We start from the raw sequence: 113294 nt of genomic DNA, 5'->3' as shown, positions 1-113294 counted from the left end.
TTCTTCTTCAGTTTCACCTTTCCAAGCGAACACAGGAACACCAGACGCAGCAATGGCAGCAGCAGCGTGGTCTTGAGTCGAGAAGATGTTACAAGAGGTCCAGCGTACTTCAGCGCCAAGTTCAACCAAAGTTTCGATCAGAACTGCTGTTTGGATTGTCATGTGGATACAACCCAGGATTTTAGCGCCAGCAAGTGGTTTAGCCGCAGAGTAGCGTTTACGCAGACCCATCAGGGCTGGCATTTCAGCTTCTGCAAGTTTGATTTCTTTACGACCGAAGTCTGCTAAAGTGATGTCTGCTACTTTGTAATCAGTAAATGAAGCATTAACCGCGTTCATCACGATCTCCTTAATAAAAACAATTGATCATTCAGTTCGCGGATGCCGTTGTTGATCAAAGCGGATGTTTGACCGATGGTCGAGCCTAGCGCTTTTACATTTCGTACCTGTAAAACGTCGCAGCATCCCTCGACTAGCGCAGTATTGTACTTGGAAATTGCCCAGAGTTCCAATCTGAAATTGTTGAATATCTGGCTAAACTGTTCCGGTTTCTCGCTGTAGTGTTCTTTGATCTCCAAAACAATTAAAAATTCCGGCTAATCCAGCGCCTATCTTCATGCATCAATATAAAAAAGCCCATCACCTGATGAGCTTTTGATCGGGTTGAGTGGGTTACTCGGCAGCTTTGGCTTTTTCAGCCCAGTAATCTGCCTGTACTTCATTAATTTCGACTCCCAGGCCATGTTCATAAATACAGGCCAAATCGCGCATGGCCTGTGCATCGCCTAGTTCAGCCGCTTGCTGAACCAAATTTACCGAGGTCGGAATATCCTTTTCTACCACATTCCCACGACGATAATAGCCAGCCAGCTCCAGAATTGCGCCTGCATGTTTCTGTTCGCTTGCTTGTTTCAACCAGTAATAGGCTAACTCAAAGTGAGTTTTGGAATCTTCAGGATCATCTTCCTGCACGTCTTTGGCATAGACGGTATAACCTTCGCCCAACCAGTACATGGCTTCCAGATGACCATTTTCAGCGGCTTTTAAGGCCCATTCTTCAGCCAGCAGGTTGTCATCTTCATGCTCGCTTTGCATATACAATTCAGCCAGCTCAAACTGGGCATCGGCTTGGCCTGCAAGCGCACGGTTAATCAGGGCGGGAGGAACTGTGATGGCGTCCGACATGGTCATATCCAGAAAATATTTGCTATAAGCCTAAAAGGTCTGCCGGAAAAAAGCCAATCTGAAATGAAATGTTTTGAGTCATAGCGCAAAATTGCTCGCTAAATTGTGGTAATTTTCAACTTTTAAAATATCAAGTATAGTGCAAATGACTATATAAAATTACAACAATAGCCTTGTATTTTAACCCTAAATTCTCCGAATATAAGATTTTAAACGGTTATAAAAATGGAGTTTCCATGCAGCTCACTAAAACCTGTCTTAGCTTGGGGTTAGCCATGAGTATCTCTCAGTTTGCTTTTGCAGATTGGGTGGATGATGCCGCTACAAAAGTCGAGCAGCATACCATTCAATTGCGTCATCATATTCACGCCAATCCTGAACTTGGCAATATGGAATTTAAAACGTCGGAACTGGTGCAAAAAGAATTACGTTCTTACGGCATTGAAGTGAAAAAAGGCTTTGCCAAAACCGGTGTGATTGGCGTATTAAAAGGTGCAAAACCGGGCCCGATTATGGCCTTGCGTGCCGATATGGATGCCTTACCGATGGAAGAAAAAGCCCAAGTGCCTTTTGCCAGTAAAGCCAAAGGTATTTATCAGGGTGCAGAAACACCGGTCGCACATGCCTGCGGACATGATACCCACACTGCCATGCTGTTAGGTGCGGCCAAGGCACTGGCAGAGAATAAAGATAAAATTGCCGGTACCGTGGTCTTTGTATTTCAGCCTGCGGAAGAAGGTGGTGCCGATATTGATAACTTCCTGAATGGTGATCAGGTCGGTGCACGTAAAATGATTGCCGATGGCGCGCTGAATAATCCAAAACCTGAAGTGATTTTTGGGATGCACGTGATGGCAGGTATGCCAAGTGGCAATATTTTCTATAAAGATGGTGTGGCTTTAAACAGTGCCGACAATATTCGAGTGACTTTAACCGGTCAGCAGGTACATGGTTCAATGCCGTGGAAAGGACGTGATTCTATTGTCGCCGCGGCTGATATTATCCAGAATTTACAGACCATGGTGTCGCGCCGTGCCGACTTGAGTAAAGGCATGGGCGTGGTCAGTATCGGGCAGATTCAGGGTGGTACCAGTGGTAATATCTTGCCTGAACAGGTTTCGATGATCGGAACCATTCGTTCCAATCATGAAGATATCCGTCAAAGCATCTACAAAAACCTGCCAACCATGATTGATCACACCGCGCAAGCCAATGATGTAAAAGCCAAAGTGGAAATTTCACCGTATGCGCCGGTCACCACCAATGATAAAACCTTAACTGAATTGATGGCGCCATCTTTAATTCAGGCCGCGGGTGAAGGTAAGGCGCATGTTTTAGAACATAACCAGAGCGCCAGTGAAGACTTTTCTTATTATGGCCAGCTGATGCCATCTTTATTTGTATTCCTGGGTGCGACACCGGCTGATCAGGATATGAGTAAAGCCGCACCGAACCATAACCCGTACTTTATTGTCGATGATAAAACCTTAAAAACCGGGGTAGAGTCGCATATGCGTTTTATTCTGGATTATCCAAAAGTTGCCAGCCAGGTACAAAGTGCATGGAAGGCTAAAAAATAATGGTCTTGAACCTATAAAACTCAAGAGAAAAACGGAGCAAATCGGCTCCGTTTTTTATGGCTCATAGATAGAACAATCAAATATCCGCTTTGAACAAAACTAAGAGCTAACTCGCTCTTTTAAGGGCGAGTTAGCTCTTTTTTAATGACATGGACTTTTTAGCATTTTTTTCTGACGTTGGTGTTCTTTGTTCTTCAATGTATTTTTTCACTACATCCAAACTTGCGCCACCACAGGATACAGCGCAGTAACTAGGCGACCAAAAGTGATTGCCCCATAGTTTTTCCTTAACTTCATCCCAAAATGAACGCCTTAAAACATAAGAACTTTTCCCTTTCAGTTTTCCAACTAGGTTGGAAACTGAGTGCTTTGGATGAACACTTACAAGCAGGTGGATGTGATCATCTTCACCATTAAACTCAATAAGCTCACAATCCATTTGCAAACAGGTTTCTTCCATAATCTCTTTTAGGGAGGAAAGCATGTCTTTTGTTAATACATCTCTTCTGTATTTCGTAACAAATACTAAATGAACAATGTTTTTATAAATGCATGATCTACCTGTTCTCCACTCGTACATATTATCCTCATACTAGATTTACTTTAACCTTATTTTAAGCTAAAATAACCTCAACACCTAGAGGTTTTTCAATTGCTAACAGGCATCCAATTAAGAGCATACCCAACACAACATCAAAAGCTGATTTTAAGTCAGTGGATGGGTTGTGCTCGTTTCGTTTGGAATGCCAAATGCGATGAGGATAAATACTTTCGAGGATTTGCCCGTAAGTTTGCAACTTTTGATCACTATTATGAAACCCAAGATCAAAAATACGCTCACTTTAAATCAGATGAGATTAGTTCATGGCTTGCAAACTGCCCTAGTACAATACAAAAGAACTCAACCGTTAATTGGTACAACACACTCAAAAAATCTATTAAAGGTTTATGTGGGCGACCAAAACGTAAAAAGAAGACAGATAAAGGTTCGATTCATTTAACCTCTGATTTATTCGAGTTTCGCACGGAAAGAAATAAGCGCAAGCTATATATCGGTGGTAAAAAATTTAATATAGGCTCATTAAGTTTTAAGGCTCATGCTAACTTTAAAGAACCGAAATCCCTTTATATTCGCAAAGAGCGTGGTCAATATTTCGTTTCTTTCTGCTATGAAGATGGTGTTGAGATTCAAGAGTTTGATGGTAAGAAATTCGATGCTAAAAAATACGCCAAAAGACAGTTAGATCATTTGCAGGGCATGGACGAAGAACAACTACAAAAAATAGTGGTTGGTATAGATCGTGGTGTCACCATTCCTGTTCATGCAGGCTATGAAGAATTTGATTTCTCTAAAGAACAAAAGAATCATTTAACAAAAGCAGATCGCTACATTAAGCGACTGCAAAGAAAACTCGCTCGACAAGTAAAAGGCTCAAACCGAAGAGCTAAGACCAAACATCGAATTGCGGTGCATCACTCTAAGAAAGCCAATATTCGCAAGGACTTTGCTCATAAGACAAGTCGTAGTTTAGCTAATGGATTCGGTCAGGTATTTATTTTTGAGAAACTAAATACCAAACAGATGACCAAAAAGCCTAACCCTAAGAAAGATAAATTCGGACGTTTTATTCCAAATAAGGCTAAAGCCAAAGCAGGCTTAAACAAATCTATCCTGAACGTGGGTTGGCATAGAATTGCATCATTCCTAGCTTACAAAGCAGTTAAGCTAGGTAAAGCGGTATTTACCATCAATGCTTCTTATACAAGTCAAGAGTGCGCTTTATGCGGTCACACTCACCCCGACAATCGCAAAAGCCAAGACAAGTTTAAATGCGTGAGTTGTGGACACATTGACAATGCAGATCACAATGCATCAGTTGTTATTAAGAACAGGGCGATTAATTTAATTTTAGACAGTGGAACGCTGTTGGATGACAATCATTTGTCATCTAGTGGGCGCAGAGGTATTCGTAAGACGACTAAGGGTGTTAAAGCCCTTTTTCGCAGTACCAATGAAGCGTCAAAAGAGATGTGTGCAACTTAGGTTGCACTACGGAAACTCGGTTGCTTTAGCTCCGAGTAGTTCATATATAAAATTGAGCAGGAGAGAGTTAGGTAATAACGATGGAAGTTTAACGGAACCCATATATCAAAATAGCCTAAGTTATTTAATCTCTTTTACCTCTCAGAACCTGATCATGCGTTAATTATAAAATGAAGATTAAATATTCCTTGTTTGCGTCTGTTATGACTTAGAGAGAAAACCAGGATAAGGGAGTTTTTGATTTATCAGAGGATGGATAACAGCAGTCGATGTAAACCAATTCATCTTTAATTTAAATTACTTACAAAAATAGAGTTGAGCGGAGCCGTAGCATTTTTTAAGTTAGACCCATACAACGGAACAAAAAAAGAGAAGAAAAAAATGGTGAACTTTCTAACCGCAGAAGATGCAAAAGTGCTTTCGGCGCATGCCAATCTGGACATCAACCTGTATAAAGCGCGTTTAGCCAGTTTAATTGAAGAGAATGCCAAGCAGGGCAACACTGCAGTATTTACGGTATTGCCCAAACATTTGCCTTTGGAAGAAATTCGCAATCTCTCTGCCGAACTGACCCAGCTTGGTTATCAGGTACGTTTTGAAGTCAGTGAATTCTTTTACAGCTTTAATGTGTACTGGATTTAAACTCGCCCGACAATTTACGCGTTGGCCTGATAGTCCTGAATGACTTCTAATGCTGCACGGAAGGCTTCTTGCGTGGCCGGTGCGCCGCAATAGGGCAGGCTATGCAGTAGTACTTCCTGAATTTCTTCCACTGTCGCGCCATTATTTAAAGCCCCGCGTACATGACCTTTTAATTCAGTCGGGCTTTTGAGCGCAGTTAAAAAGGCAATTGTTACCAGTGAACGATATTTGCGCGGCAATACATCTTCACGTTGCCAGGTAGAACCCCAGGCATGTTCATTAATCCAGTCCTGCAAAGGCTGGGTAAACGGCACAGTATTGTCCTGCGCACGTTTCACAAAACTTTCACCCATGACTTCTGTACGTACTTTTAAACCATTGTCATAATCTTGTTGTGACATCTTGTTTCCCTCAATATTGTCTTCGATGTAGCTTAACGGCTTATGTAGTCTATACCATTGGAAGATGGTCGTAGAATGCCTGTCAGAAGTGTCATTTCCAGTCCATAAAAAAGTGGCCCGAAAGCCACTTTATTCAATATTCAGCATATAACTAAAAACGGATAAACGGTTCCGGATCCTCTTTATGATGATCTGTGGCCAGTTGTGCGGTGCCACCGGTTTTCGGTTCTGCTGAAGTTGCCGGAGGATGAGCTTCCGTATCGACACCTAAAGGTTCAATTAAATGCGGATTGTCTAGTGGCAGGGTCTGTTCCAGCTGCATATCGAAAATATCGGTCAAAATACTGTCAAAGCGCTGCGCGTTATAACTGAGTAGCTGGCTAGCTTCTTCGGGTTGAATCGCGCCGGTATTTAGGGCATCGGCAATGTGTTCTTCAAAACTGAGGCCATCAAAACTGCCTTTGGCTTCAGCTTTTTTAAAGCGATCCCACAGCGGTTCAATCTCGGTTAAGCTCTGGAAGGTACTTTCCATCCGGCCAAAGACATCGTCCGGGTCCGTGTTATAGAAAACATGCTGTTTCAGCTGCTGGCGAAAAGCATTGTCCTGCATCATGCTCATGGCCACATCACGTTTCAGCTGATCACTTGGTGGCTGCAAGGCACGGCCCCACGGGAAGCAGATCAATTTCACGACGCCAGCCGCCAGCTGCATAGGGAAATTATTGAACAGTCCAAAGAAGGCTTCTTGTGCATTAAACAGTGCTTTGTCTAAAGCCAGTTGCGCATGCAGTTGCTCATCTGCGGTTTTTTGCCCATGTGCATAGTATTTTAAGATGGCGGTGGCAATAAACAGCTGCGCATGAATATCGGCCAGGCGTCCGGACAGCATTTCCTTGCGTTTAATATCACCGGCCAATAAACCCAGACACATATCGGCAGTCAGGGCAAAGGCCGCACTAAAACGGTTGATGGTTTTGTAATAAGGCCGGCTAAATTCATCGGCTTGTTGCGGAGCATCGGATGAACCGCCAAACCAGCCAAAGGCAAATGCGCGCGCAGTCCGGTTAAAGGTATAACCGAGATGATGGTAGAACAGTTCATTAAATTGTGTCAGCGCGGCATCTTTATCAGGGGCTTGTAGCAGTTGTAATTCTTCATACAAATACGGATGGCAACGCATCGAACCCTGGCCAAAAATCATCAGCGAGCGGCTTAAAATATTGGCCCCTTCAACGGTAATGGAAACTGGAATGGCCTGATAGGTCAGCGCCAGAAAGTTCCGTGGACCCAACTGGATGGCGCGGCCACCGACCACATCCATACCATGATTAACCACACGGCGCATAGACTCTGTGGCATAGTACTTGGCCATCGCGGTCATCACGGCAGGTTTGCCGCCCTGATTCAGTCCACAGGTCACCAGATAGCGAAAGGCTTCCAGCATATAGGTTTCACTGGCAATATCACTGGTGACTTCCTGTACGCCTTCAAATTTCCCCACCGACAACTTGAATTGCTGGCGGATTCGCGCAAAAGCACCGACATTTAAATAGGTCATTTCCCCGGCAGCGGTTGACAGTGCCGGTAAGGAAATCCCGCGACCGACGGCCAGACATTCCATTAACATGCGCCAGCCTTTACCGGCATTTTCCACACCACCGATAATCCAGTCGAGTGGAATAAACACATCCTGACCTTCGACCGTGCCATTCATAAATGGTGAACCGGGATGATGGCGCGGCCCGACTTTCACTCCGGCGTGATTGGCCGGCAGCAGCGCACAGGTAATGCCGTAGTCGGTTTTAGTCTTATCGCCGAGTAAGCCTTCCGGATCATACAGTTTAAAAGCCAGACCAATCACGGTGGCAATGGGTGCCAATGTAATCCATCGTTTGGAGAAATTCATTTTCAGACCCAGTACGTGCCGGCCTTCAAACTGGCCATAGCAGACCACGCCAGTATCGGGGATGGCACCGGCATCGGAGCCGGCTTCCGGGCTGGTCAGCCCAAAGCAGGGAATTTCTTCGCCTTTGGCCAGACCGGGCAAGTAACGTTTTTTCTGCTCATCGGTACCGTAGTGCAGCAGCAACTCACCCGGGCCTAAGGAATTGGGCACCATACAGCTGACCGCGGCGGTTAGGGAGCGTGAGGCAATTTTGCTCATAATCCGGCTTTGCGCAAAAGAACTGAAAGCCTTGCCGCCGTATTCCTTGGGAATAATCAGGCCCAAAAACCCATGGGTTTTAATAAACTGCCAGGTTTCAGGAGATAAATCTTTGTGCTTATGATGGATTTCCCATTCATCCAGCATGTTGCACAGCTGTTCCACTTCATTGTCTAAAAAGGATTGTTCCTCCGCACTGAGCGTAGGATAGGGATATTGCTCAAAGGTATCCCAGTTGGGCGCACCCATAAACAGCTCTTTTTCCCACCAGCTGGTGCCGGCATCCAGTGCTTCACGTTCGGTGCTGCTCATGCTTGGCATGGCTTGTGACAAAGCCTTATACGCGGGTTGGGTGATGATTTTCATGCGCAAGGCATCCACCATCACAATTATGCTCAGCACAATTAACGGAATGCCTAAAATTAAGGACCAGGGATTAATAAAGGCAGAGACAATACTGACCGCGATCAGGGTCATGGCACCGCTGTTGCGAGACAGCTGAAAATAGAAAATCGCCCACAGTGTAAAAACAAGAATGACGATACTGAGTATAAAAAGCATTATTGTATTTCTCCCGGCTGCTACAGCATCACCGTGCCTGCAAGGAAAAATGAAAGAAATGCTGCTTCATTTTGTCTGAAGTCATCCGGTGAAGGCTGTTCTTGGAACTTCGGTATCGTTTTTTTAAATATCAAGACCATCAAAACGATTGCTAAAAACAAACTCTATGGATGAAGGTTGGTTGAAAAATGATCGACATTCAAGTAAGAACGCGCAACGAAATGTGAAGATAAGTAAGGGTTTAGCAGCTAGGTCAAAGAAGGATAGAAATTTATTTCTGATTTGAATAGGGTATTTTTTTAAAGACGAGCCGTATTTGGGTCTAAGAGGAAATAGATGATCTCTCTGGGCTAAAAATTCTGATCCGAGGACGATGTAAAAATTTAAGTAAAAGATGACCTTGTAAAAAAGCCCCGAATCCGGGGCCTTGTTTTCTAAGCTTAGTTTTCTCAGCTTATGCTTCGATGGTTTGTACACTAATTTTCTTGGCAGGATCAGTCTTGCGACGTACTGCTGGAACTGGCTCGCCGTAGTATTGACGGTCTGCAAAATAACTTGAACGCACCATTGGTGCAGACCAGATATTTTTAAAGCCCAGTTTGCGGCCATGTTCTGCATAACGCTCAAATTCTTCTGGTGTTACAAAGCGGTCAATTGGTGCGTGCTGTTTTGATGGCTGTAAATATTGGCCAATGGTCACATAATCTACATCATGTGCTCTCAGATCATCCAATAATGAAATCACTTCTTCTTCAGTTTCACCAATACCCACCATCAGGCCACACTTGGTTGGAATTTCTGGGCAGTATTCTTTAAACATTTTCAGCAGGTTTAAAGAGTGCTGATAGTCTGAACCTGGACGCATGGCTTTATATAAACGTGGCACGGTTTCAATATTGTGGTTAAACACATCTGGCGGACATTCAGTCATAATGCGCAGCGCAATATCCATACGGCCACGGAAATCCGGAACCAGAATTTCCAGCAGGGTATTCGGACTTAAGGCACGGGCTTCTTTAATACAGTCAACAAAATGCTGTGCACCGCCATCAAGCAGGTCATCACGGTCTACCGAGGTAATGACCGCATATTTCAGGCCTAAGTTGGCAATGGTTTCTGCCATATGACGCGGCTCATCCGGATCAAGCGCATTCGGACGGCCATGGGCAACGTCACAGAACGGACAGCGACGAGTACAAATATCACCCATAATCATAAAGGTTGCAGTACCGCCACCAAAACATTCTGGCAGGTTCGGACAGGCTGCTTCTTCACAGACGGTATGCAGTTTTTGCTGACGCAGTGTCGATTTGATCCGTTGAACTTCTTCTGGCGCCGCCATCTTGACCCGAATCCAGTCCGGTTTGCGCGGCGTTTCAACCGTAGGCACAACTTTTACAGGAATACGAGCGACCTTTTCTGCGCCACGAAGTTTAACACCCTGTTCTGGTTTACGGTTTTCAGACATATTCAACTTTTCCACTGTTTTGACGGGGGAGATATTCGAAAAATAGCGCCTCCATTATAACGGACTTGGGTGCAAATAGGAAAAAAACGATATTCATTTAAAAAATGTGGCTATCACGCAATATATGCTAGGTAAATACAGAAAATCATGATGTTTTCAGTCATAATATGCATATGAGATATAAACAGAATAGATTAGTTTAAGGAGCGTTGAATGCCACGTAAAAAAGAGGTGGTTGCCGGAACTTTCGTTAAATATGATGCGGTGGTCTTAGGTTCTGGTCCTGCAGGTGAAGGCGCAGCAATGAAACTTGCCAAATCGGGCATGCGTGTTGCTGTGGTGGATATGCGTGAGCAACTCGGCGGTAACTGTACTCACGTGGGCACAATCCCAAGTAAGGCGCTGCGTCAGACGGTATCCAGCATCATCCGTTACCAGCGTGATCCGATGTTCCAGAAAGTGGGCGACTGGAAACAGTTCACCATGAAACAGGTGCTGCGTAATGCACATAAAGTGATTCAGCAGCAGGTCGATACTCACTCACGCTTCTATGACCGCAATAAAATTGATATCTATCACGGTCGTGCTTATGTGCAGGACAAAAATACCGTGCTGGTATTCAGTCCGGAAGGCATTAAGGAAACCCTGATTTTTAAGCAGCTGGTGATTGCAACCGGTTCACGTCCGTATCGTCCAGAAATTTTAGACTTTAACCATCCACGTGTATTCGATTCAGACAAGATTCTGGATCTGGATTTCTCGATTCAGAAAATCATCATTTATGGTGCCGGTGTCATTGGCTGTGAATATGCCTCGATCTTCATTGGTCTGGACCATAAAGTCGACCTGATTAACACCCAGCATAAATTGCTCAGCTATCTGGATGATGAAATCTCCGATGCCTTGTCCTATCACTTGCGTGAACAGGGCGTGTTGATTCGTCACAATGAGCAGATTGATCATTTGGAAACCTTTGATGATCACGTAGTGCTGCATTTGCAAAGTGGCAAGAAAATCAAAGCCGATGCCATCTTGTGGTGTAACGGCCGTTCAGGCAATACCGATGGTTTAGGCCTGGAAAATGTTGGCTTAAAACCAAACAGCCGCGGTCAGCTGACGGTAAATGAGCAATATCAGACTGAAGTAGAAAATATTTTCGCTGCTGGTGACGTGATTGGCTGGCCATCTCTGGCGTCTGCTGCCTATGACCAGGGTCGCTGTGCAGGGGCCAACATGAGTGGCGAAGAAAATGTGGCACCGGTGACTGATATTCCAACCGGTATTTATACCATTCCGGAAATTTCTTCAATTGGTAAGACCGAGCAGGAACTGACTGAAGAAAAAATTCCGTACGAAGTGGGTCAGGCTTCTTTCCGTCATCTGGCACGTGCGCAAATTACCGGTGATACGGTTGGTGAACTGAAAATTCTGTTCCACCGTGAAACTTTAGAAGTATTGGGTGTACATTGCTTCGGGAATAACGCGGCAGAAATTATTCACATTGGTCAGGCGGTAATGAACAGCCCGAACAATACCATCAAGTATTTTGTAGAAACCACATTTAACTATCCAACGATGGCAGAAGCGTATCGTGTGGCGACCTTAAATGGTATGAACCGTCTGTTCTAAGCGGTTGCTCATACTGAAAAACCCGTAAACACAGTTTGCGGGTTTTTTTATGGTTAGATAAAAAGGATAAATATCCTGCAGTCAAAGTCCTGAACATCGGTGCATATTCAGTATCTCTAGTTCAGTTCCTGCTTAAAAAGGTCGGCTTCCGGCAAGGCTGATACGTTTTAACAAACGGCGCTGCTCGGCTGGAAATGGACGGCGGGAATGCAGGGTAGCCTGATTATCCCAGAACACAATATCACCGACTTCCCGCTGATGCTCATAGGCAAATTCTGGTTGAAGCAGATGGGCACGTAACTGGGTAATCAGTTCGCTACCAGCCTGATCGTCATAGTTTTCCAGTTCCACTTCGGCATGGGTATTGAGCCACAAAGCTTTACGCCCCGATTCTGGATGGGTGCGCACCAAAGGATGTGGATAGGCATGGCTTAAAACCGGTTGATCTTTAAAGCGATACAGCGGACTGTTGCCATAAACGCCGTCTTGCGACGAGGCTTGGGTTTTCTGCCGGCGAACAAAAGGGTTGTAAGTAATTAATTGTAGCTGGTCGATATGTGCCTGAATGTCGGCATCTAGGGCATTATAAGCTTTGATGGTATTAATCCAGCTGGTCTGGCCACCATTTTGTGGCAGTTCAATAGCATAGAGCAAAGAGCCAAAGGAGGGCAGTGGTGTCCATTGATGATCGGCATGCGGGCTTAATTCACCATGACCAGTATAATCGCCTTGTCCTACTGCATTGGAAACAGGCACGATATCGGGTGGTACACCGCTATCATCCTGCGCGGCCAGTACAGGCGTGTCGGCAGCGGGACGGAAAATTGAACCGAAATAGGTGGTAAAGGCCAGATACTGTAAATCATCCAGCTGTTGCTGTTTGAAAATTAAAACTAAATGTTCTGCCAAGGCCTGTTTCAGCCGGAAAATGGTTTCACCCGATTGAGCCTTGCGCGCATCTAATCCATACACCACCGCACCAAGAGCCTGGTCAGTGTGTGGAACAATACGGATTTCGCTGCCGTCCTGAAATTGATCGGCCTGATGCCAGCGCGGTGCATCATGAATGGCTTGGGAAAGTGGGGTCAGACTGGTCATGTTTAAATTTTTCTCTCAGTGTTATTGCCTCAAGAAAATTTAGAAAAAACCGCAGGCCAAATAAAATCAGAAGAAATGCTAAACTTATGAAAAGGCTATAAAAATAATTAAATATATGATTTATATTCTTTTAATTAAAACAGCAAACCAAATAACTGAATTTGCTGTTTCGGGATTTGCTGTTGATGCTGCGGGTTTTTAAACATTAATGTGCACAAAACGCCTGATTAAAGTATTCAAACAGCTGCGGGGTTTTCATCCATAACAGCAGCGATAAAATAAAAAAGCTGATAATGCACAGGCCAATCAGAATTTTTAACAGCGACATTGAATTAGTCATGCACCACCGCCTGTTCATTCACAAAGAAATGTACCCAGACGCCAAAAGCACTTAGCGCAATCGAGAACATCCAGATGGCATTATAGTTACCGGTTAAGTCATGGTTCAGGCCACCCAGCCAGCCACCGAGGAACGAACCAACCTGATGGGTGAAGAATACAATCCCACTGAGCATGGTCAGATATTTCACCCCGAACATATTGGCTACAATGCCATTGGTCAGTGGCACGGTCGATAACCATAATAGTCCCATAATGACACCAAAGCCATAAATTGTCCAAGTACTGAGCGGTAACAGTAAAAAGGCGATAATGGCAAGACCACGCAAGCCATACAGCCACATCAGTAAATGCGGTTTGGAATATTTGCCGCCCAGCCAGCCAGCCGTATAGGTGCCGACAATATTGAATAAACCGACTAAGGCCAGGAAGATGGTGCCGGTGGTGGCGTTAAACCCATGATCAATTAAATAACCCGGTAAATGAATACCAATAAACACCACCTGAAAGCCGCAGACAAAAAAGCCCAAAGATAAAAACCAGAATGGCTTGTGGTTTTTGGCAATCACCAGAATCTGCTTAAATGTTAACGCCGGCTGCGGTTTGGTGGTCGCTGCATTCGGGTCGGTATACATCGGTGCTTTTAAAGTCCATGCCAAAGGAATTAGCAAGGTCATTAGAATGGCGCTAACCACCAGTGCACCTTTCCAGCCTAAATTCTGCAATAACAGCAGTGTGGTCGGCAGCATAATAAACTGACCGAAAGAACCTGCCGCACTGGCAATTCCCATCGCCAGACTACGTTTTGAAGGATGTGCAGCCCGGCCAACTGCAGACAGTAAAATCGGAAAAGAGGTGGCAGAGAGCGCCAGACCTAAAATTAAACCGGCACTTAAATTCAGCAGCCAGCCAGTCGAGCTGACCGCCATCAGCAATAAACCCAGTGCATATAAGGCACCACCAACGGCGACCACAATTTTACTGCCATATTTGTCGGCAAAGGCGCCGGTAACTGGTTGTACCGCACCCCAGATCAGGTTTTGCATGGCAATGGCCAGACTAAAGACATTGTGCCCCCAGCCAAATTCATGGCTCATTGGCACCAGATACAGGCCAAAGGCATGTCGTACCCCCAATGACAGCGCCAGAATAATGGCACTTCCCATCAGCATATAAATCAGGGCTTTGGAAAAACGGGTATCTGACATAAAAAGTCCGGCAGCCAGGAAAGACCTGCTTATGTTAGTAGATTGCCGCGCGGGAGGCGATAGAATAAAAATTAAATAAAAGATAAAATTTTTTTATGGCTGCATCAAAAAAGACAGCCCGAAAGGCTGCCTGATGATGGACTAAAAAATTGAAGCCTAGAAACGGATACCAATACCGGCATAGGCCAGAATCGGATTCACTTCAATATCGGCCTTAGAACGAATAAGTTCGCCATGTGTGGCATCGGTCACGGTAATGGTGGTGTCATTTTGCAGATGTGCATAGGACAGCGAACCAACCGCAAACCATTTTTCATTAAAGTCATAAGTAAAGCCTGCTGTGATTACTGGAGCAAAGGCATCTGTTGCTTCAACTTTGACTTTAGGATTGGCTTTGTCATTCGGTGACCCATCTAGTGATGCTCCGGCTTTATTATCCAGAATATTAGCGATCATATGTCCTGCAGCAATCAGGTCTTTTTCAGTCTGTGGATTAATTTCCAGTTCATTAAAATAAGCATACATTAAGCCTACGCCAACATAAGGACGGAATTTATTTACGCCAGTCTTGCCAAAGTGATACTGAAATTCAAAAGCAGGCGTCCATGCCCGAGCTGAAGCGGCAGGGCCATGTGCTTCTAAATCCGTAATAAAAATATCATTGTCTAACTCAATGGAGCCCACAAGTGGGGAAGCTATAGCACTGAATGGAGCATATATTTTTCCCTTACCTTGTAAGTCTACTTTAGGTGGAATGCCAGCTTTCATTTCAAACGAAATATTATCGGTAAAAAAATAGTTGGTCATAATGCCTAAAGTGGTAACATCATCAGCCTCTAATCCAGTGCCTGGATTCGTCCAGTTCTCTAGGCCATAAACTTGTGCTGTACCGCTCATGAACGCAGGTAAGGTACTATCTGGATTGATGCCATTAATTAAATCAATTAACCAATTCGCTAAACCAGATGAATTTTCTACGCGGTTATCAATGACTGCCTGCGATGAAATTTCTCCAACGTCAGACTGTATTCCTTCATAGGCAGCAGTATTAACTTTGAATGGCTGCGCTTTACCTTGTGGCATCACATGTAAAGCACCCACTGATACAGAAAAACGTTTAAAACCATCACCATCTTGCAGGCTAAAATACGGTGAGGCATAAGAAACAGCAGGTAAGGCCAATAGCGTGCTGGCAAATAATAAGGTCTTCTTCATATAAGGGACTCCATGTCCAATTTGTTGCGCGTTTTTATAAGGGCCATTATTTAATAGTTAGATAAAGCAAGACTGTTGTTTTTGAAGAAGATTGTTTTATTACATTTGTAACATTCTTGAAATAACTTTGCTGCTCTGTGACTTATTTATGACTTGTGTAGCTAGAAATGGTAATACGGTTTTTAGGGATGAAACCTGAATATTGATATAAGTATTTGATTTATTTATTTTAAGTTGAAGTTTTAGGCGATAAAAAAGGCCACATCAATGTGACCTTTCTGACAATTTTTTTAGTTTTTACGCCAATGACAGCTTATGACTAGAAACGTGACAAGTCTTCTTCAGGACGTGCAGTCAGGACTTCCAGACCGTCTTTAGTCACTAAAATAGTGTGTTCATATTGCGCTGAAAGTTTGTGATCTTTGGTCACCACGGTCCATTTATCGCCAAGTAATTTGGTTTGCCAAACACCCGCGTTTACCATTGGTTCAATGGTAAAGGTCATGCCTTCTTCTAAAATCATGCCGGTATCTGGCTGGCCATAATGCAGCACTTGCGGTTCATCATGGAAGGTTGTTCCAATGCCGTGACCGCAATATTCGCGCACCACACTAAAGCGCTCAGATTCGACATATTTCTGAATGGCATGGCCAATATCACCAATGGTCGCGCCCGGTTTTACAACTTCCATACCGCGGTACATAGCTTCCTGTGCTACTTTGCACAGACGGTTGGCCAGAATTGAAGTTTCACCACCAACGATGTACATCATGTTGGTATCGCCGTGGTAACCATCTTTAATGACCGTGACATCAATATTCAGAATATCGCCTTTTTTTAATGTCTTGTTTTCAGATGGAATACCGTGACACACCACGTGGTTTACCGAAGTACAGATGGTATGCTGGAAGGCTGGACGACCTGGGGCTGCACCATAGCCCAGGCAGGCTGGAATGGCATTTTGTACATTGACAATATAATCGTGACAAATCGTATCAAGCTCAAGTGTGGTTACACCCGGTTTGATATGTGGCTTGATCATATCCAAAACTTCCGCTGCCAGTCGTCCCGCTACCCGCATTTTCTCAATTTCATCTGCGGTTTTAATTAATCGACGAGGCGCTTGATAAGTACTGTTCATGATCTCTAAAAACTTTTGGAAATTTATATGTGACTATGGTATAAATAGCCGCCCATTTTATCAAATGCTTTTTCGTGAATAAATTTCGCGGGCATTGTGCGATGGGGCAACAAAATCCGCACATATATCGTCACATTACTCTGGGTGCCCTTTGGGGTGGAGAATGCGGATATATGGAGGCCTAACCCAAACTTTAAGGTAAAGAAAATGGCAGATTACAACGTAAGCATGCGCGACCTTCTACAAGCTGGCGCGCACTTTGGTCACCAAACTCGTTTCTGGAACCCAAAAATGCGTCAATACATCTTTGGCGCGCGCAACAAAATTCACATCATCAACCTTGAGCACACTGTTCCTGCGTTAAATGATGCTTTGAACTTCGCTAACCAATTAGCAAGCAAAAAGAACAAAGTTTTGTTCGTTGGTACTAAACGTGCTGCTTCTAACATCATCCGTGAACAAGCTCAACGCGCTGGTCAACCATACGTAGATCACCGTTGGTTAGGTGGTATGTTGACGAACTGGAAAACACTTCGCCAATCTATCAACCGTTTAAAAGATCTTCAAACTCAATCCACTGACGGTACTTTCGCTAAGCTGACTAAACGTGAAGCTTTAGAGCGTAGCCGTGAGATGGAAAAACTTGAACGTGCTTTAGGCGGCGTTAAAAACATGGGTGGTTTACCTGACGCATTATTCGTAATTGACGTTGACCACGAAGCAATCGCGATCAAAGAAGCGAAAAACCTAGGTATTCCTGTAATCGGTATCGTTGATACAAACTCTAACCCAGACAACGTAGACTACGTTATTCCGGGTAACGACGATGCGATCCGTGCAGTAACACTTTACGCTTCTGCTATGGCTGATGCGATCATTGCTGGTAAAGAGTACGCTCAAACCCAAGCAAATGCTCAAGCGAAAGGCGAAGAAGCTCCAGCTTCTGAGGCTTAATGCGTTTTTGACGCAAGCTTGTCATTTTTGCGACATGTGATGGTGGCAAAGTAAGCGTCATGTATGCAGGCGGCCCATGAGAATCCTCTGGGCCGTTTCTGTTCTAAAAAGAATTCATTTTCTACCGAATTTAGGAGATAAACATGACTGCAGTTACAGCAAGCATGGTTAAAGAACTGCGTGATCGTACTGGTCTAGCAATGATGGAATGTAAAAAAGCTTTGACAGAAGCGGGTGGTGACATCGAATTAGCGATTGACAACCTTCGTAAATCTGGTCAAGCAAAAGCAGCTAAAAAAGCTGGTAACATTGCTGCTGACGGTGCGATCACAATTGCTCAAGAAGGCAACAAAGCAATCCTTCTAGAAGTAAACTGCCAAACTGACTTCGTTGCTAAAGACGAAAACTTTGCTGGTTTCTCTGCGAAAGTTGCTGCTGCTGCACTTGCTGCAAACGAAACTGACGCTGCTAAAATCGCTGAACTTAAACTTGAAGATGGCGCAACTGTTGAAGAAGCGCGTATTGCTCTTGTTCAAAAAATTGGTGAAAACATCCAAGTTCGTCGTGCACAAATCGTTGAAGGTGAAAACCTTGCTGTGTACAAGCACGGTTTAAAAATCGGTGTTGTTGTTTCTTACACAGGTGATGCTGCGACTGGTAAAGGTATTGCAATGCACGTTGCTGCATTCAACCCAGTTGCTGTTACTGCTGAACAAGTTCCTGCTGATCTTATCGCTAAAGAGAAAGAAATTGCAGAAGCGAAAGCAGTTGAATCTGGTAAGCCTGCAAACATCGTAGAGAAGATGGTAACTGGTTCGGTTGAAAAATACCTGAACGAAGTTGTTCTTGAGCGTCAAATGTACGTAATCGACAACGAGAAGAAAGTTGCTGATGCATTGAAAGCTGCTAACACAACTGTTGCTCAATTCGTTCGCTTCGAAGTAGGTGAAGGTATTGAGAAGAAAGCAGAAATGAGCTTCGCAGAAGAAGTTGCTGCTGCTCAAGCTGCTGCAAAATAATTTATTTTGCGAAAAAGCCCCGTTTCGGGGCTTTTTTTATGACCAAGACAACAACAGGAAGAACAATGTCGAAGAAAACCAATATGGGCATTGGCGCAGTAATTGCGCTGCTGGTTGCGGCTTATTTAGGTATCGACCTACAACCGCAAAACTCCGGTTCAAATACCTTCACTCAACAGCAGTCTGAAACCACACTGCAAGCTCCCGTTCAGGATGATACCGCCAAAATTGCCCAAGCCTTTCAGCAACGAAAAAATGATGTACAGGTACAAGCTACTGGTACAGTAGTGGCACTGTTAAGTGATGACAATGAAGGTTCGCGCCATCAGCGTTTTATTCTGGAACTTGGCAATGGGCAAACCTTGCTGGTTGCCCACAATATTGATTTGGCTCCACGCATCGACCGTCTGCAAAAAGGCGATACTGTCGAGTTCTTTGGTGAATATGAATATACCGACAAAGGTGGCGTGATTCACTGGACCCATCATGATCCGCAAAAACGCCATGTTGATGGCTGGTTAAAGCATCAGGGAAGCATCTATCAATAAGCCCTCCAGCACTGGAGCAAAATGCTTCCTGATGTGTAAGCGTCTTTAGGTTTGGATATCCAGATGCGTGGTGTGCTGGCGAGATTTCCAGGATGGTAAAATCTTGCCTAAATAGGCATCCATACACCAGAGCGGTCCAATCAGCAGGAATTGCAGATCTTTAAAGAACGATGGTTTTTTGCCTTCGACCTTGTGGCCATAGAACTGTCCAATCCAGGCAAAAACAAACAGCGCAATATAAAAACCAACACCAACCGGTAAAATCCAGATTAACCAGGCCATCACCAGAGTCAGTGCTGCCATGGCCACGGCCAGTACCAGATCCAGGCGTGCATAAAAAATAAAGGCCAGCACCAGTAACAGGGCAGTAAGCAGGGCGCTGAAATGCGCAATGATGCCAATAATGGAAAAATAGATGGTCGGTACACAGACCCAGTGAATCAGTTTATTGGTCTTGTTTTGATGACTTTCGCTATATTCATCCAGCCATTCTGAAATTGTTTTCATGCAGCACTCCTTTTGCATTATTTTTCTGAGTTTTCAAGAATGTTCTCACTATAAACGAGAAACAGAAAACGGTCAAAATTGGCCGGCAAAAATACCTGAAAATCTCAAAATGAGGGAAATAGGGAAATTCCTGTATAAAGTAATAGGGCTAAATGCGCATAGGATGCGTTTTAAGCGCAGAAAAAATAAAAAGCTACCTAAGGTTCAAAAAGGATGAAAAGCACGCTAAGCGTGGAAATGAATGCAAATCTGTATTTTTAGAACAGATCATTCACTTTGATGACCAGATCAGCGTATTTAAAATCCAAAAAATGGATAGGGAAGTAAGCGTCTTTCCCTGAATTTGGGCATTAAAAAAGCCACCTGAGGTGGCTTTTGGGTCATATGGTGCAGGAGCTTAAACGGGTATTAGGAGTTTGGACCATCTACACGTTCAATGCTGACTTTGGCTACGCCGGCATTGGTAATGCCTAAACGTTTCGCAGCACCGTAAGATAAGTCAACTACACGGTTACCATGGAATGGACCACGGTCATTAACCTTAACGATTACGCTTTTGCCATTGTTCTTGTTGGTCACACGGATATAGCAGTTCAGTGGCAGGCTGCGGTGTGCTGCAGTCATGGCGTTCATGTCGAATGTTTCGCCGCTGGCAGTTTTACGACCGTGGAACTGACGACCATACCAGGAAGCCATACCAGTCTGGCTGAACTTACGAACAGTATTCGATGCTACGGTGTTTAACTTTTCAATGACAGAAGGCTCTTCTTCTGGGATTTCAATTTTTGCAGCGATGGTTTCGCGGCGGATTTTATCGCCAGAACGTTCTGTAATTGAAAGGCTATTTAAATTAGAGAAGTGAGTATTAAAGCTTTGTGCTTCTTTGTTCAGCACACGGGCAGCCAGGCTAGAACTTTCATTGTCGTTATTGAACGATGATGACTGTACCATTTCGGCTTGCGACTGACTTAAGGTAAATACCGTCGACAGCGCCAGTAAATATTTAATTGAAGAATGCATATGTTTAAAACTCCCGCAGCTTGATGCCGTGAATCAACCCTAAGTGGTTGATATAGCAGACATCATGCCTGTTATTTCACTTTTGCAACCATATTTGACGAAATGGATAATATTCATCGTTTACTAAAGGTGTCTAGTCTTTACACGGAAATAACGACAAAAAATACCAAACTTTTACCTCTTTTGGTTAAAAAATAACCAATATTGTAACAAAGTGTGTGAAAAGTCGTTTTTGTGCGCAAAATCTCGTAAAAAAATCTTGACTTTGTAACTTTTGAGTAAAAATAAGTTCTTATCGACTGACAATTTCAGTGCCCAATAACCAGAGTGCAGTGGCATACATACGGCTGCGGTTATAGGTGGTAATCACCTGAAAGTTTGGATAGGTGATGTAATAAATTGGACCATAATTTTCTTGTAATTGAATGACATTGACCAGATCGAGGTCATCAATTTTCACAATCGGATTCAGCGGACTGATGCCCTGATTTTTCAGCACACCATACGGGGTAGGCAAGGTTAGATCTTTGGCAATCACTGCATCTGGAGTTGAGCCGCTATAACGGGCAGGGAATGCAATCGGCTGATTACGCTGCCAGCCATGCTGGGCCAAATAGTTGGCAATCGAGCCAATCGCATCTACTGCTGAATTTCTTAAATCAATATGTCCGTTGCCATCATAATCGACGCCAAATTTAGGAATATTGCTTGGCATAAACTGCGGATAGCCAATTGCACCGGCATAGGAGCCGACCACAGAATGGGTGGCAACGCCATCTTTATAGCTCCAGGCAATTAGTGCAGACAGTTCGCTCTGGAAATATTCGGCCCGGCGTGGATAGCCAAAACCTAAAGTGGCCAGCGCATCCCGGGTAATAAAAGAGCCTTTATTGGAACCAAAACCGGTTTCCACACCTAAAATCCCCAGAATAATCGCTTGCGGCACGCCAAACTGCTGTTCGGCACGATTCAGGGTATCGGCATATTGCTGTTTGAAACGCACACCACGTTGAATGGTGCTTTCAGCCAGAAAATTGGTTTTATAGGCATACCACGGTTTGCTTTCACCGGGACGATTCATGATGTTGATAATATTCGGCAGATTTTTGGCACCGCTCATGGCGCGATCAATTTGCTCGGAACTGAGCCCATACTGCTGCATGGTTTTTTGCTTAAAGTTTGGATAGTCCGGATGGCTGAGGAAGTCATTGGCCTGAACAACACTGGATAAGGAAAGAGCACCAACAAGTAAAGAAAGACGCTGTAATTTTTTATAGAAATAACGATTCAACATATTGGTTCAATTTCCCAATGTATTATCAATTTAGTGACAAAAAGCAGATGGTGTTTAAAAATTAAAACAGGTTGAGCAAAAGTGTCGATTTAAAAAGACAGTTCACACAGGCAATTAAGATAACATTCATTCTGGCGCTACAGGCAAGCGCATATACAAAAAGTGACAAAGCCTGTCTAAAAAATGCGCGCTGTTTGTAACAAAGTTCAACCGGGGCTTCATCATCCCTTCTTTATAGAGAAATGTTGCGGTAAAAGTGGCATAAAAAAACCTGACCGGAGTCAGGTTTATTGAAGGTGTTTCTACTTATGCATGAAACAGGGTGTCATGATATTCCGCCAGCGCGACCAGTTCATCTTTGGTCAGATTTGGAATAATTTTATCCACCGCAATATGTACAGCTTTAATAACCGCAGCTGAGCCAATATCAGCTGCTTTACGTTTGATCATGCCCAAATCGAGGGTTTTATTAAAGTCATTCATAAAATGACGCACAGTAGCTTCAGCAAACTGTTTATACAACTCGGCCAAAGCAGACTTGTTAATGTCATTGCCGGCTTTAATTTCGGCATAGGTGTTTTTTAGATTGGTCACCAGGCTGGCATCTAAACTTTCACCGACACGCGTGTTGCCGTCTGCATCTTTAAACAGGCTGCGTTCAGAAAATTCAATTGATTGCTTGACCACATCGTTCGGGGCTTTACTCAACAATTGCTTGAGTAACACCGCTACGGTGGATTTGACATAACCGGCCAGTTTTTCCGCAGTATCGCGTTTGTCACTTGGCGGGAAACGGCGGACAAGCTCGGTTAAAATGGCATCAATGATTTCATCATTAATCATTAATGCTGTTTTATCACGTAATGGATACAGCGGTTCGCTTGAATTTTTTTTCTGCTGCGCAGTTTGAATGGTATTTAAAAGTTCCTCGGAAGGAATAAAACCAAAAAATGGCATCTGTTAACCTCAATGTTTTTTTATTGTCGCGCTAAACGAATAGGGCGAGGCATCCATGTTAAATCCGATACACGACATGGATTAATGTCTAATCCGCCACGACGTGTATAGGTGGCATACACCATCAGTTTTTCAGGATTCAGGTTTTGCCAGATGTCGGCAAACATCTGTTCAACACATTGCTCATGAAAACCGTTATGCTGACGGTAAGAAATAATATAAGCCAAAATACTGCGATAACAAGGTTTTTTACCCTGATAGCGGATAAAAACTGTGCCCCAGTCAGGTTGACCGGTGACCGGACAGTTACTTCTCAGTAAATGTGAATACAGTTGCACTTCGACCTGTTCGTCTTGCTCGGCATCGTGCTGTAATAAGGACGCATCCGGATGATTTTCCAGTCGGGTCGGGCTTAAGTCATCAATACATATGCCTTCAGGATGGCTAATTGCCAGATCATCGACAGATAACAGTTCCAGATTGACCTGTGCCTGTGCCGCGGCTGATAAATCCTGCTCGACGGTATTGATCAGCGCGTCTGTTGAAGCAAAGGTGCTAAAGTTCAAACTGTTGAAATACAGCTTTAAAGATTTCGACTCGATTAAATTTGGTGAGGTGGCAGGCAAGTGAATCCGGCCAATAGCAACTTGCGGAACGCCGGCTGCATTTAACCAGGACATCTCAAAGACATGCCACCAGTCTTTACCTTGTTGAACACCAGCCACATGCGCATATTTTTCCCGCGCTTCAGCACGCGCAATCGGAAACAGCACATCAGGTTGATAGGTTGTTGGGTACTGAGTGTCTTTACCCAATAAAGAATTTTCTACGCTCATTATTCACGCATTCCTGAACCACGGGAGAGTAAATGATAGGCAATGCCATATAACACAGCACAGCATAATGTAATCACGCCTAAGGAAACGGTCACGTTGACATCGCTATGTCCTAAAATGCCATAACGGAAGGCGTTGACCATATACACCACAGGGTTAATTAAAGAAAGGTTTTGCCAAAACGGCGATAATGCACTAATTGCATAGAACACACCACCTAAATAGGTGAGCGGTGTCAGCACAAAGGTTGGAATAATGGAAATGTCATCAAATGATTTGGCATAGACCGCATTAATAAAACCGCCTAAAGACAGTAATAATGAAGTGATCAGTACGGTATAAATGGTCACAAACCAGTTGGTAATGTACAGGTCGGTGAAAAACAGACTCATTAAGGTCACAATAATGCCGACCAGTACGCCACGACACACTCCACCCAGCACATAGCCCCACAAAATGGCATGTAATGGCACCGGACTCATGATCAGTTCTTCAATGCTTTTCTGGAATTTGGCACTAAAGAAACTAGAGGAGACGTTGGCATAACTATTGGTAATGACCGCCATCATGATCAGGCCGGGCACAATAAACTGCATATAGCTAAAGCCGCCCATTTCCCCAATACGTGAACCGACCAGATTACCGAAAATCACGAAATATAGACTCATGGTGATGGCCGGTGGTAACAGGGTTTGTGGCCAGATCCGCATAAAACGGCGGATTTCCTTATGAACCAGCGTATACAGCGCAACTCTTAATTGATTAAAGTTCATTGCGCGACTCCTGCAAGATTTTTCTCTACCATCTTCACAAATAATTCTTCAAGACGATTGGCCTTGTTGCGCATACTGCGCACCTGTACCCCTTGTGATTCCAGTAACTGGAACAGCTCATTCACGGTATGGGCCTTGTCCATAGTCACTTCCAGGGTCAGCGGATCGACCAGATTAAAACGTACCCCGATAATATCCAGATGAATGGGCTGAATCGGCTGAACTAGATCGAAAATAAAGGTTTCTTCATTCAGCTGGTTCAGGAAGCCTTTCATGGTGGTGTCTTCTTTAATCACACCGCGGTCAATAATGGCAATCCGGCGGCACAGCATTTCCGCTTCTTCCAGGTAGTGGGTGGTCAGAATAATGGAAGTGCCACTATTGTTCATTTCAATCAGGAAATCCCACATCGAGCGGCGCAGTTCGATATCGACCCCGGCGGTCGGTTCATCCAGAATCAGCAATTTCGGTTCATGCATCATGGCGCGGGCAATCATCAAGCGGCGTTTCATCCCGCCAGATAGCATTCGCGCTTGCGTGGCACGTTTATCCCACAGCCCCAGTTTTTCTAAATACAGTTCGGCGCGCTGCTGCGCCACTTTTTTGGGAATACCGTAATAACCGGCCTGGGTCACCAGAATATCAAAGGTTTTTTCAAAATGACCAAAGTTAAACTCTTGTGGTACCACGCCCAGACACTGTTTGGCCTGTGAAGGATGGGTATCCAGATTGTGGCCAAAAATTTCCACGGTGCCCGAGGTTTTCTTGGTTAAGGAGCTAATGATACTGATCGTTGTAGATTTGCCTGCACCGTTGGGACCCAGCAGCGCATAAAATTCACCTTCAGGTACAGTCAAATTGATACCTTTTAAGGCCTGAAACCCATTGCGATAGGTTTTAGACAAGTCTCTTAACGTCAATGCATCAGTCATGAAAATCTCGCATGGTGTAGGGAGAGGCTATTGTGAGCGATATTGCCCAATAAACCAAGTAATCTACCGGGAATTCTGCATCGTATATTTGGAACGATTGCTTAAAGCATAAGCATAAAAATAAAGAACTTATATATAGTTGCTTTACCTTGTGCATTTTTTTGTTATGATGTGCGACGCGCGCTCGTAGCTCAGTTGGATAGAGTACAAGTTTCCGAAGCTTGGGGTCGTGGGTTCGATTCCCGCCGGGCGCACCAAATTCTGATCCATAAAAAACTATAAAAATTACCAAGATTCAATCATTTAAAATTCTTTACTTCAGTTTTGAACCAAAATCCTTTCCATAATCTGGCTTGAATAACGAATGCTGAACCATCATCGAAGGGCAATGCTTATTGGTTTGCCTTTCTATCTGTGGTTAAAAAGTAGTCATAGGACTGCATTTTCTTTGTATTTTTATCTTTGTTCTGATTAAAAAATATCACTTTTAGGTTTTTACAGCCTCATCACCGGCAAAACAGAAACATCCGCTTTAAGCTTTACATGAGGACAGAAAGGCTGAATAAAAAATCTGTTTAATCAGAAAAATCTCGTCACTACATCAGATCAGTTTAGTGAAATATAGAAGCACCTAAATTTAAATAATCTATATGATTTTAAAATGTTTTTTCTTTATATGACTGGCATTGAGATGGCATATCAAAAATAAGCATAACTGTCGGATGAATTCGCCATAGCCGGAAGCGATTTTTCAGCCTATAAATGTCGCAGGGTAAATTACTAAAACACCATAAGAGTCAGAACAATGGGTTATATCGTTAAATTAATTCCTGAAGAAGTCTATTTTGTGCCGAATGATCATGAAATTGGCATGACAGAATCGCGTGAAAAAGCAATTGTAGAGGGTCTGTTTTTCGAATATGCCAATGCGCGGGCAAAAGTCAGGCTGTTTAATAAAGACCTGGTTGAAAATATTGATTACATCATTGAATCGACCAGCGAAGATCCGGTGCAACTCAAGTAAAGCTAGACATAATCCAAGAAAAATAATCACAGAAAAAGGACGCTGAATTGAGCGTCCTTTTGATAAATAGGGGATCAATGAGTCGTATCTAGCTTATTCATTATGGATGATTCGGTTCCTGATACACAATCAGGGCCGTTAAAATAGGAACTGCGAAGGCTGGAATTAACAGCATAATCCAGTACTCGACGCTTGGCATGTTGCTCAAGAATTGATACACGATAAAACCTAGACCTAAAACTGCAAACAGGCAGAATGCAAACAGAATAATAAATTTTTGCATCTTCAATTCCTCTTTTTAATTTAATGTCTCAAGTCCACTATAACGGATAACGCAGAATTTAGAAAAAGACTTATGTTTCATTCTGTTGCCGGCGATTGTTTGCTATCAATCTAGCGATAGAGCAGGGTGAAAATGAGAGCAGATGCGCTGAAAAAATAAGGCTGAACTTCACGACAGCAATATAATAAGCCTGATTAAGTTTTGTTCAATAGTCTTTTTGCTATACAAATGCTGAGAAATGTTAGAAGGCTTGCCAATCCAAGCCGAAGGGGACTATAGTGAACCTACAGTAGGTCGCAAAACAAAGACGCTACGATGTAGTTGGACGGATCAATGACAGCTTGTTGAGTTTGTAACTCCGGTTCAAACAATAGATCTAGCACTAGCCTTCCAACATAAAAAAGCTCGCAGCAATGCGAGCTTTTTCTTGCTTAAAATCACGATGAATTGAGCGTCACATTGAGCAAATTGTTAAGAATAAGAAAAATCGGATAAAATGTTAAACCATAAAAATCAATCACTTATTTTTAATTATACTGACCTAATAAAGCATAGAATTAACATTGTCAAACAAATTAACAACTCTGTTTAGTCAAACTTGAATCAGCTATGCTATAACAAATTGTCTTCAAGAAAACCAATGATAAGAGGAAATAACCATGAGCCAATTAATTGATATTAAAGTAGAAGATCAGTATCAGCACCGTTATGATGCCAAAGCACAGCTGCGTCAGATTGCTGAAAATGCCAAAACAGCTGAATTGCCGTTATTTAAGAAAATTGACCATATTATTGTCGAGGATGAAATTATCCTGCCAAGTATTGAATTATTTTTTGAAAGCCAGAAGAGCAATAATATTTATAAAATTATTGAATAGAAAGAAACTTAGCATTTGCTAAGTTTCTTGTTTTAAGCTGGCCTAAGCGGTTTCAAACTGATTCAGCACATGCGCCAACAGTTGATAAAGTGCCAGACGATTTTTATTGGCCTGCTCAACTTCTGTTTTATTTAAGCGGATTTCTTTTTTCAAACGACCTTGTGTACGTTGTTGTACACAGACATGCTGCGAAGATACCGGATCATTTTTAAGCGTTAATTGTGGGCCTTGATGATAATGAAACAAGGCATGCAAACATTGATCCAAGCTCGGATAAAAATGAGAAATGGTTAAGGCGGTGAGGTTCGCAGACTTAGGGATATGCCGACTCATACGTCTTTACTCTTTATTTATAAGTGACCTGATTCTAAAAGACTTGTGCCCATTTTGCATGCATAAAGTTGTAAAAAGCGATGCCTGATCTTCAAAGACTTCAAAACAGGTGATGATTTCACTCTAACCGCTTTAAATCAGGCTGACATCCACATCGTATTTATGAAATTCCTGCAAAATGCTGCGCAGCATCTGTTGGGCGGTTTCATCTGCAGCGTTCAGGATGATTTCCTGATTGCGGGTGCTGTCGAAGCATTCAATCGCCTGAATCAGCCAGCGCTGTTCATGTTCGGTGCTGTGAATGATGATACGGCGGGGCTGTAACTGTGCAGAAACCTGACGTGGAATGACATGGGTAATGGCCAGCTGAATCTGCTTGAGTTCGTCTTTAGGACTTAAAAAGGTGATGACCCAGTTGCCGACTTTGCTGAGTTGCATCGGATTATCAAAGGGTTCAAATTGCAGGTAGTGCAGGGCAGACATGCTTCATTCCCAACAGAATACAGAGCTGTTGTTATGCCGTGCTGTGGCCAATCTCACTATTGGTCTTAAGTCTTAGTGTTTTAAGAAAGGATTGCTTATTTTTAATTATTTTTCTAAAAGCTGAACAATAACCGCTATTTATAAAGGTTTTTAGCGCATATAAAGAAAATTCTTAGATGAAAAAAGACTTAAAGCAAAGCAAAATTATATGAATCTTCAGGCACTTTGCAGGCTTTGCAGCGAAAAGTTAATTTGCTGTAAAGCATGGTTCAGTTCTTTTGGTGGCAAACGCGATTCCTGTAATTCGGTAATCCACTGCATTTGACACAGTTTCAGGCTACGAATATCTGGTGCGGCCTGAATGCGGAGAATAAGCTGCTTGGCCATTAGTCCACAATAGCGCTGTAACAAGCTAGCCATTAATTGCTTGGTGTCTTCAAAGCTCAAGGCAACCAGCGGTTCTGGCTCTGGTTCCACTTCTGGCGGCACTTCAATTTCCAGGACCGGAATTTCTGGAGCAATCTGAGCGGGTTCGGCTTCAGCCACTTTGGCCGCTGAAGACGGGGCAATAATATGTTCGACCCATTTTTCCACCAGTTTTGGTACCGGCGTATTTAAGGTGGTTTTAATTTCTGAACGTAGGGTAGAGGCTGCTTCACTTTGCGGTTCGGCTTGAGCTGGCACCAAAATTTCTGCTTCAGCTGGCTCGGTCGCAGCAGAGCTGATTAAACCCATCTCCAGTAATTGTTCAATTAATTCTGGCGTGGCAATACGTTGTTTAAACTGGTCGCCCAATTGCTCGAAATCTTCGGTTCCAATTAGCACCAAAAGACGGCGTTGACGTGCATTCAATTGCAGCTGGCGTTGTTGCAGGGCGTCAATGCCCAACTGTGTTTTATGATAATGAATCATGCCTTAATTTATTCCCCAAATAAATTAAGGCTGACTATAAAGAATGAAAATTACACTAATATGAAGGGTTTATGACATTGTTGGGCTTAGAGTGTGACGATGTTGGCGTTCTCAAGGGCTTTTCTTAAATAAGGGTCAAGTTCATCCTGACGCAGCAACCATTGGATATAATCATTTGGTAAATCGGCAATGGCCGTACCACGATGCTTACCAAAACTCATGACGCGTGGAATACGGGCGTCTTCAGATGCAGCATATAAGGCTTCAATACTGTCAATTTGCAGATGATGCACAATATGCATCAGGATATTGGCGGTCAGAATAATATCCATATCGGCCCGATGGGCTTTTTTAATCATATCGCGGGCTTTTTCGCTGCCTTTGCTGATCATATAAATTAAGGCAGAAATGTTGTGTGCTTCAACATCTGGCCAGACCAGACGCGCCAGAGCAAGGGTACAAATCGCCTTAATATGAGAAGTATCAACACCGCATTTTTGAATAGCGCGAATGTCATAATCAATATTGTGACCAATGATATACAGCGTTTCTTCAGGTAGGCAGAAGCTGGTGTAATGCGGCTGATCAATCAGGTCGGATTCCAGAATATGATGCACGGCCATCGCGGCATAGGAAATCGGTTCATCGACCTGATAAAACTGGTCAAAAATTTGCGATTTATCCAGGCTGATTTTGCCCTGTTGTAATTGAATGGGCGCATAGGCAACTTCGATCGGATAACCATTCAGGGTATGGGTTTCAGTGTCGAGAATAATCGCGTGCATGTGCTCATTCGCTTGTTAAGGGATTTAAAAAGCAATCTAACACTATCATGTTGAAAGTTACAGGGCTGTCGGGCGAATAATCGGCATTTGTGGGCCGTTCAGCTTATCTATTTTAAAGATAAGTGACTCTATTTTAATACAATACACTTATATATTAATTGCACTGATATTGCCTGAGCGCAGCAAACAGCGTAAAAGTGAAAATTGCGAAGGACGCAACTTTAGAATAATACCTGTATAAGGATAATCAGATGAGAAAAATATGGCTTAGCGTGGCGTTGGCCAGCAGCAGTTTATTTTTAACGGCATGTAATGATGACAATGACAACAGCGCAGTCATCATTGATGATGGTATTCCGAAGCATAATATTAGCCAGCCGGTAGTAAAAGTTGAACTTTATTTAGACCAGGATTCAAATGCAAATATGGTCTTACAGTCGGTTAGTGCTTCACAAACCTTGATGACATATAAAATGCTGGGGTGAATGGGCAGGAAACACAAGCTACGGCCTTGCTGTTTGAACCCAATCAGCCTAAACCGGCTGGTGGATGGCCCATTGTGGTCTGGGCGCATGGCACAACAGGTGTGGCAGACGCGTGTGCACCGAGCCGTCAAGGTTTAAAAGGAAATGAATACTTCATTGCTAAATTATTGGCTGCAGGTTACGCCGTTGTTGCACCCGACTATGAAGGTTTAGGTGAACCAAGCGGTAAAGAATCACATCCATTCTTAAATTTAAAAAGTGCGGCATATTCGATTACAGATGCTGTTGTCGCTGCAAGCAAACTTTTGGGTAATACGGCAGAAACGCGATGGAGTGTAGTTGGGCATTCACAGGGGGGGCATGCGGCTTTAGGTGCAGCACAGTATGCCTCACGGGCGCAGTTAAATTATAAAGGTGCCATAGCTATCGCACCTGCATCAAATTTAGCCTTGGTATTGGCGGGTGGTGAACAAAAAGCAGCTCAAGAGCAAGATGTAATAAAGTACAGACACTTGCACCATTAGATACGTTTACTGCTCTAATTGCTGCGGGGTTAAAAAATACTGCTCCAACCTTGCAATATTCTGAAATATTTGTACCGCCAACAGATCAACTTGCTGCTCAGGCAGAGTCTCTCTGTTATGAAACATTAGGTGGGAGTATAGCTCAGCCAATGCTAGAGCATGTGATGTCGGTTGGAAAATTGGATGGTTATCCGCGTACTCAACCGAATTTCATGACGACCATCCCTGAAGTTAAAGATTTCTTAACTAATAGCTCACAGCCGTTAAAAGTGAAAATCAGTACGCCTATATTTATTTATCAAGGAACAGCAGATCCAACTGTCCCGAAACAAGTTACCGATTACTTAGTTCAGTCGGCTCAAGGGGTGGGAACTAAAATTCATTACGTAACTGATCAGGACTTACCTATAGATCAGAAATGGGATCATGGCTCTGTATATGTCGATAATTGGGATGAGATTGTGGCGGATGTGAAATCGATCATGCCTACCCAATAATTTTTTCAATTCCGGTAAAGATAGAATTAATGATATAGCTCATGTTTTTATAAAAACATGGGCTATTTTTATGCAAAACTGATTAAAGTTGATGGGTAAAAAATATAAAGTTCATGTTACAATATGCGCCAATCTTAGCACGGCTTAAAAGCCCTACATGAATAGGACCTCGCTAATGTTTGCCAATATCTCTATTGCTGACTTTGATCCAGATTTAGCTCAAGCAATCTCTAATGAAGATGCGCGTCAAGAAGCGCATATTGAGCTAATCGCTTCAGAAAACTATTGCTCACCTGCAGTAATGGAAGCTCAAGGTTCAAAACTGACCAATAAATATGCAGAAGGCTACCCAGGCAAACGCTATTACGGCGGTTGTGAATATGTAGACGTTATTGAACAATTGGCTATTGACCGTGCTAAAGAACTCTTTGGTGCTGACTATGCTAACGTTCAGCCACACGCAGGTTCTCAAGCAAACTCTGCAGTTTACTTAGCATTACTGAACCCGGGCGACACGGTTTTGGGTATGAGCCTGGCTCACGGTGGTCACTTGACTCACGGTGCAAAAGTTAGCTTCTCTGGTAAAACATATAACGCGGTTCAGTACGGTTTAAACCCTGAAACTGGCGAAATCGACTATGAAGAAGTTGAACGTCTGGCTTTAGAACATAAACCACGCATGATCGTTGCTGGTTTCTCTGCATACAGCCAAATCGTAGATTGGCAGCGTTTCCGTGACATCGCAGACAAAGTAGGCGCTTACCTGTTTGTGGATATGGCACACGTGGCTGGTCTGGTTGCTGCAGGCGTTTACCCGAACCCGGTACAAATTGCTGACGTTACTACGACCACTACCCACAAAACACTACGTGGTCCACGTTCTGGTTTAATCCTGGCTAAAGCCAACGAAGAAATCGAGAAGAAATTACAATCTGCTGTGTTCCCAGGCAACCAGGGTGGTCCACTGGTTCACGCGATTGCTGCAAAAGCAATCTGCTTTAAAGAAGCAATGGCGCCTGAATACAAAGCCTATCAACAACAAGTGGTGAAAAACGCACAAGCGATGGCTGAAGTGTTAATCGAACGCGGTTACGATGTGGTATCTGGCGGTACGAAAAACCACTTGTTCCTGTTATCTTTAATTAAACAGGACATCACCGGTAAAGATGCGGATGCTTGGTTAGGTGCTGCTCATATCACTGTGAACAAAAACTCTGTACCAAACGATCCACGTTCTCCATTCGTCACTTCTGGTATCCGTATTGGTACACCAGCAGTAACCACACGTGGTTTCGGCGAAGCTGAAGTACGTGAACTGGCTGGCTGGATCGCTGACATCCTAGACAGCAAAGGGGATGAAGCTGTAATTGCTGATGTCAAAGCAAAAGTTGAAGCTGTTTGCGCGAAATTCCCGGTTTACGCGAAATAAGCCCGCACTTGAGAAAAAGCTCCCTCAAGGGTAATGCCAGTCAGTTAAGAGATTGACTGGCTTTTTCTTGGGTATTTTTGAGGTTTTCCTTTTACAACCCTTGGATAACTCCTCACTCTTCTCTCAGGTATAACATACCGATTAGATTTCTCCATTAAACTTTCCAGATGTTTGGGTAAATTACCTGCAGAAGCCAAAGAGTCGAATCTGAGTAAATTAAGAAGGGCAATAGATGCAATATGAAAACTGATCCTCAACGGGCTTACTTTGGCACGTTGAGCCATATATTTCATTTGTCTTCTTAGAACATTATAAGCAATCAAGACACCCCATAATTCTTGATAAATTAAGTCTGGCTGTTTGCTCCTTAAGTGCTTACCTTCCTGTAAATTGCTTTTAATTTCTCGGTAACACATTTCAATTTCCCAACGCTGAGCATATAACTTTGCCAAGGCTATAAGTGGGTATATCTTTGAATCTAATAATGAAGTGATATAACGGCGGATTTTTCCTGCCTGCTCAACTTCAATTAAACGTGCTTCCCAGTAATCTCCTAATGCTGGATTAAGTTTTTTGGCTCTTGCTGATATTGGCATCCTGATATGAAAATCATGTGGGGAATTCCGTTTAATTATGTCATAACGTAAATTATCTTTAGCTCGCATAAGCCAATGGCTTGATTCTCCACGTGTTTGCCAGCCTATTAAAAAATCAGCAGAGAAATAAGCTCGATCAAACAAAGTAATACTTTGTGCTGGAGGAGATAATTGATTTGCTAATGTGAGTTCACCTTGATCCATACTGCCTATTTGGGCATCTATGATTTCATGAGTATTGGTATTCACTAGACACGTGGCTCTAACTTGTGGGTAAGGTGCTACAGCAGTTTTACCTTTAGATGAGCCAAAATGATTAAAATTCTCCTTGGTCAGTGGCATAGACCAAACCACCCCGTCAACAGCACATACACTAAGACCTTGAAAGGTTGAATATTGTTGTTGTGATTCATCAAACCATGCTTGGCTGATTAAGGAGAATAAGGCAGCTAAGGGTTCTCGACCTAAACGTTGTCGAGCTTGGACAGCTGCACTAGGAACACAATAATCTGTTGTACCAAACACGAGTTTTAATTGTTCTACCACATAGCTGATGGGTTGATTGCGAAACAAGGCAAGCCCAAGAACAAGCCAAACCACGTGCTCAGCAGGTAATTTTCTCCTTCTGATCGATGCCTTACCTGTTTGATGCAGAGATGTTTCAATCCAATTTAAGTCAATAAGTTCACAAAAATGGCTAAGTGATGGGAGAGCATGTTCAAGAGTGGATTCTAAATGTTCAGATAAAGACATAAAAAAATGAGCGTATTTACATACACTCATTTTTACTACATTTTACTAAAATTTGCTTAACTGACTGGCATTACCCTCAAGGGAGCTTTTTTTATAGGTGCTAAAAAAAAATTGCAATTATTCAGCCGGATTAAATTCTGCTATAACAGTTGCATAGCACTTGTGAAATAGATCAATTATTTTTATTTTTGGCTGATAATGATAAAGGAACAAAGAATGGATAAACCGACAATTATTTTGTCTGAACAAGACTTGCACCGTTTAGAAACCATGCTTGAACATCAGTCTAAACTTACCCCGACCATGGAACATCTGGAAGATGAGCTGGCGCGTGCCGAAGTGGTTGCACCGCAAGATGTGCCAAGCAATGTGGTGACTATGAATGCCCGCGTGCTGGTGACCATCGCACCTTTCCCGGAACCAACCGAAATTACGCTGGTGTATCCGCATGACTTCCGTGGCGATAAAGGCCAGGTCAATGTACTGGCACCTGTCGGGGCGGCTATTTTAGGGCTGGCTGAAGGGCAGGAAATTGAATGGCCACAACCGGATGGTCATATTATGAAAGTCCGTATTGATAAAGTGTTGTATCAGCCGGAACGTGAAGGTGATTATTTATAATCTCCGCTGCGCGAAAAATTAAAGCCCTCAGTTGAGGGCTTTTGTGTCTTTGCAGTTTGGCTTAAAAATTTGATAAGTATGCGCGAAAAGGAGAGGATTCACTCTCTGTCATTGATCGGTAAAATATTGTTAATTTTAAATATTCCGCTTTTACTGCATTTGCAAAAAGCTACAGCTTGCTTTATATAAAAGTCTTAGTATAAAAAATGATTTGATCAAGCTGATGATGTTATGCCGCAAATAGATGTGTTAGAACCATTAACAGAGCTGGAGCTGAACCGGGATACCATTCTCTCGATCAAGCGTCATGAGCTGGTGCCGGTATTAAGTGACCAGTACAAATTAAATCATTATGCCGATGCCCTCATTCAGTCGCAGGCAGTGCTGTTAAACGGGGTTGATCCGCACATGACCCAGCAGCTCAGTCAAACCATTGAAGAATTGATCCGCATGCTGGCGGATTCCAAAAAATATCTGAAAAAACGCAAATTTAATGCGCTGCAAAAATGGCTGGGGATTGATCTGGAATATGGTTCCAGTCAGGTGGAATATTATAAAAAGCTGGACCGCTTACTCGATCAGGCCAATCATTTAAGCCAGAAATTACAGATTGAAATTCAGAAATCCCAGGCGCGTTTTCAGCAGTTACGTGGCTTAAGAGAGCAGATGGCCCAGCATATAGTGGCCGCTGAGGAGTTTTTGACTGAATATCCGAGTTTTGTGAAACATCAACATCCTTTAGATAACTTCTCGGAACGATTATCTAAAAAAATAAATACACTGCGCACACTGCAGGCGAGTAATGATATTGCCATTACCCAGATGCAGCTGAGCCAGCAGCTGTCATTTACCTTGTTGGACCGGTTTAAGGAAGCGCAGCAGGTGCTGATTCCGGCCTGGCAATATCATGTCAAACAAAGTCAGCAAAGCAGCTCGACAAGTGAGCTGGAAAAGCTTGATAATAGTCGGGAAAATCTGATTAAAACGCTAAAAAAATCACTCGAAAACAGCTCTAAATAGAATCAAATATAAGGTGACGTATGACCCATCCTGAACAGGTAAATGCCGTGGTGGAAGCCACAACCGAAGAAAATCAGCAGAAATTCCAGGCGCTCAATTTACAGGAAATTGGCTTGCAGCCATCCGATTTCGATGAGGTCATGGCCGCGCGTAAAGAACTGGCCGACTTAAGCCATAATTCGGTGGCGGAATATGGGAAAAATATTGCCACCAAAACTTCGACTTATACTGATGAACTGCTTCATCTGGTGCAGAATAAAGATCTGGATGCGACCGGGCAAAAGCTGAATCAGGTGGTACAGGTGGCGCAGCAGTTAAATACCAGCAGTATTCTCAACAAATCGAAAAGTTCCGGTTTTTTTGGCAGCCTGATCAGCAAGTTTAAAGGTGCCAAGCAGAATTTTGACCAGCACTTTAACAGCACCAAAGAACAGATTGATGTACTGGTCAAGGAAATTGAAACCTCGCAAAACGGCTTAAAAACCCGGGTCGATACTCTGGATAAAATGTTTGAAGGCGTGCAGGAAGAATATAAACAGCTGGGGATTTATATTGCCGCTGGCCAGCTCAAGCAGCAGGAAATCCAGCAGCAGATTGGCCAGTTAACCACCCAGGAACAGGACCAGAGTACCACCCAGAAAGTTTATGATTTAAATCATCTGGCCAATAATCTGGAAAAACGCGTCAGTGATTTACAGGTGTTGCAGCAATCGGCCATGCAGACCTTGCCGATGATCCGGATTATCCAGTCCAATAACCTGATGCTGGTCGACAAGTTTTATGCGATTAAAAACATTACTTTACCGGCCTGGAAAAACCAGATTAGTCTGGCAATTTCCTTAAATGAGCAAAAGAACAGTGTGCAGCTGGCCAACAGTATTGATGATGCCACCAATGAGCTGCTACGCCGTAATGCCGACCTGCTGCATCAGAACTCGGTCGATACCGCCAAAGCCAACCAGCGTTCAGTGATTGATATTGAAACGCTTGAACATGTGCAAAACACCCTCATTAAAACAGTCAATGATGTGATTCAGGTGCAAAAAGAGGGAATGCAAAAGCGTGCCGAAGCAACCACGCGTTTACGTGTGCTGCAAGATAACCTGAATCATCTGGTGCTTGAATCAAGTTCGAGCGGTTCCAATCCTTCCTGAGTAAACGCTGGCTCGGGAGTATTGCAAACGTAAGGAGAATACATTGCCCTTAGATGATTATGCGGTACCGACCGAGCACATCAATAGCGGTGTGCTGGCGCTGAAAAAGCGCCAGCGCAATCTGATGTTGCTGGGTATAACCTCCAGCACGGCGTTCATTGCCTCCATTATTGCTTTTTTTGTACAGCAAGATTTTGTCTATGGCTTTTTTGGCCTGACCACACAGGTCGAACAGCTGCACATTCCCTTAAGTGTCGATGCAAACCTGGCGATTTTAGAGCAGCAACCGGATTATTTTCTGGGGCTGTTGTCCTGGTTTGGCTGGCTGTTTCTGAAATTATTGCTGTCGTTTATTGGCGCCTTTTTTGTGGTGCATTTTCTCAAGAAAATCCGCTTTTTCTATGTGCGCTTTCAGTCCTTTATCCTGAAGTTTGTCGGCTGGTTAATTGCCTTTATCATGCTGTGGTCAGGTCTGACCTATCTGCAATATGACCTGAAAAATGATGACTATGATGCGCAGCAAAAAATTGTCTATTACGACAAGCAGCTGGCAGAAAGTGAGCTAGCGCGTTATCTGGCAGATGCACCGCTGGATACACCAGTCAAATCCTATTTACTGGCGCAAACCGCTTTGTTGCATCAACCACCGGATAAAGCCGCAGCTATTCCGCATGTGTTGAATCTGGTGAAGGCCGAGCAGCAGAATCCGGATTTTATTCAGTATGGCTTTAAACCGGAACAGCTCTGGTCAATGCAGCAACAGGTTTATGGAAAAACCCTGACCCCAATGGCAGAAAGCGTGAATAAACAGGTGGTTCAAGCCGAGCGTTTAAGTCAGTTTGTACAGATTCTGGTGATTACAGCGGCGATTGTGTCAGCCATTTTCAGCCTGATTTTCTTTGTGTTGGCACAAAGTTTTAAAAAGCGGGCATTAAGAATTGAGCAGCGGATTTTTTAATGCTGATGATGAGGCTCCTGTGGGAGTCTTTTTCTGGTAGATGATTTTTATCGCGTTGTTACAATTTAGATTAATCTATCCATAAAAGATAATGATTTATAAAAACGATCATTAATATAAAAACAAACTGTTTTATCTATTTTTAAATTTGGCCTATGATAGCGGTATTGAAAAATTTGACTCCTTAGGAGATGTTAGCAATGTTAGATCAAAATACTACAGCCCAATTAAAAGCCTTGTTAGAACGCCTTGAAGGTCCAATCGAATTAGTGGCCACTTTAGATAGCTCTGACAAATCAGACAAAATCAAAGAACTGGTAACTGAAATTGCCGCTCTGTCTGATCAGGTGACTGCACGCTTCGATGGTAACAACAAACGTGCACCAAGCTTTGGTGTCGCCAAAGCCGGTGAGCAACCGCGTGTATTCTTCGCAGGTTTGCCAATGGGCCATGAGTTCACCTCTTTGATTCTGGCATTGTTACAAACTTCGGGCTATGCACCAAAAGTGTCTGATGAAGTATTAGCTTCTATTAAAGACTTGGGCATCCAATCGGACTTTGATGTGTTCGTATCGTTAAGCTGCCATAACTGTCCAGACGTGGTGCAGGCATTGAACCTGATAGCCATCTATAACCCGGGTACTACTGCCACCATGATTGATGGTGCATTCTTCCAGGATGAAGTGGAAGAACGTAAGATCATGGCAGTACCTATGGTATTCCAGGACGGTAACCACATCGGTCAGGGTCGTATGACTTTGGAGGAAATCATTGCCAAATTAGACACCAACTCTGCAGCCAAAGAAGCAGAAAAGCTGAATGCCAAAGCTGCCTTTGATGTACTGGTGATTGGTGGTGGTCCTGCTGGAAACACTGCAGCGATTTATGCAGCACGTAAAGGCATTAACACCGGTATCGTGGCGGAACGTTTTGGCGGTCAGGTGATGGACACCATGGACATTGAAAACTTCACTTCAATCAAGAAAACCCAAGGTCCAAAATTTGCCGCTGAAATGGAAGCACACGTACGTGAATACGGTGTCGACATCATGAACCTACAACGTGTATCTGACATTAAAGGTGCAGATGAAACAGCCAACGGTTTAGTTGAAGTGACCTTGGAAAACGGTGCTAAGCTGGAATCGAAAACTGTGGTGCTTTCAACCGGTGCACGCTGGAGAGAGATGAATGTCCCAGGTGAAGCAGAATACCGTACCCGTGGTGTGGCGTATTGCCCGCACTGTGATGGTCCTTTATTCAAAGGCAAACGTGTTGCAGTCATTGGTGGGGGTAACTCGGGTGTAGAGGCCGCAATTGACTTGGCCGGTATTGTTGAGCATGTAACCTTAGTAGAATTTGATACCAAATTACGTGCCGACCAGGTATTGCAAGACAAGCTAAACAGCTTGCCAAATACCACAGTGATTAAAAATGCGCTTTCGACAGAAGTGGTCGGTGATGGTTCACAAGTGACAGCGCTGAAATACAAAGACCGTGCAACGGATGAAGAGCATACGGTTGAACTGGCGGGGATCTTTGTACAGATCGGTTTGTTACCAAATACCGATTTCTTGAAAGAAACAGCAGTTGAGCTGAGCAACCGTGGTGAAATTGTGATTAATGACCGCAACGAAACCAACGTCAAAGGTGTATTTGCGGCGGGTGACTGTACTACAGTCCCATATAAGCAGATTATTATTGCCACAGGTGAAGGCGCGAAAGCATCGTTGTCTGCCTTTGATTACATCATCCGTTCAGGACAGTAAGCAGAATTAGAATAGGGCCTGAGTTCCCCAATACCCAGGCCCTATATGCGGTAAAATATCAAAAAATAGTTATTGTTTTTTTTACAGGAACTGAGATCGCTAACAGCTCAGTTCCTTTTTTTGTTGTACCCCAGTTTTAGGGATGAAGCAAGTTTAAGCGCTTGAACTTCTCAGTCAGTTCTTCCTGACTTTCCCGATGCTCAGGATGCGGCACAATACATTCAATCGGGCATACCGCAACACAGGTTTGATGATCATAAAAACCGACGCACTCGGTGCAGCGGCTGACATCAATCTCGTAGATTTTGTCGCCTTCATAAATGGCATCATTCGGACATTCCGGCAGGCACATATCACAATTGATGCATTTATCGGTAATCAGCAGCGCCATGAGTTAACCTGCCTGATAGGCCAAGGATGATGCTGAAATATCAGCAGTGGAGTTCGGTAAATTACGGATCAGCAGGGCATAGCGCATATCGACATCAGCCGGGACCGGAATTTCCACAATATGACCAGAACCTTTGGCTTCCTCAATTGAATTGCCTTTTTTGTCTTTGATTTCGGTGAGAATAAAGCTGATATTGCCTTTGGTGGTCATCAGTTCTAAAGAATCACCCACGACAAAACGGTTTTTGACATCAATTTTAATGTAGTCGCCATTGCGCTCCAGCACTTCACCACAGAATTGCTGATGATCAAAACTGGAGGAACCATTTTCATAGTTTTGATATTCGCTATGCACATGGCGGCGCAGGAAACCTTCGGTATAACCGCGATTGGCCAGACCTTCGAGCTGGGTCATCAAGGATGGATCGAACGGTTTGCCGGCTAAAGCATCATCAATCGCTTTACGGTAGATTTGTGCGGTACGGGCGCAGTAAAAATAGGATTTGGTACGGCCTTCAATTTTCAGTGAATGTACGCCAATTTTGGTCAGACGTTCTACGTGTTGTACCGCACGCAAATCTTTGGAGTTCATGAAGTAGGTGCCGTGCTCATCTTCTTCGGCGGCAAACATATCTTCTTCATTACGTTGCAGCAGTACCGGTTCATTAAACTGGTGCTGTGCCTGCATGTGGAGCGCATCGGCATCTTGCGAGCAACAGCCTGCGTCCAGATTTTTTACCGGAATTACATCACCGGTTTCATCCTCTGCGGCATCCAGCACTTTATATTCCCAGCGGCAGGCATTGGTACAAGCGCCCTGATTGGCATCGCGTTTGTTCATATAGCCTGACAGCATGCAACGGCCGGAATAGGCCATGCACAGGGCACCATGTACAAACACCTCAATTTCCATATCGGGAACTTGAGTTTTGATTTCTTCAATTTCGTCAATGGACAGTTCGCGCGACAGAATCACCCGGGTCAGGCCCATATTTTTCCAAAACTTGACCGTGGCCCAGTTGACCGCATTGGCCTGTACCGACAGGTGGATGTCCATGTGCGGGAAGTGTTCACGCACCATCATGATCAGGCCCGGATCGGACATGATTAGCGCATCAGGCTGCATGGCCACGACTGGCTCAAGATCACGGATAAAGTTTTTCAGTTTAGAGTTATGCGGCTGGATGTTGACCACCACATAGAATTTTTTGCCTAATTCATGTGCTTCTTTAATGCCAATAGCCAGATTGTCATGATCAAACTCGTTATTCCGGACACGCAAACTATAACGCGGCTGCCCGGCATACACGGCATCTGCTCCATAGGCAAAGGCATAGCGCATATTTTTTAAAGAACCGGCAGGAGAGAGAAGTTCGGTAACGGAATGAAGATGCATGATCAATCAAAAAGGCATAAAAAAATTGTGGCTTTATTGTAGGGATAAAATTTTTCGATTCAACCTAGTAAAAAACTCGGGATTATCAGGCACTCAGCCTGCTAGCGCTGAGAGATGAGCGGCAGCAGGCGAGAGGAAAAACGGTTAATTGACACGCTGACCGTGCTCATCAATCACCAGTTCACCATCTTCTTTACGAAAGGCCTTGAGCTGCGGCTGGGTCAGTAAATCCAGTACCAGTTCAGAAGGTCGGCACAGTTTAACGCCGCGTTCAGTCACCACAAAAGGACGGTTAATCAGCAGTGGATGTTGTACCATCAGGGCAATCAGTTCTGCATCGCTCAGATCACGCTCGGCCAATTGCAAGGTTTCATACGGCGTTACATTTTGACGGATCGCCTCGCGTACGCTTAAACCGGCCTGCTGAATCATGTCGGCCAGTACTTCGGCTATTGGTGGATTTTTTAAATATTCAATAATTTCAGGTTCTTGTCCAGTATTGCGGATTAAGGCCAAAGTGTTGCGTGAAGTGCCGCAGTCAGGATTGTGAAAGATTTTAATTGGAGCCGCCATAGTGCTAAAACTCAGGTAAAAGAGGGATATTGCTTTTATATATGGATATACGTATATTCGCAAGTATAAATATGGGGAAGCTGTATGAATCAAACTGATTTTTTTAAATGCCTGTCCGATCCGACCCGTCTGGATATTTTGAAACTGGTGCTGGCCAAACAGAATATTTGTGTCTGCGAGCTGACCGAGGCATTAAATTTAAGCCAACCTAAAATTTCCCGTCATTTGGCTTTGCTGAGAAATTTATCGGTTTTACTGGACCAGCGTCAGGGGCAGTGGGTGTATTACCGCCTGAATCCAGATTTACCCGAGTGGGCAGTGAGTGTGCTGAATATTATCGCGGAGCAAGATGTCAGTCCGATGAATTCGCTGACAGCAACGCTTTCAAGTTATTGTGAGTAAAACCATGAAATTCCTCTTTTTATGTACCGGAAATAGCTGCCGCAGCATTTTATCTGAAGTGTTATTTAACAGTCGTGCTCCAGAAGGCTGGACAGCCTATAGCGCCGGCAGCAAACCGACCGGTCGTGTCCATCCTCTGACGTTAAAGACGCTGGAAAATCTGGGCCTGTCGACTGAAGGGCTCTCCAGTAAAAGTATTGATGACTGTGAGCAGTATCAGCCCGATGTGGTGATTACCGTATGTGATGCGGCCGCGCAGGAAGCCTGTCCTTTGTATTTGGGCGGCGCAATTAAAGCGCATTGGGGACTTGCCGATCCATCGCATCTGGATTTGCCGGAAGCAGCCAAGTTGCAGGCCTTTTTAGAAACAGTCGCGCATATCAACAAGCGTCTGGATGCACTGTTTGCGTTACAGCCTGAACAGATGACCCGTCCCGAACTGATTGCTGCCATCAACAATATTTCCCATATCGAGTAAGTCATGGCCAGCACCCGTAAACTTTCCTTTTTAGACCGCAATCTGACACTGTGGATTTTTATTGCCATGGCGCTCGGGATTGGCATTGGGCTGTATTTCCCGCAGGTGTCGAGCAGTCTGGACCAGATGAGCATGGGCAATGTCAATTTACCGATTGCTATTGGCCTGATTCTGATGATGTATCCACCGCTGGCCAAAGTGGACTATGCCGCTTTACCGCAAATTTTTCAGGATAAACGCACGCTGCTGTTGTCGCTGGTACAAAACTGGCTGATTGCACCGTGTTTGATGTTCGCACTGGCACTGATTTTCCTGCAGCATTATCCGGAATATATGACTGGCCTGATTCTGATTGGACTGGCGCGCTGTATTGCCATGGTACTGGTCTGGAATGATCTGGCCTGTGGTGATAACCAGTATGTCGCTGCCTTGGTGGCCTTTAACAGTATTTTCCAGATTCTGTTTTTCAGTACCTATGCCTGGTTGTTCTTAAGTGTGTTACCGCCTTATTTTGGTGTGGCCGGTCAGGTGATTGATGTCAGTTTCTGGACCATTACTCATGCGGTATTGGTCTATCTGGGCATTCCATTTTTGCTGGGCTTTCTGACCCGGCTGATTCTGGTGAAAAATAAAGGACTGGACTGGTATCAGCAGCGTTTTATTCCCAAAATCAGTCCACTTAGCCTGCTGGCGCTGCTGTTTACCATTGTCGCCATGTTTAGCCTGAAAGGGGCCGATGTGGTTGGGTTACCCATGGATGTACTGCGCATTGCCATTCCATTGACCATCTATTTTGTATTGATGTTCTTTGTCAGCTTCTTGATGAGCAAGTGGATGGGCAATGACTATCCACGTACCACGGCCATTTCTTTTACCGCGGCCGGCAATAATTTTGAACTGGCTTTGGCGGTGGCGATTGCAACCTTTGGTCTGACCTCACCGGTGGCATTTACCACCATTATTGGCCCGCTGGTGGAAGTGCCAGTGTTAATTGCCCTGGTGAGTGTCTCGCTGTGGCTGAAACGTAAATTTTATGATGGAACAGGTGGATGATGTCACTTCCCAATCTTGATGTAGACTTAATTGAACAGCCGAGTTTTGAGCAGGTTCAGGCCAAAGTATTGCCACATCCGCCGCGAATTTTATTGCTCTATGGTTCAAACCGTGAGCGCTCTTATAGCCGTTTGGCGGTGATGGAAGCCGGCCGGATTCTGGAGCACTTTGGCGCAGAAGTTAAAATTTTCCATCCCAAAGGTTTACCGTTACCGGAAGATGGCGATGCTTCACATCCTAAAGTTCAGGAATTGCATGAATTGCTGGCCTGGGCAGAAGGCATGGTCTGGTGCAGCCCGGAACGTCATGGTGCCATGAGTTCTATTTTGAAAGCACAGATTGACTGGATTCCTCTGGCTGCCGGTGCCATTCGTGCGACCCAAGGTAAAACTCTGGCGCTGATGCAGGTCAGTGGTGGTTCGCAATCCTTTAATGCGGTGAATCAGATGCGTATTTTAGGGCGCTGGATGCGGATGATCACCATCCCGAACCAGTCCTCGATTCCGAAAGCCTTTTTGGAGTTTGATGAAGCCGGACGTATGCAAGCCTCTTCCTTATATGACCGGATTGTCGATGTCATGGAAGAGCTGTACAAGTTCACTTTATTGACCCGCGGGCAGGCCAGCTATCTGATCAACCGTTATTCCGAGCGTAAGGAATCGGCTGCGGAACTGTCGAAACGGGTTAATCAGAAGTCGATTTAGGCGTTTCATCCGCCTCTAGCTGTTTTAAAATTTGGCAATGGTCGATGGTGGTTCGGGCATTGCAAGACTGCCGTAATTGCTGCAGTTGCAGCTGAAAATGCTGTAACTCAGCAATTTTGCTTTCGATTTGTACTAAATGATGATCAAGCAGTTCATTTACCGCCTGACAGTCCTGATCAGGCTGCTGTTCCAGTGCAATTAGGGTTTCAATTTCTTTTAAGGATAAATCCAGTGCGCGGCAACGTTTAATAAAAATTAGCCGTTTTAAGGTGTCATCATCATAATAACGATAATTATTTTCGGCCCTTAAGGTGGGTTGGATGAGCGCTTTCTTTTCATAAAAACGCACCGTGTCTGCACTCAGACCGGTTTTTTTGACCAAATCCCGAATCAGATAATGTGCCATGACTTGACCTTGGAGTTAGACCATAGTTTCTAATGAGCATAATACAGTCATAGAAAAATGCAACAGGAGGCTTTATGGCCTGTCAATGTCAGCCTGCACCGGTCAAACCCGATGGCCGTTTTCGTACTGCACTCTGGATTGCCCTGATTATTAATTTGCTGATGTTTGTGGTGGAACTGTTTGGCGGGATGTATGCCCATTCGGCAGCACTCTGGGCCGATGCGCTGGATTTCTTTGGCGATGCCGCCAACTATGCCATTTCACTGGCCGTGCTAGGGATGAGTCTGTACTGGCGTGCCACTGTGGCTTTATTAAAAGGCATTACCATGGCCACGTTTGGCTGTCTGGTGTTGGCCAAAACGGTCTATAACTATATGCAGGGCATTCCCCCGGAAGCGATTACCATGGGGGTAATTGGTGGACTGGCCTTAGTGGCCAACGTAGTGGCAGCCGTGATTCTGTATCGCTTTCGTGATGGCGATTCCAATATGAAATCGGTCTGGCTGTGTAGCCGTAACGATGCGATTGGCAATGTTGCGGTGATTCTGGCTGCGGTCGGTGTATTTGGAACGGGCAGTTTATTGCCGGATATTATTGTCGCGGTGATTATGGCGGGGCTGGGTTTAACTGCGGGTTATCAGGTGATTAAAAAAGCCTGGGCGGAGAGACAGAAGAGTGCGACCACCTCCGCTTAATAGGAGTATAACTGAAGCGATCAACGCGAGTAATTTTAGGCGTTGATCGCTTTTTTGTTGATCCATGACAGATTTGTATTCAAAAAAGAAAATTTTATCTTGATGCAAAAAGCTATTTACAAAAGTTAACATATTATTAGAATGAAGCATAAATTTATGTATTTAAAAGATAATTCAAATTATTTACTGAGTTTTTAGTATTTGTGAATTGAGGGTTTAATGAAACTAATTAAATTGTTTTCTATCGTCAGCCTCGTGGCATTGGCGGGATGTAGTTCTAAAGTTATGACCTATGATACCGCAGGAAATTTGATCGGTTCCTGTGTGGCGACACAAGGTTTTATTTTAGGTGCAAAAGCCGTTTGTTATGGTGGGGCAAATTTACAGGGCGTAGATTATTCCAAAATTGATGAACACACCGGTCTATTACCGTCTGTGCCGAAGTCCAACCAGATTACATTGCAACACGATTAATTTTTTTAGAGGGGTAATATCATGAAATTTTTTAATTTAATCACGCTAACTGCTGCTATTTTAATGACAGGTTGTGCCTCAAAAGTGACGACCTATGATTCAAATGGCCGTATGATCGGTTCATGTGAAGCACAAACAGGTTTTGTTATTGGCGGTGGTGCTCACTGTGAAGGGCATGCTAATCAGGAAGGGCGTAGCACTCGCTAAATTAGAGAAATAAAAAACCGGTCAATCTGACCGGTTTTTTATTTCTGGAAAAGCTTATTTTTCCACGAATGCACGTTCAATCACGTAATCGCCTAAAACGCCCATACGTGGTGATTCTTTTAATCCGTGTTGATCAAGCAGCGCAGCAACATCATCCAGGAAGGCTGGGCTACCACACAGCATCGCGCGGTCAGTTTCCGGGTTAAAACGTGGTAAACCGATTTTCTCGAACAATTGACCAGATTCAATTGCAGTGGTGACACGACCTTGAGTATGGAAATCTTCACGTGTTACCGTTGGATAATAAACCAGTTTTTCTTTCGCGCCCAGTTCCGAGAAGAATTCGTGGTTTGGAATTTCGTTCAGAATCAGGTCCTGATACGCCAGTTCAGAAATATAACGTGTACCATGAACAACAATGATTTTTTCAAAACGTTCATAGGTTTCCGGATCACGAATCACCGACAGGAACGGTGCAAGACCGGTACCTGAAGACAGCAGGTATAAGTTTTTACCCGGATTTAAGTCATCGAGTACCAGAGTTCCGGTTGGTTTGCGAGAAACCAGCAGTTCATCGCCCACTTTAACTTTTTGCAAAATCGAGGTTAATGGACCATCTGGCACTTTAATCGAGAAGAATTCCAGCTCTTCTTCATAGTTGGCACTTGCAATCGAATATGCACGCATCAAAGGCTTACCATTCACTTCAAGACCGATCATTACAAATTGACCGTTTTTAAAACGCAGTGCAGTGTCACGAGTCGTTTTAAAAGAGAATAAAGTGTCATTCCAGTGGTGGACGTGAGTAATCTTTTCGACGTTAAAAGCAGCCATTAAAGGTCTCAATAAGTTATCAAATTAGAACAGGTTGCTATTCTAATCTAAATTCATTCTCTATAAACTGAATATATTTAATTGAGCTTATCAAAAAAAGTGATTATGACCGAACTCACTCTGCCGATTATTGGCTATATGCATTCTCCCTATAAAGAAAAGTTTGGCATCCCGCGTCAGCCTAATTTGGTACAGGTTGAAAGCTATATTGAAATGACCGGTCCATATAATGATTTACTCGCATTTGAAGGCATCGAAGAGTTTAGTCATCTCTGGTTAGTCTGGCAGTTTCATGACAATAAAAATCAGCGGAGCCAGCAATTTCGTCCGCAGGTTCGTCCACCCCGTTTAGGCGGAAACCAGAAAATCGGGGTGTTTGCGACACGTAGTATGTACCGTCCTGCACCCATTGGTTTATCTGTGGTAAAGCTTAAAGAAGTTAGAAAAGTAGGGAAATCGATACGTGTATATGTGAATGGCAGTGATTTATTAGATGGTACTCCGATTGTAGATATTAAACCTTATATTCAATATTCGGATTCAGTGATTGATGCGCAAAGCGGTTATGCTCAGGACGAACCATCACGTAAGCCCGTGATTTGGAGTAAGGACGCTGAACAGCAAAAAAAATTATTATTAGAAAAAGGAAAAATATCTGCTCAATTGCTAGAAGAACTTGAAGCCGTTTTATCTCTCGATCCTAGGCCGGCATATCAGGATGATGAGAACCGGGTTTATGGAATGAAGTTTGCGGACTTGGATGTGAAATTTAAAGTTACTTTAGCTGATATCGTAGTCGATCAGTTAATTTTTTGAATTTTTAAAATGAAATACTGATTTAAAAATAGGAACCTCAACTAAATTGGAGTTCCTATTTAATATTAAGATACAGCACTCGAAGTACTTTATATCAAGTTGTTACGAGTATTTTTTAATTTGCTTTCTTAATTCTTCAGATGCAGTATTATTAAATAAAGTGCATGCATTTTCTTGTAAAGTTGCATATTCCTGTAGAGCTGGTTTGTCCTGAGCAGATGCTGAATTAACCAGTGCTTTAGATGCAGTTAAAATATTTTTGATATTGTATTCTTCTCCAGCTGGATGATAATCAACTTCATAATATTTGCTCTTATATTCAGCTAATCCCCATTGCTGATCTTCTCTAAGATCTAGATATGCTATAGCATCCTTAAAAGTATGTTTGGCATATTTATTGTCTTTTGAAATATCAGCCCATTCAAGTTTCAAATAATCTTGTACATAATCTTCAAGTGAATATTTATATAACTCAATATATTTTTGTGAGTTATCAATAGTTTGGAATTGAATACAAGTAGATCCGGTAGGGAAGGTTGAATTAGAAAGTGCTCGATAAAAATCTTCCCCTTTTTCTCCCATAGGGTAGGTATCGAGTAAATTATATTTTAAATTGATATAATGCTCTGGACTGAGGATTTGAGCAATATTTTTACCACTAATATCAAAGACCTTGAATGTAAGTGTACTGCTTAATCCTGTGGAATTAATTGGAGAATATGGAACTTGCTTCCAAGTGGTTGCATTAGCCGTAATAGTCCCTTGCAATTTGCCATAGGTCGCATGTGTAGAACCGTGATCATATAATCCATTTTCAGTTAGATAGAAAGTTTCACTTTCATCCCAGCCTGTTGTCTCATCAACTTTAATATAGACATTCCCTTGATCAAAGGTTAGCTGTTCAATTTCATAATTTAGATCCGAGTCGGAATATTCATCAATATAGAATGATGACCATTGTTGGAAGTCAGGTTTTGTAAGGGTAGTATTTCCAGTTCCAGTTCCAGTTCCAGTTCCAGTTCCAGTTCCAGTTCCAGTTCCAGTTCCAGTTCCAGTTCCAGTTCCAGTTCCAGGGTTTGAATCAGAAGAAGAGGAGCCCCCACCACAAGCACTTAGCATGAATGCACTAAAAATTGCGAGTGATAAATTCTTAAATTTCATAAAAATCCCTATAAAAAATCGTAGTAATAAAATTGTTTTTTAAAATAAAGCAGACTAATTATAGCGAATAAATATAAAAATTAAATTTGCAAAATATATAAAAATTAACTATTTAATTAGATCTCTTTCATAAATCAAAAAACGATCTTCTTTTTGGTTAATATTTGCACTCCGGATTTCTTAGCATTCGTGCATAATCTGCGGATGAAATACATCGATTCAAACAAGCTTTCTGATCCTCAGTTCAAGCGATACACAGGCATCTCATGGTCAACTTTCTATTTGATGGTTGAGCAATTGCAGAAGCATGTCTCTGCCAAAGGCAGACCGCCCAAGTTAAGCCTGGAGGATCAGGTCCTGCTCTGTCTGAGCTATTGGCGGGAATACCGAACCTTATTTCACGTTGCGACGAGTTACGGGGTTTCAGAGCCCACAGCCTCAAGAATTGTCCGTCATGTTGAAGACTGCCTGATTCGGTCCAATCTGTTTAATTTACCCAAAGATTTACCCGAGGGCGAAGGCATCGACTGGCATGTTGTGATCGTGGATGCCACGGAAATTCCAATCCAAAGGCCTAAAAAAACAGAAGAAAAGCTATAGCGGCAAGAAAAAGACCCATACCTTTAAAGTACAGGCCATGATTCACTACAAAACTCAGAAAATTCTGAGTTTATGTACCAGTCGCGGTGCAGTGCATGATTTCGAGTTGTTCAAACGCAATTTAAACCAGATTCCTTTTGGGGCTTTTATCCTTGCAGATAAAGGCTATCAGGGGATTTATGTGTTGTATCCGAATAGCCTGTTGCCATTAAAAGCCAAAAGACACTGTAAATTAGATCCTGAATTGAAAATCTATAATCAAGAAATCAATAAAAGAAGAATCGGAATTGAGCATGTATTTGGCAGCCTGAAAACCTTCAAAATCCTTGCTGAGCGTTATCGAAATAGAGGTAAAAGGCTTGGTTTGAGATTCAATTTAATCGCTGGAATCTACAACTTGGAACTGAGCAAAAAATGATTTATGAAAGAGGTCTAATATACTTAACAATCAAAATACCATCCACCACAAAATACCAATCAACACCGCCATATGCAAAATCTGTACTGGCGCAAAGTACAGGGAAAATTTGAAACCACCTGTTACAGCAGCATTGACTGACTTGGCTACAGCATGTGCGCCCAGCCCCAAAAGCAGGGCATAGATCAGCCGGGTATTGGATGGATCTCCTTGAATGACCACGCTTGCCATTGCGGCATGAATTTCAAATAAGGATGCAAATAAAGTACCAGCAAGAAGACCAGCATTGCCCAGTAATATTTCCAGACCGTAAACTCCAGCCTGAATCAGGGTTAATGCAGCAGCGATAATCACAGCTTCTTTGAGACTAAACATTTTACTATCAGAAGATTCTGGAGACTCCTGATTTTTAGCAGGTTCAGCTTTATGTAATAATACAAATGCACATGCAGCCAGAATAAGCATAGCCACCAATGAAGGTAGGAGCAGAATTTTTAGCCAATCCCAGGAAACGCCTCCCACTACAATAAACAATAGAACTAATGTCGAAATGCAGGACATCAGGGCAGCACCAGCATTGGATTTTGCATCCATTTCACCTTTGCGCACCTGTATCCCTAATTGAGCAATAGTGGCTGTACTGGAAACAAAACCCGAGGCAATTGAAGACAATATCAAGGCATTTTTAGTCGAGAAGAAACGTTTAGCGATATGTGCCAAAGCTTGAACTACCAGAATCAGAGTTACTAATTTTAAAATCAGATAAGGGTTCAGCACTTCACCCCATAAAGGCCGGTCAGGGGTTAGCGGTAAACCAATCAGAATCAAGGCTAATAATAGTAATCCATCCCTAAATTCAGCCTCAGTAATCCACTGTCCGGCAATATTATGCATAGAGTGTTTGGCCATTAAAATTATCGTGATCAGAACTGCTAGTCCTGCAGCCAGAGGAATATTCCACAGACAAATCGCCCCAATAAAATAGGTCATGATAAAGGCCAATTCGGTGGTAATCCCCGGATCTTCTATCTGGTTTCTAATAGAAAAAATGACAATACCGCCAATAATGAGTGCACCAGCTAGGCCCATTGCCATTCCGAATAAAAAGCACAATGCGCCTAATAAAGCACAGATCGCAAAAGAGCGTAGCCCTGCAAAACTGGCCTGTTCTTCACGCTGTTTGTGCCGTTCACGTTCCAGACCAATCAATAAGCCACATCCTAAGGCAGCAGTCAGGATAGTAAGCAATTCATGAAAGGAACTACTTTCATTTAAGGGAACTACGCTTAAATCCATACCTGGCCTCAGCGATTGAATAAGATATCCTGATTGAAATATAGGCGAAAAATTGACATATCGACAAGCAGAAAAAGGTTATGACCTCAAACCCATGTGATGTGTTTATCATTTATGAGAAACAATATTGCTTTTAAGTTTGGAAGTCGCGATGGAATGCGAAAAACAGGAAAAACTTGTTATAGTGGAGGCAGTTTTGGGGACCATCGATCATGAAATTTGATTTTGAAATTGATACAGGCTGGTGTTTGGATCAGCTTTTAAAAGACGGAAAAATAACTGAACGTGACCGGATGCGAGTTCAGACCACACATCGTCAACGTGAACAAATAAAATGGCATCCCTTGCAATGGATCGCGCACTTTAGTCTGGTTGATCAGTCCCATCCTCAAAGTACTTTGACACTCAACCGTTTATGTCAGTGGCTGGCAGAAAAGACCGAGCTGCCTTTTTATGTGATTGATCCGTTAAAGGCCGATGTGGCCGCTTTAACCGCGGTGATGTCCCAGGAATTTGCCCTGCGCAATAAAATTCTGGCGGTAGAGATTCAGCCCGATGCGGTGTTCATTGCCACTGATCAGCCGTTTATGACCGATTGGGTCGCCAATTTAGAACACAGTTTATTGCCGCGTAAAATCCAGCGCGTGCTGCTGAGTCCAGAGCAGTTACAGCGTTATCTGGTAGAATATTATCAGGTCAGTCGTGCGGTCAGTGGTTCACAAAAAGCCGCAGCACATGACCGTGAAAATAAAGGTGTCGAAGCCTTATTACAGCTGGGCGATACCCAAAACCCCGATGCCAATGACCAGCATATTGTTAAACTGGTGGACTGGGTGCTGCAGTTTGCTTTTGAACAGGGCGCCAGTGATATTCATTTGGAGCCACGTAAAGACAAGGGTAAAATCCGTTTCCGGATTGATGGCGTACTACATACCATTTATAACATGCCGGCCAATACCTTAACTGCGGTCATTTCACGGATTAAAATTCTCGGCCGCATGAATGTGGCAGAAAAACGCAAACCCCAAGATGGCCGTTTAAAAACCCGTACTCCCAAAGGTCAGGAAACCGAATTGCGTCTTTCGACTTTACCGACGGCTTTTGGTGAAAAACTGGTGATGCGTATTTTTGACCCGGAAGTGCTGGTACGCAGCTTCCAGCAGCTCGGTTTTGAAGAACGTCTGTTACAGGGCTGGCAAAGTCTGACCGGTCATAGTCATGGCATTATTCTGGTCACCGGGCCGACCGGTTCGGGTAAAACCACCACGCTGTATTCATCACTGAAACAGCTGGCCACCGATGAAGTCAATGTCTGTACCATTGAAGACCCGATTGAAATGATTGAACCGAGCTTTAACCAGATGCAGGTCAATCAGGGCATTGAGCTGGGCTTTGCCGATGGCGTGCGCGCGCTGATGCGTCAGGACCCGGATATTATTATGGTTGGGGAGATTCGTGATCAGGATACGGCCAATATGGCCATTCAAGCGGCATTAACCGGTCACCTGGTGTTATCGACCTTGCATACCAATGATGCGCCGTCCAGTCTGACCCGTTTGCATGATTTAGGTGTGCAGCCTTTTTTAACTGCAGCCACCATTCTGGGGGTATTGGCGCAGCGTCTGGTGCGCAAGCTGTGTCCGCATTGCAAACAGGAAGGCATGATTAATACCAATGAATGGGAACATCTGACGTTTGACTATGTCATGGAGATGCCGGAAAAAGTTTATAAGCCGGTGGGCTGTGAAGCCTGCCGTCAGACCGGCTATAAAGGCCGGATCGGGATTTATGAGTTTATGCCGCTGAGTCTGGACACCAAACAGCTGATAGGTGCCAATGCTGATCTGACTCAGTTACGCCAGCAGGCCAAAAAAGAAGGCATCGAGCCACTACGGATTGCCGGGGCGCGTAAAGTCATGGCCGGTATTACCACCTTAGAAGAAGTACTGCGGGTGGTGCCGTTAAACTAAAACCCAAAAAAGTGAAAAATTTTTGAATATGAGGAAATCTTAAGATTCAGCTCATCTTGCTTTGTTTTAATGACTACATCGAAACGAACAACACTGAATGAGGAAAGACAGATGAACCTATTTTCAAAAGCACTTTTAACTGCAGGTCTAGTGGGCGCAACTACATTTGCTGTTGCAGATACCGCAGTGAACCAGTCTGCATTGGCGCAAGCAACCACGGTGAAACAGGCGTTAACCATGAAAGATGACAGCAATGTCCAGCTGAAAGGTTATATCGTAAAAGCCATTGGTGATGAAAAATACCAGTTCCGCGACAGCACTGGCACCATCACAGTAGATATTGATGATGACCTGTGGAATGGTAAAGCGATTTCTGCCAAAACTCCAGTGGTGATTACCGGTGAAGTGGACATCGATTATAAACCATCTAAACGTGTTGAAATTGATGTCGAGCAGGTTCGTTTCTAAGCAGACCTTTTAATCAGATTGATTGCAGCTCCACGCAAAACCACATGCTCCATGCATGTGGTTTTTTTGAATCTTGTGAAAAATCAGGCATGATGTAAAAAAGGCTAGAGTAGAACCAATGCGTATTTTACTGGCAGAAGATGACGCCTCTCAGGCAGAAAGTATTAAAACCTGGCTGGAAATGGACGGTTATAACGTCGATTGGGTCGAGCGTGGCAATCATGCCATTTTGGCCATTGAGCAGCATCACTATGATTGTGTGCTGCTGGATCGTGGCCTGCCGGGCAATACCGGCGATGAAATTCTGACCGCTTTGCGCCGTAAACAGTTGGATACCCCGGTGATTTTTATTACCGCCAAAGACAGCATTCAGGACCGGGTCGATGGACTGGATTTAGGCGCCAATGACTATCTGGTCAAGCCTTTTAGTCTGGAAGAACTGTCAGCACGGGTGCGCAGCCAGTTACGCACCCGGCAGACTCAGCCCGATCATCAGATCCGTTTTGCCAATTTGCTGTTAGATACTCAAGCCAAAACCTTAACCCAGGATGGCCACGCGGTGAATTTAACCGCTAAGGAATTTCAGATTCTGTATAAATTAATGCAAAAGCCCGAGCATGTGGTAACCCGGGAGCAGCTGGAAGAATCGCTGTATGCCTGGGGTGATGAAATTGAAAGCAATGCCATTGAAGTGTTTATTTATCAGCTGCGTAAAAAAATTGGCAGCCATTTAATTAAAACCATTCGCGGTTTGGGCTATCGCATGCAGCAGGAACAGGCGTAAATGAAGCAAACGGGTGCGGTTTCTTTACAGAAAACCCTAGTTAAAACCTCGGTACTGAGTTCCATGATTGCCGGCCTGCTGGCACTGGTGCTGCTGTTTGCCGTGTCAATTTATCAGACCATGCAGCTGCAAGATGAAATCATGGATGAAGCGGCCGATATGCTGTTATTGCAGGATATTAGCAGTGGCGCCGGCGAGCAGGTCGATGAACTCACTGAACAGTTCAAGATGCATTATCAGCTGCGACTGGGCCAGCAGACCTTGACCGAAACAGAAGATTTTCCCTTAGCACCAGCTACAATCACACAGCAGGAAGAGGGATTTTCCTTTGTCTGGGCGAATCAGCGTTTATGGCGCGTTTATGTGGCCAGTGATGATGACTTAAGCGTATTGATGACCCAGAAAATGAATGTCCGTTTTCAGGAAATCTGGGCCACCGGTCTGGGCTATGCCGCGATTTTAATTTTACTGTGGCTGATTCAATGGGGCATTGTGCATTTTGCCATTCATAAACAGTTCCGCTCTTTACAGGCCTTATCTGCGCAAATTGCGCAAAAGCATGTGCAGGATCTGAGTCCGGTACAAAGCACCCAGCCAGAATTGCTGGAATTACAGCCGATGGTGCAGCAGTTAAACCGTTTGCTTAGCCGGCTGGAACATTCTTTAGAAGCTGAGCAGCGTTTTACTTCTGACGCCTCGCATGAACTGCGTTCGCCGCTTTCTGCCATTCAAATGCGTTTGCAGGTGTTAAAACGCAAATATCAGGATCAACCGCAATTAGCGGAAGATCTGGCCCAGATTCAACGCGATGTCAACCGCGGCACTCAGGTACTGGAGAATCTGCTATTACTGGCGCGTTTAGACCCGGCACATCTACAAGACTTGCCTATAACCGAGGTTGATTTACAAAAGCTGGTGCTGGATGTGCTCGAGGCCTTGGCACCGTTTAGTCTGGAAAAACAGATTAAACCGCGCTTGCAGCTACAACCGGCGATCATTCAGGCCAATCCGGAATTGCTATATACCTGTATCCGTAACCTGATCGACAATGCCATCCGCTATGCCACGCAACAGGGTGAGGTGGTGGTCAGTATCAATGGTGATGCTGAACAGGTGCAGCTGTGTATTGAAAATAATGGTCAACAGATCAGTGATGAGGTGTTACAACGTCTGGGTGAGCGTTTTTATCGGGCGCTGGGCACACAAACCCAAGGCAGTGGTCTTGGTATTTCGATCTGTAAAAAGATTATCAGCCTGCATCAGGGCCAATTGCAGTTTAGCCGTTCAGCTTTAGGCGGTTTACTGGTGGAACTGAGTTTGCCCGGTGTGAAGCAAAAATAACAAAATCGAAAATAACAACATTGAGTTCAATCTTGAGATACGCATGGGCAGTTAAAAAGCAGTATGCGCTGATTCATACTGCTGCTTCCCACGATTATTATTATTCAGATATTGTTCTTATTTGGTGAGAATGAGGCGATTATTACGGGTAAGGCGTAGGCGGTATTCTTCTCCGGCATGCATGATGCGAATTTCACGACCGAGAGCAAACAGGTTATTAGAATGTAACATTGGTAAGGCATGCTGTTGATCTGCATTACGGCTAAACAGGCTAAATGGTGCGTTCATTCCTTCGACTCCGTGGTGTATGTTGAACGATATAAATGATAATCATTATCAAATATATCTGTCAACGCTTGATTTGGGGAATTTATAAAAAGTATAAATTTGCTTACACTTGCTCATATTTCAAAAACAGGACGTTTCATGTCAAAGCCACATCTACATATCGCGATTGGGATTTTATTGCATCAGACCCAGGTCCTGGTCGGCTGGCGCGAGGCCAAACAGCATCAGGGCAATAAGCACGAATTTCCCGGTGGTAAGGTAGAACAGCATGAAACGCCGGTGCAGGCCTGTCGCCGTGAAGTGCGCGAAGAAGTAGGCATTGACCTGACCCAGTGGTATGAGTTTGATTTTATCCGGCATGAATATGAAGATGTGATTGTCAATTTGCATATCTTCCATGCTTTTGTGCCGGCGGCGCTGCTCTCAGACATCCAGCAGCCGTGGACCTGGTATAAACGGCAGGATTTGGCCCGTTTAAATTTTCCGCAAGCCAACCAGCGTATGCTGCAACGACTCTACTGGCCTGAATGTATCAAAATTAGTGAAGACTTAAACTGTCTGGATACCCCGGATACCCAGCAACTACTGTATTGGCGAGTTGCGCCGGCACCGGAACGCAGTATTGAGCTGGCCGAGCAGAATATTGGCTGTTTAAAATCATTAATTGTTAATCTGGAGCTGTGGAAGCAGCTGAATAGCGTGCAGCAGGTCTCAGTCGCTGCCATCCATTTAAAGCAGCAACAATGTATGCAATTGCACAAGGGCAGCCTGCAGGCTGGTCAGCGTTATATTGCCGCTTGTCATGATCTGGAATCCTTACAACATGCGCAGAATATTGGCTGTGATGCTGCAATTTTAAGTCCGGTGCTGCCAACAGCCAGCCATCCGGATACTCCGGCATTAGGCTGGGCACAATTTCAGAACTGGGCCAAACAGGTCGATATTCCGGTGTTTGCCTTAGGCGGGATGCATCGGCAGGACTTGGCGCAGGCCCAGCAACACCATGCCTATGGTATTGCCGGGATCCGCTTTATGGATGCGTTGGATAGCGCTTCAGCCTAAAGTTGTTTCAGCGCTTGCTGTGCCTGTTGCACGGTACGGCTATTGTTTTGTAGCTGGCCGGCTTTTTGAATAATCAGCCATAATTGGCGTTTCATCGCCGGTGTTTGTGCATAGCTCAGACCACGGCGGGCCAGGGCTTCTGCATTTTTGGACTGTTTTTTCTGGTTCGCCACCAGCCCTAAATACATATAGGTTTCAGCCGATTGCGGTGCCAGACGCTGTGCCTGTAAGGCGGCAGCTTCGGCACGCGCCCATTGTCCCTGACGATAAGCCGTCTGGGTCTGCTGCATCAGTTTCTTAAACGCTGGTAAAGAGCGGCCATCTTCAAAACGCTGCTGTACTTTTTGTTCAGGAACCACGACCTGTAATTTCTTGCGCTGAATTTCTTCCTGTTCATAAGGATGAATCACCACGCCGGTGGGTGTGCGAATGGTTTTTCGTTCAGTCGTTTTTTCTTGGTCCGGTTGCGGTGCCGGCTTGGATTCCGGCAGGCTTTGACAGCCCACCAGTCCAGCCAGTCCCATCCCCAAGATCAGATATTTCAAGGTCATTTAATTAAGGGTCCACTTATTGTGTATAACTGCCGCTTGAAATGATGCGTGCATCATTTTCGGAAAGTTGTCTTTCCATCTCGGCTTCACTTTCCTGGATATAATTCTCGATACTGTCACTGCTTTCAGGTACAGCTTGGTAATATTCGGTATCCGGATTGTAAACCGGCTCAACCTGATAATGCGGTAAACCACAGGCGGTGGCCTGACGCGGCACATGATTGCGATAAATCGGAATATACATCGCACCAGCACAGCCTTGAGCCGACAAGTGACCAGAGTCACGGTCAATCCAGTGCCACTGTACGCTGTCCGGCTGGCGTAGATTCACCGGCTTCTGGCGCAGCTGACGCATCACATTGCTCCACACCGGCAGGGCACCCGATGAACCTGTCAAACCGGTGACTTTGTTATCATCCAGCCCTAACCAGACCACGCTTAAATAGTTACCCGAATAACCGGCAAACCAGGAGTCGCGGGTATCGTTGGTGGTGCCCGATTTACCGGCCAGTTTTAAATCGCTGGACAGGCTGTTATAGGCTGCACGTCCGGTTCCTGCACTCATTACCTGTTGCAGGCCATAATTCAGCATATAGGCCGCAGACGGTTCAATGGTCTGCTGTACCGACAGGCCATAACGTTCGAGCAGACGACCATTAGAATCGACCACCGCGCGAATGGCTTTGGTTGGATACTGGAAACCACCGGTGGCAAAGTTGCCATAAATATTCATCACCTGCATAGGTGATAAATCGACCGCGCCTAGATAAATGGACGGATACTGTGGAATATTTTCGCTGCTGACGCCAAATTTAATCAGATGGTTACGGAAGGTCGATAGACCAAATTCCTGACCCAAACGTACCGCCGACAGGTTATAGGAATTGGCCAGCGCTTGCGCCATCGGGACTACGCCATGTTCGCTGCCGCTGTAATTACGCGGTGTCCATGACTTGCCGGCAGATGGAATACTGATTTCGGTATCCTGTACCGGACTGGCCCAGTTATAGCGACCCGATTCCAGCGCGCTTAAATAGATGACTGGCTTCAATAGCGAGCCGACCTGACGTTTGGCATCCAGCGCACGGTTAAAGCCGGTAAAGTCTTGGGTAGAGCCGACTGCAGCCACCAGTTCACCATTTTCAGGATGGGACACCAGCACCGCACCTTGCAAATCTTTTAAACGGCGCGGATTGGCATTGGCCAGACGGTTTACTGATTCTTTAAATGCACTTTGTACCTTGGTCTGTGCAATTGGGTCTAAAGTGGTAAAAATCCGTAGTCCCTGATTGGTCAGATCACCTTCTTGATATTCAGCACGTAACTGACGGCGCACAATGTCCAGAAAATCTGGGAAGCGGGCAGGGCCCATGGTCGGTTTGGCAATCACATTTAACGGACGCGCGGTTTCGGTTTCATACTGTTCCTGAGTTAGATAACCCATCACCAGCATATTGTTCAATACAATATTGCGGCGTTTTTCGGCCGCTTCCGGATTACGCCATGGATTATATAAAGACGGTCCCTGCACCAGACCAACCAGGAAAGCCTGCTGGGCAATATTCAGTTCACGCAGCGGCAGACCAAAATAGAACTGTGAGGCCAGACCATAACCATTAATAGAATAGTTACCGTTTTGACCCAGGTTCACTTCATTTAAATAGGCTTCCAGAATTTCATCTTTGTCATAATGCAGCTCAATTAGCATCGCCATCAGCGCTTCATTGGCTTTACGCTTTAATGTACGTTCCGGGGTCAGATAAAAGTTTTTCACCAGTTGCTGGGTCAGGGTCGAACCGCCCTGACGCTTACCGCCGGTAATATTGCTGACAATAGCACGCGCAGTCCCACGAATCGACACCCCATGATGCAGATAGAAATTACGGTCTTCGGTGGCAATTAAGGCTTCAATTAACGGTTTTGGCACCCGGTTCAGTTTAATTAGCACCCGGTCTTCATTGTGCTGCGGATAAATCCCGCCAATCAGCATGGGCTCTAAACGGGCAATACCGGTAGTCGATGGTTTGGTTGCACTGACTTCAGCAATCTGGTTATTGGCAAAGCTGACTTTGAGCACCTGTTCCGGTTCAACACTTTCACCAAAATCGAAGCCGCGGGTATGTACAAACAAGGTATCACCCGCATCGACATAGCTGCCGGTTTTGTTATAGCTTTCTGCGCTTTTATAGCCTAAAAGTTTTAATTCCTGCACGAAATCGGCTTTATTGAGCGGTGCATTGGTATAGATTTCCAGCGGACGAGCAAAGACCTTGGCTGGAATGTCCCAGCGCTGTCCTTCAAATTTATCTCTAACAATATTATCTAATCGAATCAGGTAGATACTTAATGCCAGAAATGCCCCAATCACCAGTATACAAAATAGAAGTGCAATAATACCTATGCCACGTTCAGACTTCATAAATCGCAATAAAACCCTAAGAAATTAGGCTAATCATGCGAAGCTTTTACATAATTTGCAATATTTAATCTGTGAATGAAGCGGCCAATCGAGGAGAAAAAACGGTTGGATTCAGATTTCTAAAGTTTTTTTAAAACATTCGGGTTAGTGCTATTATAGTCAACGGATCGTAGCGGAGCGATGTCGTAGGTGCAAATTTCACACAAGAACTTTCGTAATATCGGATTGATTGGACGTCCTGGCAAAACTTCGGTCGTAGAAACGCTCAGTTTAATTCATGATCATCTGCTGAATTTAGGCCTGCATCCGGTATTTGATGCAGAAACAGCAGAACTGGTCCCTTATCCGAACACCCAAACCGTCAGCCGCGCCTTGCTGGGCGAAGTGGTTGATCTGGTGATTGTGGTCGGCGGTGATGGCTCGTTGCTGCATGCAGCGCGCGCGCTGGTCAAATACAATACGCCGGTCATCGGGGTAAACCGTGGCCGTTTAGGCTTCCTGACCGATATTAAACCCACGGAAGTCATCTTCAAGCTGGATCAGGTATTAAAAGGCGAGTTTCAGCTGGACCGCCGTTTCCTGCTGGAAATGGAAGTGCGCTCCAAAGGTGAAGTCATTTATGAAGCAGTGGCTTTAAATGATGTGGTGCTGCATTCCGGTAAATCGGTACACATGATTGATTTTGACCTGAATATTGATGGTCAGTATGTTTATCGTCAGCACAGTGACGGTTTAATTGTATCCACGCCTACTGGTTCTACTGCCTATGCCTTGTCTGGTGGTGGCCCGATTGTGCATCCGAGTATGGATGCGATTGTGCTGGTGCCGATGCATCCGCATACCTTGTCTTCACGCCCGATTGTGGTGGGTGGACAAAGTGAAATTAAAATCCAGATTCGTGAAAACCGTGTCTTGCCAATGGTCAGTGCCGATGGTCAGCACAGTGTTTCACTCAGTGTCGGGGACAGTTTGCATATCCGCAAGCATCCCTATAAGTTAAACCTACTTCATCCACCGGGTTATGACTTCTATATGGCATGTCGTACCAAGCTCGGCTGGAACCAAGATTTTGATTCTTTGCAACAGCAGGATTTATGATGAATATTGAACAGATGCTGGCCGTACTCAATCCTGAAATTGTTGGTCGTCTAAAAACCGCGGTAGAGATTGGTAAATGGCCGAATGGTGTGGCGTTGACCAAAGAGCAGCGCGAAATTTGTATGCAGGCCGTGTATGCCTGGGAAATCCAGCATTTACCGGAAACTGAACGTAGCGGTTATATCGACCGTGGCACCAAGGAAGAAGGTGAACAATGTGATGATGATCATCACAAAAATGAAGATTTCCAGCCGATCAAGTTTATTTAAACTTTAAGGAAACGGATTCATGCAAAAAAGGTAAGCCGCGGCTTACCTTTTTTATTGGCAGTCTTTTGTGGCTTAAGCATTTAAACGCGCAGCCCAGAATTGCTGTGCTTTGTCCATGGCTGCTGCAAAACTGTCGCAGACGCCCATGGTATACAGCGCGATGCCCATGGTTTCCACCACCGCCACTTCACCATAGTCATGCGATTGCTGGCCTTCCCAGACGGCTTTAAATACCGCCAGGTCCAGTTCTTCTTCAATCGGGCTGCGGTTGTCGGTCAGCTTTGGCAATTCATGTTCATACAGCTCGCCGTTACGAATGCCACAAATTAAGGTTTTGGCATCAGGATTCCGTTCAAACTCGCCGCCTTCACCTTTAATCACCGCACTGTTCAGATAGCCCAGTTTAAACGCCGACTGTTGATGGGAACTGCGATAGGCCGGATGGAAAATGGCCTGTACCGTGGCTTTGGCATTAAAGGGGTTAATCAGCCGGGCAAGAGTATGAATAGGTGAACGCAGGCCCATTACATTCCGTAGTGCAATCAAATCGGCCAGCACCGGAGAAATCACGTCTAAAGGCAGATAGGCAAAATGACGCTGCTGTAATTGCTGTTCGACTTCCGTATCTGACTGGCAGATTGGATAGCCTAAGTATTCCAGCACCTGTTCGGTATAGACCCGGTTAATGGTATGCCCAGCAGCGCCGTGCATGACAATATTAAAACCCTGTTTGGCCAGAGTCAGCGCGGCCAGTAAAAACCACGGATAATGTTTGCGTTTCCCGGCATAGGAGGACCAGTCCAGATCTACATCTAAAGCTTTAAACTGCAACTGGTCACGGGTGGCCTGAACAAAGCCGGCCAGTTCATCGACCGATTCTTCCTTGACCCGCAGCAGCATCAAAAAAGCACCGAGCTGAACATCGAGTACTTCCTGTTTCAGGATCATGGAAAAGGCCTGATAGGCTTCTTCATAGGTGAGGGAACGTGCACCATTTTTGCCTTTTCCCACAATACGCACGTACTGGGCAAAAGGATGTTCAACGTCTTTATAAATGTTTCTTTTCGTGCTCATGTAACTGCCTGAATCTCAAATAAATGGCGCCGGTCGCTTCCCACAATATACACATGTTTGCGGTTTTTTAAAAACCGTATGCTTTGCTCGGATTTAGACTAATGTCTAAGCTGTTTCTGCTTTAAAGTTGGCCAGTTCTCGCTGTTTTTAGCAGCACTACATTTGAATTTTAGGTAAAATTCGCAGCGTTTTATATTGTTTTTTATTTTTACTCATCTCCTGTTCTAAAAGCCGCTTTTGCGTTTGAGCCTGTTTATTTTGGCGGCTCAAAGTAAGTCCGACTTTTGCCGATGAAAATAAAGCGTTGAATGTTTTGAGCCATGGCTCAAGGCAGCGTATGCCTGTTGTTTTAAAAACAGGCAGAACAGGTCGTGGGTAAAAAATCAAGGGTATTTGTCCTCTGGACAAGAACAAAAGTAGATCTGTTATGGCCAAACAGCCTATTTATAAATCCCTGTACTTTCAGGTGATTATTGCAATTATTGCAGGTATTCTCGTCGGTCATTATTCTCCTAGTGGCACACAAATTATTAATGGCGTGGAACAGTATGTTCCGGGTCTGGGTGAGCAGCTGAAACCCTTAGGTGATGGCTTCATCCGTTTAATCAAAATGATTATTGCGCCGGTGATTTTCTGTACCGTGGTGAGTGGTATTGCCGGTATGGAAAGCATGAAATCGGTGGGTAAAACCGGTGGCGTGGCATTACTGTATTTTGAAATTGTCTCTACCATCGCCCTGATTATTGGTCTGGTGGTGATTAACGTCTGGAAACCAGGCGTTGGCATGAACGTTGATCCAGCTTCTTTGGATACCACCGGTATTTCCAAATATGTAGAAACTGGTGAAGCGCAATCTACAGTCGAGTTCCTGTTAAATATCATTCCAAATACCGTGGTCGGTGCATTTGCCCAAGGTGAAATCCTGCAGGTGCTGATGTTTGCCATTCTGTTTGGTTTTGCCTTACACCGTTTAGGGCCAGCAGGTAAGCCGGTCTTGAAACTAATTGATCAGATTTCGCATGTGTTCTTTAACATTGTGAACATGATCATGAAAGTTGCGCCAATTGGTGCTTTCGGTGCGATGGCCTTTACCATTGGTAAATACGGGATTGGCAGTCTGGCGCAACTGGCGCAGTTAATTATCTGCTTCTACCTGACCTGTGTGCTGTTTATTTTTATCATACTCGGCAGTATTGCGCGTATGACCGGTTTCAGTATCGTAAAAATGATCCGCATGATTCGTGAAGAATTACTGATTGTATTGGGGACCTCATCTTCAGAATCGGTACTACCGCGTATGTTGAAGAAACTGGAAATTGCCGGCTGTGAAAAATCGGTGGTGGGTTTGGTCATTCCAACGGGTTATTCCTTTAACCTAGATGGTACCTCGATTTATTTAACCATGGCCGCAATCTTTATTGCCCAGGCCACCAATACACCTTTAGAACTGCATCATCAGATTACTTTATTGCTGGTGCTGTTGATTTCCTCTAAAGGTGCAGCAGGGGTGACTGGTTCAGGCTTTATTGTGATGGCGGCAACACTGGCGGCTGTGGGTCATATTCCGGTGGCCGGTCTGGCGCTAATTCTGGGTATTGACCGCTTTATGTCTGAAGCGCGTGCCTTGACCAATCTGGTGGGTAATTCATTGGCGACCATTGTTGTAGCGAAATGGGTCGGTCAGTTAGATCAGGAAAAGCTGCAATATGCATTAAATAATCCGGAAGAAATTGACCGCAAGATGGCAGAACAAAGCCAGCAATCTGCTTCGGCTTAACAGCAGGGCGGTGACTAAAGGAAGCTTCGGCTTCCTTTTTTATTACTTGGCAGTCAATAAAAAAGCCGGGCGAGACCATGACAGTACGCTTAAAAATGCATAGCATGGGGCTGAATGTAAAACAAGAATGTACCCTACAAGGATCGACTATGCTGGCTTATGATGCAGATTTAGAATTATTCCGTGACAACTTCCGCCGCTTTATGAGCGAACAGATTGCCCCGCATTATGAACAGTGGGAACGGGAAGGAATTATGCCGCGCTCGGTCTGGAACCAGCTGGGTGAAAACGGCTTTTTATGTGTAGATGTACCGGAACAGTATGGCGGCTATGGCGTACCGACCCATTATTCGCTGATGCTGGTGGAAGAATCGGCACGTGCTGGTTATAGCGCACTGTCTACCGGTATTTCCTGTCATTCAGAAATTGCTGCGCCGTATATTTTAAATATTGGTTCAGAAGAACAGAAACAGTACTGGCTGCCAAAAATGGTTAGCGGTGAAGTGGTCGGTGCGATTGGTATGACCGAGCCGGGTGCTGGTTCTGACTTGCAAGCCATGCGCAGTCATGCCATTTTGCAGGATGATCATTATATTTTAAATGGTTCTAAAACCTTTATTTCTAATGGTCAACATGCCGATCTGGTGGTGCTGGCAGTAAAGACCGATCCGCAGGCACGCGCCAAAGGCGTGTCTTTATTATTAGTCGATACCCATCTGGATGGTTTTAAGAAAGGCACCAACCTCGACAAGATTGGCCTGCACGCTCAGGACACCTCGGAATTGTTCTTTGATAATGTAAAGGTACCTAAAGAACAGTTACTGGGCCAGCCGGGACAGGGCTTTGCCTATTTAATGCAGGAATTGCCACGTGAACGGACCGCGATTGCCGCCACCGCCTTGGGCGCTATCCGCGGTTCGATTGACATCACCACGCAATACGTCCAGGAACGTCAGGCTTTTGGTCAGAAAATTGGCCAGTTCCAGAACAGCCGTTTTGTTTTGGCACAGGCTAAAATTGATGAGCTGGCCACGGCTGCGTTTTATAACCAGAATGTTGAGCTGTATATGCAGGGCAAACTGGATGTTGAAACCGCAGCAGCATTAAAAAGCTTCTCGACCGATATGCAGATGAAAGTGGCCGATCAGCTGCTGCAGCTGTTTGGTGGTTATGGTTATATGACCGAATATCCAATTTCACGCTTCTTTGTCGATGCCCGTATCCAGCGAATTTATGGCGGCACCAATGAAATTATGAAAGAGATTGTGGCGCGCGGTTTATTGGGCCGTTAAGTCCTATACATCAGACCAAATAAAAACACCCGCCCAGCATCGACTGGGTGGGTGTTTTTTGGTGGGTGTGTTTCTGAGACTATTTTAATGCAGGCTGAGCACATGCAGACTTTCCCGAATAAAAATCGGCAAGTCTTCTGGTGAGCGTGAGGAAATATACAGGTTATTGTCATTTACCACCGCCTCATCAAAATACACGGCGCCGGCATCCATCAGCTCCAGCATCACCGGGGCAATGCTGGTCATGCGCCGGCCTTTGACTACACTGGCATGAATCAGCAGTTGCGGACCATGACAGGTGCTCATAATTGGTTTCTGGGCATTGGCAAAGTTTCGGACAAAATCGACAAAACGCAGATCATCACGCAGTTGTGCCGGAGATTGGCCGCCGGGAATCAGCAGCGCATCAAAATCATGAATGGTCACATCATCTATACTTTGGTCGATGGTTACCGAGCTGCGCCGTTGATAACCATAGACAATATTGCCGGCCTTGTTTTCAACATTTACCACGCTATGCCGCGCTGCACGGAAGGCGTGGATCAATTCTGGATAGTCTGCATCTTCATAATCATGGGTAATCAGCACCGCGATTCTTTTTGACATTATTATTCTCCGAATTGCTTTAAATAAAAGAGTAAAGGGGAAAAAGCAAAATTTCATTGCTGCTTTGTAACCAGTTTTCTTATTTCTTTTTCAAGTTAAAATTTCTGGAATTTTATTCAATATTTATGGGCGTTATTTTCTATGTAAGTAATTATGACGCCTGTTCAGTTTACGCAATAAACTTGCAAAATCCTATCACTATTCATCGAATTCAGATGCAAAAGCTATCGGCTGATTGGAAAAAGACCCTGTTTCATCTGCTTAAATTCGCTACACTCTGGATGGAAAAACAGGCAAAGCGTCGTGACTTGTTCAGAATTATTCATGAGCTTTAGCTGCTCAATTGATAAACAGTCTCACAAGTTGCAGAGAGTTTAACCAACTGTTTGTTTTTAAGACTGAATCAATCAAAGTTGTATTGCGCAACATTTGAAAGCTAACTATTGTTATACTGTTTGCATACCGTTTATGAAGGGCGACATAACAATGATCAACGACGATCAAAACACAACGACTTCTCTTGACCTGAACAATATTCGTGAGGAAATTGACTCTGTTGATATGCAGATTCAACAACTGATTAACCGTCGCGCACGATTGGCAGAAGCGGTGGCCAAAGCCAAATTTGCCGCTGAAGAGAATCCGCTGTTTTACCGTCCGGAACGTGAAGCACAAGTTTTACGTAATGTTATGGATCGCAATGAAGGCCCATTGTCGGACCAGACCATGGCACGTTTATTCCGTGAAATCATGTCGGCCTGTCTGGCACTGGAAGCACCGCAAAGTATTGCCTTCCTGGGGCCTGTTGGGACTTATACCCATTCTGCGGTACTCAAGCATTTCGGTCATGATGCCCTGGTGCGCCCTTTACAAACCATTGATGAAGTATTCCGTGAAGTGGAAGCGGGCAGTGCGCATTATGGTCTGGTGCCGGTAGAAAACTCCTCTGAAGGGGTGGTGAACCATACCTTAGACTGCTTTAAAACTTCAAATCTGAATGTGATTGGCGAAGTTGAATTGCCGATTCATCATCAGTTCCTGATTTCTGCAAATACCCGTAAAGACAGCATTAAACAGATTTATGCTCACCAGCAAACGCTGGCACAGTGCCGTAAATGGCTAGATGCGCATTATCCTGGGGTGGAGCGTGTGGCTTTAAGTTCCAATGGTGAAGCGGCGCGCCGTATTCGTAATGAATGGCATTCTGCGGCCATTGCTTCTGAAATTGCGGCAACCATTTATGATCTTGAAATCATGCACAGCAATATCGAAGACAACCCGGAAAACACCACGCGCTTCTTGGTGATTGGCCGTGAGAAAGTGCCACAAAGCGGCAATGACAAAACTTCATTGCTGGTGTCTGCACATGACCGTGCCGGTGCCTTGCTGGAAATTCTGGCGCCATTTGCCAAACACAACATTAGTCTAACCAGTATTGAAACCCGTCCGGCTTTACCTGAAAAATGGGCCTATGTGTTCTTTATTGATCTGGAAGGTCATATTGAGCAAGACAATGTTAAAGCTGCGATTGAAGAAATCCGTCCATTGGTGAAAGAAGTCCGTGTACTCGGCTCTTATCCGGCGGCAGTTTTATAAAATTCTCTGGTGGCCGTGTGCGCTGCATGCGGCTGCTTTTCACCTGTAAATCTGGAAGTAAAAAATGTCGTTTGTCCCAGCCAATGAAGGCATCTCTAAGTTAAAGCCATATCAACCAGGTAAGCCGATCAGTGAACTTGAGCGCGAATTGGGTATTACCGATATTGTGAAATTGGCATCCAATGAAAACCCGTTGGGCTGTTCAGACAAAGTCAAAGAGGCCGTGGCTGCCGAGCTGGCAGAAATTGGTCGTTATCCAGATGGCGGTGGTTTTATTTTAAAAGACCAGATTGAAGCGCAGTTTGGTTTTGGTCATGAACGGATTACTTTGGGTAATGGTTCAAATGACCTGCTGGAAATGTTTGCCCGCGCTTTTGTGTCCGAGCAGGACTCAATCGTATATAGCCAGCACGCCTTTGCGGTTTATGCACTGGTGACTCAGGCCATTAATGCACAGGCCATTGAAGTACCAGCCAAAGGTTTCTCGCACGATTTAGAGGCGATGGCTGCAGCCATTCAAGCCAACACCAAGCTGGTGTTCATTGCCAATCCGAATAACCCGACTGGCACCTGGTTTGAAGAAGCTGAATTTGAAGCCTTCATGCAGAAAGTACCGGCCAATGTAATTGTGGTACTGGATGAAGCCTATGTGGAATACTTCCCGGAAAACTTCAACAGCCTGAAATATCTGGATCAGTATCCAAACCTGATTGTTAGCCGTACTTTATCGAAGTGCTATGGTCTGGCAGCGCTACGAGTTGGTTTTGCTCTGGCCTCTGTACAGGTGACTGACTATTTAAACCGTATCCGTCAGCCATTTAACGTGAACCATTTAGCTATGGTGGCAGCTGTAGCAGCGCTGAAAGATGAAGCCTTTATCGAAAAATCACGTGAAGTGAACAAGGCTGGTATGGCGCAGCTGGAAGCGGGCTTTAAGGCACTGGGCCTGAACTATGTGCCTTCACGTGCCAACTTTATTCTGGTTGATGTACAGGCTGATCCGGCACAAACCTTCAATGCCTTGCTCAAAGAAGGCGTGATTGTACGTCCGGTTGGTATTCCAAACCATCTTCGTGTATCGATTGGAACAGAAGCAGAAAATGCCAAATTCCTGACTGCACTGGCGAAGGTGTTAGGTCTGGACGCAAAGGCATAAGCCATGACGCAACCCCTGTTTGAAAAAGTCGCTTTTATTGGACTTGGGCTGATTGGCTCAAGTCTGGCGCGTGTGATTCAGGCTGAACAGCTGGCTCATGAGGTAGTGGCATCGACCCGTTCGCAAAAAACGCTAGAAGATGCCAAAGCCTTGGGTTTAATTGCTGCCGGTTATAGCGATCCGGTCGAGGCGGTGAAAGATGCTGATCTGGTGGTACTGGCCTTGCCGGTACGTGCCACCGAATACGTATTGCAGCAGATTAAACCGTATTTAAAACCTGATGCAATCCTGACCGATGTCGGCAGTACCAAAGGCAATGTGGTCGATGCAGCCAAAGCGGTTTTTGGTGAACAACTGCCTGCCGGTTTTGTGCCGGGGCATCCGATTGCTGGAGCCGAGCATACCGGGGTCCATGCCGGTAAGGTCGATTTATTCGCCAATCATAAAGTGATTTTGACTCCATTACCGACCAGTGCGGATTGGGCGGTCAATAAACTGATTCAACTGTGGGAAGCAGCCAAAGCGGAAGTGATCTGTATGGATGTGGACAAGCACGATGAAGTGCTGGCACATACCAGTCATCTTCCGCATTTAATGGCATTTAACCTGGTGGAGCAACTGGCCAACAGGGAAGACAATTTAGATATTTTTCGCTATGCTGCAGGCGGCTTTCGTGATTTCTCGCGAATTGCAGCCAGTGATCCACAAATGTGGCACGACATCTTCTTTGCCAATAAAAAGGCAATTTTGAATGCAGTCGATGGCTTTGAACAACAGCTGGCAATCTTGCGCCAGCTGATCGAACAGGAAAACTCGCAGGCTTTAATGGGCCTGCTGGGACATGCTCAAGCAGCGCGTCAGCATTTTAATCATATGCTGGCCAAAAAACCGTTGATGGAGAACAATAAAGTGACACAACAATTTACGATTTTACCGGGCTCTAAAAATTTCCAGGGTAAATTTACTGTGCCAGGTGATAAATCTGTGTCACATCGTTCAATCATGTTTGGTGCAATTGCAGAAGGCACCACCCATGTCACCGGCTTTTTGGAAGGTGAAGATGCACTGGCGACCTTGCAGGCTTTTCGCGATATGGGCGTCAGTATTGAAGGCCCAAAAAATGGTGAAGTGACCATTCACGGTGTGGGGATGCAGGGCCTCAAAGCTCCAGTCGGCGCGCTGTATATGGGGAACTCTGGCACCTCCATGCGTTTGCTGTCAGGCATGTTGTCGGCGCAGGCCTTTGATTCGGTGATGACCGGTGATGCATCCTTGTCCAAGCGTCCAATGGAGCGTATTGCCAAGCCATTACGTGAAATGGGTGCACAAATCCAGACCACAGGTGAGCGTGGTACGCCACCGGTGTCAATTACGGGCAGCCAGCAGTTAAAAGGCATTCAGTACGATTTACCAATGGCCTCTGCACAGGTGAAATCAGGAATTTTACTGGCCGGTTTGTGGGCCGAAGGTGAAACTGCAGTAACTGAACCGGAACCAACCCGCGACCATACCGAGCGTATGCTGCGTGCTTTTGGTTATGAAGTGAAAACCGAAGGTAACCGTATTTCCCTGCAAGGCGGCGGTAAACTGGTGGGAACCAATATTCAGGTGCCTTCAGATATTTCATCTGCAGCGTTCTTTATGGTGGGCGCGGCCATTACTGAAAATGCCGATGTCACTTTAGAAGCTGTGGGCATTAACCCGACCCGTACTGGCGTGATTGAAATCCTCAAACAAATGGGTGCAGATATTACTGTATCCAACGAGCGTATTGCCGGTGGTGAACCGATTGCCGACATTCGTATTCAGGGCAGCCGTACCTTAAAAGGCATTCATATTCCGGAAGATCAGGTGCCACTGGCGATTGATGAATTCCCGGCGCTGTTTATTGCAGCAGCCTGTGCGGAAGGTCAGACTGTATTGACTGGTGCAGCTGAACTTCGCGTCAAAGAATCTGACCGGATTCAGGTGATGGCAGATGGCTTGAAAACCATGGGCATTGACTGTACCCCAACTGAAGATGGCATCATCATTGAAGGCAAGGGCAAAGCAGGTGACTGGTCGCCTGTGTTCACCGGCGGTGAAATTGAGTCACATCATGACCACCGTATTGCCATGAGCTTCTCGATTGCCGGTTTACGTAACTCGGAAGTAATTAAAATTGTGGGTACAGAAACGGTCGCGACCAGCTTCCCGACCTTTACCCAATTGACCGCTCAGGCCGGTCTGCAGATTGAAGTGACCGAATAAAGAGAAAAATAACCCAAAACAGCCAAGCTTTTGCTTGGCTGTTTGCTTTATATTGCTTATGCTAAAAATACAACAAGAACAGCAGTAGGGTCGTTTATGAAAACACTCCAGTTTACCGCACAATGTGATAACAAGGCCGAATTACAGGACTGTAAGATTGCCCAGAACTATGTGGCAGATTTGCTGGCCCGACAGTTAAACCAGCACGGCTTTGAAACCCTGCCGCAAAGTGGCGCACAAATTGCGGTTAGTGTGGAAGATCATCCTTTGCCCTTAAGCGTGAGCTGTGAAAGCCGCGATGCCGAAGGACGACTGGTGTGTGAAATCCTGTCTTATCCGGAAGAAGAGCAGGACTGGTTTGACCGGATTGAATCGCAAAGCTTGCTAAATCAGCTGGCCCAGGCGGTCGAGCAGACCTTAAAACAGGATGAAAACTTTACGGCCTTTGAATGGAAAAATTAAAACAATCCCAGATTGGAATTGCGAAGCCATTTCGTCTGTATCCATTTTAAAATTAACAGTACCGTCACTGATCTCCTCCCATAAAAAAACCCATCAGCAGATGGGTTTTTGTCTTTAGCCTAAGGCCAGGAAGCGGGTAATTGCAATCCGCAGCTGTTTTAAATAGCCGGTAAAGAAATGGTTAGCGCCCGGTAAAATGGTAACCAGATGACGCTGTGGTTTGGCCCAAGTAATCATGTCCGAGAGCAGGGTCACATCATCGGCTTCGCCATGAATAAACAGGATGTCACCTTTAATTTCAGGAGTTACATAGTGACGTACACCAGCTACTGTCGCAGTCGGCAAGCCGCATAAAATGGTCTGTTTTGGCTGTAATTCAACCGGTAGCGCTGCATAACTCTTTGCCATCACATGCGCACCAAAGCTGAAACCGCCGGCATAGAACGGCAGGCCAATGTGCTGGCTGCGCGCATATTTGATGACTTCTAGAATATCGTCCGTTTCGCCAAAGCCTTCATCATGCACACCTTCACTCTGGCCTGAACCGCGGAAGCTTGGGCGATATACCACGCAGCCGCGCTCTAGGTACATTTGTGCTAATAATGCAGGAACTTTGTGTTGCGGGGTGCCGCCTTGCAATGGATGGGGGTGGCTGACAACCGCGAATCCTTTCACTTCACCCTGTGGATAATCTACGAAAACTTCAATTCGACCCACAGGACCTGGAATGAAAATTTGCTCGGACATAAGATAATCGAATAATGGCAGGAGAATCGATTATTTTACCGATTATGTTTAGGAAAAACACAGATTGGCATTAAAATAAGCTGACTGTTATAGTTTGATTAATTATTTTTTAACCACTTTTTGATCAGGATGTGTATGCTCGCCTTAATTTCTCCTGCTAAGACTTTAGATTATGAATCTGCATTACCCACCGACAGCCACACCTTACCAAGACTATTAGCGCATTCACAAGAACTTATCGACGTTAGTCGTACGCTATCTGCTTCAGAAATCGCCAATTTAATGAGTGTGAGCGAAAAAATCGCCAATTTAAACGTAGAACGCTTCCGCGACTGGCAGGCCGATTTTGATTTTTCCAATGCGCGTCAGGCGCTGTTTGCCTTTAAAGGCGATGTCTATACCGGTCTGAATGCCTATAGCCTGAAGGATCAGGATATTGATTATGCACAGCAGCATTTGCGCATGTTATCAGGTCTGTATGGCTTATTGCGCCCGCTGGATTTAATGATGCCGTATCGTCTGGAAATGGGCACCAAGCTGAAAAATCCGCGTGGCAGCAATTTGTATGAATTCTGGGGCACCATCATTACTGATCTGATCAATGAAGATCTGGCCGCGGCCAAGTCTGAATTGCTGGTGAATATCGCTTCGGATGAATATTATAAATCGGTGAAAGAAAGCAAGATTCAGGCAGAAATCATCAAGCCGGTATTTTTAGACCAGAAAAATGGCAAATATAAAGTCATCAGCTTCTATGCCAAAAAAGCCCGTGGCCTGATGGCACGCTATATCATCGAAAATAAAATTGAACGCGCTGAAGATTTAAAAGGCTTTAATAGCGATGGCTATTATTTCGATGCTGACAGCTCCCTAAAAGGTGAGCTGGTGTTTAAGCGAGATGAGCAAGCCGCATAAACAGGGGAGTGCGTGCCATGCAACCAGAACTTGCTGATTTTCAGTTGTATTGGCAACGCTGCGCTCAGCAGTTTGCGCTGAATCGCTGCCAGACGCAGCAGCTGTATGCGCGGCTGCTGGCGGCTTATAGTGAGCCGCAGCGGCACTATCATGGCGTGCAGCATATTCTGGAATGTCTGCAGCATTTCGATCAGATTCGCACACAGTTGCAGCAAGCATCGCTGGTCGAGCTGGCGTTATGGTTTCATGATGCGGTCTATCATCCTAAAGCGCAGGACAATGAAGCGCAAAGTGTGACATTGTGCCAGCAGTTATGCGCAGATTTTTTAACAGCAGCACAAATCGAAACCGTGAGCCGCTGGATTCTTGCTACCCGGCAGCATCAGCCTAGTGATGAGCCAGATTTAAATGCCTTGCTGGATATTGATCTGGCGATTCTGGCTGCGCCGCCAGTACGTTTTGCTGAATATCAGCAACAGATTCGTCAGGAATATGCCTGGGTCGAGCAGAATCTTTATCAGCACAAGCGCCGTGCGGTATTGATGCAGTTTTATCAGATGCAACCGCTATATCAGACCCGGTATTTCCAGCAGCATTATGAAGCACAGGCCAAACACAATCTGGCCCAAGCCTTGTCTGCAGCGGGCGAATCAGCATCGTGATGGTTTATTCACCCACTAAAATTCAGGCATAAAAAAAGGCAAAGTCAGACTTTGCCTTTTCCATCTTGTCACAAGATTAGTGGTGATGACCGCCAACACCGTGTACGTGACCGTGGTCTAACTCTTCTTGAGTCGCTTCACGGATTTCTACGATTTCAACTTCAAAAGTCAGGTCTTGACCAGCAAGCGGGAAGTTTGCATCAACGATTACGTTTTCGCCTTCAACTGCTTTAACCGTTACGATCTGTACGCCATCATCAGTTTGTGCTTGGAACTGCATGCCAGGCTGAATGCTGTCTACGCCTTGGAACATTTGCGCTGGAACTTCTTGAACCAGGTCAGGGTTGTATTCGCCATAACCTTCAGCAGCAGGTACGTTTACAGTGAATTTTTCACCCACAGTTTTACCTTCTAGGGCTTTTTCAAGACCAGGGATGATGTTACCCGCACCATGCAAATAGGCAAGTGGTTCACCTTGAGATTGGTCGAGAGTTTCACCCTCTGCGTTAGTCAATGTGTAGTGGAAAGAAACCACGAGGTCATTTGCAATAGCAGTCATGTTATAGATCCATTTAGTTTTCTAAGGGTACATCATAAAGTGAAAAGGCAAATTTGTTGAATACTTTTACTCAAAAAACTCACATTTGGCTTTTTTATGACATTTTCCCAGATATTGGGGCAGTCGATAAAATTTCAATGCAATTTTATTTTAGGGCCAATTTTTCTGCCGAGCATATCTTTGGCGGTCAGCACCCCGGCATGGGTATAGCCATGAATGGTGGCCTGATGCAGCCGGTATAAAGACACATACATCGACTTGGCGACTATGCCCTGTACATTGACCCGACCGAGTAATTCACCCACGGCCGTATGCTGGCTTAAAGAAATCAGCGAGCCTTTGTCGGAGAATTTAAACATCGGCAGTGGTTTCCCATTCACGTGCTGGCTCAGGGCACGAACCAGAAAGCTGGCCTGCTGACTGGCCACCTGCGCACGCGGACCCAGCACCGGTTCATCGGCTTTGGGCTGGCAATGGGCACAATCGCCAAAGGCAAAAATGTTGGGGTCGGTATAAGTCTGTAAGGTGGCATAGACTTTTAAACGGTGCAGATGATCTTTTTCAAAATCATCCCACTGTTTAAAAATTTCCGGGGCCTGAATTCCGGCAGCCCAGACTTTAATTTCTGCTTCTAGCGGATTACCTGCAGCAAAATAAACCTGTTCTTCATCGACTTTGGCCACCCGATGCTGGGTCAGCACTTCAATACCAAAGCGCTCCAGCTGGACTTGGGTATGCCGGGAAATTTGCTGCGACAGCGCTGGTAAAATCCGGTCGGCAGCTTCAATGAGCGTAATCCGAACCTGCTGCGGGTCAATCCGGTTTAAACCATATTGGGCAAAAGTCTGTTTGGCCTGATACAGCTCTGCCGCCAGTTCAACACCGGTAGCACCGGCGCCAATAATGGCAATATTCAGGGCACGGCTTTGCGGTTGATTTTGGGCTTCTAAATACAGGTGTAGCAAGTCCTGATGAAACACCGTGGCCTGAGGCAGGCTGTCCAGAAAATGACAATGCTGTTTCACCCCTTCGGTATTAAAGTCATTGGAAGTGGAGCCTAGCGCCAGTACCAGCGTATCATAGTCCACGTCAATCTGCTTTGGTGGCTGCTCTTTTTTGGAAAATTGCGGTGCCTGCAGCTGAATCTTTTTCTGGGTCCGGTCAATGCCAACCAGGGTGCCTAATATAAACTGATAATGATGCTGGGCAGCATGGACAAAATAGTTGGTTTCTTCCTGATGCGGATTGAGCGTGCCGGCTGCAATTTCATGTAGCAGCGGTTTCCAGATGTGGGTCAGTTTCTGATCGACCAGAATAATCTGCGCTTTGCCCGATTTACCCAAACGATGACCGAGTTGGGTAGCAAGCTCCAGACCGCCGGCGCCGCCACCGACAATCACAATACGATGTAATGCTGACATGATGAACCTATATTGTTATTTTTAATGCAAGAACAGGCTCAATTTATGCCATCTCCCGGTCAGGAAAATGGCTCAGATTGTTCGACAACTTACATCATGTAGCATTTCCACTGTGCTTGTTCACAGGATTAAACCAGCGGATAAGTTTTGGCTGCGGTTTCATCCTTGGAGGAAAAGCTAAACAGGCTTTTTAGCCAGATCAGCAGTTTTTCAAACAGGCTGGCTTCGGCAATATGTACTTCTTCTTCCAGATGAATGGTATTGATCAGGCGGTTATTCTGATAAACATGCACGGTGGCCAGCTGCATCACCTGTGCCAGCGGGGCCGTCAGTAACTTTTCTTTCAGCTCGACATTCAAATGGGTTTCGGTCTGGGTTAAGGGTTCAATCAGTCGGGTCTGACCGAAGGTATCGTTAACAAACAGGCGCTGCTGGGTCACATCAAACTGTTTTAAATCAATCGCGCTATTTTCGCCATATAAAGACGTGGTGACAATTTTCGGTTGCTGCACTTCAACCTTGAACATTTTCAGGGTCGACTTTACCACTGGCAACTCAGCAATCAGCTGCTTGTTTTTTAAAGCCACTTCGTTGCGGGTGTAGGCATAACTGATGTTCATCAGTTGCTGGGCAATTTCAGCGCGTTTAAATGCACTTTTGGCACCCAAAACCACCACAATTAAACGCCGGTTCGGATCATCAAAATTCTGGGTGAGACGGTTGGCCGTCAGCGCCAGGTTATAACCGGCGGCACGGGTATAACCGGTTTTCAAGCCATCCACCGTCGGGTCCTGTTTGAGCAGAATGTTAGTGGCACGGTGATAACGCTGGTTATAGGTAAAACTGGTCTGTTTGGAATAAGCGAGATAATCCGGAGTGTCATTGACGACCGCCTGTGCCAGACGGGCCAGATCGGCCGCGGTAGAATAATGTTCCGGCATGGTAATCCCGGACGGATTCTGGAAATGGGTATGCTGCATTCCCAAGGCCTGTGCTTCCTGATTCATACGTGCCACGAACTGCGGTACGCTGCCAGAAATCCGTTCGGCCAGAGTTAGGGCGGCATCATTGGCAGACATCACAATTAAACCAGCTAGCAGCTGATCAACAGAAATCTGCTCACCTTCTTTCAGGTACATCTGGGATTCATCCCACATCACCTGTTTCACCACCGACGTTGCGGTCAGCACATCTGCCACGTTCAGCTTGCCGGCCTGAATGTCCTTGAGCACAATATAGGCCACCATCATCTTGGTCAGCGAGGCCGGAGCGCGCTGAATCTGGCTATTGTGTTCTGCAATGACCTGACCCGATTGTGGATCAAGCACGGTCCAGGCTTCTGCTTCAACCGTTTCAGGATTAAAAGATAATAAGGTGGCATGCGCAAGCGAGCTGCATAGCCAGCACAGCAGCGCAATCAGGTAGATGACACGTTTCAAGGGGATTCCTTTTTTAACCAGTCCGTTGGTCATAAACATAAAAAATTTTAGGCATGCTATGCTTTTTTTTGCCGCCTGACTAGCGATAATTTTCGACAATGAAGACGACTGCGCATTGCATGACAAAAAAATGTTAAGCTAATTGATAAGTTATCTCTTTGATCTTTTATATCGCCCATTATGTTGCATTATCAAATCGAATTTGACGATTATCGTCAGCATCTTATTCATGTCACTTTGCGCTTTCTGGCCAATCCGACACAGGTTCTAGCTTTACCGACCTGGATTCCGGGCAGCTATCTGATTCGTGAATTTTCCAAACATATTGAAGCGGTCAAGGCCTATGATGAAGCCGGGCGTATTTTAAAAATCCAGAAATTTGAAAAGAACAAATGGCGTTTGTTTAATACCGATCATGAACTGATTACGGTGGAATATGATGTTTATGCCTACGACCTGTCGGTGCGTGGTGCCTATGTTGATCAGACCCGGTTATATGTCAATCCGGCCTGTGCCTGTTTAGGACTGGAAGGTCAGGAAGATAAAGCCATTGAAGTCGAAGTGTTCCTACCCAATGAACTGAAACATTTCCAGCTGGCGACCGGACTGGCGGCCAAAAGTCTGGTGAAGGGGCGTTATACCTTAAAAGCCAAAAACTATGCCGAACTGATTGATGCGCCGTTTGAACTGGCCGAGCAGACCCGTTTTAGTTTTGATGCAGCAGGCATTCCACATGAATTTGTGGTGTCGGGCAAACATGCCATGAATGCTGCGAGAATGCAGCAGGACCTGGAAAAAATCTGCGCCACTGAAATTGCCATGTTCGGTTCTGCACCGTTTCAGGATTATACCTTTATGACCATGGCGACCGGGAACAGTTACGGTGGTCTGGAGCATCCAAACAGTACCAGCCTGATTACCCCGCGCGATGACTTGCCAAAAGCCAATGAGCCGGAAGAGCCGTCGAAAGAATATCAGCGTTTTCTGGGGCTGTGCAGCCATGAATATTTCCACTCCTGGCTGGTGAAATTTATCCGTCCGGACAGCTTTGTCAATTATGACCTGAACCGGGAAGGTTACACCTCCTTGTTATGGATTTTTGAAGGTTTCACCTCATATTATGATGACCTGATTTTATTACGCAGCGGTGTGGTTAATCAGGAGTCTTATATTGCTTTATTAAAAGCGCAGATTGACCGTTATTTGCAAAATCCGGGTCGGGCAATCCAAACCGTGGCTGAATCAAGCTTTGATGCCTGGGTCAAATTCTACCGTCAGGATGAAAACTCCAACCATGCCGGCACCAGCTATTACAACAAGGGCTGTCTGGTGGCCTTGTGTCTGGACCTCGGTTTACGTCTGCGTGGCTCTAGTCTGGATGCGTTAATGCGCAAGCTGTATGACAATGCGCAGCAGGGGATTCAGGTGCATGAGCGCACGATTTATGAATTGTGTCAGGAATTAACCGGTGATAGCTGGGCTGAGCAGATTAACCATCTGATTAACACCACCGAAGAATTACCGCTGGATCAGCTGTTCCCGGAATTTGGTCTGAGCTACAGCTTAAAAAATGACAAGCGTTTGCCATTGGGGCTAAAACTGGCTGATAAACCGGAAGGCGTACTGGTACAGGCCGCACGCCGTGATGGTCAGGCAGCGCAAGCCGGTCTGTCGGCGCATGATGTAATCATTGCCATTGATGGCCTCAAAGCCAGCAGCAAACTGATCGAACAGTATGCCAAACAGAGCGGCAGCTTTACAGTACATGCTTTCCGCCGTGATGAACTGATGCAGTTTGAAGTGAATGCAGCAGGTTCTGAACAGACTGAAGTTGAATTAAAAGTTGAAGATCAGGCCAAACTGGATCGCTGGTTAAAAGTGTAAAATCACAGTCTGAAATCTATACTATAAAAAACCGATGCTCAGGCATCGGTTTTTTTATGCAGATCTATCGTCATAAACCCTATCGTAATCACACCTTATTTGATGATCAGGCGGGAAGTACCGCGAAACTCCGCCACAATCTGCTGCTTCTGGTTCGTGACCCGAATATCATAAATGCCGCTGCGGCCACTGCTGGCCTTATGTTCTGCCACCGCAGTCAGGGTATCGCCGAGCAGGCCCGGTTTTAAATAATGAATACCGCAGTGCTGACCCACCGCCGGATGTTCGCCGGTGTTGCAGGCAATGGCAAAAGCCGCATCCGCCAGCGCAAAAATCACCGCACCGTTACAGGTTTGATGGCCTTGTAAATGCTGCTCGGTAATTTTTAATTCAATCTGTGCGCTGTGTTCACCAAACGACACCAAATGGGCGCCCAGATGCTGCATTAATCGGTCCTGATGAAACATGGGATTAACTTGCTGATCCATAGCAGACTCCTTTTTTAAGATACGTTTTATTTTAAATTTAAAATTATATGAATCATAAATAGCATTGTGATGATAAAAAGACAAGCAAAAAATAAGGCCCCGTTGGAGCCTTATTTTCATCGTCTATTCAACGCATCTTTGCAACAGCTTTTTTAGCTATACAGATGCCAGCCCCATTAACGGGCACGACGACCACGTGATTTGGTGTTGGGACGGGTGGTGCCATTGGTCTTGCGACGTGGCTTTTCACCTTCTTCCATTTGCCAGATGCGTGGTGTGCCGGATTTTTTCTTGGCGGTACCATCTTTGTTGACTTTTTTCTGCATCGGTTTGCCACCAGTGCCGCCCGGTTTCTTCACATAAGAACGTGAGCGATACGGCTGTTCGGCTGGTACATCTTTAAAGTCGCTATAGAGCAGTGGTTCAATTTCACGGGTTTCACCCGGTTGCAGGCCCAGCTGAACCAGATCAATCGAACCGATTTTGGTGCGAATTAAACGCAAAGTTGGGAAGCCGACCGCAGCGGTCATGCGGCGCACCTGGCGGTTACGGCCTTCACAAATTGAAATTTCAGCCCAGGAGGTCGGCACCGAAGCACGGTAACGTACCGGCGGATGACGTTCCCATAACCACTCCGGTTCAGCCACTTTAATCGCTTTGGCCGGCAAGGTCATGCCATCATTCAGTTCTACACCTTTACGCAGCTGTTCTAGCGCTTCTTCGGTAATGTCACCATCGACCTGGACCAGATAGGTTTTAAACTTTTTATTGGCCGGGTTGGTAATAAACTGGTTTAAACCGCCATGATCGGTCAGGAACATTAAACCTTCTGAATCCATGTCCAGACGACCGGCAATCCGTAAATCCGGATCATCAATGAAGTCGGCCATGGTTGGGTGCTTTTCATCGGGACGAAACTGCGACAGCACATCATAAGGCTTGTTAAGAATAACTATTTTCACTGTAACCTGCTAAAAAATATAACAAAATATGGGTGTGATTCTTATGCTAACTGTAATAAAACCCGGCATGGGAGAGAAAGGGTGACAATGAGCAAAAAGAAGGTCCACAATATCCGGCTACTATAGCAGATTCTGTCTGATCTGCCTGAACTTTATGGCAAAGCTGAGCAGATGATTTTGATTGGAAATGTAAAACTTGCTGAGAGATGCCACAGGATATATGCTGATTTATTAAGCACAGAAATAAGGCCATTTCCCTTATAAATCCCGGGCTGGTTAAATTTTGATTAAACTGAAAAGATCATCGAGTTAAAAATACAATTAAGCAGACAGCCAAAAAAGACCGGTGCCGGGCAAGAATAGTATGGATTTGCCCACCCACCAATCACAGGGAGTAGCAAGGATTATGGGTTATCAGAAAATCGTCGTGCCTGCAGATGGCAGCAAAATTACGGTAAATGCAGATTTATCCCTGAATGTGCCGAACAATCCGATTATCCCTTTTATTGAAGGTGACGGGATTGGGGTGGATATTACCCCGACTATGAAAGCCGTGGTGGATGCGGCAGTACAAAAAGCCTATGGTGGCAAACGTGCGATTGAATGGATGGAAGTGTATTGCGGCGAAAAGGCCAACAAGATTTATGGCACCTATATGCCGGAAGAAACCTTTGAGGTCTTGCGTGAATTTGTGGTGTCGATTAAAGGGCCGCTAACCACACCAGTTGGTGGTGGGATCCGCTCATTGAATGTGGCCTTGCGTCAGGAACTGGACCTGTATGTCTGTGTGCGTCCGGTACGCTGGTTTGAAGGCGTGCCTTCACCGGTGCAACATCCGGAACTGACCGATATGGTGATTTTCCGGGAAAACTCGGAAGATATTTATGCCGGGATTGAATGGAAAGCCGATTCACCGGAAGCGAAAAAAGTCATTAAATTCCTGAAAGAGGAAATGGGTGTCACCAAAATCCGCTTTGAAGAAAACTGTGGTATTGGGATTAAACCGGTCTCCAAAGAAGGCACTCAGCGTCTGGTGCGTAAAGCCATCCAGTTCGCGATTGATAATGACAAGCCGAGTGTGACCTTGGTACATAAAGGCAACATCATGAAATATACCGAAGGCGCCTTTAAGGAATGGGGGTATGAAGTGGCGCTGGAGCGTTTTGGCGGCGAATTGCTCGATGGCGGGCCGTGGGTGAAGCTGAAAAATCCGAAAACCGGCAAAGAGATTATGATTAAAGATGTAATTGCCGATGCCTTTTTACAGCAGATTTTAATGCGCCCGGCAGATTATTCGGTCATTGCCACCTTAAACCTGAACGGGGATTATATTTCAGATGCACTGGCGGCAGAAGTCGGCGGGATTGGCATTGCACCGGGAGCCAATATTGGCGGGGCAATTCATATGTATGAAGCCACCCATGGCACTGCGCCAAAGTATGCTGGGCAGGACAAGGTCAATCCAGGGTCGATTATTCTGTCTGCGGAAATGATGCTGCGCGATATGGGCTGGACTGAAGCGGCCGATCTGATTATTCGGGGTGTATCCGGTGCGATTGCAGCCAAAACGGTGACATATGATTTTGAACGCCTGATGCCAGATGCCACCTTGCTGCGCTGCTCTGAGTTTGGTCAGGCGATTATTGACAAGATGGACCAATAAAACGCTATCTATTTGATGCAACCGCCCGCGTTTAACGCGGGTTTTTTATGCCTTATCTTCTCATCCATTTGTGTCAATGTAATGACAAGTAACCACAGTGATGCTTTGGGTGACTAAGGTAAAATAGTAAAACTATTTTCACTTAATTTGTAATGGATAATCCTGTGCCCAATTACATTGAGGCAATTTGATACAGCTTATGACTTGGGCAAAAAACAAAACCCGGTAGAGTAATACCTGTACATATTGTGCGACATATCGAACTGATACAGGAGTGATATGAAATGGCTAATCAACAAAACCAGCAGAATCAACAGAATCAGCAAAACCAACGTCAACAAAATCAGCAGCAGAATGACAATCAACGTCAACAGCAGCAACAGCCTCAGCAACAAAATCAAAAACAGAAAAACCAACGTCAGCAATGATGTCGCCCCCCCAATTTAAAAACTTTTTCATCGCCTAAAGGCGCAGATAGGTTTTTAAATTGATTTACTGACAAAGGCTCTCATGATGAGAGCCTTTGTCATATCTATATAGCCCATGACGATCTAGATCGGAAAGCAGCAGAGGAATCATCTCCAAACCCAGATCAGCAAAACCTGTACAAAAACCGTGTTTTATCTACCCCTGAGCAGACCTTAAGATCAAGTCATCCCTTGATGATGCAGGTGCCATGAATATCTTGATTTCTAAACGGCTCGCCGGTCTGGCGCTTGGCTTAAGTTTGAGTGTGCTGCTGGTCGGCTGTCAGCCACCGCCTTCGGGTGATGCCGCCGGTATGCGCTATCCGATGCTGTATCTGAAATTGCAACAGCAGGAATTCATGGCGCCTTTACCGGTCCCGGTAGAAGGTGTGCAGGCCAGGCAGATCAGTGATACCTGGGGTGCGGCGCGCAGTGAAGGGCGTCGGCATGAAGGCACTGATATTTTTGCCAAACGCGGCACGCCGGTACGCTCAACCACGGCTGGAATTGTATCGCGGGTGGGCACCAACAACCTTGGGGGTAAAGTGGTCTGGGTGATTGGTCCGGGCTTAAGCCATCATTATTATGCGCATTTAGAGGATTATGCAGCGGAGATTCAGGAAGGTGACTGGATTGAAGCCGGTGAAATCATTGGTTATGTCGGTAATAGCGGCAATGCTCAAAATACACCGCCACATTTGCATTATGGGATTTATTTAGGCGGACAAGGCGCCGTGAATCCTTATCCCTATTTGGTACAAGAACTGACCGATGAATAAATGGGATCAGTTTACCTCGATTGTAGAAACTGGGGTTTTGGTGGCCGGCAGTCTGCAAATAAAATACAGATTTCCCAGTGCCAGAACCGCACCGGCCAGTAAAAACTGCTGCGGATAGGACCAGCCGGCGACTTGTAAGCCGCTAAAGCTTAAGCCTCCTATCAGCTGCACGCTGGCAAAGCATAAAGTAGCCATGCCCCATAATTTTTTATAGGCCAGACCATACAGCTGGAGCAGGGTATAAGAGGTCAGAAACACCACCGCCGGATTCAGCAGGCCAGTAAAAAAGGAAGACAGAAAGGTCATCACTGACCAAGGGGCGATTGCCGCTAAAATGGCCGCCACATACAGGCAATACAGGATTTTCAGGGCTTTGAAATTGCCGAGCTGTTTTGCCAGAAAATAGGCACAGGCCGCTCCGCAGGCACTGCCCAGGCCATATAAAATCCAGTGGCTATTGATCCAGAACAGGCTGAGTTGTTGCACCTGACTTAAATAGTCAATCCAGAAGAGTGAGTGTGGTACATAGGAAAACGCGCTACAGCTATACACCAAGAGCAGGCTGGCAAAGACTTTTTTATTGATGGGCACAGCAGCAGCGCTTTGAGGCTGGCTTTGGATGTTAACCGGTAGGGCTTTGGGTTTGAGCAGGATTAAACCCAGACTGCACAGCACGGCAAAGGCACATAAAATCAGCCAGGCGCTTGAGGTGGAGATATGATCTAAATAGGGCAAAAATAATGTGGCGAGCAGCACACCAAGTCCGATGCCACTAAAACCAATCACATTAATTTTAAACCGATGCTGCAATTCACAGTGCTGCGCAACCACGCTCGGCGCCAGAATCATCAGCCAGCCACCGCAGATGCCGGACAATATTCGCCAGAACAGATACCAGCTGCCCTCAAAACCGGCGAACGCACAGCAGAATAAACTTAAACTGCCGAGAAAGGCCGCGGCCTGAATCCAGCTTAATAGCTGCCGGTTTAAGCGCATGGCCCAGACCGCACCAATTAAATAACCGAGTAAATTGGCGCTGCCTAACAGGCTGGCAAACTCGCTACTCCATTCAAAAGCCAGACGGGTACTGGGTAATAAGGCGGTATAAGAAAAACGAAAAATACCGATACCTAAACAGGTGGCCAGCAGTAAAAACAGGCTGAGGCGGCGTTGCTGTGCATCCATGCAGATTCCTTGCGCTTTTTATTATGCGTAAAATATTGTTGTATGGCGCGCGGGCTATTACAGTTGCGCGCTGATCTGGCCAATTTGTTTGCTAATCTAACAACTGTTTATTCCACTGAAACCGGCTGACCAATGCTATAAAAATGCCCGCCGGCAATATGGTGGATACTTTTCCATTCATCGGCCACTTCATGATAATACCAGTGCCCGTCACGAAATACCCGCTGATCGGCATAGGCTGTAATGACTTTGCCTATAAACAGGTCATGGGTTTGCTGGTTGTGCGGCTCCGGAATAAGTTCACAGATCAGCCAGGCGGCGCATCCGGCCACTGTCGGCACAGGAGAATGCTCAAACTGGAACAGCTCGACCCCACAGCGGTCCAGCTTGTTCGGCTCCTGAAACAGGCTGATGCTTCCCAGTTGATGCACCATCCTGAGCTGTTTTAAGGTCGGCACCTGCAAGGCAAAATAACCTGACTGTTCAATGATGGCACGGGTTTTGGTGCTTTTATCCAGCACCACTGTAACTTTGGCGGGATTAAACTCAAGCGCACAGGCCCAGGCTGCAGCCATGACATCGGTTTCTTGCTGATCTTGTGCAGACACCAGCACGGTCGGACCATGATTGATCAAACGATAGGCCTTTTCCAAAGGCACGGCTTGCAGATCAGCAGGGAGCGTCATATTTTTTATTCCTCAATCAGAGATCATTCTTGAGATATGCAGGAAAACAACAATTCTGCATTGTACCGGGTGTTAAAACTTATATCATTGATGCATGCTTGGGAAAAAGCACAAAATACAGCGGGAGACAGATTCATGAAAATGTATCAGGTTGATGCATTCACAACAGCATTATTTAAGGGAAATCCGGCCGCAGTAATAGTGGTCGAAGACTGGCTTGATGACGCTTTAATGCAGAATATTGCACTGGAAAATAACCTTTCCGAAACTGCCTTTGTCAAGCCGATGGATGCTGAAAATTTCGAGATTCGCTGGTTTAGCCCCACAGTTGAAGTCGATTTTTGCGGCCATGCCACTTTGGCCAGCAGCTTTGTACTGTTTAAGGATTATACCCGCGCCAAAACCATTCATTTTCATGTCAAAAATTTAGGTCTTTTTATTGTCACGCAAGATGATGATGGCAAAATCCGCATGAATTTTCCAACCCGTGTGCCGGTACTGCAAGATGAATTTCCGGCGCAATTGCTGGATGTGATTGATCAGCCGGTTAAGGAAGTCTATTTAAATGCACAGGCCTATATTCTGGTACTGGAATCTGAGCAGGCAGTGTTAGCCGCCCAGCCCGATCTGGCCAAAATCCGGCAGATTGCAGAGCTGCATCAGGTCAGCACCGCAATTACCGCGACAGACCTAGATGTGGCCTTGACCGCGCCCTCTCAGGACTATGACTATATTGCTCGCTACTTTGCCCCGCATAAAGGGATTGATGAAGATCCGGTGACTGGTTCCATGCATACCGGTCTGGCGCCGTTATGGGCGGAAAAAACTGGCAAAACCGAATTGGTGGCCTATCAGGCGTCGGCGCGAGGCGGAATGCTGTACTGTGCCTTACAAGCAGAGCAGCGTATTGAAATTTCCGGTTATGCCAAATTATATCTGGTGGCCGAGTTATTTTTAGATTAAAACAGAACAGGGAAATCACGCTGGGTATGCCGGTGATTTTCAAACATAAGTCACAACAACAAACAATTTAATGCTGCAGTCATGCAAGCGGCTGCAGCAGGTAAAAGGTATTGAAAAAATTATGTTAATGCGGTTTAAACAGCTCAGCCTGTCTTTGCTGATCATGGGTGTGGGGGCTACGACATTTGCCCAGCCGGTGTTGGTAAAATCTGAACAGCAGATTGAAGAATACCGGCTGGATAATGGTTTTCGGGTGATTCTGGCGCCGAATGCCAAAGAAAATAAAGTGGTGATGAGTACCATCTACTTTACCGGTTCCCTGAATGATCCCCAAGGCAAAGGCGGTATGGCGCATTTACTGGAACATCTGGCGTTTAAAGGCACCCAGAATGTCCCGGGAGATGAATTCCAGCGCCGTTTAAACCAGTACACCTTAAGCAATAATGCCAGCACCGATTACTACTCGACCAAATATCTGAACACCATCCGCCCAGATCAGACAGCCATTAATGAGATGATTTATCTTGAAGCCGAGCGTATGGACAAGCTGGTGCTGCAAGAAAAATTTGTGCCGGCAGAAATTGCGATTGTGAAGCGTGAACGCGAAGTGCGTATGGATCAGCCCTATGCGGTGTTAATGGATCAGGTCTGGAAAGCGGCCTATGGCAACCAGTATCTGGGCCGTTTACCGATTGGTGATCTGAATGAGTTGCAGTCGATTCAGATGCCGGAATTGCAGCGTTTTTATCGTAACTGGTATGCACCGAATAATGCCGTGATGGTGCTGACCGGCAAGTTTGATAAAGCGCAGGTACTCAAGCAGATTGATCAGCATTTTAGTCCGCTGGCCAAACGCCAGATTCCGGCACAGGTCAAGGTGCCAGTGCTGGATGCCCGTACCATCAAAAACCGGGATTTTTTAGTGCAAAAAGGCAGCCAGCTGGCCAAGTTCAATATCTATTTAAATGGTCAGAACGGCCAGCATAAAACCGCTCTGGCGTTGGCGCCGTATTTATACACCATGCAGCCGAGCGGGCATTTGTATCAGGGCATGGTTGAAACCGGTATCAGCACCATGGTGCAATCGACCACCTGGCTGGATCAGGATTTTAATCTGGTCTTTATGGGTGCCTTGTATGCACCGACTCATAATGCCAAGCAGGTTGAAACTGCCTTGCAGCAGGGTGTCGAGCAGGGCAAAAATTTTAATCAGACCGAGCTGAACCGGGTCAAAACCCTGATTCGTAATAGCCAGGACAGTCTGTTTAGCAATGCCAGTGCTCTTGCCGGTATGCTAAGTGATTATGTGGTATCGGAGCAGGGCAACTGGGCACAGTACTTTGTCCATCAACAGGAATTACAGGCCTTAACGGTGGATCAGGTCAATACACGTTTACAGCAATTCCTGATTCCTGAACATCGTATGCGCGGGCATATTCAGCCGACACCAGAAGAGCAGAAAAAGGCCCAGCAACAGCAGGCTGCTGAACCGCTGAAAACCCTCGATCAAATGGATGTACAGGCCGAGCCACTCAAAGACATCAGCAGCTATGAGCAGGAAATTCAGCAGTATCTGCACACATCCAAACAGGCCTTAAGCCAGACTGAAGCCAAAATCCAGCGTGGCACACTGGCCAATGGCATGAAATATGCACTGTTTCCCACCTCGACCCGGGACGATAAAACCTACGCCACCATTATAGTCGATTTTGGCAATGAAAAATCGCTGTTTAATCAGGGCGAGATTATTGACCTGATGGCCTATTTAATGCTGCGTGCCTCAGATCAGTACAGCCTGCAGGATATTGCCGACAAATCCATTGACGCCGGTGGTTCAGCTTCGGCACAGGCCAATAGCAATGGCGTGGCCATTTCGATTGTGGCCAAAAAAGATAAATTTGATGAGTTTTTCAGATTTGTCTTGGAAATCATGAAAAAGCCGCTGTTTGAACAGGCCCAGTTTGATCTGATCAAGGCACAAAGTCTGGCCAGTCTGGACCGGCCGTATACCGAGCCGGAAACCGTGGCTGCCTTAAATATGGCACGTTTGATCGAGCGTTATCAGCCGGGAGATTTGCGTTATCACTTCGAGCCGGAATTTGCCAAGCAGCAGTTGACCCAGGCCAGCAATGAGAAAGTCAAACAGCTGTATCGGCAGTTTTTTGCCATGGATCATGCCCGGATTGCCATTACCGGCGATTATGAGGCCAAGCCGGTTCTCAAGCTGTTGCAACAGCAGTTTGCCACTTGGAACGGAGCACAGCCGTATCAGCGTTTAAGCGTGCCGTATAACAGCTATGCGGCGCAAAAACAGCATGTACTGTCCGAACAGCGTGAGTTTGGCAGTTATCAGGGCGTGATGACCCTGCCCGTGGGAAATGATCATCCCGATGCAGCCGCATTAATGGTCATGAGTCATATTTTAGGGGACTCACAACTGACCTCACGTCTGGCGCAAGAGCTGCGTGAAAAAAATGCGCTGGTCTACAGTTTTGGCAGTTCGCTCAGTTTAAGCAGCTTTGAAAATTCCGGTGCCCTCAGTGTGAGTGCCAACTATACTGCCGGTAAAGCGGCGCAGTTGTCGCAGGCGGTACATAAAGTCTTTCAGGAGTTGCGCAAAAATGGCGTGACTGCACAGGAAGTAGCGGCGGCCAAGGCTGACATTCTGAAACAGCGTGTCACAGCGCTGGAAGATGAGCGCCGTATTCACCGGATGCTGGTGGCACAGCTGGAACTTGACCGTGATTTACCGTATCGGGAAAAACGTGATCAGGCCATTGCCCGACTCAGCAAAGCCGATATTGATGCGGTGATCCAGAAATATCTGCTGCCGCAACATTGGGTCGAAGTCATGGCTGATCAATATGGTCAGCCGGTAAAATAAGTGCTGATTACAGATCATTCATATAAAAAATCTCCCTAAACGGGAGATTTTTATGAAGCCGGTTATGTTGGCACTGATCCCATCTGCCAGCAATCCTTATAGGTGCTATGAGTAAGTATGAGGTGAATTTATCATAGAGAATTAGAGCCGATAGAATTGTTTGGCATTATCATGGAACACCTGCGCTAATGCCTGCGGATGATACGTCGCCACCACATCGCTAAAGGCATCAATAATCGTGACTAAGTCGCTACTGACCCGATCCATCGGGAAATTGGAACCAAACATCACCCGATACATACCAAAACTTTTTAGCGCATGCTGAATCAGCGGGGCAGTTAAATCAATGATTTCCTGTTTTGAGGCCAGCCGTTGCTGCTGATGAAACTGATGACCCAGTACCGGCATGAACAGCCCGGACAATTTGGTATAGACATTCGGGCAGCGCGCCAGTTCTGCCAGGTCTTCCTGCCAGCGAAACAGGATATTGTCGCGCGCAGTTTGGGTAATACCGGTATGCGAGCCGACCGGACCAAACAGACCGGCCGGTGTACCGAGGTGATCCAGCACAATTGAGGTTTCCGGAAACTGTTTTGCCAGGGCAATCACATCTTCCAGCTGGCTGGAATAGACCCAGGCATCAAAACTTAAATTATGCTGTGCCAGTAGTTCAAAGCCTTTCAGAAATTTTTTGTCACGGTATAAATGCGGATCATCGGCCCAGGCATAAATGTCTTTATCTTCATGAACCGCAGCCATTTTACGAATCCCGCGAAAATGTTGCGGCGCCGCTTTCTGATGCATTTTCAGAATCTGCTTGAACTGGCTGTCACGCGGGTCGGCCGTGGCCACCACTGCACCCAGCTGGATACCATTTTTGGTAAAATCCAGCGACTCAATAAAACGGGTTTCTCCAGCCACACCTTTGCCTTTGTGGTCATGCCAGCTGGCCTCCACATGCACCACTTTTTCAACCGGATAAAAGCCGACATCGCGGCAATAATGCTCGGGCAAATAGGGGGCAGTGACATGCTGGGTATGTCCCAGGGTGTCAATCAGCGCTTTGGATTTTAGCGTACGGATGGTTTTATCCAGTAAGCGTGGATATTTCCCCAGCAGCTTGACCGCCAAGCGTGCGCTGTGTGGTGTGTTATACGGGTCCCATTGATGAATATGCGCATCAATCAGTGCAAATCCAAGATTTTGCATAGCAGGTTGGTTTGATCCTTGAAGATGTCTATTTTATTCAAAGCCAAGTCTGCAAAAAAGAAAAGGGTATTTATCGAAAAGATGACATTAAAAAAGCCCAACAGGGTGGACTTTTTTTAGCAATTTAATGATCGTGATCATGTTTGTGTTTATTGCTGTGAAATTCTTCATTACGACGGAAACGTAAATAGTTCTCGAACTGTTCACAGTATTCATCATAATTGTCTTCCAGCATCATCTGGAACTGCTGCAAAATGTAGGACATGACCTGATCTTTGGCAGCACGCATTTCCTCACCATCTTTGAAGTTATTGGCTGCGACCCAGGTATTAAAACGCGCCGTGCCGAACAACATGGCAGCACTGACCTGACCGCGTTTTTCCGCCGGTTGTTCCTGTGAGCCTTTTTCGACGCGACAAAATTCGTTGGCCTGTTTGATAAATTCATCAGCACGTTCAAAGAAAGCAGCATTTAACGCTTCTTCTTCGGTAACATCGGTTGCTTCAATCTTTTGAACCATGAATTTTTCCTAAGCTAAAATCATAAACAATAATTATAGGCAAAGCCTTGCAGAAACTAAACCTTTGTCTTACTCTAAAAAATAGCCTAAGCAAGAAAAAGGAATCACGATGCAAGATGCAATTGCGGTTCAAAGTCTAAAAAGTGATATTGCGCTGCTGCGACAAAACATCTGGCCGCCGGCACATCTGGCCAATGTAGAAGGGCTGCCAATTTATTATGGCAATCCGGCTGAAGTTGAAGCCTATTTCCAGCAATGGTCCGGATTGATTGAGCGGGCACAAGAGCTGTTTCAGCCCTTTATGGAAGATGAAGTGCTGGATGCCATTCATCTGCCAAGTCACTTAAACCTGCCTTTATTTTTCTTTCATGTTGACCGAATCCGGATTAATAAAACCCGGGCCAAAGAATCAAAAACTTTTCGCGGTCTGGCCAGCTTGATGGAAAAGTGCGGCCAGTTTGATGCTACGCAGATGCTGGCGATGAAACAGTGGCTGGAGAGTGACGACAGCGCCGCACTGGTGGCACACCGTGAGTTTATTGATTTGCGTACCTATGTGTTTCAGCATGGGCAAAGTGAATACACCCGCACCCGTTTTTATGTCAACGGTATTGTGCTGAGTGTCGAACCGCATTTTCAGCTGGTGGATGCCCGGGAAAAACCGCGCAAGCAGCGGAGCGATAGTTATCATGATCCGCTGGCCGATAACGGTACCTGGAAGGTATTTGGCAAGTACCGCTAAATGATTATCTCCGTGCTGGGCTTTAGTCCGACCAGAAGGTTTTGCTGCGGGTAAATTCCAGCAAATGCTGCTGGGCTTCGGCCAGAACATGCTTTTGCTCGGCAGCAATCCAGCCCAGAACAAACCAGGCCTGTGGGTTTTGCTGAACCTCATGTTGAAACAGGGCTTCGGCCACCACCAGATCATTAAACTGCCCCAAAGATTCCTGTGCCGGTTTCAGTGCTTTCAGATACTGTTTGACGGCATCCGCTTCAAATAAAGAGGCAATAAACTCGACTGAATAACGCAGGCGTTTGACTCGTTTGCGGGTGCGGTGCTTCTGTTCACTGTCAAGATGTTCAAACTGCACGGCATCCTGACAAATTTGCCGGTGCATTTTTGCAAGCTGTTTCCGTACCTGTTTTTTCAGCGATTGATCATCTTCATGTGCTGTGCACTGGCTAAACTGTAGCAGCTCCAGCAAGAGGCGCACTGTTTCTGGCGCGCGAAATAGTGCATCAATTTCATCGCTGCTTTCGCTACTTGCTGGCAGTTCCGCGAGGGGAGAGCCGGCCTTGGCCAGACGTGGCATCAGGCTTTCACTCAGCGCATCGCGGTCGCGGGTGGAACCAAGTTGCCGGAACAGTTCTGCCAATTGCGCTTGCCATTCGGGTTGTACCTGTTCGGACCAGTGACCAAAGATTTTCAGCGCGCTGCGTAAACGGCGAATGGCCACACGGGCCTGATGTACATGACCACTCTGATAATGATTGTCGGCAATCGCCGTGGCATTTGGTAATAAATGAGTCAGACAGTTGCTGACAATTTTGGCCAGCGCGCGGCTACTCGAATCATGTTTATCGAGGCTAAAAGGTGTTTGATGTTGAACGGGCAAGATGTCCTGCTGATTCTTGAGCATCTGACCGCGCTGTGATTTGCTGCGAACATCAAGCCAGAGCTGATAGCGTTTTACCCATGGCTGCACAAAATCAATCAGGTCGCTAACATCGCCATGTTTCAGTTCAAACTCGACTTCGTAAATATCGCTTTGTGCTGTTGGTGTGCGGACTTCGCCCTGATCAAACGCCAGTTCAATTGCACTGTCTTTGACTTGTTCAAGCACAATCAGGCGTTGCACATCGGTTTCAAATTGCAGCTCCAGACCGGTATTTTTTAAATCGGCCTTTTTCAGCTCCAGCGCCTGTTTTAGCAAGGTTTGCGCCTGTTTATGTTCCTGATACAGGCTTAGATCCAGCTGCTCCGGTTCATCTGGGCCGAGGGCCAGTTCCAGTTCAAAACGCTCAAAATGATGCTGCCCCGGTGCTTTTAAGGTCTGACACCAGCGTTGACCTTCCAGACGCTGACGCAGGGCGATGGCATGCTGTGCCAGCTGCTGCTCAGGACTGTCATAATATTTGGCCCACAGCTGCATTGGCACTGCTTTTTTCTTGGCAATGGCTTTTTCAAAGGCGCGGCGCTGATGCACCGGCACCTGAAATTTCAGTTCGATTTCCGCCATAACCAACTCCTGCAATTTTTATTCTTGATTGACCTTACTATAGGCCAAGCCATGCATAAAAAGTAGCCATAAAGCGTATTCTTTTGTCTGGCCGGAGCGGAGAGTGGCTGAACTTACTTAATAAATTTGCGGCTGACCAGGAATTGTTCGGTGGCATCCAGCAAAGCTTGCGCATGGACTTCCTGTTTTGCGGTCAGCCAGCCGAGTACAAACCAGTCGCTGGCTTCCAGCTCAGTTTGCTGGATATACAGCGCAGCGGAGGAGAGAACCTGATATTCCTGCGCGGCCAGTTGGGCATCGTTCAGGGCTTTGCTGTACTTTTGCAGGTTTTTAACATCATAGATCGTGGTGAGTACCGGGAAAATAAATTTCAGGGCATTAATTTTCTGCGCCAGCTGATCCAGACTGTCAAAATCGGTCTGGCTGGTCTGGTTTAGCTGTTCTTGCAGTAATTTATATTGATGTTGCAAAGTCTGCTGGGCGGCCTGTTTTAAATCCTGCGCAGGGTGGGAGGCATCTTCATCCAGGCTAAACATCAACAGTTCCAGATAATGATGTACATTCTGGGTCGATTTCACCAGATTGGCCAGTTTCTCTTTGGCATATAAAATATCTTTGGCCAGATTCGAGGCGGTATTCGGATTCTGCAAAAAGGTGCCGAGGGTATTTTGCATGTGCTGCAAATGTTGCAGCTGGTCAAACTGCTGTCTAAACGCCAGTAACTGATTGGCCCATTTTTCCGAAATAGACGCACTCCAGTCTTTGAGCAAATGCACGGTTAAATACAGCTGATTCAGTGCATTCTGTGCCTGCACAATATGCTCGGCTTCATTAACACCGGCTGAAATGGCCGCAATGTTCGGCAGTAAATGCTGCAATTGCTGGGCAATTAACAGTCTTAAATTCTGATCGGCTGAGGCTTTTTTATTTAAACGGAATTCTTCAGCCAGACGCGGCGGGCTGACTTGTAAGTCTAAAGCCAGCAAATTGCCCATTTCGGCCTTGCTGCGTACATCTAACCAGAGCTGGTATTTCTTGACCCATTCAAAACAGAAGGCCAGCAGGGCCTGCACCGAACCAGATTTTAATTCAAACTCAACCTCATGGACGGGATATTCACGCTCGCCGCTGCGAATACAGCCTACATCTAAACTGGCTTCAATCTCGACTTCATCTAGCTGGATAACACGCAAAGTACGCGTAATATCGGTTTCAAATTGCAGTTGCAGCGGGCTTTCAGTCTGACTGAGGACTGTATCTAGTAGCTGTCTGGCTTCGGGAGCGGCATCGTAAATGCTTAAATCAAGCGCAGGTGGCTGGTGCAGTTCGCCCAGGTCATGATTATGTTCAAAACGTTCAATATGGGTTTTGCCGGCTTTCAGTGTTTGCACCCAGCGCGTGCCTTCCAAGCGTTGTCTCAGCGCAATACCATGCTGTGCCAGCAGGCGATCGGTAGTGTCATAATATCGGGCTTGCAGCGAAATGGTTTCAGATTTCTTAGGATCCAGCGCTTTAAGTAAGGCATTACGGCGCGCATCAGGAATTTGAAATTTTAATTCAATCTCGGTCATTCAATTGGTCCTAAAAAATTGAGCAATACAGCAAAAAAGTAGCTTTCTGGCAGATGACGCCGCTATACCAAATTATTATCAAGCGTCCAGAAAAGGCGTTCATTGTTTAAGGCTTCTGATTGTAACCAAAATCTGTCCTGAAAAAAGTAGCCAGAAAAATAGCGCGAACAAAGTGGCTTTTATTTGTACAGAAAATGCGGTAATTTGAGCAAGAACAGAGCATCAGGATGATGAATATGAACGCACCCCTCAACACCGAATGGGCGAAAAAACCGGATGACACGCCTCAAGGTCCAATTCAAAATTATCACGAGTTTTATCGTTTTTATTTAATCGAACACCGCAATATCATGAGCCGGCGTCTGCATATGCTGGGCAGTGGTATCGGCCTGATCTGCCTGACGCAAATGGTCAGGCAGCGGAAGCCACGCTACTTTGTCTATGGACTGGTGGCTGGTTATGCCTGCGCCTGGGTCGGTCATTTTTTCTTTGAAAAAAACAAGCCAGCCAGCTTTAAACAGCCACTGTATAGCTTTATTTCTGACTGGCGAATGTTTGCCGACATTCTGCGTGGCAACCTAAGTCTTAAAGACCGCGCACTGGATAAAATTGACAGCTAATCTTCATTTTTCGAGCAAAACTAAAACTTTCGGTCAAAAATAAGATGAATAGTCAAAAAATTCATTGAAATTGTAGAGTGAATGTTCTATTAATTGAAGCAATGCAGAGTGTATGACACTTTGATGACATCAGTTTTTAACTTTCCAAGCCTGGAGTGACCTTTCTCCGGGCTTTTTTTATAGCTGGAATCATTGAAATAAAAAGAATGAAGAGAGTCAAAAGAGTGTGGACGTACTAGCGTTTGATCACATTTCCCCAAATGCGTCCTGGCATCAAATTCTAGTACGTCCATGAGACCATGAATGCACGTTGGTTGTTATTGATATAAAAAAATAAAAAACAACAACTTATATCGTTATTATTGTGAGTCTTAGTAAATACCGAAACCGGCGCTGACTCTATCCCCAATACTAGGGATTTTGCATAAAAATCTGAACTGAAACAAAGCATCAGCGAAAATACAGGCAAGGCCTGCTCTTGAGCTGTAACTATGTAATAATGAGAGCCAATTTTTTGAGGTGTTTCAGGCAGGCAAAATGCGTGGCTTATATTTAATTACCAATGATGATCCGATTGAACTGCTTTTAGCCAAACTTGAAGGTGCAATGGCGACCTATGAAGTTGCAGTCTTGCAATATCGCCGTAAAAAGGTGGCAAAAGAAGATCAGGCTTATGAAATTGAATATATGAAATCATTGTGTGCACAGTACAAAGTGCCATTTGTGATTAATGATGATTTGGAAGCTGCGGTAAAATATGGTGTCGGCGTGCATTTGGGTCAGGATGATGGCTCAATTGTCGAAGCCGCGGCACGTTTACCAAAGAATGTCCTGATTGGCCGCAGCTGTAACAATTCACTTGAGCTGGCAGAGCAGGCCATTGCCGATGGCGCTAACTATGTGGCATTTGGGGCAATTTTCGCCACCGATACCAAGCCGGAAGCCGGCAATATTGGTCTAGAAACCTTAAAGCAGGCCAAAGCAAAACTGAATGTACCGATCTGCGCGATTGGTGGTTTAACCGTTGAAAATGGTCAGCAGGTGATTGATGCCGGTGCAGACCTTTGTGCGGTGATTAGTGATATATTAGGTCGTCCGATGCATACCGTTGCTCAACGCGTATATGACTGGTCTGAACTATTTAAAAAGGCGGTTTAAGCCGAAATTTTTGTCTGATTTTATTTTGAGTTGAGTCGATTCATGAGCCTATCTCCAAAGCAAGAACAATTATTTAAACAAGCCAGCAAACATATTCCAGGTGGCGTGAACTCACCGGTACGTGCGTTCAATGGTGTAGGCGGCACGCCGGTCTTTATTGAAAAAGCCCAAGGCGCATATTTATACGATGTAGATGGCAAACGCTATGTCGATTATGTCGGTTCATGGGGGCCAATGATTTTGGGTCATGCCCATCCAGCGATTATTAAAGCGGTGCAGGATGCTGCAGTAGACGGTTTAAGTTTTGGTGCGCCAACTGTTCATGAAACGACGCTGGCCGATATTATCTGCGAAATCATGCCATCAATTGAACTGGTGCGTATGACCAACTCCGGTACAGAAGCCACCATGACCGCGATTCGTCTGGCACGTGGTTATACCGGCCGTGACAAGATCGTGAAATTTGAGGGCTGTTACCACGGTCACTCAGATTCATTACTGGTGAAAGCCGGTTCTGGCCTGTTAACCAAAGGTGAGGGTGAAGCGACCTCTGCCGGTGTTCCTGCGGATTTTGCCAAACACACCTTAACCCTGCCATATAACGATATTGCCACCTTAAAAGAATGCTTTGCCAAGTTTGGTTCAGAAATTGCCGGGGTGATTGTGGAACCGGTTGCCGGTAACATGAACCTGGTTGCGCCAATTGATGGTTTCTTGCAAGCCATTCGTGATGTCTGTGATGAACATGGCTCGGTGTTTATTATTGATGAAGTGATGACCGGTTTCCGTGTCGGCTTAGGCGGTGCGCAGGCGCATTATGGCGTTACCCCAGATTTAACCACCTTGGGTAAAATCATTGGTGCCGGCTTACCGGTCGGTGCTTTTGGTGGTAAACGCGAAGTGATGGAATGTATTGCGCCACTGGGTAAGGTGTATCAGGCCGGAACATTGTCGGGGAACCCGCTGGCGATGCGTGCCGGTATCGAGATGTTTAAACATCTGCGTGAGCCAGGCTTCTATGAAAAATTAAGTACACAACTGGAAAAACTGCTGGCCGGTTTACAGGCAGCGGCAGATGAAGCCGGTATTGCGTTTAAAACCCAGCAAGTGGGCGCGATGTTTGGTCTGTACTTTACCGATCAGGACGATATCACCAGCTTTGACTCGATGCTAAAATGTGATGTCGATGCTTTCCGTAAATTCTTCCACGGCATGCTGGAGCGTGGCGTGAACCTGGCACCATCTGCATTTGAAGCCGGCTTTATTTCAAGCGCGCACAGCGATGAAGATATCGAGTTTACCATTCAGGCGGCAAAAGCCACTTTTGCTGAGATGAAAGCGTAAATTTGACCTCTCCCTAACCCTCTCCTAAAAGGAGAGGGAAGCTTCAGTTAATTCGAGATCAAAATGAAAACCAAACATTATATGACTTTAAGTGATGCTGAATTTCTATTAAATGAAGCGCATCAATATGCGATACAGCATAACTTTAATGTCAGTATTGCCGTGGTGGATGAAACGGGCAGTTTACTGGCCATGAAACGTATGGATGGGGCAGCACCAATGACTGCAAATCTAGCCATCGAAAAAGCCAAATGTTCTGCCATGAGTCGCCATGCATCCAAACTGTTTGAAGATATTATCAAAGGCGGTCAGATGGGCTTCCTGACCATGGAATCATTTTCAGGGATGCTAGAAGGTGGTGAACCGATTATGTATCAAGGGCAGCTCGTCGGTGCGATGGGTGTGTCGGGTGTGAAGTCGTTTGAAGATGCGGAGATTGCACGGGTAGCGATTGAGAAGTTTGTAGCACAGCAAAGTTAATTCAAGAAAAAAATTGATTAGCTCAACTCAATAAATTCATCCAAAGTTGTACCAAAATGAAGCGTGGAACGTTAAATATGAATTAAAAAGCCCAATCGCTAATGATTGGGCTTGCCTATATACAATAAAATTATGATTTAAAAAGGAAATCAAAAGAATTTCGTATAACGTGTATTATGTTAATTTAAGGAAATCTTAAAGTTAATTAACTTATTTCCTTTATTTCCTCATTGAGTATTTTCAATACTGTTAAACATATATCTAAACGCTGCCTATCTGAAAGATTAGGTACATCACTCGGGTATATCCGAACATTTATTCCATTCCAAATAAACCAATCATTTCCATTTTTGCATGGCTCTACATTTAGAAATTTATCATTACCTGCATAACCTGTAGATGCATTAAATTGTCGTGACTCCATCAAGACTCGCACAATAGGGTATTTTTTATTAGATTTATTTTCCCAATTTCTTTTTAGTAGCCTATTTACCGTATTTGGCCACCTTATATGAAAACCATTATCACTAAAATATTAGATCTCTTTCATAAATCAAAAAACGATCTTCTTTTTGGTTAATATTTGCACTCCGGATTTCTTAGCATTCGTGCATAATCTGCGGATGAAATACATCGATTCAAACAAGCTTTCTGATCCTCAGTTCAAGCGATACACAGGCATCTCATGGTCAACTTTCTATTTGATGGTTGAGCAATTGCAGAAGCATGTCTCTGCCAAAGGCAGACCGCCCAAGTTAAGCCTGGAGGATCAGGTCCTGCTCTGTCTGAGCTATTGGCGGGAATACCGAACCTTATTTCACGTTGCGACGAGTTACGGGGTTTCAGAGCCCACAGCCTCAAGAATTGTCCGTCATGTTGAAGACTGCCTGATTCGGTCCAATCTGTTTAATTTACCCAAAGATTTACCCGAGGGCGAAGGCATCGACTGGCATGTTGTGATCGTGGATGCCACGGAAATTCCAATCCAAAGGCCTAAAAAAACAGAAGAAAAGCTATAGCGGCAAGAAAAAGACCCATACCTTTAAAGTACAGGCCATGATTCACTACAAAACTCAGAAAATTCTGAGTTTATGTACCAGTCGCGGTGCAGTGCATGATTTCGAGTTGTTCAAACGCAATTTAAACCAGATTCCTTTTGGGGCTTTTATCCTTGCAGATAAAGGCTATCAGGGGATTTATGTGTTGTATCCGAATAGCCTGTTGCCATTAAAAGCCAAAAGACACTGTAAATTAGATCCTGAATTGAAAATCTATAATCAAGAAATCAATAAAAGAAGAATCGGAATTGAGCATGTATTTGGCAGCCTGAAAACCTTCAAAATCCTTGCTGAGCGTTATCGAAATAGAGGTAAAAGGCTTGGTTTGAGATTCAATTTAATCGCTGGAATCTACAACTTGGAACTGAGCAAAAAATGATTTATGAAAGAGGTCTAATCTCTAGGTATTAACCAGAATCTGCTATTACGTTTAATTAGGGCATATTTACGGGAATCATATTTTGGCAATCGTGCTTGTTCCTCTAGAGTGTACCTATCAAATTCTTGAGCCAATCGAAGCCGTTGTCTTTCCATTTTGCTACTAATTTTTGCATTTTGTTCTTGCTCTGATAGAGGAATGCATTTATACAAACCATGCCATAAATATTATGAGCAATAAAACTCCGATAAAGCCTTTAGAAGAGTAAGTTTTTATTTTCATTGTTTCAAATAGGGTTAATGATTTAACTACCTAAATTAATCTATAGTTCGATCAATTGCTTGTATTGAATTATGCTTATTTAAGATAATGGCGATTATACGAAATTAGAACAATAAACGTCTGTGAAATCAAAGTGTTTTTTAAATCGATGCTAAACTAAAATAGCATGAATCATCATGCTATTTTGTATTTATAAGAGCCTTCCATGCTGTACCTCATGCCCAAAAAAATCCAACTCGTACCATCTCAAGCCAAATGGCAGCTTGCATCAAATGAATCTGTTTTGGTACTGGTAGGACTGCAAAACCTAAGGATGATGGTAGGTATACAGGACAGCGACCTGATGACTCATCTGATCCAGATCAGCAATAAAGCCAAAGCACTGGACATTCCTATTGTCGATCTATACGGCGATGATGTCCTGCAAGGCATGCAGCAGTTGGGTGAATACGCTTCAACCCATCCCCAACTGATTTTTGCCGGACAGATCACTCCGATGCTAAAACAGATTTTACCGCATCTGTATAGCGTGACCGAACAGCTCTGTGTGGTCGACGATGCGATTTTATTGGTGAATCAGGAACAGCATATTCAGTGGATTGAAAATATTTCGGCACAGGGGATACATCACTTAAATACCTATAGCCTGACTCGCTTATGGGATTTAAGTGCGCCGTCAGAATATGTATTGTCGACCAAAGGCATTATGTTGGCTGTCGCAGAACAGCTGGATATGGATGCCTTGGAAATTGATCCTTATGTCGACCTAAAAAATTATGGTCTGGATTCGGTAGCGATGGTGAGTCTGGTCGGTTTATGGCGTGCCAATGGTGCCAATATTCGCTATGAAGATATGCAGTCCAAACCCACACTACACGGATTGCTGCAGATTTTAACGGGCTAAATTTGCCATTTTCAGAAAATTGACATTTTTATTCAGCAAAATCGGAAAAAACGTCTGCAATTTGCGCAAATTGCATTGTAATTGTGGTGCAAGGTTTTTATCATTGCCGCCTTATTTTCGCGATCAGCCTGGAAGTGTACTTTGAGTAATTTTCTAACCGAACACCTGATTTATCGAGATGAAGATTTTATGCTCATCCATAAACCGGCCGGCTTACTCACAGTGCCAGGAAAAACAGCAGATTTACAAGACTGCCTGATCAGCCGTTTGGTCGCCATTGAGCCTAAAACCCTGTTAATTCATCGTCTGGATCGTGACACCTCAGGTATTTTGGTGTTTGGTCTTAGCCGCTTGGGGCAAAACAAGATTTCACGCCAGTTTCAGGAACGCCAGACCGATAAGCATTATCAGGCAGTGGTGGCCGGGCATCTATACGGCGAAGGCACCATTGATGTGCCGGTGGTCTATGATCCAACCTGTCCGCCGTTGCATATGGCCGATCCTTCTCATTCGAAACCGGCGCTTACCCACTGGCAGGCGCTGGAACAGTTTGAAATAAATGGACAGGCGGTTACGCGGGTCAAACTTATTCCAATTACCGGCCGTTCGCATCAGCTGCGGGTGCATATGCAATATCTGGGTCATCCAATTATTGGCGATACCTTATATGCCACGCCAGAGCAGCAACAGCTGTCTCCACGCCTGTGTTTGCATGCGGCGTATTTAAGTTTTCAACATCCTCAAACGGGAGAAACACTGGAGTTTAATTGCCCGGTGCCGTTTTAAGGGAAACATATCCTCATGAATTTAAGCTCACTTTTTGGTGGGCTTTATGTCAAAATATATTGCTTTACGATGTCAAATTTTGCTCAAATGGCAAGCAGTCCTTGAGTGATAACGCGACAGTCCTAACTTCTAGAAAAAGGTGGAAAAATTGCAGCAGTTTGCTATTGGTCAACGTTGGTTGTCAGATACAGAAACAGAACTGGGCTTAGGCGTTCTTATTGATGTAGATGAACGTTCAATCAGCATTTTATTCCCCAAGAGTGACGAAACCCGTGTCTATGCACGTAACAATGCACCTTTGTCCCGTATCGTGTTTAATGCGGGCGATGAAGTACAGGACCAGGAAGGCCTGAAATGGACGGTTCAGAGTCTGGAAGATCGCGGTGGCGTGGTGCGTTATAACGTGGTACGTCAGCTGGAAGATGGTTCAGAAGAACAGAAATCGCTGAATGAAACCCGAATTGGCGCGCAAATCCAGCTGTCTAAACCCTTAGACCGTTTACTGGCCAGCCAGATTGACTATAAAGAATGGTACGACCTGCGTATTGAAGCGCTGTTGATGCAGGCCAATATGCACAGCAGTCCGCTGCGTGGCCTGATTGGTTCACGCGTTGGCCTGATTCCGCATCAACTCTATATTGCCCACGAAGTCGGTAAGCGTTTTGCACCGCGTGTATTACTGGCCGATGAAGTGGGTTTGGGTAAAACCATTGAAGCCGGTCTGATTATCCATCAGCAGCTCAAAACCGGCCGTTCTGAACGTATTTTAATTTTGGTGCCAGATTCACTGCAATATCAGTGGATGATTGAAATGCGCCGCCGTTTCAACCTGCAGTTCTCTTTATTTGATCTGACCCGTACAGCGTCAATTAAAGAACATGACCCGGATTTAAACCCGTTCCTGACCGAGCAATGTATTATTGCTTCTATTGACCTGATGATTGACCACGAAGATCTGCGTGAGCAGGCACTTGAAGCTGGTTTTGATTTACTGGTGGTTGATGAAGCGCATCACCTGATGTGGTCAGAAGAAGAAGGCGGCAATGACCGTTATGATCTGGTCGAAGAATTCGCTGAACAAACGGCGGGTGTGCTGCTCTTAACTGCAACCCCGGAACAGTTGGGTGTTGAAAGTCACTTTGCCCGTTTACGCCTGCTCGATCCGCAGCGTTTTAGTTCGTTGGACCGTTTCCTGGATGAAGAAGCGCAGTATCAGCAAACAGCCAAAATTGCTGAAGTACTGATGTCCGACATGCCACTGGAAGAAGGTCATCTGGCTGCTTTGGAAGGCTTGCTCGGTCATCGTATTGAAGACCATCCGGAACAGCGTTTCCGCGCCATTCATGAACTGTTAGACCGTCATGGTACCGGCCGTATTTTATTCCGTAACACCCGTGAAGCGATTCAGGGCTTCCCGGGCCGTGACTGTCAGCCAGCACCACTGCCAGCCCCAGACCACTGGGCCAAAGAGGGCAAGTTGCGTGAACAGATGTGGCCAGAAGAAGGCCAGCTTGATGGTGCGTGGATGGAAACCGATCCGCGTGTAATGTGGCTGATGGAAAAGCTGCGCAGCGATTTAAAACACAAAAAAGTGCTACTGATTGCACGTAGTGGTCCGGTGGTGGAAGCGCTAGAAAATGCACTGCGTTTACACGCTGGTATTCGTACTGCGATGTTCCATGAAGGTATGAGCCTGCTGGAACGTGACCAGGCGGCGGCGTATTTCGCAGAAGATTCCTATGGTGCGCAAATCCTGCTCTGTTCGGAAATTGGTTCAGAAGGGCGTAACTTCCAGTTTGCATCGGATTTAATTTTATTTGATTTACCGGCGAACCCGGACGTACTGGAACAGCGAATTGGCCGTCTAGACCGGATTGGTCAGGAAAATCGGATTCAAATTCATGTGCCGTATTTACTCGGTACGGCGCAAGAACGCATGTTCCGCTGGTATAACGAAGCGTTGAATATTTTCAGCAATATTTCCCCAACGGCGCAGACTTTGCAGGAAAACTTCATTGTTGAATTAAAAGACTGCTTACTGGCAGATCAAGGCCAGCAGTTTGAAGAATTGCTGGAAGCGGTTAGCGTACAGCGCGAAGCTTTGGAAGCTGAATTGCAGGAAGGCCGTGACCGCCTGCTGGAATACAACTCTTGCCGTCCGGTGGTGGCACAGGAAATTGTCCAGGCGCTGGAAGATTATGATGACAACACTACCTTGCCAATGTTCATGAAGCGCTTTATGGCTTCAACCAACATCGACTTTGATGAACAAAGCAATGGCACAGTCATCATCAAGCCAACAGACCAGATGCAGGTACAAGGTCTGACTTTAGATGAAGAGGGCATGACTGCGACTTTCTATCGTGATCAGGCTCAAATCCGCGAAGATGCACAATATCTGACTTTGGAACATCCATTTACCGAAAGCGTGATGGAAATGATCAATACCCAAAGCTTTGGTAGTACCAATGTGGCGGTGTTAAAGTCAGCTGCATTACCGCAAGGTTCGGTGCTGCTGGAAGTGTGGTTCAAGGTTGATGTGATTGCACCAAAAGCATTGAACCTGCCATCAAGCTTGCCGCAGCAATTGATTCGTGTATTGCTGAGTGAAAAAGGTCAGGATCTGTCGCAAAAAATTGCCCCTGAAATCTTAAAACCGTATTTACATCATTTAGATGGCAATAGCTGCCGTCAGGTGGTAAAAGCACGCCGTGAAGTGATTGAGCAGCGTTATGCACAGGCGCTGGACATTGCCAAAACTGCCTTGCCGGGCTTAAAAGAGCAGGCCAAAGAAATGTATGGCGCGAAATGGCAATATGAAATTGACCGTCTAACGTATCTGAAGCAATTTAACCCAAGCATCCGTGAAGATGAAATCAGCCGTTTGCAGAAATTGCAAAAAGAAGGTTTAAGCCTGCTTGACGGTATTGCGGTTACCCCGGAAGCGATTCAGGTGATGGTGGTGGTTAAACCATAACAGTCGTAATTTTTAGAAAAGCACCTTCGTGAACTGCACCCCGAAAGTTGGACACTTTTAGTCTAATTTGAAGGGTGCTTTTTTATGCTGATTTGCCTGACATAAACAGCCCGGCGATCAGTGCACTAGAGTCCGGTAAAATGTTCATGCTAAGATGAGCCAAATTTTTAAAAGATATAACAACGATGGGTAAAGCATTAGTCACTTTAGGCTCTAAAACTTCACATGGCGGTGTGGTTGCTGAATGTGAAAGTTCATTTGTTATTAATGGCATTGCCGTGCATTTAAATGGCATGAAGCATTATTGTCCAAAATGTAAAACTACAGTAGCGGCCATTGCGGCCGATCCAACCACCCAGGTCAAAGGGCGTGGTGTGGTGATTGTTGGTGATAAAACCACCTGCGGCGCAACTTTCTTGCCTAGCCAGAATCTGGTGGTGTCGGCTAAATAAATATATTGGTCAGGCGTAGAGTGTTGAACCAGCCTGGCTAATCTTGAGAATCGCAGCAAAAATTAAAATTACCTCCTGCAAAATGGATTATCTGCTTCAAATACCTTTATGACCAAAACTGTTGTTTATTTTGCCCATGCCAATGGCATCGCCAGTCCTTGCTATCAGACCTTTTTTGATTATTTTGATGCCGATATTGAGCTGAAATATATTCCGGTCATTGGTCTGAATCCGCACTATCCGGTTGAGCCAAAATGGGAAAAACTGGTGGCGCAGGTCATTGCCGATATCGAGTTACAAACACCAAAACAGGCGGTGGTCGGTTTGGGGCATTCTTTTGGCGCGCTGGTGTTGCTGATGGCATCTTATCAACGGCCAGATTTATTTAGCCAGCTGATTTTAATGGACCCGCCTTTTGTGATTGGTAAAACAGCGCCGATATTCGAGTTATTGCAAAAGCTGGGTTCAAAACAGATTGACCGTTTAACCCCGGCCGGGCTGAGTCTGAAACGTAAAGACGCCTGGTCTAGCCGTGAGCAGGCTTATCAGCAGTTACGTGGCAATGCCTTGTTTAAACAGTTTGATGAGCGCTGTTTTCAGGATTTTATCCGGCATGGTCTTAGAGAAGATGAGGCCGGCATCAGCTTACAGATTCCAAAACAGGTCGAGGCAGATATTTTTAGAACTGTACCAAGCTGGTGGTGGCGTTGGCCGCGTAAAGCCCCAAATTTACCGGTGCATTTAATCACGGCAGAGCAGAGTGCTTTTTATAAGCAAGGTTTCCCGCAGGGACTAAAAAAGATATATGGCATTGAGTTTAGTGTTGTAGCGGGTGGGCATATGTTCCCGCTGGAATCTCCTGAGCAGAGCGCACGCGATGTGCAGCAGCGGATTCGATCAACACTTTAAATAAGCAGTTTAAAATCCAGTTAACGGATTTGTGCTTCATCTAAATGGCGTGCGCCTTCGAGCAGCATCCGGATCATGATCATGGTTTGCTCGGCAATGATTTTACGTTCATTGGCGGGCATATCAATCACTTTGGCACCCATATTAAACACCAGCTGGGTAATGGCTGAAGAAACAATCTCCGGATGGGACAGTTTGCTGTTATTCAAACGCTCCAGACGAATCAGGTCATCTTTCAGTTCTTGCTGGAAATAGTTCAGCTGACGTTCCACTGCCTGCTTATAAGACGTCGATCCGGTATAGCCTTCACGCAACAGCAGACTTAAATTACCTTCATCAGCATCTAGCTGTTCAATAAAGACTTCAACCGAGGTGCGGATAATGCTGTTCTGTTTGGATGCTTTTAAACGTGCCTGATTCAGAATCTGACGCAGCACATGGCCGGCCCGGTCAATCAGGGCAATGGCCAGCTCATCAATATCTTTAAAGTGACGATAAAAACTATTCGGTGCAATACCGGCTTCGCGCGCGACTTCACGCAGGCTTAAAGAGGCAATACTTTTTTGGGGTCCGATCAGATTCAGTGCAGCCTGAAACAGCTCTTCCTTGGTAATGGTCGCTTTCCTGCCGACCGTACGCACCGTCATGGGTTCACGGATGTTGGGAACATCTTGGGCAAGAACATCATTACTTATTTTCATGGCAGGCTGAGTCATAGGGTCCAGAGCTGAAAGGCTTTTCAGTAGTATAGCCGTTGTGTGTGAACTTGTGAAATGAATAGAAACAATACAAGCGTATATACAAATATATATACATGTGTATAATAATTGAGAATTCATCGCGTGGTGTAGGCTATGCACGTTATCGAAAAGTCGAAATCTCCCCTCAAATCTCTTGCGAGTGCGATTGTTGATCCGTACTCGGCAAACTTCTGGTTACAAAAAATCAATCCGTTGTGGTCTGTGAATCAGGCATTGGGCAAGATTGTGCAAAAGCAGCAGACCGCGCAGGACACGGTCAGCCTGATGGTGCAGTTCAATCAGAAATTCCAGCTTGGACAGGCGGGCCAACATCACCCGGTCTTTGTCACCATTGAAGGAATTCGCTATGAGCGTACCTACAGCCTGACGCAACTGGATACTCAGCATGTGCTGTTAACCGTTAAAAAAGTCGATCAGGGTAAAGTCAGCAGCTGGTTGGTCAATCAGGCCAATGTGGGCGATATTCTGGAATTTGGCCAGCCTTATGGCGATATGTTGTTGCCTGAAGCGACACAGCCACTCATTTTGCTGGCTGCCGGTAGTGGTATTACCCCAATGTATAGCCTGGTCGATGCTTTGGCCAAATCGGGTCAATTAAAGCAGACCCCGGTTAAACTGATGTACTGGGTAAAAACCTTTGCCGATGTTGCTTTTAAAACCCAGTTTGAACAATGGGCGACACAATATCCACACTTTAGCTTTGACGTGTTTTATACCCAGGCAGGGGAAACACCGGCACAGCGTCTGAATGAAAGCCATCTGCAAGCCCTTGAGCAGATTGAACAGAGCGCAGTCTATGCCTGTGGTCCATCGGGTTTTGCTGCACGGGTAGAAGAACTGTTTGCGCATGCACAACAATTAAAAACTGAAGCCTTTAGCATGAGCCCAATGCTCAATGAAGAAGCTGGTTTTGTGCAGGTGACCTTAACCCAATCGAATAAAACCGTGACCATTCCCAAAGGCCAATCTATTTTGACCAGCCTGGAGCAGCAGAATATTCAACCGAAGCATGGCTGCCGTATGGGAATTTGTAATAAATGTGCCTGCAACAAAGTCGAAGGCTCGACCAAAAATCTGGTGAATGGTGCGCAAAACACCGAACCGGGTAATTTGCTCAAGCTTTGCGTGAATTCGGCACAAACAGACTTAGTTATTGACTTATAAGCGGGTACACTCACTATGAATATGCCAGTCAAATTTGAATATTTTAAAAATCCTAAAAACCGCGAATTAACCCAATTAGAACTGGATGAATTGGCGCGTGAATTAGACGCCATCAAGCAGGAAGTGCTGGATGATTTAGGCGAAAAAGATGCCAAATACATCCGCCGTGTATACTCAACCATCCGTTATGCTTCTATTGCGGGTCGTGCCTGCCTGTTTGCTGGCTGGTTCCCGCCAGCCTGGATTTTGGGTACTGGTCTGCTCGGCTTTGCCAAAATCATGGAAAATATGGAACTTGGCCATAACGTCATGCACGGTCAATATGACTGGATGAACGATCCAAAATTCAACGGTCAGACCTATGAGTGGGATATTGTCGGTACCTCTGAAAACTGGCGTCAAACCCACAACTACAAGCATCATACCTATACCAATATTAAAGGTATGGATGATGATATCGGCTATGGTCTGGTACGTCTGTTCCCGGAACAACGCTGGAAACCGGGTCATCTGCTACAACCGGTTTACAGTATTCCATTCTGTTTACTGTTCCAGTGGGGTGTTGCGATTCAAAACCTGGAACTCGGTAAAGTGTGGATGGGCCGTAAAACCAAGGCTGAGCTGAAAGAAGAGTGGAAACCTTTACAGCGCAAAATCTCTAAACAGCTGTTTAAAGACTATGTGTTCTTCCCGCTGATTGCTGGTCCTGCAGCGTTACCAGTATTCACTGGCAACCTGGTGGCCAACGGAATCCGTAACATCTGGACCTTCAGTATTATTTTCTGTGGTCACTTCACCAAAGATGTTGAGGTATTCCCAAAATCGGTATTGAAAAATGAAAGCCGTGGTCACTGGTATATGCGCCAGATTCGCGGTTCTTCTAACCTGACCGGTTCAGAAGCGTTCCATATTCTGACTGGCCATTTAAGCCATCAGATTGAACACCATTTATATCCGGATGTGCCGGCACGCCGTTACCGTCAGATGGCGCCAAAAGTACAGGCAGTATGTGAAAAATATGGTTTGCACTACAACAATGCCAGCCTGTTTAAACAATATGGCAGTGTACTGAAACGGATTGCCAAGTATGCGTTTCCGTTTAAAAAATAGGCATAAAATGCGTTAAGACAAAAAGGCAATTTTTATAGGAAATTGCCTTTTTTATTGTATAGAAAGAGCCATAAAAACTAAAAACAAAGCAGCCAACTCGGGAATCTGGAGAAAAAGGTTATTTGGTATGATTTTTGTTAATTGTTTATAAAATAATTCACATAAATGATTAACTTTGAGCATTTATGCCAATTACTTGATAAGTACAATGATATCCAAGCTTATATACTCTATGTGAGTATAAGTATATAGTTTTGATGAAAATTTAAAGCACAACAAGATTGATGACACTCAGTTAAATATGTATATGAAAAACATGTTAATTATTTACACATTTTAACAATTGGTAAAAATATTTAGGATTAAACATTTTTTAATTGAAAATCATAATCATAATTAAAATTAAAATGCAGTGAATTATTTCTAAACAATTTGGAGGTTTATACAACATATACTAAACAAATCCTATGCTAGTTTTATAGAAGTAAGTATGCTTTTGGTAAAGAAAGAAAATGTATAAGAAACAAGGCTCGAACTTCCACACGTCTAGCGCAGGTTTTACGCTCCTGGAATTAATGGTGGCTGTCATTATTTTGGCTATTCTCGCAGCTATTGCCATGCCTATGTATTCAAATTACATCACCAAAGCCAAAGCACGTAGTGCCCAGTCAGATTTAGTTGCATTAAGTTTGGTGATGGAAAGTTTGTATCAGCGAAACTTAAAATATGTTGATTCTGCAGGTGAAAAAACAGTTAGTGATTATTTCACTACCAATAGTATGACTGGAAGCTGGCAACCATCGGCAGATACTTTTGATTATAAGCTTACTGTGACAACCACAACATATAGTTTAAAAGCTATTGGTAATGATCGTAATCATGGTTGTGAGATTACTTTAACAAATACAAATTCACGTAGTATTACAGGCGATTCTGCTTGTGGTGGGTTAACATCATGGTAAGACAACGTGGTGTGACCCTCATCGAATTGATGATTGGGATTGCTTTGTTTGCAATATTGGCAATGGCTATTTTTCCACTTGGTCGAGCTTGGGTAGCTAATGCACAAATAACCAAAACGGAAAAAGAGTTTTTGGAAGCATATTCCCGCGCTAAAAATGAAGCTTTGCGTAACCCGAATGCGGTTAAAGAGGATGATGTTGCAGCCACGTTAAAAGTGAATAATACAGATAAAAAGATTGAAGTTATAAGCAGTAAAAATGTAGTCATTTGGGAAGCAGTAATATCTCCTCTCATTACAGTAACACTATCAATAGGCTGTACTACAGGACATCAGCAACTAACATTGAATAATAATGGATATTTACGTACCGGTAGTTGCACTTATTACAATATAGCTGCAAGCGGAGGTGGTAACAATGCATCAGGAACATTATAAAACTTCTGCGATATCTAAGTATCAACAAGGCGTAACACTGATTGAAGTGTTAGTGTCTATGTTACTTATGGCAATTATTGGTTTGGGTGCGGCTTATATTTCTGGTCGTACTGCAGTTTTGCATCGTGATCAAAATTTACATTTGCACACTGTGAACCAAATGAGGCAGTACCTTGAAAGCTCTGCCGGTAGTGGTTGTAGCAATAATGTTGATTTAGATGTGGCGGGGAAAAAAGTAACAGTAAATTGTATTGTGCAAACAAAGGACTATAACGTAATCACTAAGGATAATGGTGATAATGTTATTGTAACTCCAGTTGATCGTGAAGTTACAGTTGTATCACCAACTGTAAAAGTGGTTGAAAAAACTGATTCTACAACGCATTGGAATGTGCCTATTCCAGTTGAAATAGCACCGTGAGAGGAGTAAAGAACATGCACAGCTTAAAACTTTCACAGCGTGGTTTCACTTTGATTGAAATTTTGATCGCTTTGACACTTTCGATCATCATTATTTTGGCAATGCTACGCGCATTTGTGACAACAGGTAAAGTGACTGCTGAAGCATCATTGGGTGCACAAAGTGATAGCAGTATGATGCTGGGTTTAATTGCGACAGACCGGATTTTGCAAGGTATTGGTTTTGGTGATACGTCTAGTTACGGCACAAATTTAAAAGCATATAAATTGGAAGAAAATGGTTCAGATACTTATAACGTAACAGCATCAAGTACAGATAATGCTGAATATCTAGTTTGGAAAGTTGCGACGGATAAGTGTCAAGCATTAAGAAATGCGAGTAATGGTTTGTTGCTTTATGGAAAAGGCACGGGCTATGACTGTACGAATTTGTCAAAACCGAATGTAACAACTGATCCAGTTGAGCGTTTAATCCAAATCAATGATGCTGTCCAAAATATTCAGTTTGAAGCAAGTAAAGCTGCTGGGAACAAAATTGGCGCAATGACAATTAGGGTCATTCAAAATAATTGTTGGCCATTTGGTATTGTAAATGATGCTGATTTAGACCCTGGTAAGTATCAGATAATTATTACCACGAATACTTATGCAGCAAGTACAGAAAGTGCCGCACATAGAATTGAAAATACTACATGCCTATTTAACTTTAAATAGGGAGGATTAGTCATGCAAAATGTTATGGATATCAAAAGAAGTAAGCCAGACGGTATTTCTTTTATAAAACAGGCGGGCGTATCCTCTCTGCTGTTTATTGTATTGGTTGGTCTGTCCTTAACTGTATTAACTGTGGGATATATGTCGACAATGCGGAACCTGCAGTCCAGTGCAACCACGACCCATGCGCAGACTCAAGCTCAAATGCAAGCCATGATAGGCTATCACGCTTTGGTCAAATATTTAAAAAAAGAGAGTACAATCAATATTGATAAAATTGAATCAGGCACTGTAAGTGGTGGTTCAGAGGTTATTGAATTTACAAGAGTTTCTTGTGGGGCTGGTCGCTACTGTTTTGATATTGTAGGTAAAAGTGGTGGCGCTACCGCGATTTTAAGAACTGACCTTATTATAGTTCAAGGAGAAGGATTATCTGCACATGAGGGTTCAGTTTTTGCGGGAGGTTTGAAAGTTCAAAAGAAAGAAACGCTTCAAGCATTAACTGAAAATGTAGCAATATCTGTTGGTGCAAATATAAAAGAAGGGCTTGAATCAGGTAATATTTACCTAAGTAATGGAAAAACTGTAGTCGATTATCAACCTGAGACAGACGGAATTAAAGTAAATAAATTTGATGGTGGGCTGGATTTAATACCTGCGATTGATATGAAAGCACATGCAAATTATATTTTTAAGCATGTTGGTGATACAATCAGTTGTGAAAAGCAAAATACGAATTTGCAAAACTCTG

General features: G+C 44.9%; 115 protein-coding genes, 1 tRNA gene and 1 pseudogene (2 of these 117 only partly in view). 66 read left to right on the top strand and 51 right to left on the bottom strand.

Annotated features, from left to right (window positions below; genetic code table 11):
- A protein-coding gene (gene ahcY, locus ACVLR6_RS09515) for an adenosylhomocysteinase (protein WP_005179150.1) crosses the window boundary here: on the bottom strand, positions 1–339 show its 5' end (the start). Its footprint begins 1044 nt before the window's first position; only the first 339 of its 1383 coding nucleotides appear in the window; it begins with the start codon at positions 337–339; its stop codon lies off the left edge, out of view.
- 333 nt (positions 340–672) lie between these two features.
- Positions 673–1185, bottom strand: coding sequence for a tetratricopeptide repeat protein (locus ACVLR6_RS09510; RefSeq protein ID WP_168382085.1), 513 nt, complete (start codon positions 1183–1185; stop codon positions 673–675).
- Between the two features lie 236 nt (positions 1186–1421).
- Here ACVLR6_RS09510 and ACVLR6_RS09505 point away from each other — a divergent pair, with 236 nt between their 5' ends.
- Complete coding sequence (locus tag ACVLR6_RS09505; RefSeq protein ID WP_160241160.1) at positions 1422–2765, top strand: amidohydrolase; 1344 nt, start codon at positions 1422–1424, stop codon at positions 2763–2765.
- A gap of 130 nt (positions 2766–2895) precedes the next feature.
- Here ACVLR6_RS09505 and tnpA read toward each other — a convergent pair whose 3' ends face one another.
- A complete protein-coding gene (gene tnpA, locus ACVLR6_RS09500; RefSeq protein WP_023274418.1) occupies positions 2896–3345 on the bottom strand; it encodes an IS200/IS605 family transposase in 450 nt (149 codons plus the stop codon).
- A gap of 72 nt (positions 3346–3417) precedes the next feature.
- Between tnpA and ACVLR6_RS09495 the strand changes: the two genes are divergently transcribed.
- Both ACVLR6_RS09495 and ACVLR6_RS09490 read left to right on the top strand, forming a co-directional pair.
- Positions 3418–4809, top strand: coding sequence for an RNA-guided endonuclease InsQ/TnpB family protein (locus ACVLR6_RS09495; protein WP_455995084.1), 1392 nt, complete (start codon positions 3418–3420; stop codon positions 4807–4809).
- 381 nt (positions 4810–5190) lie between these two features.
- The gene (locus tag ACVLR6_RS09490) at positions 5191–5451 is read left to right on the top strand and encodes a hypothetical protein (RefSeq protein WP_005179143.1); all 261 of its coding nucleotides are present in this window, start codon (positions 5191–5193) and stop codon (positions 5449–5451) included.
- 14 nt (positions 5452–5465) lie between these two features.
- Here ACVLR6_RS09490 and ACVLR6_RS09485 read toward each other — a convergent pair whose 3' ends face one another.
- From ACVLR6_RS09485 to lipA, 3 genes are all read right to left on the bottom strand, one after another.
- Positions 5466–5852 carry a carboxymuconolactone decarboxylase family protein gene (locus ACVLR6_RS09485; protein ID WP_005179142.1) on the bottom strand — a complete coding sequence of 129 codons (387 nt, stop codon included), beginning with the start codon at positions 5850–5852 and terminating at the stop codon, positions 5466–5468.
- 151 nt (positions 5853–6003) lie between these two features.
- Positions 6004–8577 (bottom strand): acyl-CoA dehydrogenase, encoded by a 2574-nt coding sequence (locus tag ACVLR6_RS09480; RefSeq protein WP_163141592.1) that lies wholly within the window; start codon positions 8575–8577, stop codon positions 6004–6006.
- Positions 8578–9031: 454 nt separating this feature from the next.
- Positions 9032–10045, bottom strand: coding sequence for a lipoyl synthase (gene lipA, locus ACVLR6_RS09475; RefSeq protein ID WP_005179140.1), 1014 nt, complete (start codon positions 10043–10045; stop codon positions 9032–9034).
- A 213-nt stretch (positions 10046–10258) separates the two neighbouring features.
- Between lipA and sthA the strand changes: the two genes are divergently transcribed.
- Positions 10259–11674, top strand: coding sequence for a Si-specific NAD(P)(+) transhydrogenase (sthA, locus tag ACVLR6_RS09470; RefSeq protein WP_005179136.1), 1416 nt, complete (start codon positions 10259–10261; stop codon positions 11672–11674).
- A 132-nt stretch (positions 11675–11806) separates the two neighbouring features.
- Here the strand turns inward: sthA and ACVLR6_RS09465 are convergent, their stop codons facing one another.
- The 5 genes from ACVLR6_RS09465 to map all read right to left on the bottom strand — a co-directional run bounded on the left by ACVLR6_RS09465 (position 11807) and on the right by map (position 16675).
- Entirely contained in the window at positions 11807–12772 is a 966-nt protein-coding gene (locus tag ACVLR6_RS09465) for a TauD/TfdA dioxygenase family protein (RefSeq protein WP_455995083.1), read from the bottom strand.
- Positions 12773–12977: 205 nt separating this feature from the next.
- Complete coding sequence (locus ACVLR6_RS09460; protein WP_005179131.1) at positions 12978–13112, bottom strand: hypothetical protein; 135 nt, start codon at positions 13110–13112, stop codon at positions 12978–12980.
- Complete coding sequence (locus ACVLR6_RS09455) at positions 13105–14319, bottom strand: MFS transporter (RefSeq protein ID WP_168395926.1); 1215 nt, start codon at positions 14317–14319, stop codon at positions 13105–13107. The genes ACVLR6_RS09460 and ACVLR6_RS09455 overlap by 8 nt, the downstream gene beginning before the upstream one ends.
- Positions 14320–14475: 156 nt before the next feature.
- Positions 14476–15534 carry an OmpW/AlkL family protein gene (locus ACVLR6_RS09450; protein ID WP_104473685.1) on the bottom strand — a complete coding sequence of 353 codons (1059 nt, stop codon included), beginning with the start codon at positions 15532–15534 and terminating at the stop codon, positions 14476–14478.
- A 319-nt stretch (positions 15535–15853) separates the two neighbouring features.
- The gene (gene map / locus ACVLR6_RS09445; RefSeq protein WP_075175260.1) at positions 15854–16675 is read right to left on the bottom strand and encodes a type I methionyl aminopeptidase; all 822 of its coding nucleotides are present in this window, start codon (positions 16673–16675) and stop codon (positions 15854–15856) included.
- Between the two features lie 207 nt (positions 16676–16882).
- Between map and rpsB the strand changes: the two genes are divergently transcribed.
- The 3 genes from rpsB to ACVLR6_RS09430 all read left to right on the top strand — a co-directional run bounded on the left by rpsB (position 16883) and on the right by ACVLR6_RS09430 (position 19196).
- Entirely contained in the window at positions 16883–17629 is a 747-nt protein-coding gene (gene rpsB / locus ACVLR6_RS09440) for a 30S ribosomal protein S2 (protein ID WP_005179120.1), read from the top strand.
- Positions 17630–17772: 143 nt separating this feature from the next.
- The gene (gene tsf / locus ACVLR6_RS09435) at positions 17773–18648 is read left to right on the top strand and encodes a translation elongation factor Ts (protein WP_168395927.1); all 876 of its coding nucleotides are present in this window, start codon (positions 17773–17775) and stop codon (positions 18646–18648) included.
- Between the two features lie 65 nt (positions 18649–18713).
- Complete coding sequence (locus ACVLR6_RS09430; protein WP_075175261.1) at positions 18714–19196, top strand: DUF3465 domain-containing protein; 483 nt, start codon at positions 18714–18716, stop codon at positions 19194–19196.
- A gap of 45 nt (positions 19197–19241) precedes the next feature.
- Here the strand turns inward: ACVLR6_RS09430 and ACVLR6_RS09425 are convergent, their stop codons facing one another.
- The 7 genes from ACVLR6_RS09425 to ACVLR6_RS09395 form a co-directional block, all read right to left on the bottom strand.
- Complete coding sequence (locus ACVLR6_RS09425) at positions 19242–19703, bottom strand: Mpo1 family 2-hydroxy fatty acid dioxygenase (protein ID WP_168395928.1); 462 nt, start codon at positions 19701–19703, stop codon at positions 19242–19244.
- A gap of 408 nt (positions 19704–20111) precedes the next feature.
- Positions 20112–20723, bottom strand: a complete 612-nt coding sequence (locus tag ACVLR6_RS09420) for a septal ring lytic transglycosylase RlpA family protein (protein WP_005179113.1) — start codon at positions 20721–20723, stop codon at positions 20112–20114.
- 292 nt (positions 20724–21015) lie between these two features.
- Positions 21016–22017 (bottom strand): lytic murein transglycosylase B, encoded by a 1002-nt coding sequence (gene mltB, locus ACVLR6_RS09415; protein WP_005179112.1) that lies wholly within the window; start codon positions 22015–22017, stop codon positions 21016–21018.
- A 306-nt stretch (positions 22018–22323) separates the two neighbouring features.
- Positions 22324–22974, bottom strand: a complete 651-nt coding sequence (locus ACVLR6_RS09410) for a hypothetical protein (protein ID WP_045795622.1) — start codon at positions 22972–22974, stop codon at positions 22324–22326.
- Positions 22975–22994: 20 nt separating this feature from the next.
- Entirely contained in the window at positions 22995–23810 is an 816-nt protein-coding gene (queF, locus tag ACVLR6_RS09405) for an NADPH-dependent 7-cyano-7-deazaguanine reductase QueF (RefSeq protein WP_127799578.1), read from the bottom strand.
- Entirely contained in the window at positions 23810–24583 is a 774-nt protein-coding gene (locus tag ACVLR6_RS09400; protein WP_005179108.1) for an ABC transporter permease, read from the bottom strand. Before ACVLR6_RS09400 ends, queF begins: the two co-directional genes overlap by 1 nt.
- The gene (locus tag ACVLR6_RS09395) at positions 24580–25515 is read right to left on the bottom strand and encodes an ABC transporter ATP-binding protein (protein WP_005179107.1); all 936 of its coding nucleotides are present in this window, start codon (positions 25513–25515) and stop codon (positions 24580–24582) included. Before ACVLR6_RS09395 ends, ACVLR6_RS09400 begins: the two co-directional genes overlap by 4 nt.
- A gap of 180 nt (positions 25516–25695) precedes the next feature.
- On the opposite strand from ACVLR6_RS09395, the gene ACVLR6_RS09390 reads away from it, so the two are divergent.
- Both ACVLR6_RS09390 and ACVLR6_RS09385 read left to right on the top strand, forming a co-directional pair.
- Positions 25696–25772: transfer RNA gene (locus ACVLR6_RS09390), tRNA-Arg, on the top strand.
- Positions 25773–26320: 548 nt separating this feature from the next.
- The gene (locus tag ACVLR6_RS09385) at positions 26321–26539 is read left to right on the top strand and encodes a hypothetical protein (protein ID WP_005179105.1); all 219 of its coding nucleotides are present in this window, start codon (positions 26321–26323) and stop codon (positions 26537–26539) included.
- Between the two features lie 100 nt (positions 26540–26639).
- Here ACVLR6_RS09385 and ACVLR6_RS09380 read toward each other — a convergent pair whose 3' ends face one another.
- Complete coding sequence (locus ACVLR6_RS09380) at positions 26640–26822, bottom strand: hypothetical protein (protein WP_005179103.1); 183 nt, start codon at positions 26820–26822, stop codon at positions 26640–26642.
- Between the two features lie 659 nt (positions 26823–27481).
- Here ACVLR6_RS09380 and ACVLR6_RS09375 point away from each other — a divergent pair.
- Positions 27482–27700 (top strand): hypothetical protein, encoded by a 219-nt coding sequence (locus ACVLR6_RS09375; protein ID WP_005179101.1) that lies wholly within the window; start codon positions 27482–27484, stop codon positions 27698–27700.
- A 42-nt stretch (positions 27701–27742) separates the two neighbouring features.
- On the opposite strand, the gene ACVLR6_RS09370 is transcribed toward ACVLR6_RS09375, so the two are convergent.
- The 4 genes from ACVLR6_RS09370 to ACVLR6_RS09355 form a co-directional block, all read right to left on the bottom strand.
- Complete coding sequence (locus ACVLR6_RS09370) at positions 27743–28033, bottom strand: hypothetical protein (protein WP_005179099.1); 291 nt, start codon at positions 28031–28033, stop codon at positions 27743–27745.
- A 132-nt stretch (positions 28034–28165) separates the two neighbouring features.
- Positions 28166–28516 (bottom strand): hypothetical protein, encoded by a 351-nt coding sequence (locus ACVLR6_RS09365; RefSeq protein ID WP_016659196.1) that lies wholly within the window; start codon positions 28514–28516, stop codon positions 28166–28168.
- A gap of 216 nt (positions 28517–28732) precedes the next feature.
- A complete protein-coding gene (locus ACVLR6_RS09360; RefSeq protein ID WP_045794834.1) occupies positions 28733–29428 on the bottom strand; it encodes a hypothetical protein in 696 nt (231 codons plus the stop codon).
- A gap of 86 nt (positions 29429–29514) precedes the next feature.
- Positions 29515–30213, bottom strand: coding sequence for a putative quorum-sensing-regulated virulence factor (locus ACVLR6_RS09355; protein WP_005179094.1), 699 nt, complete (start codon positions 30211–30213; stop codon positions 29515–29517).
- Positions 30214–30464: 251 nt separating this feature from the next.
- On the opposite strand from ACVLR6_RS09355, the pseudogene ACVLR6_RS09350 reads away from it, so the two are divergent.
- Positions 30465–31719 (top strand): annotated as a pseudogene (locus ACVLR6_RS09350) (alpha/beta hydrolase).
- Between the two features lie 175 nt (positions 31720–31894).
- Positions 31895–33148 carry a serine hydroxymethyltransferase gene (glyA, locus tag ACVLR6_RS09345; protein WP_005179092.1) on the top strand — a complete coding sequence of 418 codons (1254 nt, stop codon included), beginning with the start codon at positions 31895–31897 and terminating at the stop codon, positions 33146–33148.
- Positions 33149–33192: 44 nt separating this feature from the next.
- Here glyA and ACVLR6_RS09340 read toward each other — a convergent pair whose 3' ends face one another.
- Positions 33193–34497, bottom strand: a complete 1305-nt coding sequence (locus tag ACVLR6_RS09340) for an IS4 family transposase (protein ID WP_455995082.1) — start codon at positions 34495–34497, stop codon at positions 33193–33195.
- A gap of 216 nt (positions 34498–34713) precedes the next feature.
- On the opposite strand from ACVLR6_RS09340, the gene rnk reads away from it, so the two are divergent.
- From rnk to ahpF, 5 genes are all read left to right on the top strand, one after another.
- Positions 34714–35118: a nucleoside diphosphate kinase regulator gene (rnk, locus tag ACVLR6_RS09335; protein WP_005179090.1), complete on the top strand. Its 405-nt coding sequence runs from the start codon at positions 34714–34716 to the stop codon at positions 35116–35118.
- Between the two features lie 231 nt (positions 35119–35349).
- Entirely contained in the window at positions 35350–36138 is a 789-nt protein-coding gene (locus tag ACVLR6_RS09330) for a hypothetical protein (protein ID WP_005179089.1), read from the top strand.
- Positions 36139–36158: 20 nt separating this feature from the next.
- Positions 36159–37292: a toxic anion resistance protein gene (locus tag ACVLR6_RS09325; protein ID WP_168414376.1), complete on the top strand. Its 1134-nt coding sequence runs from the start codon at positions 36159–36161 to the stop codon at positions 37290–37292.
- Between the two features lie 43 nt (positions 37293–37335).
- Positions 37336–38250 (top strand): hypothetical protein, encoded by a 915-nt coding sequence (locus ACVLR6_RS09320; protein ID WP_455995081.1) that lies wholly within the window; start codon positions 37336–37338, stop codon positions 38248–38250.
- A gap of 200 nt (positions 38251–38450) precedes the next feature.
- The gene (gene ahpF, locus ACVLR6_RS09315) at positions 38451–40016 is read left to right on the top strand and encodes an alkyl hydroperoxide reductase subunit F (protein ID WP_005179083.1); all 1566 of its coding nucleotides are present in this window, start codon (positions 38451–38453) and stop codon (positions 40014–40016) included.
- A gap of 136 nt (positions 40017–40152) precedes the next feature.
- On the opposite strand, the gene ACVLR6_RS09310 is transcribed toward ahpF, so the two are convergent.
- From ACVLR6_RS09310 to arsC, 3 genes are all read right to left on the bottom strand, one after another.
- Positions 40153–40407 carry a YfhL family 4Fe-4S dicluster ferredoxin gene (locus ACVLR6_RS09310; protein ID WP_127799989.1) on the bottom strand — a complete coding sequence of 85 codons (255 nt, stop codon included), beginning with the start codon at positions 40405–40407 and terminating at the stop codon, positions 40153–40155.
- Positions 40408–40410: 3 nt separating this feature from the next.
- The gene (gene trhP, locus ACVLR6_RS09305; protein ID WP_455995080.1) at positions 40411–41802 is read right to left on the bottom strand and encodes a prephenate-dependent tRNA uridine(34) hydroxylase TrhP; all 1392 of its coding nucleotides are present in this window, start codon (positions 41800–41802) and stop codon (positions 40411–40413) included.
- A 144-nt stretch (positions 41803–41946) separates the two neighbouring features.
- Complete coding sequence (gene arsC, locus ACVLR6_RS09300) at positions 41947–42375, bottom strand: arsenate reductase (glutaredoxin) (protein WP_455995078.1); 429 nt, start codon at positions 42373–42375, stop codon at positions 41947–41949.
- 84 nt (positions 42376–42459) lie between these two features.
- On the opposite strand from arsC, the gene ACVLR6_RS09295 reads away from it, so the two are divergent.
- The 4 genes from ACVLR6_RS09295 to arsH are packed head-to-tail and all read left to right on the top strand — an operon-like array spanning position 42460 to position 45012.
- On the top strand, positions 42460–42777 hold the full coding sequence (locus ACVLR6_RS09295; protein ID WP_005179068.1) for an ArsR/SmtB family transcription factor: 318 nt from the start codon (positions 42460–42462) through the stop codon (positions 42775–42777).
- A 4-nt stretch (positions 42778–42781) separates the two neighbouring features.
- Positions 42782–43255 (top strand): arsenate reductase ArsC, encoded by a 474-nt coding sequence (locus tag ACVLR6_RS09290; RefSeq protein WP_016659186.1) that lies wholly within the window; start codon positions 42782–42784, stop codon positions 43253–43255.
- A gap of 3 nt (positions 43256–43258) precedes the next feature.
- Positions 43259–44308, top strand: a complete 1050-nt coding sequence (gene arsB / locus ACVLR6_RS09285; RefSeq protein ID WP_455995076.1) for an ACR3 family arsenite efflux transporter — start codon at positions 43259–43261, stop codon at positions 44306–44308.
- On the top strand, positions 44308–45012 hold the full coding sequence (gene arsH / locus ACVLR6_RS09280) for an arsenical resistance protein ArsH (RefSeq protein ID WP_455996171.1): 705 nt from the start codon (positions 44308–44310) through the stop codon (positions 45010–45012). Before arsB ends, arsH begins: the two co-directional genes overlap by 1 nt.
- On the opposite strand, the gene ACVLR6_RS09275 is transcribed toward arsH, so the two are convergent.
- A complete protein-coding gene (locus ACVLR6_RS09275; protein WP_005179057.1) occupies positions 44993–45418 on the bottom strand; it encodes a MerR family DNA-binding protein in 426 nt (141 codons plus the stop codon). The two genes, arsH and ACVLR6_RS09275, sit on opposite strands and share 20 nt — an antisense overlap.
- A 74-nt stretch (positions 45419–45492) precedes the next feature.
- Between ACVLR6_RS09275 and ACVLR6_RS09270 the strand changes: the two genes are divergently transcribed.
- The 3 genes from ACVLR6_RS09270 (at position 45493) to ACVLR6_RS09260 (ending at position 46794) form a co-directional block, all read left to right on the top strand.
- Positions 45493–46113: a cation transporter gene (locus ACVLR6_RS09270; protein ID WP_455995074.1), complete on the top strand. Its 621-nt coding sequence runs from the start codon at positions 45493–45495 to the stop codon at positions 46111–46113.
- 219 nt (positions 46114–46332) lie between these two features.
- Positions 46333–46587: a hypothetical protein gene (locus tag ACVLR6_RS09265; protein WP_016659182.1), complete on the top strand. Its 255-nt coding sequence runs from the start codon at positions 46333–46335 to the stop codon at positions 46585–46587.
- A 21-nt stretch (positions 46588–46608) separates the two neighbouring features.
- Complete coding sequence (locus tag ACVLR6_RS09260) at positions 46609–46794, top strand: hypothetical protein (RefSeq protein WP_016659181.1); 186 nt, start codon at positions 46609–46611, stop codon at positions 46792–46794.
- Between the two features lie 54 nt (positions 46795–46848).
- Here the strand turns inward: ACVLR6_RS09260 and ACVLR6_RS09255 are convergent, their stop codons facing one another.
- A complete protein-coding gene (locus tag ACVLR6_RS09255; RefSeq protein ID WP_005179053.1) occupies positions 46849–47628 on the bottom strand; it encodes a ferredoxin--NADP reductase in 780 nt (259 codons plus the stop codon).
- Between the two features lie 105 nt (positions 47629–47733).
- On the opposite strand from ACVLR6_RS09255, the gene tsaA reads away from it, so the two are divergent.
- A complete protein-coding gene (gene tsaA, locus ACVLR6_RS09250; RefSeq protein WP_168397853.1) occupies positions 47734–48444 on the top strand; it encodes a tRNA (N6-threonylcarbamoyladenosine(37)-N6)-methyltransferase TrmO in 711 nt (236 codons plus the stop codon).
- 102 nt (positions 48445–48546) lie between these two features.
- Here the strand turns inward: tsaA and ACVLR6_RS09245 are convergent, their stop codons facing one another.
- Positions 48547–49605: a hypothetical protein gene (locus ACVLR6_RS09245; protein ID WP_180175220.1), complete on the bottom strand. Its 1059-nt coding sequence runs from the start codon at positions 49603–49605 to the stop codon at positions 48547–48549.
- Between the two features lie 204 nt (positions 49606–49809).
- On the opposite strand from ACVLR6_RS09245, the gene ACVLR6_RS09240 reads away from it, so the two are divergent.
- Complete coding sequence (locus tag ACVLR6_RS09240; protein WP_080631261.1) at positions 49810–50205, top strand: transposase family protein; 396 nt, start codon at positions 49810–49812, stop codon at positions 50203–50205.
- Positions 50153–50623: an IS5/IS1182 family transposase gene (locus ACVLR6_RS09235; protein ID WP_005252359.1), complete on the top strand. Its 471-nt coding sequence runs from the start codon at positions 50153–50155 to the stop codon at positions 50621–50623. The genes ACVLR6_RS09240 and ACVLR6_RS09235 overlap by 53 nt, the downstream gene beginning before the upstream one ends.
- A 30-nt stretch (positions 50624–50653) precedes the next feature.
- On the opposite strand, the gene ACVLR6_RS09230 is transcribed toward ACVLR6_RS09235, so the two are convergent.
- On the bottom strand, positions 50654–51919 hold the full coding sequence (locus ACVLR6_RS09230; RefSeq protein WP_180018553.1) for an MgtC/SapB family protein: 1266 nt from the start codon (positions 51917–51919) through the stop codon (positions 50654–50656).
- Between the two features lie 212 nt (positions 51920–52131).
- Between ACVLR6_RS09230 and ACVLR6_RS09225 the strand changes: the two genes are divergently transcribed.
- From ACVLR6_RS09225 to ACVLR6_RS09210, 4 genes are all read left to right on the top strand, one after another.
- On the top strand, positions 52132–53889 hold the full coding sequence (locus tag ACVLR6_RS09225; RefSeq protein WP_455995071.1) for a GspE/PulE family protein: 1758 nt from the start codon (positions 52132–52134) through the stop codon (positions 53887–53889).
- Between the two features lie 111 nt (positions 53890–54000).
- Positions 54001–54357, top strand: a complete 357-nt coding sequence (locus tag ACVLR6_RS09220; protein WP_005179042.1) for a NirD/YgiW/YdeI family stress tolerance protein — start codon at positions 54001–54003, stop codon at positions 54355–54357.
- 118 nt (positions 54358–54475) lie between these two features.
- On the top strand, positions 54476–55141 hold the full coding sequence (locus ACVLR6_RS09215) for a response regulator transcription factor (protein WP_005179040.1): 666 nt from the start codon (positions 54476–54478) through the stop codon (positions 55139–55141).
- Positions 55142–56482, top strand: a complete 1341-nt coding sequence (locus ACVLR6_RS09210; protein WP_016659176.1) for a sensor histidine kinase — start codon at positions 55142–55144, stop codon at positions 56480–56482.
- A 117-nt stretch (positions 56483–56599) separates the two neighbouring features.
- Here ACVLR6_RS09210 and hemP read toward each other — a convergent pair whose 3' ends face one another.
- Complete coding sequence (gene hemP, locus ACVLR6_RS09205; protein ID WP_016659175.1) at positions 56600–56770, bottom strand: hemin uptake protein HemP; 171 nt, start codon at positions 56768–56770, stop codon at positions 56600–56602.
- Between the two features lie 138 nt (positions 56771–56908).
- Here hemP and ACVLR6_RS09200 point away from each other — a divergent pair, with 138 nt between their 5' ends.
- Positions 56909–57832: a thiamine phosphate synthase gene (locus ACVLR6_RS09200; RefSeq protein ID WP_455995068.1), complete on the top strand. Its 924-nt coding sequence runs from the start codon at positions 56909–56911 to the stop codon at positions 57830–57832.
- On the opposite strand, the gene ACVLR6_RS09195 is transcribed toward ACVLR6_RS09200, so the two are convergent.
- Entirely contained in the window at positions 57829–58383 is a 555-nt protein-coding gene (locus tag ACVLR6_RS09195; RefSeq protein WP_075166943.1) for a hypothetical protein, read from the bottom strand. The genes ACVLR6_RS09200 and ACVLR6_RS09195 overlap by 4 nt on opposite strands.
- 16 nt (positions 58384–58399) lie before the next feature.
- Positions 58400–60802: a penicillin-binding protein 1B gene (gene mrcB, locus ACVLR6_RS09190; RefSeq protein ID WP_104472396.1), complete on the bottom strand. Its 2403-nt coding sequence runs from the start codon at positions 60800–60802 to the stop codon at positions 58400–58402.
- Positions 60803–60991: 189 nt separating this feature from the next.
- On the opposite strand from mrcB, the gene ACVLR6_RS09185 reads away from it, so the two are divergent.
- Complete coding sequence (locus ACVLR6_RS09185; protein WP_005179018.1) at positions 60992–61900, top strand: NAD(+) kinase; 909 nt, start codon at positions 60992–60994, stop codon at positions 61898–61900.
- Positions 61900–62169 carry a YeaC family protein gene (locus ACVLR6_RS09180; RefSeq protein ID WP_005179016.1) on the top strand — a complete coding sequence of 90 codons (270 nt, stop codon included), beginning with the start codon at positions 61900–61902 and terminating at the stop codon, positions 62167–62169. Before ACVLR6_RS09185 ends, ACVLR6_RS09180 begins: the two co-directional genes overlap by 1 nt.
- 72 nt (positions 62170–62241) lie before the next feature.
- On the opposite strand, the gene ACVLR6_RS09175 is transcribed toward ACVLR6_RS09180, so the two are convergent.
- Positions 62242–63243 carry a glycosyl transferase family protein gene (locus tag ACVLR6_RS09175; protein ID WP_005179013.1) on the bottom strand — a complete coding sequence of 334 codons (1002 nt, stop codon included), beginning with the start codon at positions 63241–63243 and terminating at the stop codon, positions 62242–62244.
- Positions 63244–63399: 156 nt separating this feature from the next.
- Positions 63400–63630, bottom strand: a complete 231-nt coding sequence (locus ACVLR6_RS09170) for a hypothetical protein (protein ID WP_127800009.1) — start codon at positions 63628–63630, stop codon at positions 63400–63402.
- Positions 63631–63670: 40 nt separating this feature from the next.
- On the opposite strand from ACVLR6_RS09170, the gene ACVLR6_RS09165 reads away from it, so the two are divergent.
- Positions 63671–65020 (top strand): dicarboxylate/amino acid:cation symporter, encoded by a 1350-nt coding sequence (locus ACVLR6_RS09165; RefSeq protein WP_045794853.1) that lies wholly within the window; start codon positions 63671–63673, stop codon positions 65018–65020.
- A 149-nt stretch (positions 65021–65169) separates the two neighbouring features.
- Positions 65170–66312 carry an acyl-CoA dehydrogenase family protein gene (locus ACVLR6_RS09160; protein ID WP_075166939.1) on the top strand — a complete coding sequence of 381 codons (1143 nt, stop codon included), beginning with the start codon at positions 65170–65172 and terminating at the stop codon, positions 66310–66312.
- A gap of 84 nt (positions 66313–66396) precedes the next feature.
- On the opposite strand, the gene ACVLR6_RS09155 is transcribed toward ACVLR6_RS09160, so the two are convergent.
- On the bottom strand, positions 66397–66918 hold the full coding sequence (locus ACVLR6_RS09155; protein ID WP_127801412.1) for a type 1 glutamine amidotransferase domain-containing protein: 522 nt from the start codon (positions 66916–66918) through the stop codon (positions 66397–66399).
- 486 nt (positions 66919–67404) lie between these two features.
- Between ACVLR6_RS09155 and pheA the strand changes: the two genes are divergently transcribed.
- From pheA to ACVLR6_RS09135, 4 genes are all read left to right on the top strand, one after another.
- Positions 67405–68514: a prephenate dehydratase gene (pheA, locus tag ACVLR6_RS09150; RefSeq protein WP_005179005.1), complete on the top strand. Its 1110-nt coding sequence runs from the start codon at positions 67405–67407 to the stop codon at positions 68512–68514.
- Positions 68515–68578: 64 nt separating this feature from the next.
- Positions 68579–69670: a histidinol-phosphate transaminase gene (hisC, locus tag ACVLR6_RS09145; RefSeq protein ID WP_005179004.1), complete on the top strand. Its 1092-nt coding sequence runs from the start codon at positions 68579–68581 to the stop codon at positions 69668–69670.
- Positions 69671–69673: 3 nt separating this feature from the next.
- Complete coding sequence (locus ACVLR6_RS09140) at positions 69674–71920, top strand: bifunctional prephenate dehydrogenase/3-phosphoshikimate 1-carboxyvinyltransferase (RefSeq protein ID WP_168382034.1); 2247 nt, start codon at positions 69674–69676, stop codon at positions 71918–71920.
- A 96-nt stretch (positions 71921–72016) separates the two neighbouring features.
- On the top strand, positions 72017–72382 hold the full coding sequence (locus ACVLR6_RS09135; RefSeq protein WP_016659168.1) for a hypothetical protein: 366 nt from the start codon (positions 72017–72019) through the stop codon (positions 72380–72382).
- Positions 72383–72496: 114 nt separating this feature from the next.
- Here the strand turns inward: ACVLR6_RS09135 and ACVLR6_RS09130 are convergent, their stop codons facing one another.
- Positions 72497–73129, bottom strand: coding sequence for an alpha/beta hydrolase (locus tag ACVLR6_RS09130; protein WP_005178998.1), 633 nt, complete (start codon positions 73127–73129; stop codon positions 72497–72499).
- A 135-nt stretch (positions 73130–73264) separates the two neighbouring features.
- Here ACVLR6_RS09130 and yaaA point away from each other — a divergent pair, with 135 nt between their 5' ends.
- Both yaaA and ACVLR6_RS09120 read left to right on the top strand, forming a co-directional pair.
- Positions 73265–74044, top strand: coding sequence for a peroxide stress protein YaaA (gene yaaA / locus ACVLR6_RS09125; protein ID WP_168400283.1), 780 nt, complete (start codon positions 73265–73267; stop codon positions 74042–74044).
- Between the two features lie 17 nt (positions 74045–74061).
- On the top strand, positions 74062–74706 hold the full coding sequence (locus ACVLR6_RS09120) for an HD domain-containing protein (RefSeq protein ID WP_455995063.1): 645 nt from the start codon (positions 74062–74064) through the stop codon (positions 74704–74706).
- A 76-nt stretch (positions 74707–74782) separates the two neighbouring features.
- On the opposite strand, the gene slyD is transcribed toward ACVLR6_RS09120, so the two are convergent.
- The 3 genes from slyD to ACVLR6_RS09105 all read right to left on the bottom strand — a co-directional run bounded on the left by slyD (position 74783) and on the right by ACVLR6_RS09105 (position 78125).
- Positions 74783–75265 (bottom strand): peptidylprolyl isomerase, encoded by a 483-nt coding sequence (slyD, locus tag ACVLR6_RS09115; RefSeq protein ID WP_005178991.1) that lies wholly within the window; start codon positions 75263–75265, stop codon positions 74783–74785.
- Between the two features lie 134 nt (positions 75266–75399).
- Positions 75400–76686, bottom strand: coding sequence for an NAD(P)/FAD-dependent oxidoreductase (locus ACVLR6_RS09110; protein ID WP_016659164.1), 1287 nt, complete (start codon positions 76684–76686; stop codon positions 75400–75402).
- Positions 76687–76814: 128 nt separating this feature from the next.
- Positions 76815–78125 carry a D-alanyl-D-alanine carboxypeptidase family protein gene (locus ACVLR6_RS09105; protein ID WP_168391057.1) on the bottom strand — a complete coding sequence of 437 codons (1311 nt, stop codon included), beginning with the start codon at positions 78123–78125 and terminating at the stop codon, positions 76815–76817.
- Positions 78126–78305: 180 nt separating this feature from the next.
- Here ACVLR6_RS09105 and ACVLR6_RS09100 point away from each other — a divergent pair, with 180 nt between their 5' ends.
- Positions 78306–80009 (top strand): M61 family metallopeptidase, encoded by a 1704-nt coding sequence (locus ACVLR6_RS09100; RefSeq protein WP_455995061.1) that lies wholly within the window; start codon positions 78306–78308, stop codon positions 80007–80009.
- 95 nt (positions 80010–80104) lie between these two features.
- Here the strand turns inward: ACVLR6_RS09100 and paaI are convergent, their stop codons facing one another.
- Positions 80105–80497 carry a hydroxyphenylacetyl-CoA thioesterase PaaI gene (gene paaI / locus ACVLR6_RS09095; RefSeq protein WP_005178971.1) on the bottom strand — a complete coding sequence of 131 codons (393 nt, stop codon included), beginning with the start codon at positions 80495–80497 and terminating at the stop codon, positions 80105–80107.
- A 176-nt stretch (positions 80498–80673) separates the two neighbouring features.
- Entirely contained in the window at positions 80674–81459 is a 786-nt protein-coding gene (locus ACVLR6_RS09090) for an rRNA large subunit pseudouridine synthase E (protein WP_045794865.1), read from the bottom strand.
- Positions 81460–81865: 406 nt separating this feature from the next.
- Here ACVLR6_RS09090 and icd point away from each other — a divergent pair, with 406 nt between their 5' ends.
- Positions 81866–83122 carry an NADP-dependent isocitrate dehydrogenase gene (icd, locus tag ACVLR6_RS09085; protein ID WP_016659160.1) on the top strand — a complete coding sequence of 419 codons (1257 nt, stop codon included), beginning with the start codon at positions 81866–81868 and terminating at the stop codon, positions 83120–83122.
- A 288-nt stretch (positions 83123–83410) separates the two neighbouring features.
- On the opposite strand, the gene ACVLR6_RS09080 is transcribed toward icd, so the two are convergent.
- Positions 83411–83581 carry a hypothetical protein gene (locus ACVLR6_RS09080; protein ID WP_168384624.1) on the bottom strand — a complete coding sequence of 57 codons (171 nt, stop codon included), beginning with the start codon at positions 83579–83581 and terminating at the stop codon, positions 83411–83413.
- Between the two features lie 217 nt (positions 83582–83798).
- Between ACVLR6_RS09080 and ACVLR6_RS09075 the strand changes: the two genes are divergently transcribed.
- Complete coding sequence (locus ACVLR6_RS09075; RefSeq protein WP_168405072.1) at positions 83799–84368, top strand: M23 family metallopeptidase; 570 nt, start codon at positions 83799–83801, stop codon at positions 84366–84368.
- A gap of 6 nt (positions 84369–84374) precedes the next feature.
- On the opposite strand, the gene ACVLR6_RS09070 is transcribed toward ACVLR6_RS09075, so the two are convergent.
- Both ACVLR6_RS09070 and ACVLR6_RS09065 read right to left on the bottom strand, forming a co-directional pair.
- Entirely contained in the window at positions 84375–85553 is a 1179-nt protein-coding gene (locus ACVLR6_RS09070) for a YbfB/YjiJ family MFS transporter (protein ID WP_168405073.1), read from the bottom strand.
- Positions 85554–85660: 107 nt separating this feature from the next.
- A complete protein-coding gene (locus tag ACVLR6_RS09065) occupies positions 85661–86239 on the bottom strand; it encodes a flavin reductase family protein (RefSeq protein WP_005178960.1) in 579 nt (192 codons plus the stop codon).
- 135 nt (positions 86240–86374) lie between these two features.
- On the opposite strand from ACVLR6_RS09065, the gene ACVLR6_RS09060 reads away from it, so the two are divergent.
- Positions 86375–87202 (top strand): PhzF family phenazine biosynthesis protein, encoded by an 828-nt coding sequence (locus tag ACVLR6_RS09060; protein ID WP_005178958.1) that lies wholly within the window; start codon positions 86375–86377, stop codon positions 87200–87202.
- Positions 87203–87323: 121 nt separating this feature from the next.
- Positions 87324–90086 carry a M16 family metallopeptidase gene (locus ACVLR6_RS09055; protein ID WP_035363281.1) on the top strand — a complete coding sequence of 921 codons (2763 nt, stop codon included), beginning with the start codon at positions 87324–87326 and terminating at the stop codon, positions 90084–90086.
- 141 nt (positions 90087–90227) lie between these two features.
- Here the strand turns inward: ACVLR6_RS09055 and ACVLR6_RS09050 are convergent, their stop codons facing one another.
- The gene (locus ACVLR6_RS09050; RefSeq protein ID WP_455995057.1) at positions 90228–91295 is read right to left on the bottom strand and encodes an amidohydrolase family protein; all 1068 of its coding nucleotides are present in this window, start codon (positions 91293–91295) and stop codon (positions 90228–90230) included.
- A gap of 124 nt (positions 91296–91419) precedes the next feature.
- The gene (locus ACVLR6_RS09045; RefSeq protein WP_005178954.1) at positions 91420–91815 is read right to left on the bottom strand and encodes a DUF3144 domain-containing protein; all 396 of its coding nucleotides are present in this window, start codon (positions 91813–91815) and stop codon (positions 91420–91422) included.
- Positions 91816–91924: 109 nt separating this feature from the next.
- On the opposite strand from ACVLR6_RS09045, the gene ACVLR6_RS09040 reads away from it, so the two are divergent.
- Positions 91925–92557: a hypothetical protein gene (locus ACVLR6_RS09040; protein WP_016659155.1), complete on the top strand. Its 633-nt coding sequence runs from the start codon at positions 91925–91927 to the stop codon at positions 92555–92557.
- Positions 92558–92579: 22 nt separating this feature from the next.
- Here ACVLR6_RS09040 and ACVLR6_RS09035 read toward each other — a convergent pair whose 3' ends face one another.
- Positions 92580–94055, bottom strand: coding sequence for a CYTH and CHAD domain-containing protein (locus tag ACVLR6_RS09035; RefSeq protein ID WP_160241187.1), 1476 nt, complete (start codon positions 94053–94055; stop codon positions 92580–92582).
- Positions 94056–94168: 113 nt separating this feature from the next.
- Complete coding sequence (locus ACVLR6_RS09030) at positions 94169–95626, bottom strand: CYTH domain-containing protein (RefSeq protein ID WP_455995054.1); 1458 nt, start codon at positions 95624–95626, stop codon at positions 94169–94171.
- 236 nt (positions 95627–95862) lie between these two features.
- Between ACVLR6_RS09030 and ACVLR6_RS09025 the strand changes: the two genes are divergently transcribed.
- From ACVLR6_RS09025 to ACVLR6_RS08975, 11 genes are all read left to right on the top strand, one after another.
- Positions 95863–96246: an Mpo1-like protein gene (locus tag ACVLR6_RS09025; protein WP_455995050.1), complete on the top strand. Its 384-nt coding sequence runs from the start codon at positions 95863–95865 to the stop codon at positions 96244–96246.
- Positions 96247–96783: 537 nt separating this feature from the next.
- Positions 96784–97404: a thiamine phosphate synthase gene (gene thiE / locus ACVLR6_RS09020; RefSeq protein ID WP_016659151.1), complete on the top strand. Its 621-nt coding sequence runs from the start codon at positions 96784–96786 to the stop codon at positions 97402–97404.
- Positions 97405–97446: 42 nt separating this feature from the next.
- Complete coding sequence (hemL, locus tag ACVLR6_RS09015) at positions 97447–98748, top strand: glutamate-1-semialdehyde 2,1-aminomutase (RefSeq protein ID WP_104498526.1); 1302 nt, start codon at positions 97447–97449, stop codon at positions 98746–98748.
- Positions 98749–98811: 63 nt separating this feature from the next.
- Positions 98812–99228: a GlcG/HbpS family heme-binding protein gene (locus ACVLR6_RS09010; RefSeq protein WP_104499001.1), complete on the top strand. Its 417-nt coding sequence runs from the start codon at positions 98812–98814 to the stop codon at positions 99226–99228.
- 623 nt (positions 99229–99851) lie between these two features.
- On the top strand, positions 99852–100247 hold the full coding sequence (locus tag ACVLR6_RS09005; protein WP_080631261.1) for a transposase family protein: 396 nt from the start codon (positions 99852–99854) through the stop codon (positions 100245–100247).
- Positions 100195–100665, top strand: a complete 471-nt coding sequence (locus ACVLR6_RS09000) for an IS5/IS1182 family transposase (RefSeq protein ID WP_005252359.1) — start codon at positions 100195–100197, stop codon at positions 100663–100665. The genes ACVLR6_RS09005 and ACVLR6_RS09000 overlap by 53 nt, the downstream gene beginning before the upstream one ends.
- Positions 100666–101152: 487 nt before the next feature.
- Positions 101153–101851: a phosphopantetheine-binding protein gene (locus ACVLR6_RS08995; protein WP_455995046.1), complete on the top strand. Its 699-nt coding sequence runs from the start codon at positions 101153–101155 to the stop codon at positions 101849–101851.
- 141 nt (positions 101852–101992) lie between these two features.
- Entirely contained in the window at positions 101993–102637 is a 645-nt protein-coding gene (locus ACVLR6_RS08990) for an RluA family pseudouridine synthase (protein ID WP_455995043.1), read from the top strand.
- A gap of 139 nt (positions 102638–102776) precedes the next feature.
- The gene (gene rapA / locus ACVLR6_RS08985) at positions 102777–105614 is read left to right on the top strand and encodes an RNA polymerase-associated protein RapA (protein WP_075166923.1); all 2838 of its coding nucleotides are present in this window, start codon (positions 102777–102779) and stop codon (positions 105612–105614) included.
- Between the two features lie 185 nt (positions 105615–105799).
- Positions 105800–106066 (top strand): PAAR domain-containing protein, encoded by a 267-nt coding sequence (locus tag ACVLR6_RS08980; RefSeq protein ID WP_005178913.1) that lies wholly within the window; start codon positions 105800–105802, stop codon positions 106064–106066.
- Between the two features lie 108 nt (positions 106067–106174).
- A complete protein-coding gene (locus ACVLR6_RS08975) occupies positions 106175–106975 on the top strand; it encodes an alpha/beta fold hydrolase (RefSeq protein WP_455995040.1) in 801 nt (266 codons plus the stop codon).
- Positions 106976–106995: 20 nt separating this feature from the next.
- On the opposite strand, the gene fabR is transcribed toward ACVLR6_RS08975, so the two are convergent.
- Positions 106996–107622 (bottom strand): HTH-type transcriptional repressor FabR, encoded by a 627-nt coding sequence (gene fabR, locus ACVLR6_RS08970; protein WP_228151050.1) that lies wholly within the window; start codon positions 107620–107622, stop codon positions 106996–106998.
- 207 nt (positions 107623–107829) lie between these two features.
- On the opposite strand from fabR, the gene ACVLR6_RS08965 reads away from it, so the two are divergent.
- The 7 genes from ACVLR6_RS08965 to ACVLR6_RS08935 form a co-directional block, all read left to right on the top strand.
- Positions 107830–108900, top strand: a complete 1071-nt coding sequence (locus ACVLR6_RS08965) for a ferredoxin reductase (RefSeq protein ID WP_156189208.1) — start codon at positions 107830–107832, stop codon at positions 108898–108900.
- 15 nt (positions 108901–108915) lie between these two features.
- Entirely contained in the window at positions 108916–110010 is a 1095-nt protein-coding gene (locus tag ACVLR6_RS08960) for a fatty acid desaturase family protein (RefSeq protein ID WP_104484700.1), read from the top strand.
- A 512-nt stretch (positions 110011–110522) separates the two neighbouring features.
- Positions 110523–110972: a type IV pilin protein gene (locus ACVLR6_RS08955; protein WP_455995037.1), complete on the top strand. Its 450-nt coding sequence runs from the start codon at positions 110523–110525 to the stop codon at positions 110970–110972.
- Positions 110966–111409 (top strand): prepilin-type N-terminal cleavage/methylation domain-containing protein, encoded by a 444-nt coding sequence (locus ACVLR6_RS08950; RefSeq protein WP_168400341.1) that lies wholly within the window; start codon positions 110966–110968, stop codon positions 111407–111409. Before ACVLR6_RS08955 ends, ACVLR6_RS08950 begins: the two co-directional genes overlap by 7 nt.
- Entirely contained in the window at positions 111390–111830 is a 441-nt protein-coding gene (locus tag ACVLR6_RS08945) for a PulJ/GspJ family protein (RefSeq protein ID WP_455995034.1), read from the top strand. The genes ACVLR6_RS08950 and ACVLR6_RS08945 overlap by 20 nt, the downstream gene beginning before the upstream one ends.
- 14 nt (positions 111831–111844) lie before the next feature.
- Positions 111845–112543: a PulJ/GspJ family protein gene (locus tag ACVLR6_RS08940; protein WP_455995031.1), complete on the top strand. Its 699-nt coding sequence runs from the start codon at positions 111845–111847 to the stop codon at positions 112541–112543.
- A gap of 12 nt (positions 112544–112555) precedes the next feature.
- Positions 112556–113294 carry the 5' end (the start) of a hypothetical protein gene (locus tag ACVLR6_RS08935; protein ID WP_455995028.1) on the top strand. The gene runs 932 nt beyond the window's last position, so 739 of the gene's 1671 nt are visible here — the first part of the coding sequence; the start codon lies at positions 112556–112558; the stop codon falls past the right edge of the window.

Source organism: Acinetobacter sp. T63 (genome assembly GCF_053852345.1).
The sequence above is the reverse complement of the archived record's forward strand: the minus strand, read 5'-3'. Positions and strand labels throughout refer to the sequence as shown.

What these genes read in the sequence shown, in the direction of transcription:
- ACVLR6_RS09510 (WP_168382085.1), bottom strand. Translation starts at nt 1,185, where the DNA reads ATGTCGGACGCCATCACAGTTCCTCCCGCCCTGATTAACCGTGCGCTT.
- ACVLR6_RS09505 (WP_160241160.1), top strand. Translation starts at nt 1,422, where the DNA reads ATGCAGCTCACTAAAACCTGTCTTAGCTTGGGGTTAGCCATGAGTATC.
- tnpA (WP_023274418.1), bottom strand. Translation starts at nt 3,345, where the DNA reads ATGTACGAGTGGAGAACAGGTAGATCATGCATTTATAAAAACATTGTT.
- ACVLR6_RS09490 (WP_005179143.1), top strand. Translation starts at nt 5,191, where the DNA reads ATGGTGAACTTTCTAACCGCAGAAGATGCAAAAGTGCTTTCGGCGCAT.
- ACVLR6_RS09485 (WP_005179142.1), bottom strand. Translation starts at nt 5,852, where the DNA reads ATGTCACAACAAGATTATGACAATGGTTTAAAAGTACGTACAGAAGTC.
- ACVLR6_RS09480 (WP_163141592.1), bottom strand. Translation starts at nt 8,577, where the DNA reads ATGCTTTTTATACTCAGTATCGTCATTCTTGTTTTTACACTGTGGGCG.
- lipA (WP_005179140.1), bottom strand. Translation starts at nt 10,045, where the DNA reads ATGTCTGAAAACCGTAAACCAGAACAGGGTGTTAAACTTCGTGGCGCA.
- sthA (WP_005179136.1), top strand. Translation starts at nt 10,259, where the DNA reads ATGCCACGTAAAAAAGAGGTGGTTGCCGGAACTTTCGTTAAATATGAT.
- ACVLR6_RS09465 (WP_455995083.1), bottom strand. Translation starts at nt 12,772, where the DNA reads ATGACCAGTCTGACCCCACTTTCCCAAGCCATTCATGATGCACCGCGC.
- ACVLR6_RS09460 (WP_005179131.1), bottom strand. Translation starts at nt 13,112, where the DNA reads ATGACTAATTCAATGTCGCTGTTAAAAATTCTGATTGGCCTGTGCATT.
- ACVLR6_RS09455 (WP_168395926.1), bottom strand. Translation starts at nt 14,319, where the DNA reads ATGTCAGATACCCGTTTTTCCAAAGCCCTGATTTATATGCTGATGGGA.
- ACVLR6_RS09450 (WP_104473685.1), bottom strand. Translation starts at nt 15,534, where the DNA reads ATGAAGAAGACCTTATTATTTGCCAGCACGCTATTGGCCTTACCTGCT.
- map (WP_075175260.1), bottom strand. Translation starts at nt 16,675, where the DNA reads ATGAACAGTACTTATCAAGCGCCTCGTCGATTAATTAAAACCGCAGAT.
- rpsB (WP_005179120.1), top strand. Translation starts at nt 16,883, where the DNA reads ATGGCAGATTACAACGTAAGCATGCGCGACCTTCTACAAGCTGGCGCG.
- tsf (WP_168395927.1), top strand. Translation starts at nt 17,773, where the DNA reads ATGACTGCAGTTACAGCAAGCATGGTTAAAGAACTGCGTGATCGTACT.
- ACVLR6_RS09430 (WP_075175261.1), top strand. Translation starts at nt 18,714, where the DNA reads ATGTCGAAGAAAACCAATATGGGCATTGGCGCAGTAATTGCGCTGCTG.
- ACVLR6_RS09425 (WP_168395928.1), bottom strand. Translation starts at nt 19,703, where the DNA reads ATGAAAACAATTTCAGAATGGCTGGATGAATATAGCGAAAGTCATCAA.
- ACVLR6_RS09420 (WP_005179113.1), bottom strand. Translation starts at nt 20,723, where the DNA reads ATGCATTCTTCAATTAAATATTTACTGGCGCTGTCGACGGTATTTACC.
- mltB (WP_005179112.1), bottom strand. Translation starts at nt 22,017, where the DNA reads ATGTTGAATCGTTATTTCTATAAAAAATTACAGCGTCTTTCTTTACTT.
- ACVLR6_RS09410 (WP_045795622.1), bottom strand. Translation starts at nt 22,974, where the DNA reads ATGCCATTTTTTGGTTTTATTCCTTCCGAGGAACTTTTAAATACCATT.
- queF (WP_127799578.1), bottom strand. Translation starts at nt 23,810, where the DNA reads ATGAGCGTAGAAAATTCTTTATTGGGTAAAGACACTCAGTACCCAACA.
- ACVLR6_RS09400 (WP_005179108.1), bottom strand. Translation starts at nt 24,583, where the DNA reads ATGAACTTTAATCAATTAAGAGTTGCGCTGTATACGCTGGTTCATAAG.
- ACVLR6_RS09395 (WP_005179107.1), bottom strand. Translation starts at nt 25,515, where the DNA reads ATGACTGATGCATTGACGTTAAGAGACTTGTCTAAAACCTATCGCAAT.
- ACVLR6_RS09385 (WP_005179105.1), top strand. Translation starts at nt 26,321, where the DNA reads ATGGGTTATATCGTTAAATTAATTCCTGAAGAAGTCTATTTTGTGCCG.
- ACVLR6_RS09380 (WP_005179103.1), bottom strand. Translation starts at nt 26,822, where the DNA reads ATGCAAAAATTTATTATTCTGTTTGCATTCTGCCTGTTTGCAGTTTTA.
- ACVLR6_RS09375 (WP_005179101.1), top strand. Translation starts at nt 27,482, where the DNA reads ATGAGCCAATTAATTGATATTAAAGTAGAAGATCAGTATCAGCACCGT.
- ACVLR6_RS09370 (WP_005179099.1), bottom strand. Translation starts at nt 28,033, where the DNA reads ATGAGTCGGCATATCCCTAAGTCTGCGAACCTCACCGCCTTAACCATT.
- ACVLR6_RS09365 (WP_016659196.1), bottom strand. Translation starts at nt 28,516, where the DNA reads ATGTCTGCCCTGCACTACCTGCAATTTGAACCCTTTGATAATCCGATG.
- ACVLR6_RS09360 (WP_045794834.1), bottom strand. Translation starts at nt 29,428, where the DNA reads ATGATTCATTATCATAAAACACAGTTGGGCATTGACGCCCTGCAACAA.
- ACVLR6_RS09355 (WP_005179094.1), bottom strand. Translation starts at nt 30,213, where the DNA reads ATGCACGCGATTATTCTCGACACTGAAACCCATACCCTGAATGGTTAT.
- glyA (WP_005179092.1), top strand. Translation starts at nt 31,895, where the DNA reads ATGTTTGCCAATATCTCTATTGCTGACTTTGATCCAGATTTAGCTCAA.
- ACVLR6_RS09340 (WP_455995082.1), bottom strand. Translation starts at nt 34,497, where the DNA reads ATGTCTTTATCTGAACATTTAGAATCCACTCTTGAACATGCTCTCCCA.
- rnk (WP_005179090.1), top strand. Translation starts at nt 34,714, where the DNA reads ATGGATAAACCGACAATTATTTTGTCTGAACAAGACTTGCACCGTTTA.
- ACVLR6_RS09330 (WP_005179089.1), top strand. Translation starts at nt 35,350, where the DNA reads ATGCCGCAAATAGATGTGTTAGAACCATTAACAGAGCTGGAGCTGAAC.
- ACVLR6_RS09325 (WP_168414376.1), top strand. Translation starts at nt 36,159, where the DNA reads ATGACCCATCCTGAACAGGTAAATGCCGTGGTGGAAGCCACAACCGAA.
- ahpF (WP_005179083.1), top strand. Translation starts at nt 38,451, where the DNA reads ATGTTAGATCAAAATACTACAGCCCAATTAAAAGCCTTGTTAGAACGC.
- ACVLR6_RS09310 (WP_127799989.1), bottom strand. Translation starts at nt 40,407, where the DNA reads ATGGCGCTGCTGATTACCGATAAATGCATCAATTGTGATATGTGCCTG.
- trhP (WP_455995080.1), bottom strand. Translation starts at nt 41,802, where the DNA reads ATGCATCTTCATTCCGTTACCGAACTTCTCTCTCCTGCCGGTTCTTTA.
- arsC (WP_455995078.1), bottom strand. Translation starts at nt 42,375, where the DNA reads ATGGCGGCTCCAATTAAAATCTTTCACAATCCTGACTGCGGCACTTCA.
- ACVLR6_RS09295 (WP_005179068.1), top strand. Translation starts at nt 42,460, where the DNA reads ATGAATCAAACTGATTTTTTTAAATGCCTGTCCGATCCGACCCGTCTG.
- ACVLR6_RS09290 (WP_016659186.1), top strand. Translation starts at nt 42,782, where the DNA reads ATGAAATTCCTCTTTTTATGTACCGGAAATAGCTGCCGCAGCATTTTA.
- arsB (WP_455995076.1), top strand. Translation starts at nt 43,259, where the DNA reads ATGGCCAGCACCCGTAAACTTTCCTTTTTAGACCGCAATCTGACACTG.
- arsH (WP_455996171.1), top strand. Translation starts at nt 44,308, where the DNA reads ATGTCACTTCCCAATCTTGATGTAGACTTAATTGAACAGCCGAGTTTT.
- ACVLR6_RS09275 (WP_005179057.1), bottom strand. Translation starts at nt 45,418, where the DNA reads ATGGCACATTATCTGATTCGGGATTTGGTCAAAAAAACCGGTCTGAGT.
- ACVLR6_RS09270 (WP_455995074.1), top strand. Translation starts at nt 45,493, where the DNA reads ATGGCCTGTCAATGTCAGCCTGCACCGGTCAAACCCGATGGCCGTTTT.
- ACVLR6_RS09265 (WP_016659182.1), top strand. Translation starts at nt 46,333, where the DNA reads ATGAAACTAATTAAATTGTTTTCTATCGTCAGCCTCGTGGCATTGGCG.
- ACVLR6_RS09260 (WP_016659181.1), top strand. Translation starts at nt 46,609, where the DNA reads ATGAAATTTTTTAATTTAATCACGCTAACTGCTGCTATTTTAATGACA.
- ACVLR6_RS09255 (WP_005179053.1), bottom strand. Translation starts at nt 47,628, where the DNA reads ATGGCTGCTTTTAACGTCGAAAAGATTACTCACGTCCACCACTGGAAT.
- tsaA (WP_168397853.1), top strand. Translation starts at nt 47,734, where the DNA reads ATGACCGAACTCACTCTGCCGATTATTGGCTATATGCATTCTCCCTAT.
- ACVLR6_RS09245 (WP_180175220.1), bottom strand. Translation starts at nt 49,605, where the DNA reads ATGAAATTTAAGAATTTATCACTCGCAATTTTTAGTGCATTCATGCTA.
- ACVLR6_RS09240 (WP_080631261.1), top strand. Translation starts at nt 49,810, where the DNA reads ATGAAATACATCGATTCAAACAAGCTTTCTGATCCTCAGTTCAAGCGA.
- ACVLR6_RS09235 (WP_005252359.1), top strand. Translation starts at nt 50,153, where the DNA reads ATGCCACGGAAATTCCAATCCAAAGGCCTAAAAAAACAGAAGAAAAGC.
- ACVLR6_RS09230 (WP_180018553.1), bottom strand. Translation starts at nt 51,919, where the DNA reads ATGGATTTAAGCGTAGTTCCCTTAAATGAAAGTAGTTCCTTTCATGAA.
- ACVLR6_RS09225 (WP_455995071.1), top strand. Translation starts at nt 52,132, where the DNA reads ATGAAATTTGATTTTGAAATTGATACAGGCTGGTGTTTGGATCAGCTT.
- ACVLR6_RS09220 (WP_005179042.1), top strand. Translation starts at nt 54,001, where the DNA reads ATGAACCTATTTTCAAAAGCACTTTTAACTGCAGGTCTAGTGGGCGCA.
- ACVLR6_RS09215 (WP_005179040.1), top strand. Translation starts at nt 54,476, where the DNA reads ATGCGTATTTTACTGGCAGAAGATGACGCCTCTCAGGCAGAAAGTATT.
- ACVLR6_RS09210 (WP_016659176.1), top strand. Translation starts at nt 55,142, where the DNA reads ATGAAGCAAACGGGTGCGGTTTCTTTACAGAAAACCCTAGTTAAAACC.
- hemP (WP_016659175.1), bottom strand. Translation starts at nt 56,770, where the DNA reads ATGAACGCACCATTTAGCCTGTTTAGCCGTAATGCAGATCAACAGCAT.
- ACVLR6_RS09200 (WP_455995068.1), top strand. Translation starts at nt 56,909, where the DNA reads ATGTCAAAGCCACATCTACATATCGCGATTGGGATTTTATTGCATCAG.
- ACVLR6_RS09195 (WP_075166943.1), bottom strand. Translation starts at nt 58,383, where the DNA reads ATGACCTTGAAATATCTGATCTTGGGGATGGGACTGGCTGGACTGGTG.
- mrcB (WP_104472396.1), bottom strand. Translation starts at nt 60,802, where the DNA reads ATGAAGTCTGAACGTGGCATAGGTATTATTGCACTTCTATTTTGTATA.
- ACVLR6_RS09180 (WP_005179016.1), top strand. Translation starts at nt 61,900, where the DNA reads ATGAATATTGAACAGATGCTGGCCGTACTCAATCCTGAAATTGTTGGT.
- ACVLR6_RS09175 (WP_005179013.1), bottom strand. Translation starts at nt 63,243, where the DNA reads ATGAGCACGAAAAGAAACATTTATAAAGACGTTGAACATCCTTTTGCC.
- ACVLR6_RS09165 (WP_045794853.1), top strand. Translation starts at nt 63,671, where the DNA reads ATGGCCAAACAGCCTATTTATAAATCCCTGTACTTTCAGGTGATTATT.
- ACVLR6_RS09160 (WP_075166939.1), top strand. Translation starts at nt 65,170, where the DNA reads ATGCTGGCTTATGATGCAGATTTAGAATTATTCCGTGACAACTTCCGC.
- ACVLR6_RS09155 (WP_127801412.1), bottom strand. Translation starts at nt 66,918, where the DNA reads ATGTCAAAAAGAATCGCGGTGCTGATTACCCATGATTATGAAGATGCA.
- pheA (WP_005179005.1), top strand. Translation starts at nt 67,405, where the DNA reads ATGATCAACGACGATCAAAACACAACGACTTCTCTTGACCTGAACAAT.
- hisC (WP_005179004.1), top strand. Translation starts at nt 68,579, where the DNA reads ATGTCGTTTGTCCCAGCCAATGAAGGCATCTCTAAGTTAAAGCCATAT.
- ACVLR6_RS09140 (WP_168382034.1), top strand. Translation starts at nt 69,674, where the DNA reads ATGACGCAACCCCTGTTTGAAAAAGTCGCTTTTATTGGACTTGGGCTG.
- ACVLR6_RS09135 (WP_016659168.1), top strand. Translation starts at nt 72,017, where the DNA reads ATGAAAACACTCCAGTTTACCGCACAATGTGATAACAAGGCCGAATTA.
- ACVLR6_RS09130 (WP_005178998.1), bottom strand. Translation starts at nt 73,129, where the DNA reads ATGTCCGAGCAAATTTTCATTCCAGGTCCTGTGGGTCGAATTGAAGTT.
- yaaA (WP_168400283.1), top strand. Translation starts at nt 73,265, where the DNA reads ATGCTCGCCTTAATTTCTCCTGCTAAGACTTTAGATTATGAATCTGCA.
- ACVLR6_RS09120 (WP_455995063.1), top strand. Translation starts at nt 74,062, where the DNA reads ATGCAACCAGAACTTGCTGATTTTCAGTTGTATTGGCAACGCTGCGCT.
- slyD (WP_005178991.1), bottom strand. Translation starts at nt 75,265, where the DNA reads ATGACTGCTATTGCAAATGACCTCGTGGTTTCTTTCCACTACACATTG.
- ACVLR6_RS09110 (WP_016659164.1), bottom strand. Translation starts at nt 76,686, where the DNA reads ATGTCAGCATTACATCGTATTGTGATTGTCGGTGGCGGCGCCGGCGGT.
- ACVLR6_RS09100 (WP_455995061.1), top strand. Translation starts at nt 78,306, where the DNA reads ATGTTGCATTATCAAATCGAATTTGACGATTATCGTCAGCATCTTATT.
- paaI (WP_005178971.1), bottom strand. Translation starts at nt 80,497, where the DNA reads ATGGATCAGCAAGTTAATCCCATGTTTCATCAGGACCGATTAATGCAG.
- icd (WP_016659160.1), top strand. Translation starts at nt 81,866, where the DNA reads ATGGGTTATCAGAAAATCGTCGTGCCTGCAGATGGCAGCAAAATTACG.
- ACVLR6_RS09080 (WP_168384624.1), bottom strand. Translation starts at nt 83,581, where the DNA reads ATGAAAAAGTTTTTAAATTGGGGGGGCGACATCATTGCTGACGTTGGT.
- ACVLR6_RS09075 (WP_168405072.1), top strand. Translation starts at nt 83,799, where the DNA reads ATGAATATCTTGATTTCTAAACGGCTCGCCGGTCTGGCGCTTGGCTTA.
- ACVLR6_RS09070 (WP_168405073.1), bottom strand. Translation starts at nt 85,553, where the DNA reads ATGGATGCACAGCAACGCCGCCTCAGCCTGTTTTTACTGCTGGCCACC.
- ACVLR6_RS09065 (WP_005178960.1), bottom strand. Translation starts at nt 86,239, where the DNA reads ATGACGCTCCCTGCTGATCTGCAAGCCGTGCCTTTGGAAAAGGCCTAT.
- ACVLR6_RS09060 (WP_005178958.1), top strand. Translation starts at nt 86,375, where the DNA reads ATGAAAATGTATCAGGTTGATGCATTCACAACAGCATTATTTAAGGGA.
- ACVLR6_RS09055 (WP_035363281.1), top strand. Translation starts at nt 87,324, where the DNA reads ATGTTAATGCGGTTTAAACAGCTCAGCCTGTCTTTGCTGATCATGGGT.
- ACVLR6_RS09050 (WP_455995057.1), bottom strand. Translation starts at nt 91,295, where the DNA reads ATGCAAAATCTTGGATTTGCACTGATTGATGCGCATATTCATCAATGG.
- ACVLR6_RS09045 (WP_005178954.1), bottom strand. Translation starts at nt 91,815, where the DNA reads ATGGTTCAAAAGATTGAAGCAACCGATGTTACCGAAGAAGAAGCGTTA.
- ACVLR6_RS09040 (WP_016659155.1), top strand. Translation starts at nt 91,925, where the DNA reads ATGCAAGATGCAATTGCGGTTCAAAGTCTAAAAAGTGATATTGCGCTG.
- ACVLR6_RS09035 (WP_160241187.1), bottom strand. Translation starts at nt 94,055, where the DNA reads ATGGCGGAAATCGAACTGAAATTTCAGGTGCCGGTGCATCAGCGCCGC.
- ACVLR6_RS09030 (WP_455995054.1), bottom strand. Translation starts at nt 95,626, where the DNA reads ATGACCGAGATTGAATTAAAATTTCAAATTCCTGATGCGCGCCGTAAT.
- ACVLR6_RS09025 (WP_455995050.1), top strand. Translation starts at nt 95,863, where the DNA reads ATGAACGCACCCCTCAACACCGAATGGGCGAAAAAACCGGATGACACG.
- thiE (WP_016659151.1), top strand. Translation starts at nt 96,784, where the DNA reads ATGCGTGGCTTATATTTAATTACCAATGATGATCCGATTGAACTGCTT.
- hemL (WP_104498526.1), top strand. Translation starts at nt 97,447, where the DNA reads ATGAGCCTATCTCCAAAGCAAGAACAATTATTTAAACAAGCCAGCAAA.
- ACVLR6_RS09010 (WP_104499001.1), top strand. Translation starts at nt 98,812, where the DNA reads ATGAAAACCAAACATTATATGACTTTAAGTGATGCTGAATTTCTATTA.
- ACVLR6_RS09005 (WP_080631261.1), top strand. Translation starts at nt 99,852, where the DNA reads ATGAAATACATCGATTCAAACAAGCTTTCTGATCCTCAGTTCAAGCGA.
- ACVLR6_RS09000 (WP_005252359.1), top strand. Translation starts at nt 100,195, where the DNA reads ATGCCACGGAAATTCCAATCCAAAGGCCTAAAAAAACAGAAGAAAAGC.
- ACVLR6_RS08995 (WP_455995046.1), top strand. Translation starts at nt 101,153, where the DNA reads ATGCTGTACCTCATGCCCAAAAAAATCCAACTCGTACCATCTCAAGCC.
- ACVLR6_RS08980 (WP_005178913.1), top strand. Translation starts at nt 105,800, where the DNA reads ATGGGTAAAGCATTAGTCACTTTAGGCTCTAAAACTTCACATGGCGGT.
- ACVLR6_RS08975 (WP_455995040.1), top strand. Translation starts at nt 106,175, where the DNA reads ATGACCAAAACTGTTGTTTATTTTGCCCATGCCAATGGCATCGCCAGT.
- fabR (WP_228151050.1), bottom strand. Translation starts at nt 107,622, where the DNA reads ATGACGGTGCGTACGGTCGGCAGGAAAGCGACCATTACCAAGGAAGAG.
- ACVLR6_RS08965 (WP_156189208.1), top strand. Translation starts at nt 107,830, where the DNA reads ATGCACGTTATCGAAAAGTCGAAATCTCCCCTCAAATCTCTTGCGAGT.
- ACVLR6_RS08960 (WP_104484700.1), top strand. Translation starts at nt 108,916, where the DNA reads ATGAATATGCCAGTCAAATTTGAATATTTTAAAAATCCTAAAAACCGC.
- ACVLR6_RS08955 (WP_455995037.1), top strand. Translation starts at nt 110,523, where the DNA reads ATGTATAAGAAACAAGGCTCGAACTTCCACACGTCTAGCGCAGGTTTT.
- ACVLR6_RS08950 (WP_168400341.1), top strand. Translation starts at nt 110,966, where the DNA reads ATGGTAAGACAACGTGGTGTGACCCTCATCGAATTGATGATTGGGATT.
- ACVLR6_RS08945 (WP_455995034.1), top strand. Translation starts at nt 111,390, where the DNA reads ATGCATCAGGAACATTATAAAACTTCTGCGATATCTAAGTATCAACAA.
- ACVLR6_RS08940 (WP_455995031.1), top strand. Translation starts at nt 111,845, where the DNA reads ATGCACAGCTTAAAACTTTCACAGCGTGGTTTCACTTTGATTGAAATT.